Annotated in this window: 105 protein-coding genes and 6 tRNA genes (1 of these 111 only partly in view); 61 read left to right on the top strand and 50 right to left on the bottom strand. The window is 44.9% G+C overall.

What is annotated here, in order from left to right; all coding sequences use genetic code 11:
• A protein-coding gene (locus tag ACXAD8_RS06080) for an FG-GAP-like repeat-containing protein (protein WP_475226151.1) crosses the window boundary here: on the bottom strand, positions 1–2,498 show its 5' portion. 2,326 nt of this gene lie to the left of the window's left edge; 2,498 of the gene's 4,824 nt are visible here — the first part of the coding sequence; its start codon is at positions 2,496–2,498; its stop codon lies off the left edge, out of view.
• 493 nt (positions 2,499–2,991) lie between these two features.
• Between ACXAD8_RS06080 and ACXAD8_RS06075 the strand changes: the two genes are divergently transcribed.
• Positions 2,992–4,221: a PepSY-associated TM helix domain-containing protein gene (locus ACXAD8_RS06075; protein WP_475226149.1), complete on the top strand. Its 1,230-nt coding sequence runs from the start codon at positions 2,992–2,994 to the stop codon at positions 4,219–4,221.
• Positions 4,222–4,271: 50 nt separating this feature from the next.
• On the opposite strand, the gene ACXAD8_RS06070 is transcribed toward ACXAD8_RS06075, so the two are convergent.
• A complete protein-coding gene (locus ACXAD8_RS06070; protein WP_475226146.1) occupies positions 4,272–6,497 on the bottom strand; it encodes a TonB-dependent siderophore receptor in 2,226 nt (741 codons plus the stop codon).
• A 401-nt stretch (positions 6,498–6,898) separates the two neighbouring features.
• On the opposite strand from ACXAD8_RS06070, the gene ACXAD8_RS06065 reads away from it, so the two are divergent.
• Complete coding sequence (locus tag ACXAD8_RS06065; RefSeq protein WP_475226144.1) at positions 6,899–7,474, top strand: hypothetical protein; 576 nt, start codon at positions 6,899–6,901, stop codon at positions 7,472–7,474.
• A gap of 450 nt (positions 7,475–7,924) precedes the next feature.
• Here ACXAD8_RS06065 and ACXAD8_RS06060 read toward each other — a convergent pair.
• The 5 genes from ACXAD8_RS06060 to ACXAD8_RS06040 form a co-directional block, all read right to left on the bottom strand.
• Positions 7,925–8,000: transfer RNA gene (locus tag ACXAD8_RS06060), tRNA-Val, on the bottom strand.
• A gap of 53 nt (positions 8,001–8,053) precedes the next feature.
• A tRNA-Val gene (locus ACXAD8_RS06055) sits at positions 8,054–8,129 on the bottom strand.
• A 175-nt stretch (positions 8,130–8,304) separates the two neighbouring features.
• Positions 8,305–8,622, bottom strand: coding sequence for an AzlD domain-containing protein (locus ACXAD8_RS06050; protein ID WP_475226141.1), 318 nt, complete (start codon positions 8,620–8,622; stop codon positions 8,305–8,307).
• On the bottom strand, positions 8,619–9,380 hold the full coding sequence (locus tag ACXAD8_RS06045) for an AzlC family ABC transporter permease (RefSeq protein WP_475226138.1): 762 nt from the start codon (positions 9,378–9,380) through the stop codon (positions 8,619–8,621). The genes ACXAD8_RS06050 and ACXAD8_RS06045 overlap by 4 nt, the downstream gene beginning before the upstream one ends.
• Positions 9,381–9,478: 98 nt before the next feature.
• Positions 9,479–10,318 (bottom strand): AraC family ligand binding domain-containing protein, encoded by an 840-nt coding sequence (locus ACXAD8_RS06040; RefSeq protein WP_475226135.1) that lies wholly within the window; start codon positions 10,316–10,318, stop codon positions 9,479–9,481.
• A gap of 169 nt (positions 10,319–10,487) precedes the next feature.
• Here ACXAD8_RS06040 and gltX point away from each other — a divergent pair, with 169 nt between their 5' ends.
• The 11 genes from gltX (at position 10,488) to ACXAD8_RS05985 (ending at position 16,296) form a co-directional block, all read left to right on the top strand.
• The gene (gene gltX / locus ACXAD8_RS06035; RefSeq protein WP_475226133.1) at positions 10,488–11,897 is read left to right on the top strand and encodes a glutamate--tRNA ligase; all 1,410 of its coding nucleotides are present in this window, start codon (positions 10,488–10,490) and stop codon (positions 11,895–11,897) included.
• A gap of 124 nt (positions 11,898–12,021) precedes the next feature.
• Positions 12,022–12,097: transfer RNA gene (locus ACXAD8_RS06030), tRNA-Ala, on the top strand.
• 33 nt (positions 12,098–12,130) lie between these two features.
• Positions 12,131–12,206 (top strand) — tRNA-Glu (locus tag ACXAD8_RS06025).
• A 142-nt stretch (positions 12,207–12,348) separates the two neighbouring features.
• A tRNA-Glu gene (locus ACXAD8_RS06020) sits at positions 12,349–12,424 on the top strand.
• 127 nt (positions 12,425–12,551) lie between these two features.
• Positions 12,552–12,627: transfer RNA gene (locus ACXAD8_RS06015), tRNA-Glu, on the top strand.
• Between the two features lie 348 nt (positions 12,628–12,975).
• Positions 12,976–13,392, top strand: a complete 417-nt coding sequence (locus ACXAD8_RS06010) for a hypothetical protein (RefSeq protein WP_475226130.1) — start codon at positions 12,976–12,978, stop codon at positions 13,390–13,392.
• Positions 13,393–13,505: 113 nt separating this feature from the next.
• Positions 13,506–13,766, top strand: a complete 261-nt coding sequence (locus ACXAD8_RS06005; protein ID WP_475226128.1) for a DUF5062 family protein — start codon at positions 13,506–13,508, stop codon at positions 13,764–13,766.
• A gap of 4 nt (positions 13,767–13,770) precedes the next feature.
• Positions 13,771–14,262 carry a LabA-like NYN domain-containing protein gene (locus ACXAD8_RS06000; protein WP_475226126.1) on the top strand — a complete coding sequence of 164 codons (492 nt, stop codon included), beginning with the start codon at positions 13,771–13,773 and terminating at the stop codon, positions 14,260–14,262.
• 214 nt (positions 14,263–14,476) lie between these two features.
• Positions 14,477–15,238: a hypothetical protein gene (locus tag ACXAD8_RS05995; RefSeq protein WP_475226123.1), complete on the top strand. Its 762-nt coding sequence runs from the start codon at positions 14,477–14,479 to the stop codon at positions 15,236–15,238.
• 2 nt (positions 15,239–15,240) lie between these two features.
• Positions 15,241–15,678 (top strand): alternative ribosome rescue aminoacyl-tRNA hydrolase ArfB, encoded by a 438-nt coding sequence (gene arfB / locus ACXAD8_RS05990; protein ID WP_475226120.1) that lies wholly within the window; start codon positions 15,241–15,243, stop codon positions 15,676–15,678.
• Between the two features lie 3 nt (positions 15,679–15,681).
• The gene (locus tag ACXAD8_RS05985; protein ID WP_475226118.1) at positions 15,682–16,296 is read left to right on the top strand and encodes a hypothetical protein; all 615 of its coding nucleotides are present in this window, start codon (positions 15,682–15,684) and stop codon (positions 16,294–16,296) included.
• Between the two features lie 6 nt (positions 16,297–16,302).
• Here ACXAD8_RS05985 and ACXAD8_RS05980 read toward each other — a convergent pair whose 3' ends face one another.
• The gene (locus tag ACXAD8_RS05980; RefSeq protein ID WP_475226115.1) at positions 16,303–16,641 is read right to left on the bottom strand and encodes a hypothetical protein; all 339 of its coding nucleotides are present in this window, start codon (positions 16,639–16,641) and stop codon (positions 16,303–16,305) included.
• A 44-nt stretch (positions 16,642–16,685) separates the two neighbouring features.
• On the opposite strand from ACXAD8_RS05980, the gene ACXAD8_RS05975 reads away from it, so the two are divergent.
• From ACXAD8_RS05975 to ACXAD8_RS05960, 4 genes are all read left to right on the top strand, one after another.
• Positions 16,686–16,922 (top strand): DUF1289 domain-containing protein, encoded by a 237-nt coding sequence (locus ACXAD8_RS05975; protein ID WP_475226113.1) that lies wholly within the window; start codon positions 16,686–16,688, stop codon positions 16,920–16,922.
• Positions 16,923–17,018: 96 nt separating this feature from the next.
• Positions 17,019–17,984, top strand: coding sequence for a tRNA-dihydrouridine synthase (locus ACXAD8_RS05970; protein ID WP_475232891.1), 966 nt, complete (start codon positions 17,019–17,021; stop codon positions 17,982–17,984).
• 210 nt (positions 17,985–18,194) lie between these two features.
• A complete protein-coding gene (locus ACXAD8_RS05965; protein WP_475226111.1) occupies positions 18,195–19,634 on the top strand; it encodes an amidohydrolase in 1,440 nt (479 codons plus the stop codon).
• Positions 19,634–20,923, top strand: a complete 1,290-nt coding sequence (locus tag ACXAD8_RS05960; protein WP_475226108.1) for an amidohydrolase family protein — start codon at positions 19,634–19,636, stop codon at positions 20,921–20,923. Before ACXAD8_RS05965 ends, ACXAD8_RS05960 begins: the two co-directional genes overlap by 1 nt.
• 62 nt (positions 20,924–20,985) lie before the next feature.
• Here the strand turns inward: ACXAD8_RS05960 and ACXAD8_RS05955 are convergent, their stop codons facing one another.
• Both ACXAD8_RS05955 and ACXAD8_RS05950 read right to left on the bottom strand, forming a co-directional pair.
• A complete protein-coding gene (locus tag ACXAD8_RS05955; protein ID WP_475226105.1) occupies positions 20,986–21,237 on the bottom strand; it encodes a hypothetical protein in 252 nt (83 codons plus the stop codon).
• A gap of 108 nt (positions 21,238–21,345) precedes the next feature.
• Positions 21,346–21,963: an arylesterase gene (locus ACXAD8_RS05950; RefSeq protein ID WP_475226103.1), complete on the bottom strand. Its 618-nt coding sequence runs from the start codon at positions 21,961–21,963 to the stop codon at positions 21,346–21,348.
• Between the two features lie 22 nt (positions 21,964–21,985).
• On the opposite strand from ACXAD8_RS05950, the gene ACXAD8_RS05945 reads away from it, so the two are divergent.
• From ACXAD8_RS05945 to ACXAD8_RS05890, 12 genes are all read left to right on the top strand, one after another.
• Complete coding sequence (locus tag ACXAD8_RS05945) at positions 21,986–22,699, top strand: ABC transporter ATP-binding protein (protein ID WP_475232889.1); 714 nt, start codon at positions 21,986–21,988, stop codon at positions 22,697–22,699.
• Between the two features lie 13 nt (positions 22,700–22,712).
• Complete coding sequence (locus ACXAD8_RS05940; RefSeq protein WP_475226100.1) at positions 22,713–25,229, top strand: ABC transporter permease; 2,517 nt, start codon at positions 22,713–22,715, stop codon at positions 25,227–25,229.
• A gap of 787 nt (positions 25,230–26,016) precedes the next feature.
• Positions 26,017–27,300, top strand: coding sequence for a group II intron reverse transcriptase/maturase (ltrA, locus tag ACXAD8_RS05935; protein ID WP_475225500.1), 1,284 nt, complete (start codon positions 26,017–26,019; stop codon positions 27,298–27,300).
• A 214-nt stretch (positions 27,301–27,514) separates the two neighbouring features.
• On the top strand, positions 27,515–30,853 hold the full coding sequence (locus tag ACXAD8_RS05930) for a transglutaminase family protein (RefSeq protein ID WP_475226097.1): 3,339 nt from the start codon (positions 27,515–27,517) through the stop codon (positions 30,851–30,853).
• Between the two features lie 29 nt (positions 30,854–30,882).
• On the top strand, positions 30,883–33,438 hold the full coding sequence (locus ACXAD8_RS05925; RefSeq protein WP_475226095.1) for a circularly permuted type 2 ATP-grasp protein: 2,556 nt from the start codon (positions 30,883–30,885) through the stop codon (positions 33,436–33,438).
• Positions 33,435–34,310, top strand: coding sequence for a transglutaminase family protein (locus ACXAD8_RS05920; RefSeq protein ID WP_475226093.1), 876 nt, complete (start codon positions 33,435–33,437; stop codon positions 34,308–34,310). Before ACXAD8_RS05925 ends, ACXAD8_RS05920 begins: the two co-directional genes overlap by 4 nt.
• 92 nt (positions 34,311–34,402) lie before the next feature.
• Complete coding sequence (locus ACXAD8_RS05915) at positions 34,403–35,848, top strand: circularly permuted type 2 ATP-grasp protein (protein WP_475226090.1); 1,446 nt, start codon at positions 34,403–34,405, stop codon at positions 35,846–35,848.
• 3 nt (positions 35,849–35,851) lie between these two features.
• Positions 35,852–36,811, top strand: a complete 960-nt coding sequence (locus ACXAD8_RS05910; RefSeq protein WP_475226088.1) for an alpha-E domain-containing protein — start codon at positions 35,852–35,854, stop codon at positions 36,809–36,811.
• Between the two features lie 127 nt (positions 36,812–36,938).
• The gene (locus tag ACXAD8_RS05905; protein WP_475226085.1) at positions 36,939–37,277 is read left to right on the top strand and encodes a PDZ domain-containing protein; all 339 of its coding nucleotides are present in this window, start codon (positions 36,939–36,941) and stop codon (positions 37,275–37,277) included.
• Between the two features lie 26 nt (positions 37,278–37,303).
• Positions 37,304–37,810, top strand: coding sequence for a GrpB family protein (locus ACXAD8_RS05900; protein WP_475226082.1), 507 nt, complete (start codon positions 37,304–37,306; stop codon positions 37,808–37,810).
• Positions 37,811–38,004: 194 nt separating this feature from the next.
• On the top strand, positions 38,005–38,472 hold the full coding sequence (locus ACXAD8_RS05895; RefSeq protein WP_475226079.1) for a (2Fe-2S)-binding protein: 468 nt from the start codon (positions 38,005–38,007) through the stop codon (positions 38,470–38,472).
• Complete coding sequence (locus ACXAD8_RS05890) at positions 38,469–40,652, top strand: xanthine dehydrogenase family protein molybdopterin-binding subunit (RefSeq protein ID WP_475226077.1); 2,184 nt, start codon at positions 38,469–38,471, stop codon at positions 40,650–40,652. The genes ACXAD8_RS05895 and ACXAD8_RS05890 overlap by 4 nt, the downstream gene beginning before the upstream one ends.
• 53 nt (positions 40,653–40,705) lie before the next feature.
• On the opposite strand, the gene ACXAD8_RS05885 is transcribed toward ACXAD8_RS05890, so the two are convergent.
• The 3 genes from ACXAD8_RS05885 to ACXAD8_RS05875 form a co-directional block, all read right to left on the bottom strand.
• Positions 40,706–41,848, bottom strand: coding sequence for a diguanylate cyclase (locus ACXAD8_RS05885; RefSeq protein ID WP_475226074.1), 1,143 nt, complete (start codon positions 41,846–41,848; stop codon positions 40,706–40,708).
• 243 nt (positions 41,849–42,091) lie between these two features.
• Positions 42,092–42,388 carry an antibiotic biosynthesis monooxygenase family protein gene (locus ACXAD8_RS05880; protein ID WP_475226072.1) on the bottom strand — a complete coding sequence of 99 codons (297 nt, stop codon included), beginning with the start codon at positions 42,386–42,388 and terminating at the stop codon, positions 42,092–42,094.
• 93 nt (positions 42,389–42,481) lie between these two features.
• Entirely contained in the window at positions 42,482–42,745 is a 264-nt protein-coding gene (locus ACXAD8_RS05875) for a hypothetical protein (protein WP_475226069.1), read from the bottom strand.
• Positions 42,746–43,160: 415 nt separating this feature from the next.
• On the opposite strand from ACXAD8_RS05875, the gene ACXAD8_RS05870 reads away from it, so the two are divergent.
• Positions 43,161–44,021 (top strand): hypothetical protein, encoded by an 861-nt coding sequence (locus ACXAD8_RS05870; RefSeq protein WP_475226067.1) that lies wholly within the window; start codon positions 43,161–43,163, stop codon positions 44,019–44,021.
• Positions 44,022–44,038: 17 nt separating this feature from the next.
• On the opposite strand, the gene ACXAD8_RS05865 is transcribed toward ACXAD8_RS05870, so the two are convergent.
• Genes ACXAD8_RS05865 through ACXAD8_RS05845 form a run of 5 tightly spaced genes read right to left on the bottom strand, consistent with a single transcriptional unit; the run spans position 44,039 to position 48,188 of the window.
• Positions 44,039–44,929 (bottom strand): universal stress protein, encoded by an 891-nt coding sequence (locus tag ACXAD8_RS05865; RefSeq protein ID WP_475226064.1) that lies wholly within the window; start codon positions 44,927–44,929, stop codon positions 44,039–44,041.
• A 51-nt stretch (positions 44,930–44,980) separates the two neighbouring features.
• The gene (locus ACXAD8_RS05860) at positions 44,981–45,430 is read right to left on the bottom strand and encodes an ATP-dependent zinc protease family protein (protein WP_475226061.1); all 450 of its coding nucleotides are present in this window, start codon (positions 45,428–45,430) and stop codon (positions 44,981–44,983) included.
• The gene (locus ACXAD8_RS05855; protein WP_475226059.1) at positions 45,427–46,464 is read right to left on the bottom strand and encodes a succinylglutamate desuccinylase/aspartoacylase family protein; all 1,038 of its coding nucleotides are present in this window, start codon (positions 46,462–46,464) and stop codon (positions 45,427–45,429) included. The genes ACXAD8_RS05860 and ACXAD8_RS05855 overlap by 4 nt, the downstream gene beginning before the upstream one ends.
• A 1-nt stretch (position 46,465) precedes the next feature.
• Entirely contained in the window at positions 46,466–47,371 is a 906-nt protein-coding gene (rimK, locus tag ACXAD8_RS05850; RefSeq protein ID WP_475226056.1) for a 30S ribosomal protein S6--L-glutamate ligase, read from the bottom strand.
• Positions 47,372–47,405: 34 nt separating this feature from the next.
• Positions 47,406–48,188, bottom strand: coding sequence for an RMD1 family protein (locus ACXAD8_RS05845; RefSeq protein WP_475226053.1), 783 nt, complete (start codon positions 48,186–48,188; stop codon positions 47,406–47,408).
• Positions 48,189–48,528: 340 nt separating this feature from the next.
• On the opposite strand from ACXAD8_RS05845, the gene ACXAD8_RS05840 reads away from it, so the two are divergent.
• The 5 genes from ACXAD8_RS05840 (at position 48,529) to ACXAD8_RS05820 (ending at position 56,638) form a co-directional block, all read left to right on the top strand.
• Complete coding sequence (locus ACXAD8_RS05840; protein ID WP_475226051.1) at positions 48,529–49,866, top strand: magnesium transporter; 1,338 nt, start codon at positions 48,529–48,531, stop codon at positions 49,864–49,866.
• Between the two features lie 37 nt (positions 49,867–49,903).
• On the top strand, positions 49,904–51,646 hold the full coding sequence (locus ACXAD8_RS05835) for an autotransporter assembly complex protein TamA (protein ID WP_475226048.1): 1,743 nt from the start codon (positions 49,904–49,906) through the stop codon (positions 51,644–51,646).
• Positions 51,643–55,434, top strand: coding sequence for a translocation/assembly module TamB domain-containing protein (locus tag ACXAD8_RS05830; RefSeq protein WP_475226046.1), 3,792 nt, complete (start codon positions 51,643–51,645; stop codon positions 55,432–55,434). The genes ACXAD8_RS05835 and ACXAD8_RS05830 overlap by 4 nt, the downstream gene beginning before the upstream one ends.
• Positions 55,435–55,466: 32 nt before the next feature.
• Positions 55,467–55,952: a hypothetical protein gene (locus tag ACXAD8_RS05825; protein WP_475226043.1), complete on the top strand. Its 486-nt coding sequence runs from the start codon at positions 55,467–55,469 to the stop codon at positions 55,950–55,952.
• Between the two features lie 62 nt (positions 55,953–56,014).
• Positions 56,015–56,638: an MlaC/ttg2D family ABC transporter substrate-binding protein gene (locus ACXAD8_RS05820; RefSeq protein ID WP_475226040.1), complete on the top strand. Its 624-nt coding sequence runs from the start codon at positions 56,015–56,017 to the stop codon at positions 56,636–56,638.
• 285 nt (positions 56,639–56,923) lie between these two features.
• On the opposite strand, the gene ACXAD8_RS05815 is transcribed toward ACXAD8_RS05820, so the two are convergent.
• The gene (locus ACXAD8_RS05815; RefSeq protein WP_475226037.1) at positions 56,924–57,892 is read right to left on the bottom strand and encodes an integron integrase; all 969 of its coding nucleotides are present in this window, start codon (positions 57,890–57,892) and stop codon (positions 56,924–56,926) included.
• 617 nt (positions 57,893–58,509) lie between these two features.
• Here ACXAD8_RS05815 and ACXAD8_RS05810 point away from each other — a divergent pair.
• Positions 58,510–58,887 carry an HNH endonuclease gene (locus ACXAD8_RS05810; protein ID WP_475226035.1) on the top strand — a complete coding sequence of 126 codons (378 nt, stop codon included), beginning with the start codon at positions 58,510–58,512 and terminating at the stop codon, positions 58,885–58,887.
• Between the two features lie 119 nt (positions 58,888–59,006).
• Positions 59,007–59,357 carry a hypothetical protein gene (locus ACXAD8_RS05805; protein WP_475226033.1) on the top strand — a complete coding sequence of 117 codons (351 nt, stop codon included), beginning with the start codon at positions 59,007–59,009 and terminating at the stop codon, positions 59,355–59,357.
• A gap of 68 nt (positions 59,358–59,425) precedes the next feature.
• On the opposite strand, the gene ACXAD8_RS05800 is transcribed toward ACXAD8_RS05805, so the two are convergent.
• A complete protein-coding gene (locus ACXAD8_RS05800; protein WP_475232887.1) occupies positions 59,426–60,481 on the bottom strand; it encodes a group II intron reverse transcriptase/maturase in 1,056 nt (351 codons plus the stop codon).
• Between the two features lie 299 nt (positions 60,482–60,780).
• Positions 60,781–61,764, bottom strand: a complete 984-nt coding sequence (locus ACXAD8_RS05795; protein ID WP_475226031.1) for a transposase — start codon at positions 61,762–61,764, stop codon at positions 60,781–60,783.
• A gap of 239 nt (positions 61,765–62,003) precedes the next feature.
• On the opposite strand from ACXAD8_RS05795, the gene ACXAD8_RS05790 reads away from it, so the two are divergent.
• A complete protein-coding gene (locus ACXAD8_RS05790; RefSeq protein WP_475226028.1) occupies positions 62,004–62,228 on the top strand; it encodes an addiction module protein in 225 nt (74 codons plus the stop codon).
• Entirely contained in the window at positions 62,212–62,514 is a 303-nt protein-coding gene (locus tag ACXAD8_RS05785) for a type II toxin-antitoxin system RelE/ParE family toxin (protein WP_475226025.1), read from the top strand. Before ACXAD8_RS05790 ends, ACXAD8_RS05785 begins: the two co-directional genes overlap by 17 nt.
• A 247-nt stretch (positions 62,515–62,761) precedes the next feature.
• Here the strand turns inward: ACXAD8_RS05785 and ACXAD8_RS05780 are convergent, their stop codons facing one another.
• From ACXAD8_RS05780 to ACXAD8_RS05770, 3 genes are all read right to left on the bottom strand, one after another.
• A complete protein-coding gene (locus ACXAD8_RS05780; protein WP_475224840.1) occupies positions 62,762–63,709 on the bottom strand; it encodes an IS1595 family transposase in 948 nt (315 codons plus the stop codon).
• 116 nt (positions 63,710–63,825) lie between these two features.
• Positions 63,826–64,605, bottom strand: a complete 780-nt coding sequence (locus ACXAD8_RS05775; protein ID WP_475226023.1) for a glucosaminidase domain-containing protein — start codon at positions 64,603–64,605, stop codon at positions 63,826–63,828.
• 65 nt (positions 64,606–64,670) lie between these two features.
• Positions 64,671–65,582 (bottom strand): diguanylate cyclase domain-containing protein, encoded by a 912-nt coding sequence (locus ACXAD8_RS05770; protein ID WP_475226020.1) that lies wholly within the window; start codon positions 65,580–65,582, stop codon positions 64,671–64,673.
• A gap of 90 nt (positions 65,583–65,672) precedes the next feature.
• Here ACXAD8_RS05770 and ACXAD8_RS05765 point away from each other — a divergent pair, with 90 nt between their 5' ends.
• The 5 genes from ACXAD8_RS05765 (at position 65,673) to htpX (ending at position 71,770) form a co-directional block, all read left to right on the top strand.
• Positions 65,673–69,116, top strand: a complete 3,444-nt coding sequence (locus ACXAD8_RS05765) for a response regulator (RefSeq protein ID WP_475226018.1) — start codon at positions 65,673–65,675, stop codon at positions 69,114–69,116.
• Positions 69,117–69,236: 120 nt separating this feature from the next.
• Positions 69,237–70,157: a diguanylate cyclase domain-containing protein gene (locus ACXAD8_RS05760; protein WP_475226015.1), complete on the top strand. Its 921-nt coding sequence runs from the start codon at positions 69,237–69,239 to the stop codon at positions 70,155–70,157.
• A 5-nt stretch (positions 70,158–70,162) separates the two neighbouring features.
• The gene (locus tag ACXAD8_RS05755) at positions 70,163–70,555 is read left to right on the top strand and encodes a response regulator (protein WP_475226012.1); all 393 of its coding nucleotides are present in this window, start codon (positions 70,163–70,165) and stop codon (positions 70,553–70,555) included.
• Positions 70,556–70,694: 139 nt separating this feature from the next.
• Complete coding sequence (locus tag ACXAD8_RS05750) at positions 70,695–70,892, top strand: hypothetical protein (RefSeq protein WP_475226009.1); 198 nt, start codon at positions 70,695–70,697, stop codon at positions 70,890–70,892.
• 11 nt (positions 70,893–70,903) lie between these two features.
• On the top strand, positions 70,904–71,770 hold the full coding sequence (htpX, locus tag ACXAD8_RS05745) for a protease HtpX (RefSeq protein ID WP_475226005.1): 867 nt from the start codon (positions 70,904–70,906) through the stop codon (positions 71,768–71,770).
• Between the two features lie 3 nt (positions 71,771–71,773).
• Here htpX and ACXAD8_RS05740 read toward each other — a convergent pair whose 3' ends face one another.
• From ACXAD8_RS05740 to ACXAD8_RS05685, 12 genes are all read right to left on the bottom strand, one after another.
• Positions 71,774–72,400 (bottom strand): mechanosensitive ion channel family protein, encoded by a 627-nt coding sequence (locus ACXAD8_RS05740; protein WP_475226003.1) that lies wholly within the window; start codon positions 72,398–72,400, stop codon positions 71,774–71,776.
• 41 nt (positions 72,401–72,441) lie between these two features.
• Positions 72,442–72,891: a DUF1003 domain-containing protein gene (locus ACXAD8_RS05735; protein WP_475226001.1), complete on the bottom strand. Its 450-nt coding sequence runs from the start codon at positions 72,889–72,891 to the stop codon at positions 72,442–72,444.
• Positions 72,892–72,919: 28 nt separating this feature from the next.
• Entirely contained in the window at positions 72,920–73,471 is a 552-nt protein-coding gene (locus ACXAD8_RS05730; protein WP_475225998.1) for an RNA polymerase sigma factor, read from the bottom strand.
• 74 nt (positions 73,472–73,545) lie between these two features.
• On the bottom strand, positions 73,546–75,120 hold the full coding sequence (locus tag ACXAD8_RS05725) for a hybrid sensor histidine kinase/response regulator (protein ID WP_475225995.1): 1,575 nt from the start codon (positions 75,118–75,120) through the stop codon (positions 73,546–73,548).
• A 50-nt stretch (positions 75,121–75,170) separates the two neighbouring features.
• Entirely contained in the window at positions 75,171–76,184 is a 1,014-nt protein-coding gene (locus tag ACXAD8_RS05720; RefSeq protein WP_475225992.1) for a sensor histidine kinase, read from the bottom strand.
• The gene (locus ACXAD8_RS05715) at positions 76,181–76,834 is read right to left on the bottom strand and encodes a response regulator (RefSeq protein WP_475225990.1); all 654 of its coding nucleotides are present in this window, start codon (positions 76,832–76,834) and stop codon (positions 76,181–76,183) included. The genes ACXAD8_RS05720 and ACXAD8_RS05715 overlap by 4 nt, the downstream gene beginning before the upstream one ends.
• A 152-nt stretch (positions 76,835–76,986) precedes the next feature.
• The gene (gene rpoH / locus ACXAD8_RS05710; RefSeq protein WP_475225988.1) at positions 76,987–77,877 is read right to left on the bottom strand and encodes an RNA polymerase sigma factor RpoH; all 891 of its coding nucleotides are present in this window, start codon (positions 77,875–77,877) and stop codon (positions 76,987–76,989) included.
• Positions 77,878–78,259: 382 nt separating this feature from the next.
• Positions 78,260–79,150 carry a mechanosensitive ion channel family protein gene (locus ACXAD8_RS05705; protein WP_475225985.1) on the bottom strand — a complete coding sequence of 297 codons (891 nt, stop codon included), beginning with the start codon at positions 79,148–79,150 and terminating at the stop codon, positions 78,260–78,262.
• Positions 79,151–79,278: 128 nt separating this feature from the next.
• The gene (locus ACXAD8_RS05700) at positions 79,279–80,532 is read right to left on the bottom strand and encodes a glutamate-5-semialdehyde dehydrogenase (RefSeq protein WP_475225982.1); all 1,254 of its coding nucleotides are present in this window, start codon (positions 80,530–80,532) and stop codon (positions 79,279–79,281) included.
• A gap of 1 nt (position 80,533) precedes the next feature.
• Positions 80,534–81,646 (bottom strand): glutamate 5-kinase, encoded by a 1,113-nt coding sequence (gene proB / locus ACXAD8_RS05695; protein WP_475225979.1) that lies wholly within the window; start codon positions 81,644–81,646, stop codon positions 80,534–80,536.
• 9 nt (positions 81,647–81,655) lie between these two features.
• Positions 81,656–83,155 carry a sodium/proline symporter PutP gene (putP, locus tag ACXAD8_RS05690; protein ID WP_475225976.1) on the bottom strand — a complete coding sequence of 500 codons (1,500 nt, stop codon included), beginning with the start codon at positions 83,153–83,155 and terminating at the stop codon, positions 81,656–81,658.
• 247 nt (positions 83,156–83,402) lie between these two features.
• The gene (locus ACXAD8_RS05685; protein ID WP_475225973.1) at positions 83,403–83,879 is read right to left on the bottom strand and encodes a hypothetical protein; all 477 of its coding nucleotides are present in this window, start codon (positions 83,877–83,879) and stop codon (positions 83,403–83,405) included.
• Positions 83,880–84,225: 346 nt separating this feature from the next.
• On the opposite strand from ACXAD8_RS05685, the gene ACXAD8_RS05680 reads away from it, so the two are divergent.
• From ACXAD8_RS05680 to ACXAD8_RS05660, 5 genes are all read left to right on the top strand, one after another.
• The gene (locus tag ACXAD8_RS05680) at positions 84,226–85,590 is read left to right on the top strand and encodes a sigma-54 interaction domain-containing protein (RefSeq protein ID WP_475225971.1); all 1,365 of its coding nucleotides are present in this window, start codon (positions 84,226–84,228) and stop codon (positions 85,588–85,590) included.
• Positions 85,591–86,268: 678 nt separating this feature from the next.
• Positions 86,269–86,682, top strand: coding sequence for a VOC family protein (locus ACXAD8_RS05675; protein ID WP_475225969.1), 414 nt, complete (start codon positions 86,269–86,271; stop codon positions 86,680–86,682).
• Positions 86,639–87,283: a sigma-70 family RNA polymerase sigma factor gene (locus ACXAD8_RS05670; protein WP_475225965.1), complete on the top strand. Its 645-nt coding sequence runs from the start codon at positions 86,639–86,641 to the stop codon at positions 87,281–87,283. Before ACXAD8_RS05675 ends, ACXAD8_RS05670 begins: the two co-directional genes overlap by 44 nt.
• A 103-nt stretch (positions 87,284–87,386) precedes the next feature.
• Positions 87,387–88,586, top strand: a complete 1,200-nt coding sequence (locus tag ACXAD8_RS05665; RefSeq protein WP_475225962.1) for an alpha/beta hydrolase — start codon at positions 87,387–87,389, stop codon at positions 88,584–88,586.
• A gap of 37 nt (positions 88,587–88,623) precedes the next feature.
• The gene (locus ACXAD8_RS05660; RefSeq protein ID WP_475225959.1) at positions 88,624–89,025 is read left to right on the top strand and encodes a VOC family protein; all 402 of its coding nucleotides are present in this window, start codon (positions 88,624–88,626) and stop codon (positions 89,023–89,025) included.
• An 89-nt stretch (positions 89,026–89,114) separates the two neighbouring features.
• On the opposite strand, the gene gdhA is transcribed toward ACXAD8_RS05660, so the two are convergent.
• From gdhA to ACXAD8_RS05640, 4 genes are all read right to left on the bottom strand, one after another.
• A complete protein-coding gene (gene gdhA / locus ACXAD8_RS05655; RefSeq protein WP_475225956.1) occupies positions 89,115–90,449 on the bottom strand; it encodes an NADP-specific glutamate dehydrogenase in 1,335 nt (444 codons plus the stop codon).
• A 56-nt stretch (positions 90,450–90,505) separates the two neighbouring features.
• Positions 90,506–91,360, bottom strand: coding sequence for a hypothetical protein (locus ACXAD8_RS05650; RefSeq protein ID WP_475225954.1), 855 nt, complete (start codon positions 91,358–91,360; stop codon positions 90,506–90,508).
• Between the two features lie 246 nt (positions 91,361–91,606).
• Positions 91,607–93,244 carry a diacylglycerol kinase family protein gene (locus ACXAD8_RS05645; RefSeq protein ID WP_475225951.1) on the bottom strand — a complete coding sequence of 546 codons (1,638 nt, stop codon included), beginning with the start codon at positions 93,242–93,244 and terminating at the stop codon, positions 91,607–91,609.
• 439 nt (positions 93,245–93,683) lie between these two features.
• Positions 93,684–93,929 carry a hypothetical protein gene (locus ACXAD8_RS05640; protein WP_475225948.1) on the bottom strand — a complete coding sequence of 82 codons (246 nt, stop codon included), beginning with the start codon at positions 93,927–93,929 and terminating at the stop codon, positions 93,684–93,686.
• On the opposite strand from ACXAD8_RS05640, the gene ACXAD8_RS05635 reads away from it, so the two are divergent.
• The 5 genes from ACXAD8_RS05635 to ACXAD8_RS05615 all read left to right on the top strand — a co-directional run bounded on the left by ACXAD8_RS05635 (position 93,922) and on the right by ACXAD8_RS05615 (position 98,112).
• Positions 93,922–94,848, top strand: a complete 927-nt coding sequence (locus tag ACXAD8_RS05635; RefSeq protein WP_475225946.1) for a hypothetical protein — start codon at positions 93,922–93,924, stop codon at positions 94,846–94,848. The two genes, ACXAD8_RS05640 and ACXAD8_RS05635, sit on opposite strands and share 8 nt — an antisense overlap.
• Positions 94,849–94,990: 142 nt before the next feature.
• Positions 94,991–95,629, top strand: a complete 639-nt coding sequence (locus ACXAD8_RS05630) for a methylamine utilization protein (RefSeq protein ID WP_475225943.1) — start codon at positions 94,991–94,993, stop codon at positions 95,627–95,629.
• A gap of 117 nt (positions 95,630–95,746) precedes the next feature.
• Entirely contained in the window at positions 95,747–96,607 is an 861-nt protein-coding gene (locus ACXAD8_RS05625; protein WP_475225941.1) for a DUF3034 family protein, read from the top strand.
• Positions 96,608–96,611: 4 nt separating this feature from the next.
• Positions 96,612–97,028 (top strand): group I truncated hemoglobin, encoded by a 417-nt coding sequence (locus ACXAD8_RS05620; protein WP_475225938.1) that lies wholly within the window; start codon positions 96,612–96,614, stop codon positions 97,026–97,028.
• Positions 97,029–97,380: 352 nt separating this feature from the next.
• Positions 97,381–98,112, top strand: coding sequence for a substrate-binding periplasmic protein (locus ACXAD8_RS05615; RefSeq protein ID WP_475225935.1), 732 nt, complete (start codon positions 97,381–97,383; stop codon positions 98,110–98,112).
• A 78-nt stretch (positions 98,113–98,190) separates the two neighbouring features.
• Here the strand turns inward: ACXAD8_RS05615 and katG are convergent, their stop codons facing one another.
• Positions 98,191–100,449 carry a catalase/peroxidase HPI gene (gene katG / locus ACXAD8_RS05610; protein ID WP_475225933.1) on the bottom strand — a complete coding sequence of 753 codons (2,259 nt, stop codon included), beginning with the start codon at positions 100,447–100,449 and terminating at the stop codon, positions 98,191–98,193.
• Positions 100,450–100,679: 230 nt separating this feature from the next.
• Between katG and ACXAD8_RS05605 the strand changes: the two genes are divergently transcribed.
• The gene (locus ACXAD8_RS05605; protein WP_475225930.1) at positions 100,680–101,570 is read left to right on the top strand and encodes a LysR substrate-binding domain-containing protein; all 891 of its coding nucleotides are present in this window, start codon (positions 100,680–100,682) and stop codon (positions 101,568–101,570) included.
• Here ACXAD8_RS05605 and ACXAD8_RS05600 read toward each other — a convergent pair.
• Both ACXAD8_RS05600 and ACXAD8_RS05595 read right to left on the bottom strand, forming a co-directional pair.
• Positions 101,560–102,033: a nuclear transport factor 2 family protein gene (locus tag ACXAD8_RS05600; RefSeq protein WP_475225928.1), complete on the bottom strand. Its 474-nt coding sequence runs from the start codon at positions 102,031–102,033 to the stop codon at positions 101,560–101,562. The two genes, ACXAD8_RS05605 and ACXAD8_RS05600, sit on opposite strands and share 11 nt — an antisense overlap.
• 19 nt (positions 102,034–102,052) lie before the next feature.
• A complete protein-coding gene (locus tag ACXAD8_RS05595; protein WP_475225925.1) occupies positions 102,053–102,523 on the bottom strand; it encodes a DUF4442 domain-containing protein in 471 nt (156 codons plus the stop codon).
• Between the two features lie 66 nt (positions 102,524–102,589).
• Here ACXAD8_RS05595 and ACXAD8_RS05590 point away from each other — a divergent pair, with 66 nt between their 5' ends.
• On the top strand, positions 102,590–103,126 hold the full coding sequence (locus ACXAD8_RS05590) for a DUF6942 family protein (RefSeq protein WP_475225922.1): 537 nt from the start codon (positions 102,590–102,592) through the stop codon (positions 103,124–103,126).
• A 7-nt stretch (positions 103,127–103,133) separates the two neighbouring features.
• Here ACXAD8_RS05590 and ACXAD8_RS05585 read toward each other — a convergent pair whose 3' ends face one another.
• The 3 genes from ACXAD8_RS05585 to tcdA form a co-directional block, all read right to left on the bottom strand.
• A complete protein-coding gene (locus tag ACXAD8_RS05585; protein ID WP_475225920.1) occupies positions 103,134–103,904 on the bottom strand; it encodes a motility protein A in 771 nt (256 codons plus the stop codon).
• Between the two features lie 20 nt (positions 103,905–103,924).
• Entirely contained in the window at positions 103,925–104,752 is an 828-nt protein-coding gene (locus tag ACXAD8_RS05580) for an OmpA/MotB family protein (RefSeq protein WP_475225917.1), read from the bottom strand.
• 192 nt (positions 104,753–104,944) lie between these two features.
• A complete protein-coding gene (gene tcdA / locus ACXAD8_RS05575) occupies positions 104,945–105,733 on the bottom strand; it encodes a tRNA cyclic N6-threonylcarbamoyladenosine(37) synthase TcdA (protein ID WP_475225915.1) in 789 nt (262 codons plus the stop codon).
• A 128-nt stretch (positions 105,734–105,861) separates the two neighbouring features.
• Between tcdA and lhgO the strand changes: the two genes are divergently transcribed.
• A complete protein-coding gene (gene lhgO, locus ACXAD8_RS05570; RefSeq protein ID WP_475225914.1) occupies positions 105,862–107,058 on the top strand; it encodes an L-2-hydroxyglutarate oxidase in 1,197 nt (398 codons plus the stop codon).
• Positions 107,059–107,074: 16 nt separating this feature from the next.
• Here lhgO and ACXAD8_RS05565 read toward each other — a convergent pair whose 3' ends face one another.
• Positions 107,075–108,049, bottom strand: a complete 975-nt coding sequence (locus tag ACXAD8_RS05565; RefSeq protein ID WP_475225911.1) for an ion channel — start codon at positions 108,047–108,049, stop codon at positions 107,075–107,077.
• Positions 108,050–108,211: 162 nt separating this feature from the next.
• Here ACXAD8_RS05565 and ACXAD8_RS05560 point away from each other — a divergent pair, with 162 nt between their 5' ends.
• On the top strand, positions 108,212–109,168 hold the full coding sequence (locus tag ACXAD8_RS05560) for a glutathione S-transferase family protein (protein WP_475225909.1): 957 nt from the start codon (positions 108,212–108,214) through the stop codon (positions 109,166–109,168).
• A 259-nt stretch (positions 109,169–109,427) separates the two neighbouring features.
• Here the strand turns inward: ACXAD8_RS05560 and ACXAD8_RS05555 are convergent, their stop codons facing one another.
• Entirely contained in the window at positions 109,428–110,411 is a 984-nt protein-coding gene (locus tag ACXAD8_RS05555) for a transposase (protein WP_475225906.1), read from the bottom strand.
• Between the two features lie 125 nt (positions 110,412–110,536).
• Here ACXAD8_RS05555 and ACXAD8_RS05550 point away from each other — a divergent pair, with 125 nt between their 5' ends.
• The 3 genes from ACXAD8_RS05550 to ACXAD8_RS05540 all read left to right on the top strand — a co-directional run bounded on the left by ACXAD8_RS05550 (position 110,537) and on the right by ACXAD8_RS05540 (position 112,866).
• Entirely contained in the window at positions 110,537–110,899 is a 363-nt protein-coding gene (locus tag ACXAD8_RS05550; protein WP_475225904.1) for a nucleoside triphosphate pyrophosphohydrolase family protein, read from the top strand.
• 17 nt (positions 110,900–110,916) lie between these two features.
• Positions 110,917–111,375 carry a low molecular weight protein-tyrosine-phosphatase gene (locus ACXAD8_RS05545; protein ID WP_475225901.1) on the top strand — a complete coding sequence of 153 codons (459 nt, stop codon included), beginning with the start codon at positions 110,917–110,919 and terminating at the stop codon, positions 111,373–111,375.
• Positions 111,376–111,519: 144 nt separating this feature from the next.
• Positions 111,520–112,866, top strand: coding sequence for a class II 3-deoxy-7-phosphoheptulonate synthase (locus ACXAD8_RS05540; RefSeq protein ID WP_475225898.1), 1,347 nt, complete (start codon positions 111,520–111,522; stop codon positions 112,864–112,866).
• Between the two features lie 11 nt (positions 112,867–112,877).
• Here ACXAD8_RS05540 and ACXAD8_RS05535 read toward each other — a convergent pair whose 3' ends face one another.
• Together ACXAD8_RS05535 and ACXAD8_RS05530 are read right to left on the bottom strand one after the other, a co-directional pair.
• The gene (locus ACXAD8_RS05535) at positions 112,878–113,285 is read right to left on the bottom strand and encodes a DUF1801 domain-containing protein (protein WP_475225896.1); all 408 of its coding nucleotides are present in this window, start codon (positions 113,283–113,285) and stop codon (positions 112,878–112,880) included.
• Between the two features lie 156 nt (positions 113,286–113,441).
• A complete protein-coding gene (locus ACXAD8_RS05530) occupies positions 113,442–115,289 on the bottom strand; it encodes a thrombospondin type 3 repeat-containing protein (RefSeq protein ID WP_475225893.1) in 1,848 nt (615 codons plus the stop codon).
• Positions 115,290–115,343: the final 54 nt, after the last annotated feature.

The following is a 115,343-nucleotide window of genomic DNA, read 5'->3' as shown; positions in this document are numbered from 1 at the left end:
TCATTGTCGTTATCCGCGAGTACATTTACCAGTATGCTCCTCAGCGGTATAAATCGATTCACCTGTTCAATATAGGCCGATAGATTGTAGAGCACTTTACCTTCTCTTGTGGCAAGGCCGGTCTGGCGGAAGCTGATGCTACCATCGTCATTCTCAATCCAGACACTGTTAGGTGTGGTGGCCTGACCCGCGTATTCGAGGCTAATAGCCGGGAAGGAAATGAACAAATCCGAGACTTCATTCCAGACGTTTATTACGGTACCAGCCATATTGAAATATTCGTTATCAATCACGGATATTTCTGAGGCTGTATCCATTTCTACCCTTGGCATTGCCGTCCAGTAAACCGGAGCTAGTTGCACTAACCCTGTGTTTTTCACTGAAATTTCAATTGCGTGGTGAGCAAACAGCCAGCTTTCAGGGCGCGGGACTTCAACACTAAAACGGTAGCCGTTTATGGTAGTATCATAAGTCAGTTCACTGCTAAGCAATTGCCACTCTTCTTGTGACTGTCCACTTACTTTTATCTCGATATCGTCAGTATCAGCTACGTTGTGAATCTCTCCCGTTATCATCTGACTATCTGTGCTGCTGGCAAATAGTGTTGCCACCTCATCCAGGTGTATTTGTGGCATTGAAGCTAACAGTGATTCAATATTGACGGTGACATAGGTTTCTGCCAAAAAGCGTGAACTATCAAAACAGGCGTCGTCGCCTTCACATAAGCGCACTCTAAAGCGAATACCGCGGGCTCTGGAATCACGAATGCTCAAAGCTGAAAGCAAGCTAGCGAGTTTTACTGGATTGTCAGTAAATGCAATATTCAAGGTGGTTTCTGTTGTCTGGCTATTCAGAGATACTGTCACTGCATCACTGATGCCTGAGTTGGCAATATCACTAAACTGGCTAGAGCCGTTTTTCGTTTCTTCGATAGTGACTGATAAGTTACTGTCTGAAGGTAGTGATGAGTGGCTAAAAGCAATATTGACTGGCTCACTCTCAGAAGCGTAATAGATTTGTTGCCCACTGCTGATATCAATGCTGGTCACAAATTCGGGTGTCTGACGTAAAGCTATAATTTCAGGTAGCACTATTCCGTTGTGTTCATAATAGCCTATCAAAACCAGGCACTTTTGAATTGGATTATCAGACAACGTCAGGTTGTTTTGGTTTGTTGCAATATCGTGGGAGTTGCTTAAATTGCGGACAAAAAAGTCTGAACAGAACTCGCTGTTTAGCTCCAGCAACTGCGTTTGAGAGTAATCTCCGTTGCTTAACCAGCTTATTGTTAACCCATCTGTATTCTGACTGAAATTTAAATCAGTTAAAGGTGCTGAACGAGTAGACAGGGGCCAGGTTTTTCTTAAGAATTCACTGGCATCAGCAGCATCGAGCTCTGTTTCTGCAACACCAATGGCCTGGTCGTTTATTGATAAATCCGGGTTACTAAATTTGTCAAACGAAACGCCCCCCGATTGCATCACAGAGCCGACATTCTTGTTGTCGATAGTCGTACTAAACCCATATGGAATGGCATAGTCGTGACTGACCAGCAAATCTGTTCTTTCATGTTGCAGGCCCATAGAGTGGCCTAGCTCATGAGTTAATACCATGTCATCAATATCTACGTGGATGTCAGAAAGAAACACATGTCGACTGGATTCAGATGTTAACGCACCCTGATTATAATCATCATTTGTGAAGGGCCATAAACGTGCAAAACCGCCAATGCCCGGTTGCATGTCGGGGTGATACAAATAAACGATGCGTTCTGCTTTCCCTTCCAAAATGGCTTTGTTGATGGGGTAGGTTGGATTATCAGAAAGAGTTACCAAATCGGTGATATCACTTACATCAGAGATAGTAATAATGTCTCCAAGTGCAAATCGAAAGTCGTACACTTCAGAATTCACCAAGATTAGATTGCTGTAATCAATAAGCTGAGCGAATACCTCTTCGATACTAATCTCTTTAGATAGTGCGGTGATCAGTACCTGGCTTAACGACTGAGGAGTTACCACAAAACTGGTGTATACCACATTGTCTTCGATAACTTTCGACTGGGTTTGCTTTAAATTGGCAATATGCTTTTGCTCTAAAGGGAGTTTTAGCGTTTGCTTTGCACCCGGTACAACAACGTGGTCGTGAAAGTTAGCCTGTTCGTTGTGTAGGTATTTTTCTGCCACTGAACCATCCGAGCTTAATTTGAAAAACCGGTCCTGACCTTTGAAGTTAATCTGAAAGTTCAGCTCACCCTTGAGGTTGCGATGGACTTTAATCGTCTGGCCGGATTTTACTGAGCGATAAAACACCACTTCACCCAAACCATCGTTATAGCGTTGTACAGCAACATAACTATCCTGTGATGTCGCGACGATTTCAGGTTGCGCTGTAAAGGCGGTTAAGTCAGGGACTTCAGGGGCAGAGAGATGAGCATTAGTTTTGAATGCAAAGCAGAACCAAATTAGAAAAGCTAAGCGAAAGACTCCGGTTTTCATATAGATACTCCATGAAAAGTGCGAGCTCATCTTAGCAGTGGAATTTAACAGACTCAATTGTGAATTTTAAATATCCACCTTTAAATTAAGCTATTGTTTTTGATGGTAAAAAATTATGGCTGGCTTTGTTACTGATAGATATCATATAGCCTATTAAAGCTACCTTAGTCTTGTAACTTTCCTGCAAAACTAAGCCCTAACTCAAGTAATTGATATGTATTAGTTCAAATTAAGTAAGCCTGAATCACAATATTATTTATAGAGAGATATAGAATCTACAACCAGGTGATCCTCGAGAGATTTGCACTCACTCCTTGTAAATGATAACTGTAATTATTAATATTACGAATATTTGAGGTTGTTCCTGATAGTTTCTCAAGTCATTCAGAGTCGTTTACAGACTGACTTTATGGGACTGACCATTGCGGCAAGCTAATTTCCACCTGCCAACGATTAAGTAACTTTCACCGCTATTTTCGGAAATTCATATTTTATGGACAGAGCCTTTTGGTTTCGTATTCACAGTTTTGTTGGTTTTAAACTGGCGATCCTGATGTCATTTGTTTTGATCACCGGTACTTTCGCGGTGTTATCTAATGAGCTTGATTGGGCTACCAATAAAGCCATGCGTGTTGCGCCTGAATCAGTGAGTCAGGTGCGATTTGAAACGGTATACCGTGCCGCATACGAGCAATTTGAGCCAGCGAGACTAATGTATATTAATGCGCCTGTTGATCCCTGGTTTGCAATGGAAGCCATTTATCAATACCCGGATAAACTGCACCGGCACTATTTTCATCCTACCTATGGCGCTTACCAAGGGGACGGGCGTTGGTACAATTGGCAGCGGTTTTTCAGAATGTCCCACCGCCATCTGATGCTTCCCACTGTGGTCGGTATTACTGTTGTGGGCATTCTGGGTGTTTTTATGCTGTTGTCGCTGCTTACCAGTTTCGTTGTCTACAAAGGGTGGTGGAAAGGATTTACCCGATTGCCCCGAACTCGCAATAAACAGCTTTTTTGGGCTGATATGCACCGTCTCACCGGTGTGTGGAGCATGTGGTTTGTGCTGATTATTTCGCTGACCGGTGTATGGTACCTGGCAGAAAAGTGGGGAGCAAATGCGCAATATCCACACCGTGCACAAGCCATTTCAGAGCAGGCTGTCGATGAGGCGGTGTTACCGACACCTGAACGCTTCGAAGCAATGTTAAAGCAAGTCGCTTTGGAATATCCGGGCTTGCAAATAGAACGAATCGTTTTTCCACAAAAAGCCGGACAGACTGTGATCTTTCAGGGGCAAGCGGAAGCGGTTTTGGTACGACCTCGGGTTAACGCTATCAGTTTTGACCCGGTAAGCGGCGACGTGCTGCAAATTTTGCGCGGAGAAGAGATGAACCTGCACTTGCGTATTTCAGAGGCTGCTGACCCTCTACATTTTGGCACTTTTGCGGGGCTGTCTTCTAAGATAGTTTATTTCGTGTTTGGTATCATTCTGTCAGTACTGGCTATCAGTGGAACTTACATTTACGGAATACGGATTGCGAAAACGGATAGAAGTCTGCGTCAGACTCTGCAACGAGAAGAGCAGGGCAGCAATCTTATTATCTGGCAGTCGGCGCTTCGGCCCATGACATGGGGTAAATGGCTTTCCCTGATATTTATTGCTATTTGCTTAGGGCTGACCTTCTATATTTTTTCAGGCCTGTTTGATCTTAATTGAGACATAAAAAAACGCTCCCGAAACGGAGCGTTTTATCAAAAGCTTTTAGCTTAGAATTTATAGTTAACTTCCACAAAGGCACTGCGGGTTTCGCCAGGAAAGTGGCCGGTTCTTGCAAGGAATCCCGATTCTGCATATTCCTTATCAAACAAATTGTCGACCCTTAGCAATACACTATAGTCGTCAACTTCATAGATAATTGAAGCATCAGCGATAAAGTAAGATTTAACGGTTTGTCCAGACAAGCTGAGTCGATCATCTACGTAGTCACCGCCAAACGCCAGCGCCAGGTTGTATTGCGGGATTTGATAACGGGTCCAGAAACCGAAAGTATTGCGTGGTGCATTAGCGAACTGATCACCAACACTGTTACTAAAGCCACCATTGCCGTTGTCTTCACTGATAACCGCATCGTTGTATGCGTACGCAAGGCTCAACACCCAGTTTTCAGTTAAGTCAGACAAGACTTCAATTTCAAGTCCGTCACTGGTTACTTCACCTATGGCGGCAAAGTTATCTCGGCCATCACCCTCTGGATCTAACCCGGTGCTTTGCAATATGTTTTGGCGTTTGATTTGATACACAGCAGCACGGAACAGCGTTGATTCATCAAAGAGTTCGGCGTTTATCCCCAGTTCAATTATTTCGCCGGTAACGGGTTGGAAGGAACCGCCCACTTCCGGAGCCTGATTACCGATGCTTTGTGGTTGATAGGAATCTGCCCACTGAGTATAGATAGAAATATTCTCTGCGGGTTTATATATGGCGCCCAGTCGGAATGTTTGCTCCGTGTCGTCAAATTGGTTGCCGCCAGAACCATCTTCAAACTTATCCGTTCTGATACCAGCTACCAGAGTAAATTGCTGCCATGCCAATTCATTCAGAACATAAGCCCCCTGGCGTTTTTGTGTTGAAGAGGAATCTCTGTAGCTAGGCAGATAGCTATCTGAATCGGTAAGCCCATAATCTGGATCATTGAGCCTTAACGGTACGATATCAGTTGCCAGAGATTCGCCAGCCAGGTATCTGGCCACTATCGCAGCGATATCATCGTTATTGCTGTATGGGCGATAAGTACCGAAATAGCCATCAAAATCCCCATCGAAATGCTCAATACCAAATGCTGTGCGCTGCTGCGCGCCGAATACAGTAGATTGATATTCAAAATTGATACCGACGGATGTGGACTGCTCCTCGCGGATTTGATCCCGGAACTCACGTAACACTAAGTCAGGAATGTCGTCCATATTGGTGTCTAACAATACTCTTGGCTCATGATACTGTTGGACTTGCTCATTATCGATAAAGCGCACTTTTGCATCATAACTAAGATTACTGGTGATGGCGCCTTCCAGGCTAAGCTGAAACACATCAGAGCGCAGATCTAAAAAGTCACTAGCTTCGTTGTGATTCCAGCTTACATCGGTATAAAATTCGCCATTATCGTCGGTGGGAACACCGCGCAATCGGTTGCCATCCAGGTCTTGTGCATAGTGAGTGTATTGCGTGGTTAGCATGGCTTTTTCAAATTCAAAGCGATAACCTAAGTCAACGATCGTTACTTCACTGGCAGTATTATCGCGAAAACCGTCTTGCTCTTCATAAAATAGACCGACTCGACCACTTTGATTTTTAAAGGTCTCACCAGTGGCTTCCACCGAGCCGCCGAATCGATTATCTGTGCCCAGAATCAGTCGGGCATTGGCTTGAGTTTCGGTTTTGGGTTTTTTGGTGACATAGTTAAAAATTCCACCTGGCGCTCCTGCACCATAAAGCATACCCGCAGGACCTTTTAGAAAGTCCAGTTGTTCGACATTGAACAGTTGCGGCACGTTAAAGCCAACATAAGGGTCACCTCTTAATCCATCGAAGTAGATTTCTTCCTGGCGAAAGCCGCGGGCTGTGACTCCGGCGTAACTAAACAGACTCACACCCGCAATGTTGCGATACAAATCTTTTGCGTCACGAGCTCCCTGGTCTTTGATCAGATTCTCATTAATGGAACTGATCATTTGGGTGGAGTTAAGTGGGTCGACACTTAACTTTCCTGAGTCAGACTCGCCATTGCGGTACAGGTTCAGTGCCCGACTGGTGACCTGAATGCGCTCAACGGACTTTTGTGACTGTTGCTCAGAAGCTGCTGGAGATTCGTTAGTATCCGCGCTTTGTTGTGCCAAAGCTGGATGAGATATTTGTAATGCACTGAAAATACTTAAAGCGATAATTGAGTGTCGCTTTCCACTGGGAAAAGAAGAAATGGTGTTTTTATGAATCATTAATAATTACCAGAAGGTTGAGTGAGGTGTTAAAACAATAATGGGTGTGCAAATGATATGGATTATCATTTGCGTTTGCAAGGGGTTTGGTGCGATTCAATATTTGGCTCTGTGATAAAGATTAAGGTTGGTGCAAATAACCTGGCAAAGTAATGAAGGAAGTGATCTGGGGTTTTTTATCTGCTTAAAAATATTAAAACAAGGGCAAGTGATATTGTGATTAGGAATTAATTTGGTAGTTGAATTTGTGCGCTATAGAGCATTGGTATCACAGGGTTATTTTATATTAACCCTGCTCATTTGTTGCATATATGACTATGACGGTCTTTAATTTAATTAGTGCTGTCAAAGATTGGCTGCGATTTGGCTAATGCGAATGGATTCCTGGTATTGGCATAGTTATGAGAATCCGTTCAATCTCGCTAGGGTATATTCTGCTATCTCTGTTGCTTCTCGGGCAGGCTGTAGGTGCGGCGAATGACAAATCCTTAGTATTAGTTTACAGACAACACAAAGAAACCGAAAACTTCCACATCCCTGTACTCAAACAAATTTACAATGAATTGGGATATCAGGTTGAGTTTGTAAAAGCTGAAGGGGCTGGCTCACTTAAAGAGGTTGATACGGGGTTAGCAGACGGGGACGTAGCTCGCTATAAACGCTATCTACTGGATTTCCCAAATATAATGGTGCTTTCCCAGCCCTGGATAAGGGCTTGTACTTATCTTGTCTGCAATGGGCAAGCACAATGCAATGAATCGCTGTTTAATAACGATGAGGCGGTGCTGGCATCAACTATGCTGACGTCACCTTATTATGATTTCGAAAAGGCTGAGGCTGATATAATGCAGGTTAGTGAAAATGATCAGTTGCTCCGTTTATTAGATGAAAAGCTGGTGGATGCAATCGTATTTTCTGTCGCTGGGGATTATTTATACCAATCAGTAATAGTATGTGATCTACTCAGTGGGAATTGAAACGCATTTAGGCAAGGCAGATGTTTGCCGGTCTAGTGGGGCTAAATCAAAAACATCTAACGCAGCATAAATGCGTTTCAAACCCATCTTCGACGTTGCTCATAGCCATGATCTCTTTGTTGCCAACAAGGATGTTGGTAAGGGGCGAGAGCAGGATGCGATAAGCTTTGCGCGAGACTCGAAAGACCACCAGTATTCCTTCACTCGCGCGTCGCGACCTCATGGCTATGAGACTAACGCTGAGCGATCACATACTATTACTGATTGGTATTACAAGAGATTAAATCAGTTTATGCGCTTAAAGAGTTGTACTGCGACACCATTCATCACTCACTTAATATCAAACACAAAGCGATATTGCCGGAAGTAAATCGAAAACTAACAGAGTATTTAAAATCCAAAGGAAAGTCGATTAGATTGAATTAAAAGTAAGAACCAAATTAAGAAATTTGGTGGGCGCTACTGGACTTGAACCAGTGACCCTCGCCTTGTAAGGGCGATGCTCTCCCAACTGAGCTAAGCGCCCACATAAAATGTGGATTGTTGAAGCCTGAAATGAAAACACTTTAAAGGTTAAAGTGGTGGGCGCTACTGGACTTGAACCAGTGACCCTCGCCTTGTAAGGGCGATGCTCTCCCAACTGAGCTAAGCGCCCATTTCTTGCTTCGCTTACCGTCTCCGGTAAGTGGAGCGCCATTATAGGGATGCCCCGAAAACTGTCAACACCTAATCTAAAAAAAGTTAATCAATTGCCTATAAATTCTGCGTTGCTGTGTTTGGTTGTTTATTTAAAAAACACAATGACGGGAATTTGTGCAATTTGGGCTGATTTAAACCAGCCACCATTTCACTAATCCAAACGCAGCCATTCCCGACAAAATGGTGATCAACATATTTTTTTGTAACCGGGCCACGATAAAGGCGCTAAAAATTGCCCACAGGTAGGGGTTACTGCCCGATAAATGCAATTCTCTTTGCTGAAAGAAACTGGACTGCACAATAATGACGGTGAGTACTGCCACCGGCACATATTGCAGCGCGTCCTGAATCAGCTTTGGAAAGCGCAGTCGCTCTGACAAAGCAAAGGGCAGGTACCTGGGAATAAAGGTAACTATGGCCATGGCTGCAATCAATAGAATTTCATTCATATCTGTTCCTCCATTAACTGATCATCTGTTTTTTTACTGAGACGCTCCGAAATCACCCCAACGGCAATGGCAAAAAAGGCAGAGAATAATAATCCCAGCTGATAGGGCCAGTGAAAAGTCAATACAGCTGCAATAGCTGCCGCAATCATACAATGCCAGTGACTGGTGGTTTTTAGTGAGGCGACAACGATGCCGGTAAAGGCTACTACCATAGCGACATCCAGACCAAAGTGTTGCAATTGCGGAAATTGGGCGCCAACGGCAAATCCCATTGCGCTCCAGAATATCCAGTTAACATACATAACTAATGCGGAACCGGCATAGAACCAACCCAGATGTTGTTTATTTTGAGTTGCGCGATTTACCACTACAGCAAAGGTTTCGTCAGTCAGCGAGAAGGCCATTGCTATTTTTTGCCAGAATCCCTGCGTTTTAAAAAAAGGCGTCAGTGTCATGGAATACAAGGTATGTCTGAGATTGACTAAAAATACGGTAAACACAATGATGGGAAACTGTGCGCCGATGGCCATCAGATTAAGGGCGATAAATTGTGAGGCACCAGCAAAAACGAACATTGATATGGCGATAACCAGCCAAAAGCTCAACTGCAGTGCTTCGCCTAATGCGCCATAAACGATAGCGAACGGAATTGCCGCAACAATCAGCGGCAAACTAACTAATGCACCTTGTGCAAAAGTCTGACCGGGCGTGGGGGAGGGCAAAGGGCTATTGTCTGCATTTATTAATTGTTCGCTCATTGATTATAGACTCCTGCAATCAGCGATGAATTTCTGTTTCAGATAATAAATTGTTGCAGGGCGCTGCGCTTGTACATTATTGACCTGCAATAGAATATTTAGTTTTGCGCCAACCAGGCTTTCTGAAAACGGCCTGGTGTGGTGCCCCACATGCGAACAAAATGTCGATTAAAGTGACTTTGATCATTAAAGCCAACGGCAATGCCTGATTCGGTGGCGCTCAAGCCGGACTTTAACAATTCAGTAGCTTTTAACAGCCGCTTTTGGTTTTGCCAGGCATGGGGTGGTAACCCCATCGTTTTTTGAAAAGCGCGGATTAAATAATAGGGATTTAAACCGGTTAATTGCGATAACTCTTCGGTAGTGATGGACTTGTGCAAATTCGCCATGATGTAATCACAGATTTGCCGCGCTGCCTTTTTATCTTTGTGGGCTTTCAGTGGTGAAACAATGCCTGAAGCATGTCTCAACACCAATTGACTCATCACCTGATAATAAATGGACTGGATCTCAAGGCTGTTGGTTTCAGCATTGGCCAGATTAAAAAACTCTCTGAATTGCCGGGCTAAAATCCTGTCAGACACAACAGGGTCTTTAAACAGTGGTGAGCCTGATTGGTTGGCAAATTGCGATAAAACCTCCTGGAACATGGATTCCAGCGGATAAATTGCTCGATAGCGCCAACCTTGTTCTGTGGCGGTTTGACCATCGTGTATTTGATCGGCGTTTACCAGAATAATGCAGTTTTCGCTGGCGATATGATTGCCACCGCTGCGATAAAATCGCTGTGCACCTTGTTCGATAACACCGATGCAATAACCTTCATGAGCGTGTCTGGAAAAGCACTGTTTTTGGAATTGCGCGTTAAGCAGGGGCAGGTTGTCCAGTTCTGGAATAAATCGGTATTCAGCTTGCTCTTTGGATAGGGCGCGACTCACTTGTTAACGCTCATTGCTTTTACAGGTGTTCAGAGTGCATTAAAAATGCCGGGCTGAATAGTACAAAATTGACTATTTTTGATGGACAGGCACAACAGATACCATTCTTTTTGATCTTATTCGCTGTTAAAATGCGCGCACTTTTTTAAATCACTTCATTAGGATGAACATGACAGTAGCGACGCGCTTTGCGCCCAGTCCCACCGGTTATTTGCACGTAGGTGGTGCCAGAACCGCATTATACTCCTGGTTATACACCAAAAATAAAGGCGGCAAATTTGTATTAAGAATAGAAGATACCGATATTGAACGTTCCACTCAGGAAGCAATCGATGCCATCTTAGAAGGAATGCAGTGGCTTGGTTTAGATTGGGACGACGGTCCGTACTATCAAACTAAGCGTTTTGATCGCTACAAAGAGCTGATTCAACAGTTGTTGGATGAAGGTAAAGCCTACAAGTGTTTTATGCCAGCTGCGGAACTGGATAAGATTCGCGAAGAGCAAATGGCTAAAGGCGAAAAACCCCGTTATCCAGGCACCTGGCGCGAGCGTACAGATCACCCTGAAGGGCAGCCTTATGCTATTCGTTTCAAAAACCCGCTGGAAGGCAAGGTGGTTATCAATGATCACATTCGCGGTAAAATAGAAATTGCTAATAGTGAATTGGATGATTTGATTATTCAGCGCAGTGACGGTACGCCCACTTACAATTTCTGTGTGGTGGTGGATGACTGGGATATGGGCATTACTCACGTTGTGCGTGGTGAAGATCACATTAACAATACGCCTCGTCAAATTAATATCCTGCAAGCACTTGGCGCTCCTGTACCTGAATATGCACATGTCTCCATGATTTTGGGTGATGATGGCAAAAAGCTGTCCAAGCGTCACGGTGCAGTGAGTGTTATGCAATATCGCGATGATGGTTATTTGCCACAGGCATTATTGAATTATCTGGTGCGTTTGGGCTGGTCTCATGGCGATCAGGAAATTTTCAGTAAAGAAGAAATGATCGAATTGTTTAACCTTGATGCGATCTCATCTTCGGCTTCTGCTTTTAATACAGATAAGTTGATCTGGCTAAATCAGCACTACATGAAAACCTTACCAGCTTCAGAAGTGGCAGAACATTTAAAGTGGCACTTTGAGCAGCTGGGCGTCAATACCGACAATGGTCCGGCACTGGAAGAAGTTATCGCTATCCAGGCTGAGAGAGTGAAAACCCTCAAAGAGCTGGCGCAAATCAGCCAGTACTTTTACCAGGAGTATGATGAATTTGATGCAGGAGCTGCGAAAAAGCACTTACGCCCGGTGGCAAAAGATGCTCTGGAGTTGGTAGCGACTAAATTCGCAGCAGTTGAAGAGTGGCAACCAGAAAATATTCAGGCGGCAATTAACAGCACTGCTGAAGAATTAGGCGTTGGTATGGGCAAAGTGGGTATGCCTTTGCGAGTTGCGGTTACTGGTTCAGGTAATTCACCTTCTTTAGATGTGACCTTAAACCTGTTAAATAAACAGCAAATTGCGCAGCGAATCGACAAAGCGTTGAAATTTATAGCAGACAGACAAAATAACTAAAAAAACCTTAAAAAAAGGTTTGACATAAAAACGTCACGTCTCTATCATGCGCCCCGCTGTCACGGAATGACAGACCAGCACAAAGGAATGACCGTAATCATTACTGAATGTGAAGATTACAAATGGGGCCATAGCTCAGCTGGGAGAGCGCTTGCATGGCATGCAAGAGGTCGGCGGTTCGATCCCGCCTGGCTCCACCAAGTTCTATTTGAGAACTTAAAATTGTCCTAAGTGTCCCCTTCGTCTAGAGGCCTAGGACACCGCCCTTTCACGGCGGTAACAGGGGTTCGAATCCCCTAGGGGACGCCACTTACTTTTGTAAGTGCGGACATTGAAAGTGAAGAGCACTAGGCCGCTCATCATCCACTTTCAAAATGGCGCTATCCATTAAAACTGGCTTACCAGTATGTACCTAGGCAATTACTGGTAACATGATTTGTGGCAGTTTACTGTCCCCTTCGTCTAGAGGCCTAGGACACCGCCCTTTCACGGCGGTAACAGGGGTTCGAATCCCCTAGGGGACGCCAAATAAAAAAGCCTGACCATTTGTGGTCGGGCTTTTTTAATCCACTTTCAAAATGGCGCTATCCATTAAAACTGGCTGCCAGTATGTACCTGGGCAATTACTGGTAACATGATTTGTGGCAGTTTACTGTCCCCTTCGTCTAGAGGCCTAGGACACCGCCCTTTCACGGCGGTAACAGGGGTTCGAATCCCCTAGGGGACGCCAAACAATAAAGCCCGGCCATTTATGGTCGGGCTTTTTTGTTTTGGACTCTTTGGGGATTCCGAAGCCGCAGGGTTCGACCAGATTGCCGGGAGCAATCTGGAACGCGCTTCAGCGCGGCCGCGAAGCGGCGGAATACAGGACGTATTCCGTAATCCCATGCACCGATGCTTCAGTCTTTCTAAATTTAAATTAGTCTTTTATTTTTGCTTGCAACCGGGCTTTTTTTGCTTTGTGCAGGACGCACTCACGTCGTCGAACGTTTTACTTCCGAATGTTCACCTCAGGGTTTAGCCTGTCGCTGCTAATTGTTATAGTTCACGCATATTCAACAGCACAGAGCACAACATTTTGAATCACTATTCATTTATCGCCGCCAGCGACGCAGACCTGATGAGTTTAAATGACGTCAGAGCTCGTTCCGATATTCAGGTGACATTGGCCTTGCCCTCTTTAGCTGAGTTAAGCACCTTGATCAGCCTGTTGCAGTCAGGGCTGTCGCTAGCACTGAATATTAATATCGAAGGTGTTAAAGAAGTCTGGAGTGTCTCTGAACAGCTTAAGGAAGTTGAACAAGCCGATTTTGATGATTTCTACGCTGTGTGGCTGGCCAAAACAGGTCGAAACGATAGCGCAGCTGAGCGCCACATGCTGCAACATTTTTTGTCTTTCATTCCGGATTTTAACAATGCCCCAAACCGACTTATTTTGCTGGAGCCAAAGCTACAAGCCACCTTATTAGATCGCTCTGTAGCCAGTGTCCTGTAATCTATATTATTGTAATTCATATTAGCGGCTCATAAGGGGGAGTAGGGCGGATCATTTTACTGGCAATATCTGGTGGATTATTTTAGTGTGGACAAAAAAGCGCGCTGAGCATTATGAAAAAAGTAAAAAACGAAAAAGAGTTATTAAAAAAAGCCGTAGCCGTTGGCGAAACCTATGCCAAAAAAAGGGGCTATAACACCTTTACTAATACCACATCGGCAGATGCCAAGATTGAGTCCATTTATCGTCTGTTGGTTAACGACAAATTAATTATTCCTCTGGCCGAAGACAAAGAGAATGGCGTGAATATGAAGCATCGCTTAGTTATGTGGATTGCTAATCAATTACCCAAAGACCATCCTTTGTTAGGCTGATTAGATGGCGGAGAAAATAGGCATATTTGTAGATGTGCAAAACATCTATTACACCACCAGGCAAACCTTTCACCAGCATTTTGACTACAATGAATTATGGCGACTGATCACCACGGATAAACAAGTGGTTGTCGCCAATGCCTACGCTATAGCCAGCCACCAGGACAAACAAAAACAGTTTCACAATATCCTTCGTGGAATTGGCTTTAATGTCAAATTAAAGCCTTTTATTACCCGTGCTGATGGATCAGCGAAAGGGGATTGGGATGTGGGCATTACCATTGATGTCATGGAACATGCACGTTCCTGCGATAGAGTCTTTCTGTTAACTGGTGATGGGGATTTTGAGTTGTTGGTGCGCAAACTGCAGGATGATTATCAGGTACCAGTTACCATTATTTCTGTTGCTAAACTCACTGCCAATAACTTGATTCAGGCGGCTAATAGCCATATAGAAATTGATCAAACATTACTCATTCAGAAGAAGAAATATTAATAGCTGTGATTCAGTAGGAATTATGTCACTCCTGATAGATGTGTAGAGTTTATTCCCTTGCCATGAGTTAAATTAGGGCTTTTTTGCCCTGGTTTTTATTGCACCATTAACTGGCGTTTAGTGTCAGGCTTGCTATTATCTGAGCAAAAGAAAATCGCTGATTTTCAGGTGGCTAAGTTACTTACCGAATTCTGTAGGGAACCTAAACTCATTCATGCGCAAATGTCTTAAAACCTTAAGTAAGTTCTGTATTTTGATCTGTTTGATATCAGGCTCATTTCTGGTGTCTGCTGAACAGGTGTTGCGTCTTGCAGTAGCAGAATTACCTGACGTAGATAAGCATCCGAAAGAAGATTTACTGATCAATCTGGTACAAGCGATTGACGAGCAATTGCCGGAATACCAGATTGAGATCATTAAGATGCCATTCGCTCGGTCAATTGTTGAGCTGGCCAGAGACCATGTAGATGCACAATTGCCGATCCTCTATGATCCCAATGACGTGCTTGGTGCTACTGATTACATGATGCAGTTGGGCGTAAAACTCAGTGATCTCGCTTATACCGATGAGAACATTTACAGAGCCCGATTTGTGATTGTTTCTCGTGAGGAAATTGAAATAACCCCTACAAACTATGCGCAATACAACATAGAAACTGACATCTCGCACGTGGCTTTTTTCAGTAATCGGTTTGTGGGCAGCCACAGCATGAAAGAGAGTATTGCCAAAGTGCAAGCGGGGGACTTGTCAGGTTATTTGTTTGAAGAACACAAGGTTAAGCAAGTAATTCGGGAGCTTGATTTTGTGGATCATCGGCTAAATACCTGGGCCTATTATGACATCAGGTTTTTGGTGCGAAACAGTCAGCAGGGATTAAAAATTAAAAAGCTGCTTGATAACGGCATAGCGCAACTTAAGCAAAGCGGGCAATTTCAGGTTATTATGCAGGACTTGATAAGTGAGCACGGATACTGATTTTGACGACGGACCCAAATAACAGCATTAAGATATCCAATACGGTATTTTTGGCTTTAGATGAAATTGAGTTTAGCGCTATGCGCGCTCAGGGCAGTGGAGGGCAGAATGTCAATAAAGTGTCCAGTGCAATTCATCTGCGGTTCGATATTGCCGCTTCATCATTACCGCAACGAGTTAAAGACAATCTGCTGCAACGCAATGACAGTCGCGTCACTTCCGAAGGCGTGCTGGTGATCAAAGCGCAGCAATTCAGAACCCAGGAAAAAAACAAAGCCGATGCCATAGAGCGTCTGGTGGAGCTTGTCCAGAAAGCAAACCATATCCCCAAAACCAGAAAAGCCACTAAACCTACCAGGGCCTCACAAAAGCGGCGTGTTGACGCTAAAAAGCAAGTGGGGAAAAATAAAATCCTGCGGAAAAAGGTTACGGACTTTTAAATTATGAAACGACTTCACTTGAACTTTGAAACTGTGGCCTCGGTGTGTGCGATTATAACCTCCATCATTGCTTTGTTTGTGGCCTGGGATCAGTCAGTAGTGATGCGAGCACAGCAGCATGCCAGTGTTCTGCCGATAGTTAACTCAGATGTAACGATAAATCAGAATGAGACGCAGAATTACATTGAGTTTGTGGTTAAAAATGTAGGTGTTGGGCCGGCCATGATTAGGGATACAAAGTTATTTATTAATGATCAGCCCATCGAGCAGTTCGCCACTTTTCAGGATCTACTATTCGTGGGCAGTATGAACAAGGCGATTTCCATTAACTTTGCCAGTTTCAACGGTGTTTTGGGAGCGGGCGAAAGCCGAAATGCCTTAAAAATGTGGTGGCCCCGATCTCAAACCAGTGATGCCGATTTTGTTGCTATGGCAGAGCGGTTTGTGGCGACAGATATTCACATTGCCGTTGAGCAGTGCTATTGCTCTGTGTTTGAAAAGTGTTTTGTTTCCAAAAGTTCTGACATCTTAGGTCCTGTGGCTGCACAACAATGTGAGACGGATAATATGGACCCAGTACAGTTAATTAAGCTCAGTATGCAAGAGGATAACAAATAGGGATAGTTACTCTCGGTATTTGAGTCTTAGCCGTTCGATATCCTGTAAAATTAACCTGAATTCCTGCCCAACCGGTGTCAGAAACCAAGCCGTACCTTCGCTACCACTGGTGTTATTGAGGGGTTGTACAATGGCAAACTTAATCATCTTATCCAGGCAATCCTGTAATTCTGAAGCCGGTATCCGCAAAGACGAATTATGTAGTTTTTCCTGAGTGTTTTTACCTTCGTGTAACAGTGTCATAATAGGCAATATGGCCTCAGAACCAATACATTCCTTTACCAATTCTATAAAGGCTTGCTCATCCAGTTGATTGTTGGCTACTGTGTTGTTCAGGATATCCATTTGGGCATGGTGTCTATAATTAGTGTAATAAAAATATAGTTCAAATGATGAAAGAAACCAGTGACGGTAAAGATTTACAGTCGACCGAAGTGATTAAACCTACAGAGATTGAAAGCCCCTGTATCAGACAGTGTTGTCTGGATTTGCGGGATATTTGTGTTGGCTGCCAACGTTCGATGCAGGAAATACTGGAGTGGTCTGCAGCAACACCAAAGCGCAAGCTTGAAATACTGTCTAATTGTCGTCTGCGAAAAATGAAAAAGGCTAGCGACCCCGGTTGAAACTGGTATCATGCAGCGCCTTTAACATAGCTCCAGGTGTTCACTTCATTGTCTCTGAATTCTGATAATCACATCGCTAAAATTTATCTCGCTCCCATGGAGGGGGTTGTGGATCATTTAATGCGCGATATGTTGACCCGAATTGGCGGTTATGATTTTTGTGTCACCGAATTTATCAGAGTCGTAGACGCACTATTACCAGCTAAAGTGTTTACCCGACTTTGCCCTGAACTAGACAATGGTGGACTAACACCCGCGGGTACACCTGTGCGTGTGCAGTTGCTGGGGCAAAACCCCGAGGCTTTGGCAGCTAATGCCTGTCGCGCTGTTGAGCTGGGCTCGCACGGTGTGGATTTAAACTTTGGCTGCCCCGCAAAAACGGTAAATAAGCATCGCGGTGGCGCGGTATTACTCAAAGATACTGAGTCCCTGTATCAGATATTAAAGGCTGTGCGAAAGGCAGTACCAAAACACCAAATCGTCAGTGCTAAAATGCGCCTGGGCTTTGATGACAAGTCTTTAGCGATAGACAATGCCCAGGCGTTACAAGAAGGTGGGGCGGATATGCTTGTGATCCACGCCCGTACCAAACGAGAAGGCTACAATCCGCCTGCTTATTGGGATTGGATTGCCCGAATTAAAGAACAGATCAACATTCCTGTCGTAGCCAATGGTGAGATTTGGACTGTTTCTGACGCCCAGCGCTGTGCACAGCAATCACAGTGTCAGGATCTTATGTTAGGGCGTGGCGCGCTGGCCCATCCGGGTTTAGCTTTGAGCATTAAACAAGGCCAACCCGATATGCAGTGGCAGGCCATGTTGCAACTGTTGATCCAATATAGCGGTTATGAGCTGTATGGCGCCAAAGGCAAATATTATCCAAATCGCGTTAAACAATGGCTGCGCTATCTGCAAATACAGTTTCCGGAAGCCGGGGTGTTGTTTGCGTCGGTGCGCCGCCTGAAAACGGCCGATGAGATTGTGACGTTACTCAAAGCACAACCAGGTTTTGCCGCTAATCATTCCACCCCAGACAGATCCGATTTGCCCATTAATTTGTGATCTGATTTGTCAAAATTCGTTTATCCGTTATATCTTTAGGTTTTGCTAATGGTGTCAAATGCGCTCGTAAGAGAAAGCCATTAGTCGCAAAAAATTATAAATAGAGTATCTCAATAAACAGCTTTTGTGCGGCACAAGCCGTTTCTCGGTAGTGTTGCTGTAACCCTGTTTAAATTGAGACTTAATCTGAAAATAAACGTAGAGCAACCGATGAAAATACCCAACAACAATCGTCTCTTGAAGAGCGGATTGACTCGTCTGTCCGTCCTTGCACTCTCTGTTGGTTTGGCATGTAACGCTAATGCAGACGACCATGAAGAGAAAACTGAGCCACAAGATCCGTACGTAGAAGTTAACCCTAACCCGTTTCCAAGCACCTACAGTCCAGCTGATAGTGGCACAGTTCTGATCACCAATGTCACCTTGCTGGATGGTATTGGCGGGCAGATGGAAAATGCGTCTGTACTGATTGAAAACGGTGACATTAAACAAGTGGGCAGCAATATCAGCGCCGCTAACGCTACTGTTATTGATGGTACTGGAAAGTGGTTAACGCCCGGCATTATTGATAATCACAGTCACCTGGGGGTTTATCCTACGCCTGACGTAGATAGTCATGCCGATGGTAACGAAATGACCACACCGGTAACCGCTGAAGTCTGGTCAGAACATTCAGTTTGGCCACAAGACCCGGGCTTTTCTGCGGCGTTGGCCGGAGGTGTAACAACCCTGCAAATCTTGCCGGGTTCCGCTAACCTGGTGGGCGGTCGAGCAGTAACCCTTAAAAACGTGCCGGATAGAACGGTACAGGACATGAAATTCCCCGACGCCCCTTATGGTATGAAAATGGCGTGTGGTGAAAACCCAAAACGCGTTTATGGCGGCAAAGGTGGCCCCATGACTCGCATGGGTAATGTGGCGGGATATCGCAAAGAGTGGATAGCCGCCACTGAATACAAGCAAAAGTGGGATAAATACAAAAAAGAATATGCCGAAGGCAAGAACCCTAGCGCACCAACACGAGACTTAAAACTGGAAACCCTGATGGGAGTGCTGGAAGGTGAAATTCTGGTACACATGCATTGTTATCGCGCCGATGAGATGGCGGTAATGATGGATGTTATGAAAGAGTTTGATTACCAAATTACCAGCTTCCACCACGCAGTCGAAGGTTACAAAATTGCCGACAAACTGGCTGAGAACAATGTTTGTGCCTCCATGTGGGCCGATTGGTGGGGCTTTAAAATGGAAGCCTATGACGGCATTCTGGAGAATATTCCTCTGGTAGCTAACGCCGGTGGTTGCGCCATCGTGCATTCTGATTCTGATTTGGGCATTCAACGACTCAATCAGGAAGCCGCAAAAGCGCTGGCCAATGGTAAAAAAGCGGGTATCGAATTTACTAAGGCGCAGGCATGGGAATGGTTATCCGCCAATCCCGCTCGCTCGCTGGGGGTGTTTGAGCAAACTGGTTCTGTTGAACCCGGCAAAGATGCTGATTTAGTGCTGTGGAACGGCGATCCGTTTTCCACCTACACGCAAGCTGAGCAGGTATTTATTGACGGGGTTAAGGTTTATGAAAAGGGCAATGATGCTCTGTGGCCGGTAACAGACTTCGAGTTAGATCAACCAGGCGAGGGAGAACTATAATGAAACATTTTAATAAAACCGCCCTGGCTATTGCCGCCTCTGCAGTTGTGTTTGCTGGCCAATCAATGGCTGAAAATATTGCCATCGTAGGTGGCACAGCGTTCACGATGTCAGGGCAGGGCAAAGTGGAAAATGCCACGATTCTCATCGAAGATGACGTGATTAAGTCTGTAAAGTCAGGCGGCTCAGTGCCATCAGGTTATACAACTATAGATGCGACAGGCAAATGGGTAACACCAGGTATTGTTGGTGCTTATACCTCACTGGGATTGGTGGATGTGGAATATTCAGCGGGCATAGCTGATTATTCTGCAAAACTGGAAGATTCGGCTTATCTCGGCACTCAGATAGAGACCAAATACGCAGTTAATCCTGACTCTAGTCTGATGAATATTGCTCGTATTGAGGGTATCACCAGCGCCGCCAGTGTTATGGCCGATACCGATACCTTTTTTCAGGGGCAGGGGGCATTTATCAGCCTTGGCGATAAGGTTAACCCTATTGTGAAAGGCAATGCCGTTATGCTACTGGATATGACCGGTGGTAAAATCGATGGTAGTTCCGGTTCGCGCGCCGTCGCTTGGCCGAAACTTATGTCTGTGTTGCAGGAAGCTGCCAGCTTAAAAGGCAAAACGCTGCGCAAAAAAGACGACTGGGATGGTGAGCTGTCCAAAGCAGACGTGAATGCTCTGGTGCCGGTAATGAGAGGCGATATGCCGCTTCTGGTAACAGTTAATCGCACAATGGATATTCGTCACATCATCCATCTTAAGCAGAAGTTTGAGGATATTAAATTTGTGCTGGTGCACGCGACAGAAGCCTGGCGAGTGGCTGACGAGTTAGCAGCACACGATATCGCGGTAATTCTCAGACCTGAATCTAATTTGCCTTATGATTTTGATGAATTAGGTGCGACCCTGAGTAACGCCGCAAGGTTGGATGCAGCAGGAGTGAAAGTCGCTATTGGTATGGACACTCACAACGCGCGTCTGGTGATGCAGCATGCAGGTAATGCTGTATCCTATGGTTTACCCTGGGAAAAAGGTCTGGCTTCAATTACTTCAGTAGCTGCTGAAGTGTTAGGTGTTGCTGACAGCCACGGTAGCCTGGAAAAAGGCAAGAGTGCAGATGTAGTAGTGTGGTCTGGCGATCCTCTGGAAGTGATGAGCTATGCAGAAACTGTCGTGATTGATGGTGAGCAAATCCCCATGACCTCAAGACAGTCCAAACTGCGCGATCGCTATTTGCAAATGCAAAGCGATAAAGCGTATCGCTATATTAAACCTTAAGCTCAAAGCAAATAAAAAAGGCGCTTCAAATGAAGCGCCTTTCTTTCCTAATCTGACAAGTCTTAAACACTTACGTCCACATTACCACCAACCCGCTGATTGGGGTTTGCCTGTCGTGTTTCGTTTTGTGCTTGTTCGGCAGAACGAGAGCTGGCCTCTTGAGTCTCATTCGTCTCCTGGGTTTGCTCCTGACGCTCCGCTCGCAGAGTTTCCTGCGCTTCACGTCGCTGATCTACTTCCGCCTGATTTTGTAATTCAGTCTGCTGAATACTGGCCTGAAAGGTCGAAGGCGAGCCGCCTGAAATTGCACCCATAATAATACCTCATTTAGTTTTACCTACTTCTACGAGTTTAGCTTAAAAAAAGAACAATTTCCCGTAAAAAATCAAACTTTGCTGCCGATAGAGTAAGTTGGCTCCGATTTATTCGAACAGCAAAGGCTCCAGGCGTTCAGCCATCCAGTCTGCCAAAGGAGGTTGTCCGTCCTTGTTCGGATGCAGTCCATCGCGTTGCATTAACTCAGGCTTTAAGGCGATTTCTTCCAGAAAAAAGCTGATCAATGGCAGGTCAAACTCTTCAGCCAGTTCACTATAACTTTCGGTAAACATGCGGGTGTAACGTGGACCATAATTGGTGGGAATACGCATTTCTTGCAAAATGACTTTGACGTCTTGCGCCTGCGCAGCCGAAATTATTTGCGCTAAATTTTGTTTCATTTTGTTAACGGGGTAGCCACGCAGGCCGTCATTGGCACCTAATTCCAGATAAAGGTGACTGGGTTGATGTTGACCTAACAGTCGGTTAAAGCGTTGCAGACCACCGTCTGACGTCTCCCCACTGATGGCAGCGTTTACAATTTCAATGGGCTTGTCTGCCCACCTGGTTTGTAACAAAGCAACCCAACCTTCCTCTTGTTTTAAGTTGTACGCTGCGCTTAAGCTATCCCCTAACACCAGTAACTTTACCTCCCGGGCTTGCAAGTGATCTGAAAAGACCCATAACGGTATAAGCAAAAGAAGAATTTTGAGACGAAATAGCACGATGAATACAGCTCCTGAATATATGATTTCTACCCGCAGTATCACCAAAACGGTGACGACCTCTGAAGGACCTTTGCAGATACTTCAACCAATTAGCTTTCATGTCAAGGCGGGGGAAACGATCGCCATTGTCGGAGCGTCCGGTTCCGGTAAATCTACCTTGCTGGGATTATTAGCCGGTTTAGATGAAGTCAGTAGCGGTGAAATTCACCTGGATGGGGCAGCATTGCACACCATGGATGAAGAGCAGCGAGCGCGATTACGTGGTGAAAAAGTGGGTTTTATCTTTCAGTCTTTTATGTTGGTGCAAAGCCTTACGGCGTTGGAAAACGTGATGTTACCGGCTGAAATCGCCGGTCTGGATAATCCAGAAGCCTTAGCTAAAGAGCTTCTGGAAAAAGTCGGTCTCAGCCATCGCGGGAATCACTTTCCCAATCAATTGTCAGGTGGAGAACAACAACGGGTTGCTATTGCCCGCGCTTTCATTACTCAACCTAAAATTTTATTCGCTGATGAGCCCACCGGTAATCTGGATGCTGCAAATGGTGAAAAGGTTGAAAAGCTGCTCTTCGAACTGAATGAATCTGCCCATACGACTCTGGTACTGGTCACACACGACACTGAACTGGCCGATAAATGCGAGAAACAGCTGTTGATGCATGCTGGTGAGCTGACCGAAAAGCAATCGGATGCGCCTCAGGCAAAAGGTGATAAGCCGCAGTTAAAAGCCATCTGAGGGGAGCCGAATAATGTGGTTTAATTTAGCCTGGCGATTGTTTCGCCACGAAATGCGACGCGGTGAACTCACCATTATTTTGGCAGCGATTGTGCTGTCGGTGGCTGCGGTATTATCACTGTCGTTATTTAGTGAACGATTGCAAACTGCGCTTACAGAGCGCAGCGCACAATTTATCGCCGCTGACCGCGTTGTAGGTGGCCGTAATCCTTTGCCAGAAGAATGGCGTCAGCACGCAATTGATTCAGGACTAAAGACTGCTCAAACTACTTACCTGCGTTCCATGGTATTTGCCAACGACAACATGGCATTGGCGGATATTCGTGCGGTCAATGACAATTATCCATTAAAAGGTGACATTAAAGTAGCAGATATTCCTTTTGGTGTCGGCGAAGTCATCAAAGAGGTGCCCAAACCCGGCGAGGCATGGGTTGAGTCGCAGGTATTCCAGACGCTTGGTTTGGCGCTGGGAGATGTAATCGAAGTCGGTGACAAACCCTTTACAATTGCACGAGTGCTGTCAGAAGTGCCGGATTCAGGCTTTTCTATTTTTAATTCTAACCCCAAAGTCATGATACGGCAGGATGAGCTGTCCTCTACTGGTATCTTAGGCGAAGGTAGTCGCGCCTGGCATGACCTATATTTAACCGGTGATTCGGACACGCTTACCGAATACACGGAATGGTTGCTGCCTCAGATGGACAGTGATTTACACTATACGCAATCTGTAGAGGATGATGACTCCTGGGTTGGTAATTCTGTACGCAGAGCTGAGCAGTATTTCCTGCTGGCCAGTTTGCTGGCGATTGTGTTGGCATCTGTGGCTATTGCCGTAGCGGCGCAGCGCTATTCGCAACGTCATTATGATCCGGTTGCAATTATGAAAACCCTGGGAGCCAGTCGTAAGATGGTGCAGAGGGTGTTTTTGTTGCAGATTATCTTTATCACCCTATTGGGAATTCTGATTGGTGGCGCACTTGGTTATGGCATCCAGGCAGCCGTGGCATCCGCAATTCAGGAGCGGGTTGCCGTCTCATTGCAATCCTGGTACTGGGGGCCGGTGCTCATTGCTGTTTTTACCGGAGTAGTTTGTGCAATTCTGTTCTCCTTGTATCCATTGTTAAAACTGTTTTCGGTTCCTCCATTGCGGGTGCTGCGCAAAGATCTGGGGGCCAAGATGAGCTCGCGGATAATACAGTTTCTGGCTGCAGGTGGCGCTATCTTCCTGTTGATGTGGACCTACAGTAAAAATCTTAAAATCTCTGCGATCTTGTTTAGTTCAGGGATTGTCTTGGTGCTGGCCTTACTGGCAGTTACCTATGGTTTGATCTGGTTGGGCAGGCGTTTAGGTAAGGGCCGTATGGGTGCATGGCAACTCGCCTGGGCGAGAATTCAGCGCCGCTCTATGGATAACAGTGTGCAATTGATCAGCTTTGCCGTCACCATTATGTTGCTGTTGGTGGTATTGGTAATGCGCAACGACATGGTCCAGCAATGGCGTGACCAACTGCCAGAAGGCACACCCAATTATTTCATGGCTAATATTACCGAAGCCCAGAAACCGAGAATGGAACAGCATTTTGCTGAACGAGGTGTGGAGCTGGAAGAGTTTTATCCTGTGGTTCGCGCTCGCTTTGTGTCGGTAAATGGCGAACGAGTCAACACCGAAGTCACTAAAGAAGATGAGGAAACCGAGGTACAGTCCAATCGTCGCGAAGCCTTTGGCAGAGAGGCGAACTTAACCTGGAGCTATCGTCTGCAGCACGAAAACAAGATTGTGGCAGGTGAGTGGTTTAGCGATTATCAGGAAGGTGAACCCTATGGTATGTCAGTGGAATCCAAAGTCGCAGAGCGATTGGCACTGAAATTAGGCGATGTGGTGACTTTTAATGTTGGCAGTGAAGTCGTGGATGTCACCATAACCAGTCTCAGAGAAGTTAACTGGCAAACCATGCAGCCAAACTTCTTCTTTGTATTGCAACCGGAAGTTATGCAGGGCTTCTTACCCACTTACATTACTAGTTTTAACCTGGATACTGAGCGCAAAAATGAAATCGCGCAAATGATGGCACCGTTTTCAACAGTGACCCTGATTGATGTCGATGCCCGAATAAACCAACTGCGTGAAATTGTGGAGCAAGTATCCTTGGCAGTGGAGTTTATTCTGGTTCTGGTACTGATCGCAGGAGCGCTGGTATTGATAGCGCAAGTTCAGGCCAGTATGGATGAACGTCAGCAAGAACTGGCGATATTGAGGACCCTGGGAGCCAAAGGCTGGTTGATCCGCTCAAGTGTGGTATTTGAATTTATCATTATTGGTGTGGTTGCCGGAGTCATGGCGGCACTGGCCAATGAACTCACTTTGTATCTACTACAATCTCAGATATTCCAGATGGAAGGTCGCCTACACTTTGAATATTGGGTGATTGCGCCTGTGGTTGGCGCGGCAGTTGTCGGTATGTTGGGGGCTATAAGCTGCTGGCGCTTGTTGTCGCTAAATACCAGCCAACTGTTGCGGAATATGGTTTAGACTCAATAAACATTGTTTAATGATCAAGCGGGGCGTGCCCCGCTTTTTTGTTTGCCCAGCGAAGCTGGCAAACCCGTCAGGTTGAAAGAAACCTGAATCACCCCGACTGAGGGGAAGATAATCCAAATGGCAAGGGCGTTGCTGGCTAACGGCAAGGTCTGAAGGAAGCCATAGGAAGTCAGAGGTACACAACGAAAGTGAACCTGATTCGGCAAAGCAGGAGGGTAAGCGTGCAAAATAGCGTGAAGCCCGATACTCAGTCAGTTCTGTTTTGTGCTTGAGGGTGGGATCTCTGACAGGGAGCCAGTGCAGTAACTGGGGAAGCCTGACACCGTCTCTGGTGAAGAGCCAGAATCATCTGTACGAGGGGAGACTCAAGGCAGGTGTTGGTGCGAGGTGGCAGATGAATCCGTAGTAGTGAGTAAGGCCCGGCCTGTGAAACCCAGTAATGGTGTGGAGGATAAAACCGAGCTGACCATTAGCATAGTGTCTGATGGGACACTGACTGGCCAAAAGCTTATCAGTGTTGCGAAGGGAGGAAGCATACTTCAAGTCTGTGATGAACAGATGTTTTTTTTTAGTGGTACACGAGTCGGTTAGCTATCGAAGTCTTCCTGTCTGGTTTGTGGTGGAAACCGCAGACTGGAACATGAAACTGTACACGGGAGTAATGTTGTGCACGTTAAGTAGATTGCCATTGTGCCAGCACGCTTTACGACAACATGAAATATACCAACGCAAAGAAAGGATATCCGTCCCCACACAGCACACAACCTGAGGAGGCAAGGTGAGAGTTTATTACAGTTTGTATGGGCAACTGCTTAATAAAGAGCGCCTGTACAAAGGATTCAAAAAGGTAAAGAAAGCGAAAGGCGCGGCCGGAACAGATGGGCAGAGCCTGAGCGACTTCGCCTTAAATCTGAGTGATAATCTTGACCAACTTGTCTGTGAACTCAAAACCAGAAAGTACAGTCCACAACCTGTCAGGCGGAAAGAAATACCGAAAGACGATGGTGGTACACGATTACTGGGGATCCCAGCAGTACGGGACAGAGTAGTCCAGCAGGCCCTGTATGATCTGCTTATGCCGCTCTTTGATGCGCAATTCCATCCATCAAGCTTTGGATACAGACCGCATCGAAGTTGTCACGATGCCATTAATAAAGCCACGATGTTCATCCGTCGCTACGGACTGGAGCATGTTGTGGATATGGACCTGTCGAAGTGCTTTGATAAGCTCGATCATGAAATTATCCTTGAAAGTATCCGAAAGCGAGTCACAGATGGCAGCGTACTGTTACTGATAAATCAGTTCCTGAAAAGTGGTGTAATGGTAGATGGTTACTGGCAGCAGAGCGGCTCAGGAAGCCCGCAAGGTGGTGTGATAAGCCCACTGATAGCGAATATCTATCTGGATGCGTTTGATCAGGAGATGAGGAAGCGAGGGCACCGAATAGTGCGCTATGCCGATGATATTCTGATCTTCTGCCGAAGTCGTTCTGGAGCAGAAAATGCACAGAAACAGGCGACGAAGCTACTGGAGAAAGGGCTGAAACTGACAGTTAACCAGGCGAAATCTCACATTGCTCATAGCGATGAGGGAGTGAAATTTCTGGGTGTTGAAATTGGGCGTCAATACACCCGTATACAACCTCAGAAACTCGCAGCGTTTAAAAAGAAGTTGAAGCAGATGACGAAACGCAATGGTGGCAAACCGCTGTGTGCAGTTATCAAAGAGTTGAACCCTGTTTTAAGAGGGTTTAGCCAGTACTTCAGGATTGCCAATAGCAACAGGGAATTTTCTAAGATAGCGAGATGGTTGAGGCGCAGGCTTCGCAGTATCCAATTGAAATTATGGAAGAAACCAGCGAAGCTGCATCGAAGACTGAAGCAGCTTGGTTATAAACCGCCGTTCAGGTTTATCCAAATGAACAGTTGGAGAAATGCTCATAGCCCTCTGGCCAGTTATGCGATGCCAAATCAATGGTTCAACGACCTTGGTCTGGTCAATTTTGAGCTAATTAGGACGGGGTATGTGTTCAGCGCTTATGCTGAATGGAAGTATGCATGAGCCGTATACGAGGTCCGTACGTACGGTTCTGTGAGAGGGATGAGGCGGTGACGCCTCACCCTACTTGATGTGCGTATATGTCACATTTTTGTCATGCTTTTACTTGTATTTCAGTGATTTGCAAAAAAAATCAGACGCAATGTGTGACTTTACTGGTAGTTAATTTGTCAGGGTATACACTAGAACTATTGCAACCTATTTTACTCAGGCATCCATGACTATTACTGTAGCAATCAGGCATCACACCCGTTATAACTTTGACAGGTTAGTGAACATTGCCCCTCACACCTTCAGGTTAAAACCCGCACCGCATTGTCGTACGCCTATTCAGGCCTATTCCCTGAAGGTCCAACCCGAAGAACACTTTATCAATTGGCAACAGGATCCATTCGGTAATTATCAGGCCAGAGTGGTGTTTCCTGAGCGCAGCAAATATCTGGATGTGACGGTTGAAGTTATCGCTAAAATGACGGTGATCAACCCCTTTGATTTCTTTATCGAAGAGTACGCAGAAAAAGCCCCTTTTGATTACACATCTGAATTGCAGCAAGAATTATCTCCCTACCTCAAAGTGACTGAAAAAGGGCCTTTGTTTAAGGAGTGGATAGATACCCTGGATCTGAGTAAAAAAGCCACTGTGGATTTCCTGGTAGGCTTGAATCAGGAAGTGTATAAGCACCTGGATTATCTGGTGCGCATGGAGCCGGGGGTTCAGAGCTGTGAAGAAACCCTGGAAAATGGCTCTGGCTCTTGTCGTGATTTTGCCTGGTTATTGGTGCAGTTACTCAGACATCTGGGTTTGGCTGCGCGTTTTGTGTCGGGTTATCTGGTGCAACTGGCACCCGATCAAAAAAGTCTGGATGGGCCCAGCGGACCTGAGCAGGATTTTACCGATTTACATGCCTGGGCTGAGGTGTTTGTGCCTGGAGCTGGCTGGATTGGTCTGGACGCTACCTCAGGCTTATTTGCCGGAGAAGGCCACATTCCACTGTCGGCGAGTCCGGAGCCAGCCAGCGCTGCGCCTATAACCGGCGCGACTGATACCTGTGAGGTAGAGTTTGAGTTTAGTAACAGTGTAACTAGAATCCATGAAGCACCGCGAGTTACTAAGCCTTATTCTGAGTCTCAGTGGCAGGCGATACAGGCGTTGGGTGAGCAGGTGGATGACGAGCTGAAAACCCAGGATATTCGTTTGACCATGGGCGGTGAACCTACCTTTGTGTCCATTGATGATATGGAAGGACCGGAGTGGAATACCACAGCCGACAGCCCGGTGAAGCGCAAGCTTGCCTGCCAATTGTTTAAAAAGATGCAGCAAACCTTTTCCCCCGGGGCGTTGCGTCATTTTGGTCAGGGAAAATGGTATCCAGGCGAGCCGCTGCCTCGTTGGCAATACGCCAGTTATTGGCGCGAAGATGGCCACCCAGTCTGGAAAAATGATGCCTTGGCTGGCGATCCTATTAGTGATCCCAAACTGTCTGCGGATGCGGCAAAACAGTTTGCCGAAGCCCTGAGTAAGGAGTTGGGCATTACTGCTTCTAATTTGCTGCCCGCCTACGAAGATGCCCTTTACCTTATCTGGCAAGAAGGGCAATTACCCGACAATATTGACTTGAATAAGATCAAGCTAAAGGAATATTCCGAGCGCGCTAAATTGCGCGCGGTATTAAATGGCGATCCCGATTCTCCCAGTGGTTATGTGTTACCTATGGGCTGGGATTACGCCAATCATCGCTGGCATAGTTGCCAATGGACTTTCCGCACTCAGCGTCTCACACTGGTGCCCGGCGATTCTCCGCTTGGTTTGCGTCTGCCACTTAACTCCATTCCCTGGCAGCCGGTTAAACAGGGGGATGAATACCAACCCCATAGTTATTTTCAACCTTATGAGCACTTGCCCGCGGATTTGATTGAGCACTTTGAAATGCAGGGCAAGTCGGCATCGGAGCGCTTTGCTAAAACGGCTCTTTGTGTGGAAGTCAGAGACGGACGCTTGTATGTCTTTATGCCACCGATGGTGTATTTAGAGCACTATCTGCTGTTAGTGCAGCAGATAGAAGTTGTGGCATCGTCGTTAAAAATTCCAGTTATATTTGAGGGTTATTCGCCGCCAGCGGATTTGCGACTGAAAAAGTTTGCTGTCACGCCGGATCCGGGCGTTATTGAAGTCAATATTCATCCGGCAAATACCTGGGGTGAACTGGTTTCTAACACCGAGGTTTTATATCAGTTAGCGCGCGAAAGTCGTCTGGGTACTGAGAAGTTTATGCTGGATGGTCGACATACTGGTACCGGCGGTGGTAACCATGTCACCATGGGTGCCAGCTCGCCGCTGGAGAGTCCGTTTTTGCGCAAACCCGGTGTGCTGCGCAGTTTACTGACTTTCTGGCAACACCATCCCGGACTGTCCTATTTGTTTTCTGGCTTGTTTATTGGGCCTACCAGTCAGGCCCCTAGAGTCGATGAAGGGCGGGAAGAATATCTTTACGAATTGGAGATCGCATTTTCGCAGTTGCCCGATGGCGAAACGCAACAGCCATGGTTAGTGGACAGATTGCTCAGACATTTGTTGGTGGATATTTCTGGTAATACTCATCGCTCAGAGTTCTGTATTGATAAGATGTATTCCCCTGATTCGGCAACAGGACGCCTGGGAATATTGGAGTTTCGCGGTTTTGAAATGCCGCCTCATTATCAAATGAGTCTGGTTCAAAACCTGTTACTGCGAACCCTTTTGGTGAACTTCTGGCAAAACCCTTATCACCATAAACTGGTGCGCTGGGGCACCGAGTTGCACGATCGGTTCCTGTTACCTTATTTTGTCGCTCGCGATATGCAGGAAGTTTGTGCTACTTTGCAACAAAATGGTTATCAGTTTGAGACCGAATGGTTGAATGCATTCCACGAGTTCCGTTTCCCGGTTATTGGCAAGGTCAATATCAATGATATTTCGCTGGAATTACGTACGGCAATTGAGCCGTGGCATGTGTTGGGTGAGGAGATGGGCAGCGGTGGCACTTCCCGCTTTGTAGACTCTTCACTTGAGCGTTTGCAGGTGTACGTCAAGGGCTTAACCTCAGATCGATATATCATTTCCTGTAATGGCCGCCGGTTACCCTTACATCGCTGTCCTACCAACGGTGAGTATGTGGCTGGTGTGCGCTATCGTGCCTGGCAGCCGCCTTCCGCTTTGCATCCCACCATTGGCGTCCATTCGCCGTTGGTTTTTGATATTTACGATACCTGGAATAACTGTTCGGTAGGTGGCTGTACCTATCACGTAGTGCATCCTGGCGGTCGCAATTTTGAAGCCTTCCCGGTCAATAGTTTTGAAGCAGAAGGGCGACGAATAGCGCGCTTTGACGATGAAGGCCATACCCAAACACAAGCGCAGATTAGTCAAAACTGGCGTGGAACTATGCATTCCCAAGGACAATTTACCGCTAATCACAAAAACCGTCCGGCCCAGGCCCCGGTTGTTGAAAGCCCCAATGATGAATATCCATTTACTCTGGATTTACGTAGACCTATAGGGCAAAACTCTGGTAAATAGACGCGGGAATAGCATAAAGAGAAATAACTATGACGACTAAATCCCGTCCAGAAGAGTCTTTGTTATCCAGACACATGGAAGATTACCATGCCGATGCCATGGGCTATGATGAATTCTGGGATGCGCAAACGGGGCAGCCGAGACCACATTGGCAAAATCTGGTTCAGCAGTTAGAAAAATTACCTGAATCGGATTTCAGGGCGAGACAACAACTGATCCATCGACAACTGCAGGAAATCGGTGTTACCTACAGTTTTGGTAAGGAGGATAAGTCTCGTCGAGCCTGGGAACTGGATGCCATACCCTATGTTTTGGATCAGGATTCCTGGCAACAACTCAATGCCGGTATGCAGCAGCGGGCAAAAGTGCTCAACGCGGTGTTTAAAGATCTCTACGGTCGTCGCGAGTTGCTGACTTCGGGCATCATCCCGGCAGAAGTGGTGCTTAATTCTGATCAGTATATTCGTCCTGCTCATGGGCTTTACAATCATATCCAAACGCCCTTGATGTTCTATTCCGCGGATATCACCCGCAATCCAGACGGGCAATTGGTGGTCATCCGGGATAAAACTCAGATGCCTACCGGGGTCGGTTACTGCCTGGAAAATCGGGTGGCCATGTCACGGGTAATGAGTAGTGAATTCAGTAGTGCTGAGATCGCGCGTTTGTCCGGATTTTTTAAGGCCTGGCATGGCACTTTCACGGCTATGGTGCCGCACAATCGTACTCCCAACATTGTTATGTTGTCTGCTGGTGCTTCGGATGAAACCTACTTTGAACATGCCTATCTGGCAGCCTATTTGGGTTACAACCTTGTATTAGGAGCGGATTTAACGGTTCGTGAAGGCAAGGTCTGGTTAAAAACCCTGGATGGCTTAGAGCAGGTTGATGTGATTTTGCGCTGGGTAGACGACCAGGCATGTGATTCACTGGAGCTAAAAGAAGATGCCATCTATGGTGTACCGGGCTTGTTACACGCAGTGCGGCAAGGCAATGTGATTGTCATTAATCCCATCGGTGCCGGCATATTAGAAAGCCCTGGTCTCATGTCTTACTTGCCAGCGGTTTGTGAGCACCTGTTTGGTGAGCCCTTGTTGTTACCCCAGATTGATACTTTGTGGTGTGGAGATAAAAATCGCCGCCATTTTGTATTGGACAACTTGCAAAATATGGTAATTAAACGCGCGGATTACCATGCTAAAAATCAATATCCCGCCAGTATGGATGACGCCAAGCTGGAACAACTGCGTCAGGACATAGAGCGGCAGCCCGCTAAATATGTTGGTCAGCAGTTTCTGGAGTTTTCCAGAGCACCAGCCTGGAATAATGCTAAGTTTCAGGCCAAACCTATTAAAATTCGCAGTTTTGCGCTTACCGAACAAGGCAGTTATCGCGTGCTGCCTGGCGCTTTGACCCGACTGGTGTATTACCAGCAACAGGAAAACCCGTTTACTGGCTTACTGAAAGACACCTGGGTACTGGGAGAAAGCGAAGAAAATTACAGCAGCTTATGGCAGTTGGTGGGAGAGCAGGCCGCCTATCGGGGTCATGAACAGATCACCAGCAGAACAGCCGAAAGTTTGTTTTGGGTTGGGCGCAATATCGAACGCTCAGAAAGCCAGGTACGCCTTGTTAGAGCAATATTGTCGCGCTTAACCGAGTATTCCCCTGATCGTGAGGAAGATGCTCTGGCTCATATCGAAAAATTGATAACCGGATTGTTGCCTCATCACCCTCAAATTGCAGATGCCCTCGAAGATATGACTGAGAAAGGGCGCAGTTCCTATTGGTGGATGATGCGGCAATTTGTGTTTGGCACCGACCTCAACGGGGGATTAACGGCTACCTTTGGCTTCTTCCTTAACAGTGCCTTTAATGTCAGAGATTACTGGTCGGGAGATACCTGGCGCATCATTGATGAGATTAACCAGGCTGCACGGCGCATCAAATACAGTAAGCCAACCCGCAGTGTCAGTGACATGCAGGAATTACTGAACGAATTACTGGATTCAGTGAGCGCCTTTTTAGGGCATGCGGCTGAAAGCTTATCTCGGGATGGCGGTTGGCTGATGCTGGAGGCGGGGCGTCGCCTGGAGCGAGCCCATCAAATTATGAATTTATCGGAGATTCTGTTGAGCCAGGAGGTTGATAACGAAATGGAGTCGCTGGTGTTGGACAGTTTGCTGTATTCGCAGGAGAGTTTAGCTACCCACCGACGGCGTTACCGGGTTGAGCAAAGAATGGAAACCGTTGTCGAATTATTGCTGCTTAATGCCGATTACCCCAGGTCTCTGTGCTATCAATTGAAAAGGTTAAAGCAGTTGGTGGCAGAAATGCCTAATGAGCAGAACGACTCTCGCCTGGAAAGACATGAGAAGATGATCCTGTCAGCCCTGACCCGTATTCAACTCTGCGAACTAAATGAACTGGTGCTGGCAGACAAAGAAGGAGAGCGCACCAATCTTCAGCACTTGTTAGACGATGTGAGCACTGATCTCAGTGATTTGGCCGAAGCTATCAGTCAGATTTACTTCTCTCATACCGAGGGCGCAGCGCAGCTGTTGCAAGGACAGGTGCAATCGTGAAGTTTCGCATTAAACACATTACCCGCTACGAATACGCAGAACCGGTGAGCTTATGCCAGAATTTGGCAAGGCTGACACCATTAACCAATGAGCACCAGACCCGGCAATCTTGCAGCTTTACCATATCTCCAGCACCCAGCTATTTAGGTGAGCACAAAGACTACTTTGGCAATCTGGTAACCCGTTTTGATATTCCTGAACAGCACAAAATTTTAGAAGTCAGCGTAACCAGTGAAGTTCTGGTTTTGGAAAAGCCACAAAGCATGTTGTTTAGCTTTGATGCCGCATGGGAGCAGGTGCGCGATGAAATTGCCAGAGGTCTGTCACCGGAAATGCTGTTTGCTAAAGAGTTTACCTATGCATCCAAGTTTATTGATTTGCTGCCTTCGCTGAAAGAATACGCATTGCTGAGTTTTAAGCCCAACCGGCCATTGTTGGACGCTACTCGCCATCTGATGCACCGCATCTTTACCGAATTCAAGTACGACCCGGCATTCACAACCCTGAGCACACCTTTGCAAACCGTTATCGAGCACAAACGCGGGGTTTGCCAGGACTTTGCACATCTGGCCATTGGTTGTTTGCGCAGCATCGGGTTAGCAGCTCGTTATGTCAGCGGCTACATTGAAACATTACCCCCGGAAGGCCAGGAAAAACTAGAAGGGGCCGATGCGTCTCATGCCTGGTTTGCGGTTTATTTACCGGGAAGTGGCTGGATGGAGTTTGACCCTACCAATGACATAGTACCGGGCAATCAGCATATTCGATTAGCAATGGGCCGGGACTATTTCGACGTTACACCGCTCAAAGGTGTGCTATTTGGTGGTGGTAGTAATGTTCTGACGGTATCTGTAGATGTGGCAAGGATTTAGCTGGGATGATTATTTGGGCAAAGCGACAGATTGCTGCAATACTTAAAAATAAATTGTACCTGACAAAATAACATTATTTAAAAGGTGGTTTGATGGCGATTAATTGGGATAAATACGACACCCAGAACTTTTATGATGAACTCATGAAGTCTGCGGGTAAACCCCGAAAGTGTGCGAAACAGGTGACTAAGTATTTTGAGTCGCTGACGGACGAAGAGTTGGCGTTAGTGGTTAATTCCACAGATTTAGCCATCAAAGAAATGGGGATCACGTTCACCGTTTACCACGAGGGTGGCTCTATTGATCGCGCCTGGCCATTCGATGTTATTCCCAGAGTGATGCCGAAAAAAGAGTGGCAAAACATCGAATATGGTCTGAAACAGCGGGTAAAAGCGCTGAATATGTTCATTGATGATATTTATCACGAACAAAAGATTATCAAAGATAAGGTCTTTCCAGCGGAATTGCTGGCAAAATCGGTTAATTTCCGCAAGCAGTGTGTTGGGATCAGACCGCCGCTGAATATCTGGGCACACATTTGTGGTTCGGATATAGTACGGGACAGCGACGGTACAATGTACGTACTGGAAGATAACTTGCGAGTGCCTTCTGGCGTATCTTACTTGCTGGAAAATCGCGAAGTGATGAAGCGGGTATTTCCGGATATGTTTGAGCAAATGTCCATCATGCCGGTGGATGATTATCCCTCGCAGCTATTCGATATGCTGGCGGCAATCTCACCTCGTCCTTTGGATTATCCCGAAGTGGTGGTGCTCACACCGGGCATTTATAACTCAGCTTATTTTGAACACGCTTATCTGGCACAACAGATGGGCTGTGAGTTGGTGGAAGGCCGTGACTTAGTGGTCAACGATGATGATTGCGTTTATATGCGTACCGTTGAAGGCTTGCAAAGGGTGGATGTTATCTATCGTCGAATTGACGACTTGTTTTTAGATCCCGAAGCCTTTAATCCCGACTCTATGTTGGGTGTGCCCGGAATTATGCGGGCCTGGAAAAAGGGCAATGTCGCCTTAGCCAATGCGCCCGGTGCCGGTGTGGCGGATGATAAAGTGGTATACGCCTGGGTGCCGGAAATTATTAAATATTATCTGGGTGAAGAAGCCGCAATTCCTAACGTGCCTACCTATCGTTGCATGAATGAATCAGAACAAAAATATGTGCTGGAGAACTTGGATAAACTGGTGGTGAAACCAGCAAATGAATCCGGTGGTTACGGTATGCTGATTGGTCCTATGTCCACCAAAAAGGATCAGGAAAAGTTCGCCGCTTTGATAAAAGCCGATCCGCGTAATTATATCGCCCAGCCAACATTAAATTTATCAACAGTTCCTTCGTTAGTAGGTACCAATGCAGAACCTCGTCATGTGGATATGCGTCCCTTTATTCTGTCCAGTGATGATATCACTGTGACCATGGGAGGACTGACCCGGGTTGCTATGCGCAAAGGATCATTGATAGTGAATTCCTCGCAGGGCGGTGGAAGTAAAGATACCTGGATTGTGGAGGAGGACTAAGCCATGTTAGCAAGAGTTGTAGAAACTATTTATTGGATGGCGCGCTATGTTGAGCGAGCTGAGAATATGGCCCGTCTGATCAATGTGAATAACAATCTGTTATTAGATTTACCAAAAGGCGTTAGTTTAGGCTGGGAGCCACTGATCGACATTGTTGGTGAGCGCGATGCCTATTGTGAGGTCTACAGTAATTTTAACGAACGCACCGTGATGAAGTTTTTACTGGAGCGCAATGAAACCAGTCAGGTTAGCCTAAATTACTGTTTGTGGGCGGCTAGGGAAAATGCCCGCACTGTCCGAGATATATTGCCCCGTGAAGCCTGGGAACGACTCAACTCCCTGTATCATTTTGGTAAAGAAAATGTCATGGAAGGGGTTAATAAGAAGCGCCGTTTTGCTTATCTGGAGGAGGTTCTTTTTCGTATTCAGTCTTTTTACGGCTTGATAGAAGGGTCGCTGAATCACGATGAGAGCTATCTGTTTTTCAGAATGGGATGTGACCTGGAGCGGGCAGAAATGACCAGTCGTATTGTGGATGTGCGCTCCGCTAATCTGGTGAATGAAGAAGAAAGTGAACCCTTTCAGAATATTCAATGGATGAGTGTTTTAAAGTCGATGGATGCCTACCAGATGTACCGACAAAGTATGAACGTGAAAGTTAAAAGAGCACAGGTGTTGAGCTTTTTGATGCAGAGCGAGACTTTCCCTCGCTCGATTCTGTTCTGTATTAATGACATTGGTGAACGATTGGCTGATTTACCTCGCAATGACATGCCTCTAAGGCAGTTAATGAAAGTTAAGCGTCGTGTGGCTGAGCAGGAAGTTCAAAATTTGCGACAGCAAGCTTTACACGACGTTATCGATGATATTCAACTGGAATTAAGCAAAGTGCACAATGCCGTTAATGAGCACTACTTTTTATCTGGCATGATAGCTGCGCAACAATCTCAGTCTCAATCCTGAGGTTAGTGTATAACCGGGCAATAGTTTTAATCGCTTTTCGCCCGGTGAATTTCTCGCTGAACAGGGAACTGTTTTTGCCTTGTCAGGTCTATTAGTTTCGAAATAATGAAAACAACAAGGAAATAATATGCCTAAAATTTCTCTCATGGCTCTGCTGCTATTGTCTATCTCAGTGGTCGCCGAAGAAAAAGGCTCCATAGGTTTTAGTGCGGCAGTATCCGTTTCTGGATTTTTTAGCCCAGAACTGAAAGAAGTCACTGTTGACGAAGTATTTGTAGACTCACCAGCTGAGGCGGCCGGATTGAAAAGTGGGGACAAGATATTGTCGATAGAGGATTGTGCCATCCCCGGTTGTGATGCCAAAAAAGCTAAAAAGATGATGAAACGAGCGCCAGGCGAAACCCTTAATTTATTGATTGAAGATGAGCATGGAGAGCAGCGTAAAGTCGCTATTTTGGTAAAATAGTTTTTGAACTAACACGCCTGAATGAAATGTCTCGAATTATTGAAGTCGTCGACTATGACCCTGCCTGGCCTGAACAATTCCTTCAGGAAAAAGAAAAGTTATCTATCGTAATGGAATCGGTGGCGGTCAGCATAGCGCACATTGGCAGTACCTCAATCGAAGGAATGTGTGCCAAACCCATTATTGATATTTTGCTGGAGGTGCGCTGTCTGACTGGATTGGATAGTTTAAATGATGCGCTGGCGGATATGGGCTATAAGGCCAAAGGTGAAAATGGAATTGCCGGGCGACGTTACTTTCAAAAAGGCGGAAAACAGCGAAGTCACCATATGCATGCCTTTGTGTCAGGAGACGAACGTATTCGACAACACTTACTATTCAGAGATTTTCTGATTGCTCACCCCGAGCGTGCAACAGAATACGCAGCAATTAAAAGGGATGCGGCACTGCTTTGTCAAAACGACAGCGCAGTTTATCAGAAGCTAAAACATAACTTTATCACTGTGCAGTTAGAGCTGGCGCAAAGTTGCTGAGCCGCAAGCGATGTGTGCGAGTAGGCTGATAATATGCCTTTTTAAATTTGCCTGATGCACAATCCTACAAAATGCTGAAATTCTCGCCGTTTTGCTGGTTGTATGACTTGCCAAAAAACTCACCTTTGCAATACTTTTTAAAATTCCCTGCAACTTCATCGTTAAAACACTGAGCCTTGTGCTCTGGAGTAATCATGATTTCATTTGAGTTAAATGGTAACAAGGTCACCTATGACGGTGATCCCAATATGCCACTGCTGTGGTATGTGCGTGATGAGTTAAACCTGACTGGCAGCAAGTTTGGTTGCGGTGTGGGCATGTGTGGCGCTTGCACAATGCACTTAAACGGTCAGCCTGTACGCTCCTGTTCCACACCCGTTGCTGCGGCTAACGGGGCAAAGGTGACTACTATCGAAGGGCTTTCTTCAGACACTGCAATGGCGATTCAACAAGCATGGCAACAGTTGGATGTAGTGCAGTGCGGATACTGCCAGTCTGGCCAGGTGATGTCAGCGACGGCGCTGTTGGAAAGTAATAAAAAGCCTTCCGACAAAGATATTGATATGGCAATGCAGGGCAATATCTGTCGGTGCGCGACGTACCATCGAATTCGCGCTGCAATCCATCACGCCGCTGATACTCTGGCTAAGGAGGTTTCATGATGAAAATGGTACAAGCACAAAGTAGCATCGCCGGCATTAAAGCACCGGAGTTGTCCAGACGGCAGTTTTTGAAAGTGTCAGCGATTTCAGGTGTCGGATTTAGCATCGGATTATCGATAAACTCTGACGTTGAGGCCGGTGGGCAAGGTGCAACGGCTATGGGGCATTTTGTCAGGATTGCTAAAGACAACACCATTACGGTAGTGATCAAACATCTGGACAAGGGGCAGGGCGTAACAACTGGACTCACTGCGATTGTGGCTGAAGAATTGAACGCTGATTGGGCACAAATGCGCTGGGAATTTGCTCCTGCTGATGCAAAGCGCTACAACAATTTATTCTGGGGTCCCTATCAGGGAACGGGTGGTTCAACCTCTATTGCCAATTCCTGGATGCAGCTTCGCCAGGCTGGCGCAGCGGCAAAAGCGATGCTGATTGCTGCCGCGGCGAAACAGTGGGCTGTTGCAGAGTCTGAAGTTCGTGCCGAAAATGGTCAGTTAAAAGGGCCCGGAAAAGTGGCCTCATACGGAGAGATGGCCGAGGTCGCCGCACTTATTGCTCCTCCGGAAACGCCAAAATTAAAAACCCCTGATCAGTTTACTCTGATAGGCAAATCAGTGCCCAGAATTGACAGTAAAGACAAAAGCACAGGAAAGGCAAATTACACTATTGATGTGCGCCTGCCGGGTATGTTGGTGGCGGCGATTGCCCGGCCTGAAAAATTTGGTGCCACACTTAAAAGTGTCAATAGTGATAAGGCAAAGGCTGTCGCAGGTGTTGAATCTGTGATTAGTACCCCACGAGGTGTTGCGGTTTTGGCTAAAAATCACTGGGCCGCCAGACAGGGTAAGCAGGCGTTAGCTATTGAATGGGATGACAGCCAGGCTGAAACCCGTGGCTCCCAGCAATTGTGGTCGGATTTCAAAGCGTTAGCGGAAACTAACGGGGCGGTTGCCAAAAACGATGGTGACATTGACAAGGCGTTATCTGAGGCGGCAAAAACAGTAGAACTGGATTTTGAATTTCCTTATTTATCCCATGCCACCATGGAGCCCATGAATTGTGTTGTGGATTTGCAAAAAGACGCCTGCCATATCTACACAGGTTCACAAATCCCTGGTATCGATCAGTTTGTTGCATCTCAGGTGACTGGTTTACCTGTAGAAAAGGTGTTTGTGCACACCCAGTTTGCCGGGGGGAGTTTTGGTCGTCGTGCTGTCCCAGACTCTGACTTCGTTATGGATGCCGTAGTGATAGCTAAAGCCATTGAAGGGGCCGCACCGGTTTGTTTGCAGTGGTCCAGGGAAGACGACATTAAAGGTGGGCGATACCGTCCTATGGCTTATCACAAGTTTCGTGCTGCGATAGATGATAATGATGAACTAACAGGCTGGCATCAGCGCCTTGTTTCTCAATCTATTTTGAGAGGCACGCCGTTTGAAGGCCTAATTACAGGTCCTTTGGATTTCGCTCTGGTTGAAGGCGGTGCCAATCTGCCTTATCAGATCCCCAACTTTAAATTTGATGGACACGAAGCAAGAGCAGGCGTCCCGGTCTTATGGTGGCGTTCAGTAGGACATAGTCACAACGCCTATGCGACGGAAGTGTTTTTTGATGAAGTAGCACACGCTGCGGGTCAGGATCCAGCAACGCTGCGGCAAAAATTACTGAAGCAGCATCCCCGACATTTAGCGGTATTAAATAAGGTACTGGCTGAGTCCAACTGGGGCTGCGAACTACCATCCGGTACTGGTTTGGGCGTCGCTGTGCATGAGTCTTTCGCCAGCTTTGTGGCGCAGGTAGCACAAGTCAAAGTCAATGAAGACAAATCCTTTCAGGTAGAAAAGGTGTGGTGCGCGGTGGATTGTGGCGTTGCAGTCACGCCTGATGTCGTAGTTGCGCAAATGGAAGGGGGCATAGGATATGGGCTGAGTGCCATTTTAGGGGAGGCAATTACTCTGGATGGCGGTAAAGTAGTGCAAAATAACTTTTATGACTACACGCCACTGCGCATCAATCAAATGCCGGACATTAAAGTGTTTGTCATGCCATCAGATGCCGCTCCGACAGGCGTCGGTGAGCCGGGCACGCCGCCTATCGGACCCGCAGTAGCCAATGCGATTCGCAGTATTACCGGCAAGGCGATCACTAAATTGCCAATCGGTAACAGACTGGCCTGATACATCACATAGTATTCGGTGGCAGTGGAACTAATAGCTAATGCGTGCCACTGTCACCGACTATTTTTTACTTTGTACATGCGGGTGTCTGCCACCTTCAGCAGGGCTTCCTTGTCTAAGCCATCGTGAGGACAATTTGCCCAGCCAATACTGGCGTTGATTTCAAGGCGAACGGAATCAAACTGAAAAGGTTGAGTAATCTCGCTTTCGAGCTTATTCATCAGGTTGTCTATGTCTGTTTTATCCGCGATACCGGGAGCGATAATGGCAAACTCATCGCCACCGATACGGGTTACTGTATCGGTAATGCGCATAGAACTTTTTAATCGCTTTGCCATCTCGGCAAGTAATTGATCTCCAATATCATGGCCATATACGTCATTAACGGGTTTAAAGTTATCCAGATCTACATAAAAGATGCTGAAGCTGCGTTCATAGCGTTTAAATCTCTGCAATTCAGCTTGTAAGCTATTATCAAACTGTCGTCGATTTCCCAAGTGAGTCAGAGGATCCTGCATAGCGATAACCTCCAGCGACTTTTTGGTTTTTACGTGTTCTTCAATTTCGTGCTTTAGTTTTTCATTTAAAGAGATGGTTTCACGATTAGCCTGAGAAAGTACATTGCCCAGATGCACCACCAAAATGATTCCACTGGGAACCAAAACCAAAAAGGTGAGATGTAAATTGCTCGGAAAGCAGATAAAAAATATTAGTTGTGGCATCACCAGACTTATCAAAAAGACATTGGAAAACATGGGGAGCATGGCGTAACGAAATACCGTGATGATGGCTATCATCATCAGCATAAAGATAAAAATTGGTGAGCCCGTCGCCATATTGGGTTCAGGCAACAAAAACAATGAACTACCAAACATCGCAGCAATCAGCACACCAATAATAATCCTGGCGACGATAAAGCGCAGTAGCTGGCCGTTTTCGATTTTAGGCGAACGATATTGTTGAGTTAACAGATGTAAAAACAATCCAAACAGGAACTGCACTGCCAGCCATAAAAAAATCGCGGTTTCATTGGCCTGTTGAAAATAGGCGGCCACGGCAAAGAGAATAGCGCCAAGCATTAAAGGCCGGGTATTGGTACTGGCCTTGCGGAAAAAGTCTTGAGTAAGCTGCCACTCTATATCTTTTGGGAGATTGTGATGTTTACTACTTCTGAATAAAAAGTCAGTTCGCTTCAAAACAGCGGGCCAGATTTACATTGATGTAACAAAGTGTAATCAAAAGTAATTAAAAAGTGCAGTATATGTAATCAAAAAGCCCTAACTATGGCTTTGTTTGCTCAATATGTAGGCAAATTAAGTTGATGGGATAATCGATGGGTAGATTTGTTGTCCACTATAATCAAAGTTGTGTACAAACTGTTAATTCAAAATCAAACCTGGAAAGCATACCAGGTGTTTTAAAAAAATAGTCGATGTTTATCAGGCGTCGCCAAATTGATAGCGCCGTTTAATCTCTACCACTTCAACCGTATAGCCTTTGTACCATTTTTCTTTCCCCAGTTTTTGGGCTACGGCATGTTGGCTGTCTTTGTGCCAATTTTTGATATCCTGCTCTGATAGCCAATATGAAATAGCGATTTCTTGTTGCCCCTCAGTAACTGCCACAAAATCCTGGCAATTGTAACGATTGAAGGCAAGCTCTCTCATCAAAGCTACAGTATCTGAATACTGGGTGTCTTGTGTTCCGGTTTTGGCTTTAAAAATAACGGCATACATCAATTTGTCCCGGGATGGTGATAGCGGTGAGGAAAGAATTATGAAGTAAACAGGGGACTTTTTACAGGCAAAAGTCGAGACTTTTTAACTTTATTATAACGCGTTTAAAAGTTCGTCGTCGTCATTGTCGCCAAGTTGCTCTTCCTGATCACCTTTTAGGGTATAAGTGTACTGAGCGAGTAGCGCTTCAAACCAGTCATCATTGTCACTTTGGCGTTGGCATAGTTGCTCCAGCAACGGAGAGTCATTGCGGCCAATCACTTTTTTAAGCAGCGACTTTAGTAGTTCCATATCCATATTTTCGTCCGATATGTGGTATTCGGTACCTTCAATTTTAAAACTTGCTAGTGACGCCATCTCAGATACTCCAGTTCGTTAGGCCTGCATATAATGCTTTGGCAATGGTATTTATCGCATCAAAATGTGCAGAAAATGTGGAGTCTATTTTTTACCATTAAGCCTCATTTGTTATTCATATTTCTTCACAAAAGCAACGCTGTTGTTTAAGGTGGTACGTCTTGATGTTTGAATTTTCGTGGTAAGCTCTGAAGTTTGATTGATCCTTGGTCGGGGATTTGGGTTAAGTTAAATACAGAAAACCTGCCTACATTGCCCATTGTGTAAAGGTTTTTATTATTCTTATGTATGTTCTTGGCCTCAGGACAGAAAAACAGGACAGTCTAAACTTTTTATGATTACAAGATTAGCCAGAATATTGAAACCAGTGTTAATGGTTTGCTGCTTCTCATTTACTTTTACCTCAGGAGTGGGATTGGCACAGAGTCTGAGTGCTGATTTAGACTTTTCAACACGCACAGATTTTCGTACTGATAAGGAACCCAGATATCAATATCGGGTGCGCTTTTACCCGCAATTAAACTTCTCTGACAAACGTTGGTCCGTGAATGGCTTTGCTGTGACGGGAGATGAATTTTCTTCTAGCTATAATACCTTTGGCGCGGACGAAAATCATCGCTTCCATTTGCGCCGCCTGTTTGTGCGCCATCAATCTGAGTATGGTAAAACAGAGCTGGGGGCAATTCCTACGTATAAGGGCAGGGTGTCTTCTACCGGGTTGTCAAAAGACGGCTGGATAACGGGAATGCGTTATGTACGCAACATTTCGTCCAAAACACAACTGGAAGGTGTTATCGGTGAACTAGCGCACACCCAAAATCCAGATGTATTTCAATCATTTGATAAAATAGACTACTTTGAACTGGAACTGAGTACTCAGCTAAGTCCCACCCTGGGTTATGAGCTTGGACTTGAGCGCATGTTAGAGCAAAACTTTTTGCGAGGGGAGCTGAGGTATCAGTTATCGGGTAAACAAATTATAGCGTTAGAACTCATTAACAGAGTAGACAATAATCATTTTAAAACGGTTTTGAGTATGGAAGGGCAGTGGCAAGTTTACGACTACGAAACTGACTACTTTCTTTACTATAGTTATGTGGATGCTGAGTTTGGTGATCGCGCTGAATTGACCGAAGACTTTGTCGATTTCGGTCATGCGCTAACGTTTGAACTGGAAGGCGAATTACTGCCTAAATGGCACCTAGACTGGTTCAGCAAGGTGGAAGTTAACGAAGGACAAAAACGCTTACAACTCGGTATGAAATTTAAAATTTAAACGCGCTGCTCACATTATCAGTTAGATTCCTGACTATGACTCTTAATCAGTAACATGTCACAGGGGGGCTTATTCAGCAGGGCCATTGTTGTGCTACCTACCAGATGCGACAGAAACAGGTTTCGGGTGACATTACCTATCACCAGGATGTCAGTATCTTGTTTGCTAATCCAGTCTGCCAGTGCCTTTTCCGGTAAGCCGTTGAGCAGGACCGCGTGCTTGGGTGTTGCTCCTATGCGCTCCATAAAATCATCCAGTCCCTGACGATGTAGGGTGGAAATCTTGCTTTTATACTGAATAAAAGAAGCCGGGACGTGGCAGGCATGGGCGATGACCCATTCGGATTTCAATAATTTCGCAAGGTTTCGGGTTTTTTTAGAAATTATAAAGTCCAGATCATCTGGGCGTGAGTTCTCATGCAATGGGTCAACTGCGCCTATTAGTTTTACATTGCTGTTCCAGGCTCTGGGCTGCATGAGTAAAACGTGACATTGCAAGTTAGCCAGGTCCTGAAAGATGGGGTGACGATCAGTTAAAGGTTCGTCCTGAATCACCAACAGATTTTCTTTTTTACCTTGTGAGCAGGCCTCAATTGTCTCCATGTAATTTGGCTTATCCAGAACGGTGAAGGTAAAATTAAGGTTTGCCTGTTGTAAATGTTCCTGAATACTTTGTTGTTTTTCTTTTTGCTCACTAATCCAGGCTTGTTCAGCCTGCTCTGATTTATCAAACACAAACCAATAATGGCGCTCGCGTGCTCTTAGTCTGTTATCAAAAATTACCTGGACGTTGGCATGTTGCAGCTTCGCTAGCTTAATGACTTTTTCCACTACGGCAGCATGGATGGTGTGTTTACCATCGATAAGCCAAATGATGTTGGCGGTCAAAGAAGGGGATGTCTGTTCCATGGCCTTACTCACAAATAGGTTATTATTGTTATGTCGTCAGGTTTGCTGCGTCTATTTAGCCGCTAAATAATCATCGGAAGGATCGATGACAAAATGTTGCTCTAACGCCTCGCGCCCCAGTAGCATTAAATGTTTCATGATTGAGCGGTCAGTCAGGGTTAGCTCAATATCCCAGGTCAATTCGCCTAGCTGGGCTGGTGTTTTGATTACACAACGACGCTCTTTCTCACCATTTGACGATTTTATCCAACGCACGTCGTGCAGTTTTGCAGAGCATTTGATGGTTTTTTCTACATCATGGAAATCGGGGTGAAACCAAAATTTCACCTTTTTAGCGGCTTCATCAATTTCGATATGATCAACATGTAATGCCGAAGTTTTTGCTCCGGTGTCAATGCGGGTAGCAATTGCCGTCAAACCCAATTCGGGCAAGTCAATCTTTTCTGCTACACCAATCAATACTTTCTCGGCAAGAGGTTGAGGGAGTTCGCTATTGCTCATAGGTCCTGACTCACTGTGTTGTTGTCTGACTGCGGTAATAAATCATCTTGCAACTGCTCGATATGTTCAGCTACCTGACTCGGTGTCTCGAAGTCTGCTATATGATACATGGCATCCCCTTCCTGTACGAGAGGGATATTTTGCTTGCCAATGATCACGCCACTATTGGGGGCTTTCAGGTGATCAACAGCCGAACCAATAGGGCTGCAAATTTCAGCGAGAATATCGCCTTTTTTAACATGATCTCCTAAGCGCTTACGGTCAGTTACAGTACCACTACTGGTGGCCCTGACCCAAAAACTGTGATTCGACACAAAAGGCTCTACTGTTTTAGAGGGTTTGCGTTTGCGTATCATTCCCAGGTGGGACAATACATTAAGTACACCCTTTAATCCGGCTCGGATAGACAACTCGTCAAAGCGCAATGCCTGTCCTGCTTCGTAAAGCAGTACCTTACAACCTTTTGATGCTGCAGCTTCACGCAATGAACCTTCGCGAATGTCGGCATTCAAAACAACCGGTACGCCAAACGTTCGAGCTAACTGCATGGTTTCATCGTCATTCAGATTCGCTCTGACCTGCGGAAAGTTACTGCGGTGAATGGCACCGGTATGCAAATCAATGCCATATTGGCATTTGCTAACAATTTCTGACAGAAACAAATGCGCCAGGCGCCCGGTCAGAGAGCCTTTTGAAGAGCCGGGAAAGCTGCGATTTAGATCTCGTCTGTCCGGCATATAACGGCTTTGGTTGAGCATGCCATAAACATTCACAATCGGAACCGCGATAATAGTACCTTTAGACAAGCGGAAAGATTTCATGGTTAGCAATCGCCGGATGATTTCAATTCCGTTGAGTTCATCACCATGCACGGCTGCGCTGATAAAGACCACTGGACCCGGTTTGCGGGCATTAATAACTTCTACCGGAATAGAGATTTCCGTATCCGTGTACAGCCTTGCTGCCGGAAGCTCCAGTTTTACTCTGGAGCCCGGTTTTATCAGGGTTTTACCGATTTCTAAAGGTTCTGCCATGCTAGCCTTTACCTCTTGTTTTATTGTTGTGTGGTTTGGCGTTCTTTTCAATAAACTCAATAACCAGTCCCGCAACATCTTTACCGGTGGCGGTTTCGATACCTTCCAGACCTGGCGATGAGTTCACTTCCATTACAACAGGGCCGTGAGAGGAGCGCAATAAATCTACACCGCAGACATTCAGGCCCATGATTTTCGCAGCCTGAACAGCGGTGGCGCGTTCTTCTTTACTCAACCGGGTTAACTCAGCGGTACCACCACGGTGCAGATTGGAACGAAACTCACCTTCTTTGCCTTGTCGTTTCATGGCGGCAACCACTTTGCCTCCAACTACAAAACAGCGCACGTCAGCGCCACCGGCTTCCTTGATAAACTCCTGCACCAGAATGTCGACTTTGATGCCCATAAAGGCTTCAATAATACTCTCTGCTGCTTTTTCTGAATCCGCTAACACCACACCAATTCCCTGGGTTCCCTCAAGGATTTTAATTACGACTGGTGCCCCGCCAACATTCTTTATCAAATCTTTAATGTTATCCGGCGAGTGAGCAAATCCGGTGTGCGGCAAGCCCACACCTTTTCGGGACAATAGTTGCAATGAGCGCAGCTTGTCTCTGGAGCGACTGATGGCAATCGACTCATTGACACAAAAGCTGCCCATCATTTCAAACTGCCTGACCACTGAGGTGCCATAAAAAGTAATGGATGCCCCGATACGAGGAATAATTGCATCGTATTGGGGGAGATTTTTACCTTTGTAACGCACCTTGGGGCGACTGGAAGTGATATCCATATAACAGTGTAACGTGTCAATAATATCGACTTCATGACCGCGGATTAAGGCGGCCTCCTTTAATCGTTGTGTAGAGTACAGTCGCTCATTGCGCGATAAAATTGCTATTTTCAAGTGTTTGTCCTTGATACTTATTTAAGCGTAGGTCTTAATGACCAAAATATAAAATAATATCTACTGCAATCAGGTAGATAATGATCCATTCCAAAAATGCTGAATGCTTGTGATTTTGCTCTGATGCAAGCATTTCCAGTAGTTCATTGATGGTACTGAGTTTCAGGTTTAACAGCTCCACTCTGGGTTGCAGATCCAGGTAGCGGGAAATTTGCAGATAGTTGGCTTCCTGTTCCGGGTATTCCCAGAAAAATTCGGGGGTATCCAACAGGTTAAAGCGTAGAACAATATCATTTCTGGTTTGAAACAAGCTGCCTCTCGCTTTGGCCAAAGCTTTGCGGGATAGCGGTATTTTGCCGGTTTTTGCCAGGGTCTCGGATAAATGGGAGTGCTCCTGAATAGTTTTTTCCGCCAGCACTTCAAATTGTTCCAGCTTTTCGGATTGTGCAAGACCGTGACTCACTGCCAATAAGGTCAGTAAATCGTCGTCAGGCAGACGGATTTCATCGTCTCTCACCATTAAACCGGCATTTTGTTCTACTTTGAAATGGAAGTTTTCCCACGCGTGATCATCTGTGCCATTTTGGGTGCAACTTAGTACTTTGACTAATAACTGAGTTTTATCTTCCTCTTTCATTTTCCAGGTGCACAATACGCCGTAATCAAATACAAAGGCGCTGCTGCCGTGATAGGCAATATATAATGCATCTCGGTACTGGTGGATGACAAAACTCTTGTGCAATTTCGCCTTCAGAGCTTGTAAATCAATGTTGTGGCCAAGCAATTTGGTGCTGACCTGGTGTTGTTCTGTATTCATTGCAAACTCGCTATGCTCTCGCTAAATCATTGATTACTATCTTTATTATTTAATCGCGGGCAGAATCTTTGCAGTCCGGCGTAGGGAATAATTTCAGATAGCCTATAGTTTTACAGTGGAGGCCATAGGCGAACCACATTAAATCTACTGCTATAGACTTAAATGGTCTTTGAGAAGTCACAACAAGCCTGAATAAATGTGACTTTTATCGTAGTAAATGCGTCATTAGCAAAAAACACATTTGATGAGAGCACATTGAGCATAGTTGAGGTGCTGTAGTTGTAGTGTTTGCTACGATTGTTATCATATTGATTAATAATGACATTATAGGGGAATGAGCATGTCTGATCCGCTACCCAATTTAATCCAGGAAGTGGTGGCTGCACCATTGACTGGTGAAACAGACTCCGTAGCCCATATCATGCTCGAGGAAGATGCATCTGAAATTGCATTGTTGCTCGAATCTTTGCCAGTTGAACGGCGTCTCGCGGTCTGGAATGAAGTCCCAAGACATAAAAAGATAGATGTTTTGGTTGCCATGCGTGGTGACCCCAGGGAAGTGCTGATTGACGCGACTGAAAACGACGAGTGGCAGCAACTATTCACCGATATGGACGCGGAAATACTACTGGAGTTGGCCGACTCCTTACCAGACCGACTGGTGGAAAGCGCACTGTCGGTAATGAACAAGCAACAGCGCAAGTACTTTCAGGATGCCAGCTTATTCGCAGATAACCAAATTGGTCACTGGTTGAGTCATGAGGTCTTAGTTTTACCCATCAGTGCTAAGGTACGTGATGCCTTGCGTTTAATCAGGCGTAATGTTCCTGATTTAACTGACTGTATTTTCCTGGTTAATCGGGCCGGGCACTTTACTGAAGCCGTAAGACTTACCAGTGTCTTTGGGGCCCCTGAACACCTGCCATTAGTGGAAATATCGGAAGAATACATCGATGTGGTTAAGGTCGACGATGATTGTGTCAATGCCTCCAGGCTGGTGCAGCGCGCTGGATTTATGGCTTTACCTGCGGTTGATAGTAACAATGTTCTGCAGGGGCGAGTGGACATGATCACGGCCAGCGAATTAGTGAACGAAAATTACGAGCGCCAGGTGATGTCTTCTGCCGGTATGGACGAAGATGAAGATTTATTTGCGCCCGTGCGAAAAAGTGCTAAAAGTCGGGCCGTCTGGTTAGGAATAAACCTGATTACCGCATTTTTGGCCTCCTGGTTTATCGGCTTATTTGAGGCCACTTTGCAACAGGTGGTGGCTTTAGCGGTCTTGATGCCCGTTGTAGCGAGTATGGGCGGCATTGCTGGAAGTCAGACTTTAACTCTGATTGTGCGAGGTCTTGCATTGGGCCAGGTTACCAAAGGCAACAGAAATGCTTTGCTACAAAAAGAACTGCGTGTCGGTGGACTGAATGGCGTAATCTGGGCCATTGTTATCGGTATTGTCGCCTTTTTCTGGTTTTCAGATCCCTTGTTAGGGCTGGTTATAGCATTGGCAATACTGTTCAATATTATTGCGGCTGCTTTGGCTGGTGTGTCATTGCCTATCATTCTGGATAAACTTAAAATTGATCCGGCATTATCTGGCTCCGTAATATTGACCACTGTCACAGATATTGTCGGCTTTGTCGCGTTTTTGGGGCTAGGCACATTATTTTTATTGTAACGCGTAAAATCAGCGATATTAGGATATCTAAGGCTCTATGAGTTTTTATATTGCGGGCAAGCAAATATTGTTTGCCTCAGTGCTTTTTGTTTGCTTCCACATCTCCCCAGGCTTTGCCATTGAAGTGGTTACAGAGCAGAAACTTCCGGACGGTGTCATCAGCAATATTAATGCTCACCTCAGCGTGTTTCCGGCCCCTGAAAACTGTGTACCGAGCAACCGCTATAGAAATAGAGTGCTTGCTGCTGTTAAGACCGCATTACAAAGTAAAAGCTATTATCAGGCTGAGGTTCAGAGTTTCCAGCCTGTATCTGAGTCGGATTGTCAGCGTTGGCATTTAAGCCTTGAATTAGGTACTCCATTAAAGGTTCGGGAAATTGAGCTCAAAGCTGAGCAGGTGCCAGGCGAGGCGAACGGATTTGGGGATGTTTTGACCCGTTTTCCGTTTAAATCCGGCGAACGATTTGATCACAAAAAGTATGAACAATGGAAATCAGAAGTTACCAGTATAGCTCTTTTGAAAGGCTATTTTGACTTTCGGTTTGAGCAGCACAAAGTCACTATCGACGCCAATCAGGTGGACGCCGATATTCACTTACAATTGACCTCGGGAACGCACTATCGCTTTGGTGCGTTACAAGCTATTTCGGATCCCGACGACGCGGCTTTAATTGCAGAACTCAACCCTATTGTGGAAGGTGAGTTTTATGATGTAACTAAGCTAAATCAGTTCACTCAGCAGCTAAAACGTTCTGGTTATTTCGAAAGTGTTTTTGTTCGACCCTTAGTGCCTCAGGCTGAAGACTTTCATGTGCCATTAGAAGTGGTTTATCAGTTTAAACCATTGCATGAATTTAATGTGGGAGGGGGAATTTCCTCCGATACCGGTCCCCGGATGCGGTTTAGCTGGCAGCGTTCCCGGTTGAATTCCGCCGGACACAGTATTCAAGCCGAATTGTTTGCCTCGATGATAGAGCAATCTTTGGAAGCCAATTATCGCATCCCGTTGCGAGACCCCGCCAGGAATTTTGTCAGCCTGCAGTTGGGGTTAAAGCATACCGATGACAATGATACTGATAGTAATATCTTGTCTGTTGCGGCGAAGCGTCATTGGCTGGAGCCTGATTCTGGCTGGCAACGAGTGGCGCAGTTACGCTATGACCAGGAGACATTCCGTCAAGCTGAAGCCGATGAAGTTACTACAGCTTTGTTGTTGCCGGGTTATACATGGAGCCGTTTTCGTAGCAAAGGGGAATTAGATCCCTGGTGGGGAGATAAGCAAATTTTATCTGTTGAAGGGGCCAGCAAGGAGCTAGCCAGTGATTTGGATTTATTGCGGGTTGTAGCACAAACTCGCTGGTTAAGAACTTTTGAGCAGCATAGATTTTTTTGGAGACTAGAGTTAGGAGCCTTGTCCACCAATAACTTTGACGAAGTTCCTTCTTCGTTGCGTTTCTTTGCGGGTGGTGATCAAAGTGTTCGAGGCTTTGGCTATGAATCCTTATCTCCCGTTGATGACGAAGGTCAATTGTTAGGCGGCAAATACCTGTATACATCTACCCTGGAATACACCTATGACATCTTCCCGGAATGGCGACTGGCCTTATTTGCCGATGCGGGCAATGCTGGCATGTCCTGGTTTGATGATGTGGCCACCGGTTTTGGTGCAGGGGTGCATTGGGTAACGCCCGTTGGGCCATTAAGAGTCTATATTGCACGTGGTAACAACGAGCTGGAGTCCACCTGGCGAGTGCATTTTTCCCTGGGGCCTTCGCTATGACCATGATGCAAAAAGTACTTAAGCACAGTTATCTTGTTGTGCGTATTGCACTTGTTATCAGTGTTCTGCTCATTGCTGCCTTCGGTTTTTTGAGTTACACCACTGCTGGTGCCAATTTAGTTCTGCAGAATGTAATAAAACAGCTTCCTCAGCTCAAAATAGCGGAGATCCGCGGCAGCTTGCTGGGGACTCTGGAACTATCCGGTGTAGCATGGGATGCTCCAGGCAGCAGTGTCAGCATTGAACAATTAGCGTTGAGTTTGCAGCCAGGTTGTTGGTTTCGCATTGAAGTCTGTATCGATAGTTTGCAATTACAGCATGTCGAATTATCTATGGCTTCATCGGAGCCCAGTGCCAATGACTCAACGCCATCGGAGCTTCTGCAATTACCTGTGCCGGTGTCTGTTAAGCACATTAGCATAAAGCATTTTTCGTTATTTCAGGACGGTGTTAAAAGCCTGGCAATTAACCATGTCGATTCCAGGGGGCGTTTTTATGAGTCACTGCTTGTACGTCGATTAAACGTGGAGGGGGTTCAGCTCTATCTTCCTGAAGCCGAGCCACAGCCTACATTAAGTCTGCAACAACAATTGCAGCAAGTCTCTGGCATTCAGTATATGCCAATAGACTTGCCGGCTTTGTCTATCCCTCTGCAGGCCTCGCTGCCCAAGATATCCTTGCGAGATATGCAGGTTTACAGCGGCGAGCAGATCCAGTATCAACTGGCTTCGTTTGCTGCGCAGGTGGCAATCACTCCAGATAACCTGGCATTAAAGGACATCCATTTGCAAGCTGGTCAGTTAGCGTTATCGGGATGGTTGGAAACCGATAGCTATTGGCAGATACAAAGCAATCTTGTCTTGACGGATCCGGCAGGAAAACTGACGGTGTCAGCGAATGGTAAACCTGATCGCTTAACGTTGAAGCTGATTGGGCAGGGCAGTTTTTCAGGTATTGTACTGAATGGTGAGGCAGAACTTGTCGCGTCTGTGCTGAGCAAAGATTTACCTTTGCATCTACAGGCACATTTTTCCCAAATTAACTTACCGGAAAATATCCTCTTGCAAGATACCAGTCTGGTATTGAAGGGCGATTTACAACAATTTCAGCTGACTGCAAACAGTACACTGCAACATGATTTATTAGCTCAGACTGCTGTAGATTTAGACTTGTCTGGCAATCTGAAAGATATTTCTCTTAATCAGATTAGACTGCAATCCAGCCAGGGAGAAATTGAGGTCAAGGGAGGTTTGCATCTCGATAGCGTGCCACAGCTTGATATTTCACTGGCGGCAAAAAATATTGATACAAGTTCAATAGTTAGCGGCCTGGATACTGAGTTGGACCTCCAAAGTGAACTTTCACTAAGTGTTGTGGGCGAGCAGTTTAGGGTGCTGGGTAAGAAGCTGTTGGTGAGTGCACCCTGGCAGGGAAGTGTTGCCACTCTGACCGGAAAATATGGCTATTCTGTGGAGGGTTTGCTGGCGCTTAATGATTTGGTGTTTACCCTGGGGGACAACCGAATTGCCGGACATGTCGAAAAACACCCAGACGACCACCTGGCGCTGCTTAGTCAGGTGGAGTTAAATCAGCTTAATCAACTCCATCCTGAAATGGCAGGCAGTGTTAAGGCGGAAATTCAGGTTCAGGGTCCTATGTTAAGGCCACAAATATCGGTTTCCGGAAGTGGCCAGAAGCTGCGCTATCAGAGCTATACGCTTGAGAACTTCGCCTCTGAAATGAAGCTTGCGTGGTCGCCACAAAGCCCGTTTAAAATTGAGTTTCGCGGAGAACAGTTAAAAGTAGATGACAACTTAACCTTGGATCTACAGCTGAATTCCACCGGTATTGCTGCGGATCACATAATTGATTTTGGTTTGTATTCAGACTGGCTACAGGTGGAATCAAGAATGGCTGGGGCCTTGTCCGAAGAACGTTGGTCGGGTGAATTCAGAGCCAGTGAGGTCAGCAGAAACAACATCACTTTTGCACTTCAAAGTACGCCGAAATTGCTACTTGACTGGCAAAAGCAAATCTACACTCTTTCTCCTGCGTGCTGGCAACATCAACAGGCTGCTGCGGTTTGTTTTGAGCAGTTGCAGTGGTCAGATAATATTGCCAATGTGAGTATTGAAGGCAAAGCCTTACCACTCATTAAATGGCTGGAAGGCAATCATCGATTAGTACGTAAATTAAAAAGTGAAACCTTGCTTGATTTTAGTTTTACGACACAGTGGGCAGGTGGACAATTTAACGCGCTTAAATATCAGGCAAACTTTACCCCGGCTCAATGGCAACTGTTCGATGAAGAGCAGTTGTTCTTTATCAAGAGTTTGCAACTGAGCGCCCAGTTAAGAGGACAACAAATACTGGCAGAGTCTAGTTTGCTAAGCGATGAATTAGGCACTTTTGTATTTAAGGGGCAACTGCCTGTGGCTCCCGACTTTTCCAGTGTAGTAGTTGAGGAAGCCCGTCTCAGCACCAAAATTGAACAGCTAAAAATTGCGCCATTTGGCTATTTAGTTCCGCAAATAGAGCAATTGCAAGGCACAATTAATGCGGATATTGCCGCAAATATTAGCTCAAAGCCGAACAACGGGTTTGTCTCCTTCTCTGGTAACGCGGACTTAATTGACGGGCAGGTGACAAGCAGAGAGCTAGGGATTAACATCCATGATCTGTCGCAAACTTTGCTGTTTGATGGGCAAACCCTTTCTTCAACGGGACAGTTTAAAATGGGAAGCGGCGTGGGAACTCTGCAGGCCGATGTAGGTTGGCAGGAGGACTGGAGCGTTGACATGCAGCTCAAAGGTGAGGCTCTGGAGTACGATGATAATTTGATGGTTAATCTCAAGGTGTCGCCTGATATTGCACTTTCGCTGTCCGAGTCTCTTGTAAAACTCTCTGGTGTGGTTAATGTCCCAGAGGCCTCCGTTAAAATTAAGTCGCTGCCGGAGAGTGCTCAAAAGCCTTCCTCTGATATTGTTTTTGCTGATAACCCCAATGGTAACGGGAATACAGGGCCTAAATTGGAAATGGATTTGGCTTTGTACGTGGACCCAACAAAGCAAAAAACAGTCAATCTGGAAGCCTTTGGACTGACTACAGCGCTGACCGGAAATCTGCAGCTCAATGGCGGGACTACATTAACCGCGAACGGTGAAGTTTCTCTATTAGATGGTACTTATAAAGCTTACGGGCAAAATCTGGTGATACGTCAGGGAGACTTGCTATTCAACGGGCCTTTGGAGTATCCCAGTTTATCTTTAGAAGCCATACGTGATCCGCAACTGACCTCAGACAATGTAATAGCCGGTTTGAGAGTAGAAGGAGCGGTCAGGCAACCTTCGGTAACGGTATTTTCAACTCCCGCCATGTCGCAAGCCCAGGCGCTTTCTTATTTGCTGTCTGGTAAGGCTTTGGGCACCAAAAGCGACGCTTCCCAAGAGTCGGTTTTTGCTAATATATTGTTGAGTTATGGTCTTAATAAGTCTGAAGGGACAGTGTCCAAACTAGGGAAAAGCTTTGGCGTTGAAGACCTAAGCTTGGCGATGGAAGGTCAGGGCGATGCTTCTAAAGTTGCAGTCAGTGGAACCATCGCACCCAATGTGAAAATCGCCTATGGGGTTGGCGTGTTTGATGCTGTATCCGAAGTGTCCTTGCGTTATCAATTGTTACCGCAATTGTATCTGGAAGCGGTGAGTGGTTTATCCAATGCTTTCGATATCTTTTATGAATTTAATTATGATCCAAAACCCGAACCGGAATTAAAACAAGATGAAGAGTAACCTTTTTGGCAATGTCTTAGGATTTAAAGAGAGTGACTAAACCATTGTCTGAACTGAGTGGAAATACAACTTTAACCCGTATGAATGGGCAGATACGTGGCGCTGTCTATCAGGCAATTATGCTGATTATTGCTGTGGCTATTGGCCTTGTCGGCATTTGGTTGAGTGAGATTCAGTGGTTGGGTTACGAGTGGTTTTCACGCGCAGGTAGTTTGATCGTTGTATTAGGTGTGACCTCAGGTTTTGGTGGAATTTTTCAGGAACAGCTGTTGCGCAGCAGGCTGTTAGTTCAGGAGCGTATAGCTTTGGCTAAAGCCCGCAGAAAACTGAGACTGATGCAAGCTCCAGCAGAATTTGCAGAGGAAGAAATTAACCGGATAATAAAAGAGTACGATGATCTTGAAGTAAGCTTGCAAACCTCCATTAAGGTGCAGGCGGGTACATTGGAATTTTTTCTGTTGGTGGCAGGAACCCTGATTTGGGGATTTGGGGATATTGTCGTAGCTGTGGTGCTTTAACTGCCTTGCCATAGTTAAGAGTATTGGGCCTTATTAAAAGTTTTAGTTTTTTGGAGCATAAAATGAAGTTGAAATCTAAATGGACACTTTTGTTGGCCATTATTCTTAGCACAGTGTTGATAAGCACTAAGGTAGTTGCACAGCAAGAGCCACTTAACCCCACAGTATTCATTGAAAAGGTGGCCAACGATACCTTTCAGCAAATAACTCAATTGAGAAAGGCTGGCGAGATTGAACCTAAAGGGTTAGAGAAAATAATCGAGGGCCACTTGTTGCCTCATGTTGATCACGTTTACACAGGCTTGCTGGTATTGGGAAGCAGTGCTAACTCTGCCGAAAAAACCGATATTCAGGCTTATCTTGATATTTTTAAACTGTACCTTAGCAGCACTTATGCCGCTTCTTTGAATTACTACAATGAGCAGCAGGTTTTGTTTGAACCAATTCGTGATTATCAAAATAAAGACAAAGTAAGCATCAATGCCAGAGTTAAAGAAAACGGCAAGCCAGATGTTCAAATGCAGTTTAAATTGCGACTGAATAAAGAAGGACAGTGGAAAGCTTATGATCTAGTGGTGGAAGGTATTAGTCTGGTGCAAAGCAAGCGTTCAGAGTTTGCACCCATCATCAGGCAAAAGGGCTTACCCGGCTTGACTCAGCTATTAAAACAAAAAGTTGAAGGGTAAGGATAAGCTACATAATTCTTGGCCGTCGCTGGTTGTTTATTCCGGTCGACAGGTCCAGAGGTTACATTAAAAATCAGTCACCGATTATTATTGGATTCACCAAGAATCTTTATGACACTTTTTGTTATCGAGCTTAACCAAGCCTTACAGGCTGCTATTTTAAGGTAGCTGCCGGTGAGGTGGGTAGTGTTCAAAAAGAACTTTGAACGACATAGCACAAGTATGTAAGTATTAAATTGAATGTCTGTTTTCAATAACAGAGCAGACATTCAACATGAAAGCATCTTATAGCAACCGACTCAGGGGGCTAACTACACCATTTGCCCCTTGCTGCAACACATGTGTATAGATTTGAGTGGTTTTAACATCAGAATGACCTAATTGGGTCTGCACAGTTCTAATGTCAGCACCATTTTGCAATAGATGCGTAGCGAAAGAATGGCGTAGCGTATGAGGAGTTACGGGCTTTGCGATCTTAGCTTTATCAGCTGCTTGTTTTATTGCTTTTCTAATGCAGCTAACATCAAAATGGTGTCGTCGAATTTCACCGGTCTCAGGGTCGGCACTCAACTTATAAGACGGAAATAAAAACTGCCATGCCAAAGTTTTATTTGCGCCAGGGTATTTTCTGGCAAGCGCTGTCGGCATCCATACACCAGCAAATTGTTCATTTTTTAAATCAAGCTGTAAATATTCGTTTACTTGAATAATTTGATTGCGTAAAAAGGGAATGAGCTCCTTAGCTAAGGTTACAATACGATGTTTGTTACCTTTACCGTTCCAGATTCGGATGCATTTGAAATCAAAGTCTATATCTTGAACGCGAAGTTTAACAACTTCTCGCACTCTTAAGCCACTTCCATACATTATGCTTGCTACCAAATGGTTCCTTTTAGTTAGATTGCTCAACAAACATTTTATTTCATGTTCAGTTAAAACAATGGGAAGCTTTTGTTGCTTGCTACTTTTGGCGAAATTCAGGCTGGAAGATAAAGGTCTGGTTATAATATTCTTATACAAGAATGCGAGTGCATTGAGTGCCGTGGCTTGCGTTCTCATTGCAACCTTCTGGCTAATTGCTAAATGCTCTAAAAACTTTTCAACCTCACTATCTCCCATAGAGCTGGGATGCCTATTGCTATGGAAGTGAATAAATTTAACTATCCAGGTTATATAAGTTGAAATAGTACGTTTGGAATAGCCTCTGGAAAACATATAGTCAGAAATGCTATTGAGAAACGGTGATCTAGACATAGTTATAAATCCTTTTAAGGTTACTGTTTTTATATACAGTATTTGCGAGTTTCCTTTAAAGTCAAGAAAAGAGGCAAATTGCCTCTTTTTATTGCCAACGACATTCTTAATAGCTATTGAAAATTAGGGTAGAAAAGGGCAAGGAGGTTTGGTAAAAAGGACATAGAATAAAAAGAGGAAACTTGCTGGAAGAATAACAGGCAAGTTGCCTCACATTAAATTGTTATGTTCCAACTCAACTTAGATTTTACGATTAAAAATTTCAGGTTCAAAGCCACTAAACTTACCGCGCTAATTGCAGGAATGAGTCTTAGCATAGTTGGAGAACTAGTATCGTATTATGAGTTAACAAATTGGATTTCTTTTGTTTATTTTTTCGTGACGGGTTTGTTGTTTGTTAAAGGCTTCAATGAATCCAGTTTTTCATCTACTCTAACAAGAATGACAGCATGGTTCCTGGGTGCATCTTCAGTTTCGTTACTTATATACCACATATGAAACATAACAAATCGGTGCAAAACGGACACAAAAACGTTGGCTGTGTTCGTGCCTCACAAAGTTTAGCCAACGTTTTTGTGCTCGTTTAACCGGGCCGTTAGCTTACAAAAGGAACTTGCATGAACAAAATTATTGAAGCATTAGTTAATACTGGTCAGTGGGGTGAGAATGATGTAATCCTCGGAATTAGAGCCGGATTTAAATGTGAGTATTGCGATAAAGATTTATTAGCTTCTGTTGATAATTATAAAGAGTGGCAAAAAGATCATATTATTCCTTTATCTAAAGGTGGCGAGGATATTAATGATAATATCGCCATATCTTGTAAAACTTGTAATGTGAACATCAAAGGGCGTTGGAATCCTGCTGATGAATCAACTTCCGAGAACCCTTCAAGACAAGAGTTAATTAACGTAGTTCGAGAATACTGTATTAAACGAAGAACTCAAATGTTAAGTGATATATGTTTATTCAGACAAATTGTTTTCACAAAGTAAGCTAACAATCGGTTCAAATCGGACACAAAAACGTTGGCTGTGTTCGTGCCTCACAAAGTTTAGCCAACGTTTTTGCGCTCGTTTAACCGGGTCGTTAGTTGCCATGTGGAATTAGCACCATGAAATATTTCACCATCCAAGAGGATCCTAAACTTTCTTGGAGAGTTTTATTTCAGCCATCCACTCTGGACCTGATGGTATATGTTGAATCACTTGAAGGCATGGAGTATAGCTCCTTTCATTACGTTATGATAACCGACGAATTGGATGTTGATGGAAGTTATAAGGAGCACAACTTCAACATTTGGATGGAATGGGGAGGTGGTATTTCACTAATTTTTGAAAATGACATTTCAGAGCAGATTGCTACAGAGATAGAAGAACACCTTCGCTCTTACAAATACGTAGGCAGACAAAAAACAAAGTCTGCGTTAGAACGTTTTCGAAGGTTAGCAAAAAGTGGCAACTAATCGGGTAGCCGGAGGTCTCTAACCTCCAGCCCCCACAACACCCTGCATGCGGCTCCGCACAGGGCGTTTCATTCAGGATAGTGAAGCGCTATCCAACCATCTCGTAGCGAATAAAGCCCTTCGGATTTTAAGTATTCAAGTGATAAGGCTTGATTGATCCCCGGGGATTTGGCACTGCGCCATGGTCCTTTGCTGGTGATACCACACGCCACTGCGGCTCGAACATGCACACCTCGTCTCATCAGATTTCCAACCTTTGTTCGAGGCTTGCGCCACTGTCGCCAGTAAGCCATTCTAACTCTGCGCCTGATCCAGTGATCCAGTTCGACGCATTGTTGATAGCAGTTGGCGATGCCAAAGTAGTTGATCCAGCCACGTAAGTATTGGCTGAGCTTTGAGAGTTGGTAGCGCATCGACACGCCCCAGTTGCGGTTCGTTAGCCTTCTGACCTGCTGTTTAAAATTCAGCAAGGTTCTGGGGTGCCATTGAATGCGACCAGCCTTGAATGTGAACCCAAGGAATTTGCTTTCACTGGCTTTAACGGTGTTGCTTTTAGTCGTGTTTACGACCAATTTCAGGCGGTGACTGAGGTATCTGCTGATACTGTTCAGGACACGTTTACCCGCACGCGGACTTCTCACCAGAATTGTGAAGTCATCCGCATAACGGGCAAACTGGTGGCCTCGCTTCTCAAGCTCTTTGTCCAAAGGGTCGAGCATGATGTTAGCCAGTAAGGGGGACAATGGTCCTCCCTGTGGCACACCTTCCCGACTCTCACTGTAAAGCTGGTTATCGATAACCCCAGCTCGCAGGTAACGTTTTATCAGTTTAAGCAGACGCTTGTCCTTCACTTTGTAGCCAAGGTACGTCATGAGTAAATCATGATTAACGCGGTCAAAGAATTTTGACAGGTCGACATCCACAGCAAAACGGCATCCCGTTTTGATAATGTCTCGGACCTGTTTCACCGCCTGTTGCCCGTTTCGGTGTGGCCTGAACCCAAAGCTGTTGTCTGAGAAAGTGGGATCGAAAACAGGCGTTAACACCTGGGCAATGGCTTGCTGGATCATAAATAAAAAGACATCCACTTTTAATTTCATTGAGTTATCTTTTCTCAAATCCATAAATAAAAAGACATCCACTTTTAATTTCATTGAGTTATCTTTTCTCAAATCTAAGTGATCGCCATGGATCATAAATAAAAAGACATCCACTTTTAATTTCATTGAGTTATCTTTTCTCAAATCTAAGTGATCGCCATTGGATTTTATTTAAATCTTTAGGAAGAAAGCTTTAGAGAGCGAATTTAGCCGCTTTAATGGTGTTTTCCTGTTGGATAAATACTCTTTGAAAAAGATATGGGCGAAGCGCCTGCCTTACCTTGCGGCAATTATGGTTTTAGTTGGCGTTAAGATAGTGATTGTCAGCCAAATAATCGTATAGCCGTGTTTTTATCCCTGAGTCGTTTTAGTTTGTGTCGATGTCGATAGGCTTCAAGATAAGATTCACTGCCAGCGGCGTGATGGAAACAGTTTTCAAATTGAGTGGTGAGTTCCTGCCATTGTTCAGGTTTGAGGTTGAGGCGTTCCAATATTGCCGGTGTTGATTCTTCAATGGAGCCGCGTTTATTGGGTAAGATAGCTCTGCCCGTGATATCAACCAGCTCCAGGTAATCGGATAAGTGAAAGGGTAACCCATGAGGCATATCCTCTTTGATATTGCCGACAAAAGGTGTCAGGTATTTAGGTGTTTTTCCTGCTTTGGCGGCATTGATACGATACTGAATACTGGTGTGGTCGGATTGCTCTGGCGTTTCAGCCATTTTGGCTCGGATGGGGTTTAAGTCCACATAGGCCATACAGGCTGCAAGCGCGGCCTCATCTAGTAAGGCTTGCGATTTGAATCTGCCCTCCCAGAATCGACCTGTGCACTTATCTTCCTTATTGGCTTCTCTGGCTATGTACTCATTTAAATAGCGCATAAACCAGCTGATATCCGTCAGCCGCTTCCGCCATATATCCGCGGTTTCTTCAACGGTGAACAGCTGAGATTCATGCATTTGCATTCGTTGTTCGAGATTTAAATACTGGTGACTAAGCAATGTGCCGTTACTAAGCCTGTGCCAGCGGCAAATCACTTCTTCGGTATCCCAATCGTCAGATAAATCTTTGTGAATGTGCAACACCAGGTGAGTGTGGTTGCTCATTACCGCATAGGCACAGACATCAATGGCAAAAATCTGAGAAAGAAAGTGAATACGGTCTTCAACCCACTGGCGACGGTGTTCATAGCTAACACCGGTTTGTTTGTCTTCCCCGCATAAAAATGCTCGGCGTACACAGCGAGAAACACAGTGATAATAGGGCGTATCTTCAAGGCTGATTTGCGCCTTCCTGGCTTTTGGCATGGTCACTCTTCCTGAGTTTGATGAATGAAGCTTGTATTTTGCACAAATCATTGAGTTTGGAAACTGTACTGAAGTACAGTTATGATGGCTGTCTTGTTTAGTTCTGGTCCCCGCTCGTTCCTCGCGATTATAGGCCACCAAGTTTTGCCGTTTATTTAAACCGTTAGCCCCCACTCGAATTTTGTACTTTTTCTGAATAGTGGTATCTTCAGCTAATCAGTACAATTAGTGAGTATTCAATGAAAAATCAACAATCTGAGATTGCTAATGCAGCTTTGTCACTCCCCGCTGATGCTCGAATAGAACTTGTAGAAAGCCTCCTAAAAAGTTTGGATGCACCAACCACTGAGTTTGAGGATATTTGGGCCAAAGAAGTTGAATCCAGAGTAGATGCTCTAAATTCAGGGATTTTAGAAACAATTCCAGCCAAGGACGTGTTGGGAAAGTATGTCAAAAAAGGTTGAATTCACAAAACTTGCTCAACTGGAACTAGATGACGCATTCGAATACTACGAATCTCAGCTTTTAGGTTTGGGCACTCGATTCATTTCAGAGGTAAATTCTGGACTTCAGAGAGTTGTCTCGCATCCCACCTCTTGGCAGAAGATCACTAAAAGAACAAGAAGGTGTTTACTTCACATCTTTCCATTCGGTTTAATTTATACCGTTAATAAGAACTCAATAATTATCATAGCTGTTGCGAATCTGCATCGTAAACCTGAATACTGGATCGACAGGCTCGGGGGCTAACGAACAATTAAACGGACAGGAAATTTCAGCGCATCAGACCCTTTTGGTTGACGGTCTACGGGTTCTGCGATTGAAGCTTATGTTGTCTCGCGTCCGGGCCAAAAAGGAGGGAAGGGAATCTCCCCTTAAAGAAGCAACATCAACGAACCAAATTTGAAAATCAGCACCCATCTTCAAATTGGTAAATTCCAGCGATAGATATACTGTAATAGCAGACTGTGAGGCTGAGTCTTAATTTGCTACCTGATTACCCACTTAGCTCAGCCAGCTTTAATAGCTTATACGGCATGGGTGGTGTTTTAATAGCTGCCTTTGCTAACGTGGGCAACAGTCTTCGTAAATTAAACCGGTTGTTAAATCTGAAACAATACTCAGCCAGATGACGCGGAAGGTGCTTTGACGCTATCGCGTGGCAGCTCCCTCTCAGCGAGTTCTTAACATTCCCGATCATGGTGTTGACCCAATTAAAGGCTGGGTGTTCAAGCTTTTCCAGATCGCCGCCCGTTTTCGCATAAAAGTGATGTCTGTCTTCGCTTGCTACAGCGCGGAAGCAGGGTAATCCGTCAGAAATCACAATGGCTTCTGGCAGAACATGTTTATCCGCCCATTGCTGGATAGCATGACTCCTGAACCCTTCAACAACTGTCATTTTCATTCTGGTGGGGTGACCTTCTTCATTCAGTGCAACCGCAGCAACAAACGGGGTTTTACCCGATGCGCCGCGTCCGCGCTTTCCCCCACGACGCTCACCTCCCCAATAGACATCATCCAGTTGAATAATGCCGCCAATCTGGTGCTCGTCTTCACTTTCTTTCATGGCCTGCAACAGTTTATGTTTCATTTTCCAGGCAGTGTCATAATTTACTTTTAGCTGACGCATCAACTCCATAGCCGAAATGCCTGTTTTAGACTGCGTTAGCAGGTGCATCGCCATAAACCACTTCATCAATGGCAATCGGGTCTTATCGAATACCGTGCCGCTGGTCAGTGATTGTTGATGTTTGCAACGATTACACTGTAACGCATTACGGCACTTCAACTGACAATGCGACTTGTGACCGCATTCCCGACAAACAAACCCTGATGGGTAGCGCCACCGGAACAAGGCTTCTCTGCACTTTTCTTCGGTCCCGTAGTCTTCCATCACTTCAAAAACACTATATCCCTTTTGAAACTGCACTTTGTTCTTCGCCATTTTTGCACCATCAAACACTGTTATTATATACAGTGTAGCGCAGGATGCTCAAAATGGGTAATCAGGATTTGCTATAAAAAATTTTGTTCAGATAGCAGTCACACCATTTAAATCAATTACTCTATTTCAGGCTCGGTAAGCTGTGCTAAAAACTCAGTATCGAAACGATTGAGTTTGTTAAACTGAATCATGTCGTCCAGTTCTTCCATGTAATGGGTTCCGCGTTCAGAATAGCGCTCCAGTCCCGGTAATAATGCTCTTCCTCTTATTAACTCTTCGTTTTCCCTTATGCCTTCACGGATTTTTCTGAGTTTAAAGTAGGCGTCATGTCTGTTGAGGTTCAATAGGTAGCGACTAACAGATTCCCTGGCATCATCAAACGCTGCCACTTCGTGATTGCTGCCCGGTATCCTGTTTTTCGGCACTAACCCACAGCCTTCGGCAAAACACCACTGTCCAAAATAATTGTTGCCTTCTGTGGCGAATCGCGACGTGCCCCAGGCACTTTCATTTGCCGCCTGGGCCAGAGCCAATGACGGCGGAACATAGTCAACACGTCTGAGAAGTGTTTGCCAGTGTTCATCATTATCTATGTCAAAACCTTCGAGGTAATACTTTTCAGCCAGTTCCTGAATATCTTTCACATCACTGCTGGAATAGCTTTGTTCATCGCGGTAACTCAACAATTGCTCCCGGGTCTTAAGAATCTCTCGGTTTTCTTCATTGATGATAGGCAGAAAATAATCGAAAAAGGCTTTTTTACGTTCCGGGCCGGCTGCATATTCTTTAAATTGCGGAGCCGGTGGTGTTGCGGGTTGTTTCAGAGTTAACCAGGCAATCAGGAATACGATTGCTGCGAGTATAATTAGCGCAAGAGGCTTTATTGCTTTAATCATCACTGCTCCTTTTAGTACTTGCCATTACTGTATACTGGCAAAATAGCGGTCAGATCAATTCAATCTCATGAATCGTGAAATATTAGCTGATTTTTACCTGCTTTTTGTGCTTTTCTGAGTGCCTGATCTGCTTGTTCAAATAAGAGCTTTGGTGGCGTATCTTTTTCAGGGATCAGTGAGGAGGCTCCGATGGATACAGTCACGTAATCTGATACAGAAGAAGACGGATGAGCCAGTCTGGCTTGTTTCAGGTTGGGAGAAATTTTGCCAGATATTTCTTTCAACCTGTTTTCATCGGCATCTTTAATCAACATTGCGAACTCCTCACCACTCAGACGGGCTACCAGGTCACGGCTACTGCTTCTACAGTTTTGAAAAATCTGTCCCAGCATTACCAGACAGTTATCTCCCACACCATAGCCTTTAGTCTGGTTGTAATTGCTGAAATCATCAATATCAATTAACAGAAGGCCCAGACGATGCCTGAACTGCATGTACTTTTTCCATGTAGATTCCAGGTCATGATTGAACTGCCTTTGATTAGCAATATTGGTTAGCGGGTCGGTAATCGCTATTTGTTGCAAAGCCCGGGTTTTTTTAACCAAATCCAAATGGGTTTTTACCTTGGCTGCTAATACTTTACCTAGTATAGGTTTGCTGATGAAATCAACTGCCCCAGTTTCAAATGCTTTGATCTGTTCTTCGGCTGACTGACTACCTGATACAAACAGCACTGGAATATCTCTGGTACGGGGGTTATCTTTGAGTTGTTTACAGACGGCAAAGCCGTCCATCTCTGGCATGTTAATGTCCAGCAAAATTAAATCGGAAGGCGTGTCAGAAGCAGCAATCATTAGCCCTTCTCGGTGAGCCATAGCTACCTGCAGTTCATACCTGTCTTCTAACACTCTGGCAATGGCTGAAACCGTGGCTGGGTCATCATCAATTATCAGAACTCTGGCTTCAAGTAATCGCATCTGCTAAGTTTTTTATGCTTTAATCACTTAATTCTAGAAGAGTTAATCACAGCTTGCCAGAGGTAGCCACTTGATTTTAAAGGCATCAATATGAATAGTGCATTAGAAAATATTTTTCGTACCGACTTTATGCCCCATGGCCATTGTTATTTGTGGAAACCAGAAATACTGTGGCTGAATGTGGTCTCCGACATGTTAATTGCATTGGCTTATTTTTCTATTCCAGGTGCCTTGTATTACTTTGTACTAAAGCGCAATGACCTTGAATTTCGTGGTGTTTTTGTACTTTTCTCCCTGTTTATTGCCCTCTGTGGCGTAACTCACCTGATCAGTATTTTCGTCATTTGGAATGGCGCTTACGGAATTCACGGCTTGTCAAAGTTAGTTACCGCGATTGTATCCTGCCTGACAGCGGTCACTGTGTATAAAAGTTTGCCAGTGGCATTGCGTATCCCTACACAATCCCAGATGCATGAAGCTTATCAACAGGCCCATGAAGAAAAGTTAAAAAATGTGGAATTGCGCTTTCAGCAACAACAAGACGACATTTTAAAAGAGTCAGCCAATGCGGCCAATTTTGGTGTCATGGTGCTCACAGAGGATGGTGTGGTCTCACTGGCAAATGAATCGGTGTCGCGTATTTTAGGTGCCGATACTGCGCAGATTGAAGGCGGCCGTCTGGAACGATTCTTAGAATACAAAATGGATTTTAATGCCATTAAAAATCAATTGTTTGATGGTGAACAGCGGCGAGTGGTTATTGAAGCCAACACGAAACTCACTGACTCTACAAAACAACCCGTACCCGTTGAAGTGTCTTTTACCCTGAACAAAAACAGCGATGAAAAAGCGATTTATGTTTCTGTGCAAGATATCTCTTTGCGTAAAGAAGCGGAAAAAATTCTGCAAGAAAAACAGGAGTTTATGGCCAGAGTTATCGATGCTTCTTTGACCGGAAAATACATAATCAATGTCGCTGATTCATCTTTTGAATTTGTTAACGGCAGTTTTTGCAAGTTGACCGGGTATGAGTCTGAATCATTGAGTGGTAACAAAGAAAAACACCTGCTGGACTTGTGTTCCGCTGAGGACCGGGAGCGTATTGAGGTGCACTTAAATAAAATATGCGAGGCAGACAGAGACATCTCTGATGAGTTTGAATTTTGTCTGATCGATAAAGACGGCAAGCAAATCAATGTGTTGTCAAAGAATACCGTGTTTGAGCGCAATCAAGATGGTCGGGTAACCCAAATCATTGGCAGTGTGTTGGATATCAGTGAAATGAAGCGATATCAGGAGAGATTGTTAGCATTGAAAGAAGAAGCCGAAAGAGCAAACGATGCTAAAAGTGAATTCCTGGCAAATATGAGTCATGAAATCCGCACTCCCATGAACGCCATTATGGGGCTTTCACAACTGCTGGCGGAACGAGCGCTACCTGTCAAAGACCTGGAATATGTGAAAAAAATCAAAAGTTCCACCTATTCCTTGTTAAACATACTGAATGACATTTTAGATTATTCAAAAATGGAAGCTGGCAAATTGGAAGTGATCCATGAGCCATTCCACCTGACCCAAATCATCGAAGATGTCACGGGGTTGTTTTCGGTTACCGCAGAGCAAAAAGACGTCGAACTCATCGTTGATTTTCCTTACACCCATGATCCAGTGTTTATGGGAGATAGTATGCGGCTGTCGCAAATTTTGAGTAACCTGGTGGGCAATGCCGTTAAGTTTACAGAGCGGGGGCATGTCAAACTCAGTATTGATATTACTGAGCTTTCAGGGGCGCCAGAAAAGGCAAAGATCAAGTTTGAAGTGAAAGATACCGGTATAGGCATCGAAGAAAACGCGGTGCGGGAGTTATTTAAGTCTTTCACTCAAGCTGACAGCTCAATTAATCGAAAGTTTGGCGGCACAGGATTGGGACTATCTATCTGTAATGGAATACTGCAATTAATGGGCAGTTCCTTGTCAGTGCAAAGTGAGGCAGGGGTGGGCAGCAGCTTTAGTTTTGAGCTGACTCTTGAGGTAGTTAAAAAGGTGAATATGCCGGTATTTTCCGCACATTACAAAACCCTGATAGTGGACGATAACAGCGAAAATCGGTATGCACTATCCAGAGTTCTGGACAGCTGGCAATTCGAAAACGATGAAGCGGCCTCGGCCCAGGAGGCAATTGAACTTCTGAATCAGTCTGTCTCTGAAGGTAAGCCGTATAACTTGATATTGGTAGATTGGAAAATGCCGGGTATGGATGGCATTAGTTTTATTAAATCTATTCAGGCAGACCTGGATTACAGAGAGGCACTTAAAGGCGCTGTTATCTTGTTGATTACTGGGTTTGCAAGAGATATCAATGAAAGTACATTAGAAAGTGTTTCATTAGATGCAGTGGTTGAAAAACCCTTTATCGCTTCGCGTTTGTACAACACAATCGTTTCTTTGTCTGACTCCTCTACGTTAGCCCCTCCACGTGAATTTGATGCCGATTTGTCGGCGCAGAGGTTGCAATTTGCGGATGCCAGAGTGCTTTTAGTGGAAGATAATGAAACCAATCAATTAGTGGCGAAAGAGTTTTTAGAAAAATTTAATATTGTGCCCTTTATCGCCAATGATGGTCAGGAAGCGGTAGATATCTTCACACAAAATTCAACTTTTGATTTGATATTAATGGATTTGCAAATGCCCCGTTTAGATGGGTATTCCGCCACCCGAAAAATCAGAAAACTGCCCAATGGCGCTAAGGTTCCTGTTGTAGCCATGTCCGCAGCGGTAATGAAAGCCGATCTAAAAAAGGTCGAAAAGGCTGGGATAAATGCACATATTCCAAAACCAATAGAACTAAGCCGGTTAGAATTGGTTTTATCTCAGTTTTTAAAGCCCACAGGTCGTGTTGATCTGCAGAGCGAAAATACATCAGCCGAAAATAACCATGGGGATGTCCTTTTAAAGTCTCAGCGCTTATCTATGGATGAAGCATTGCAACGAGTCGGCGATGATCCCAAGTTGCTTGTAGATCTGATTCGCTCAACCTGCCGTATTCAAAGTGAAGCACCTGAAAAGCTTAAAACGTTTTATGAAAACGGGGAATTTGACGAATTAAAAAGGCTGGTACATACCCTGGCAAGCGGTATGAAAATGGTTGGGGCTGTCAGGTCTTCGGAACTGGCTTATCAGACAGAAGAACAAATGTTACAAGGCCAGCGAGAACTTGAGCTGGATGATTTAATCCATGAGGTGTCTGAAGACTTACAAGAACTCAAGCAAGTGTTGGCAAATACTGAAAAACTGCAATCTTCTGAACCAACTTCGAAGCAAGTAACATCCAGAACTGCAGCGGAAGTGTTGGATATCATGTTAGACAATTATGGTCGAAGTCAGCGCATTAAATCTGCTGAACTGGAAAGTTATTTGAACGTATTAGCAGCGCAGTTTTTAGCTGAAGATATCCAGGCACTGCGAGAAGATATTGAGCGCTACCAATTTGCAAAAGCGTGCACCAGGTTGGAAGAGCTTAAGCTGAAAATATAGGTCGCTTCTGGTAATTGAAAGGCAATTTATGGAGGCCTCTTAATACCATTGTCTTATAGACGCGCTGGTACATTGTGATAACTTTCGAACAGACTTTAGAGTTTCGGGTGATATCTGTATATGAGTCTAAAAGGCGCCAGGCTACTGTTGGTTGATGACGATCCCGCTGTATTGGATTACCTGGGGGATATACTTGAAGAGCAATATTTCGTAGTTTGCGCATCCAATGCTGCAGACGCTTTAGTAATTGCTTCTTCTGATGAACCACCTGACATGTTGTTATTGGATATCAATTTGCCGGATATGTCTGGTTATGACATGTGTAATGCACTCAGAAACATAGAGGCTACCAGTAGGATCCCAGTAATTTTTGTCACTGGCCGTGACGAAGACGTGGATTTTACGCGTGGCTTTGACATGGGGGCAGTTGATTACATCATTAAGCCCATTAATGCCATGGTATTAAAAGCCAGAGTGCGAAATCATATTAGTTTATTGCGCAAAACCCAGGCGCTGGAAACACTGGCATTAACTGATCCGCTGACCAAAATAGCTAATCGTCGCCACTACAATGATGCCTTTACTAAGGAATGGCAGCGTGCAATGCGCTCTCGGAAAGTGATGTCGTTAATCATTATAGATATCGATGAATTTAAACGTTACAACGATGGTCTCGGGCACGGCAAAGGTGATGATGTTCTGGTGCGCTTTGGTGAAGTATTGAGATGTTGCTGCAAACGTACCGCAGATTTACCGGCGAGGCTTGGCGGAGAAGAGTTTGTGGCATTGTTACCGGATACAGATGAGCAAGGGGCAATTAAAATTATTGAGAAAATAATGCAGGAGTTGCAGGAGCTTGCTATTCCTCACCCTTATTCCAGTGTATCGGACATAGTAACTGTTAGTTGCGGGATCATTACCGATTATCCGGTTAAAGGAGAAGTGCCTGAATCTATGTTTAAACGTGCCGACAGAGCACTTTATCGAGCCAAAAATACCGGTAAAAATCAGTATATGTTTTGTAATGAAAGGAAACAGTAAACTCCATGCTTAATGATGTAACGGCGCTTACCGCACATATTGTTGATGAGGGCGAGGCTATTAGCGAATTGCTGGCGCAAATGTTGAGAAAGCAGGGATTTGGGAGAATTGTCAAAAGTCACTCCATAAAACAAGCTTCTGAGCTGCATGGTGATAGTGTTTGCGATGTTTATTTTGTGGACATTGAATTAAGCGATGGCAATGGACTGGATTTTATATCCGAAATTAGAACTCAATATCCGTTGGCCAAGGTTATTGTGTTTTCCGGCAACACCACGGCTGAAAATGTTAAAGCGGCGTCCCGTCTTGGGATAAACGGCTTCCTGGTGAAACCTTTTAGTCTATGCAGTCTGGAGCGCGTCTTATTACAGAGCGAACTGATGGAGGCGGTTGCTTAAATCTGGCCTGATATTTAACCCTTGAACATTGTTTTTACAGCGAAAATGTAACCTGATTTTCGTGCTATTCCACAGAGCTATTGCTATCTTTTTAATGTACAAAGCAACAATAATCTGAATTTGTATTGAGGAATGACTCTTGGGTTTACTTACTGATCCCGATCACGATGGCAATATTGAAATCGATGTTGTGCTGGTTTGGACTGAAAAGCCAAGAATCATCACAGGTGCAGATATTTTGGGGAGATTATTAAAAGGTACCCATGCATCAGAACACGCACCTTCCAACTCTGATCCAGAAGGCGTAAAGGCGAATACCCAAGTAGATTATATGTAGAGGATACTAATATGCTGAGAATCATTTTGTTTTTGGCTGTGAACATGGCCGTTATAGCGGTGATCAGTGTCACTTTCCAATTATTGGGCTTTGAAGGACTGCTGGCTCAAAACGGTATTGATTTGAACCTTCAGGCATTGCTGGTTTATGCCGGAGTTATCGGCTTTGGCGGTGCAACCATATCCTTGTTGCTTTCCAAGTGGATGGCCATCAAAACTATGCGGGTAGATATCTTTTCTGAGCCTTCAAATCAAACCGAGCGTTGGTTATTGATGAGAGTAACCGAACATGCTGAGCAATGCGGTATAAAAACGCCGGATGTGGGCATTTTTGATAGTGCCTCACCTAATGCGTTTGCCACGGGCTGGAATCGCAATAATGCTTTGGTGGCAGTAAGCACAGGTTTGTTGCAGCATCTGGACAGTGATGAAGTGGATGCTGTGTTGGCTCATGAAGTGAGCCACATAGCAAATGGTGATATGGTAACCATGACGCTGTTACAAGGTGTGGTGAATACCTTTGTCATTTTTATCTCCAGAGTTATTGGCCACACGGTAGACAGATTAGTATTCAAGGTCGAGCGTGGTCACGGTCCGGCTTTCTGGATAGTGTCGATTATTGCGGAGCTGATCATTGGCTTTTTAGCCTCAATGCTGGTGATGTGGTTTTCTCGTTATCGTGAATATCGGGCAGACGCGGGAGCAGCGCAACTGGTAGGTAAGCGCAAGATGATTGCTGCGCTGCAAAGATTACGTCAATACCAACATCAAACCAGTATGCCGGACGAAATGGTAGCTTTTGCCATCAGTGCTGGAAAACTACACTCTTTGTTGGCCAGCCATCCACCACTGAAAAAACGTATTGAAGCCCTGCAATAGGGCTTAGGCTGTGCGCTCTTCTTTTTGAACCGGTTCTTCAGGGCAGGGTTCGGGGGTGGTTTTTTCATTCTTATCCGTTACCTTGCCTATTACTTTCCAGCGACTGCGGGGATTGATAATGCAAGGACGGGTCAAAATAAGGTTATTGGGATAGATAATGACCTCACGATCATCGGTGACGATTTTGGTATTGAACAGATTTACATCTGCAATGTAGCCCTCTATGTAATTGTCCGCATCCATAATCCTGACAAAGTTGCCGCGCCTGAAGGCATTGTGAAACAGCAAAACAAAGTAGGCTGTGATATTGCTGAGCAAAGACCAACTGGCGAACATAGCCACACCAGTTAAGGTTAAAATCGAGGTGGAGAGTATCAGCAAGCCACCGAAGTCAACGCCCCAAACCACTAATAGCGCCGCTACAGTAACTATACCCACTAACAATTTAACCGTATGGAAGGCTTTTTTGGTGGCCTCTGCTTTAAATTTACTTTTATCTACAAAAAATTTAATTCGTGGTAGCGCCAAACGAGTTACAACCAGATAGGTAACTAACACCACCAATGACCAAATTAAATTGGAAAAATAAAGGGTGCTCCAGTCTAAAAAGCGGTTTAATAAATTATCCATTTTTTGATGTGCTCTGCAGGTTGTCCAGTTTCACGGTTAGTTCATCTAGAAATCATAATTTCCAGATCTGTTTTCAGGCTTACCTGATAATTTAATGCGGCAGCCATTCGGTCTTTATCTGCCTGACGGTTTTGCGACATCATAATAATAGGTGCCTGCAATGCCGCCAGCGTTGACAGTACCAGATTGAGCAAAATAAATGGATAGGGATCAAAGATAATTTGCCCCGCTAATGCGAGAGAGTTATAGCCTATCCAGACAATCATTATAATCAAGAATATTATGATGAAAGGCCAAGAGCCACCAAACTCAGCGACTTTATCCGCGGTTCGTTGGCCAAAGGTCAGTTGATCATTAAAAGTCTGGTTTAAATTGGTAACTATGGGTTCGTTATTGGCAATACTTTTAATAACGTGCTGTTCTGATTCACTTAAATCGCCATAGGGCATACCCAAAAAAGCGCGTGCCAGATTTTCGAAATATTTCATCATAGTTTGTGATGTCCATAATGAAGCTGTTTTAGCTCGCCTGGGCCAGCTGGAACTTGTCCAAAGCTCTATAATAACACATCTTAACAGTACTAATATTCAGGTCCAGGCAGTTTGCGATTTCCGGCAACTGCAAATCTTCAATAAAGCGAAAGCTAAGCACGTTGCGCTCCTGCACGGAAAGCTTGTTAATCAACTGGTTGAATAAGCAGTCTTCGGATTCACTGAATAACGGCGTGACTTGCGCTTCTTCTTGTGACGCTTCTAAATCCTCCTGATAGTCCATGCGCCCACGTTGTTGATAGTGGGTAGCACAAACATTAGAGGCAATGCTATACAACCAGCTTTTTACACTGGCTCTGCCTTCGAATTTCGTGAATCCCTGAATCGCTTTTAACAGGGTTTCCTGACAGGCTTCTTCAGCATCATCGATATTGCGAAGGTAGCGGTGACAGTAACGTAAAATCGCGGGGCGAAGTTCCTGTAATAGTGAATAAAAGTCAGCTTTTGCCAACTTAATTGGCTGATTCGCAATGGCAGATTTTTCTGCCTGACTGTTTTCAATAACACTAAAGGTTTGCATGGTTAATATGTTGAGGTTTATTTGCTGCAAACCTTAAGGTGTCAATATTAAATGAAACTTAAGGAAGATTAAATTTACGAAAGCAATTGTTTAATTTCACAGGTCAGCAAATCGATATCGATGGGTTTAGTTAAGCCCCGTTGCACATCCTGCAGTGCCTCATTGGTTATGCGACTCTCTGTGTATCCGGTGAGCAGAATAGCCGGGATGTTTGCATCAAAGTGTCGACGGATTTGTTTTACTGCCTGAATGCCGTCCTGGTTTTGCGATAATTTTTTGTCGGTTAAAATGAGATCTGGCTGAAAATCCTGCGCTTTCATGCGCATTAAAGCCTGTTCTAAATTCGAGGCTGAAAGTGTATTAAAGTCGGCCATTTGCAACAGTAGCTCCATGCTTTCCAGTAAAACAGGATCATCTTCCAGGTAGAGAATCTTGTATGTTGCGGTTGGCTGAGTCTGAATGAGCCGTTCTGTGGTTTGACCGGTTGGCTCAAAATCGGATTGACTCCTTACTAAAGTCAATCTGAATTCGGTTCCCCGGCCTGGCTCTGAATGGATGCTCACTGGAATTCTCAGGGTTTCACATAACGCTTTTACAATGGAGAGACCCAATCCAAAGCCATTGGTGTCGCTGTCGGAATCCAGCTGATAAAAGGGATCGAATATCATTTTTTGCTGTTCGGCTAAAATCCCCGGACCGGTATCAAAAACACTTAACTGCAGGTGTTTATCCAGGCGCTGCAAACGAATACCTATGGTCCCTTGCTGGGTATACTTGATGGCATTGGACAGCAGGTTTCTTAATATTTGCAATAACAACTTTTTATCAGAATAAACCTGCGTTTTCTGCACATCAAATTCTAAGCTTAAGTGGTTATCACTGGCTATTTGTTGAAAGTCGCTTTTAAGGACGTCAAACAGGTCAGTAATCAAAAAGTTTGTCATCTCAGGTTGGATTATGCCTTGTGTTAACCGGTCCAGGTTTAACAAGGTTTTCATAACGTCATCCATATCCTCAATAACATGAGTCAAACGAGACAGTAGCTTCAGGCTTTCCGGTTGACTAATCTGCTTTTTAAGCATTGCTGTTAAATTGTGGATTTGCTGCAAAGGCTGTCTCAGGTCATGACTGGTGGCAGACAGAAAGCGATTTTTAATTCTTAGTGCCTGTTCGGATTGTTGTTGTATTTCCAGTAATTCCGCTGATTTTTCCGCCAGTTGCCGACTCAGCTGCTCCTGAATGGTAATGCTTTGCCAGGCCAATAAAAATGTCTCACTGATAATGGCAATGGCATCGCTTTGTTGTTGTGTCAGGCTGTTGCTGGATGACGGCGCCTTTTCATAAAACAGATAAAACATAGCTGTCAGAGAGTTTGAACATGAACTGCTGATCGCAACGTAGGGAAGGGAAGCTTGTTCTGCGTATCCGGGGAGCGGCAGCAGCTCATCCCTGTGCATAGCAACATCAATGAGCTTGTTGTTTTGCACCCGTGGCAGTTGCGATGTCGAATTCAACTCGGATCCACAAATATGAATGACCACATAAGTGGCATTGCTAAGTTCTGTTAATGCATTATTGCCCAGCTCCAACAGGGTTTTACTGTCTCGGGCAAAGGAAAAGTGCTGTATCCAGCGATTGACTTTTGTCATGACTAAGTTAAATCATAATGTTTGATGAACGTCGGGACATTACGCGAAATCTATTCATGTGTCAGTTGCAACTCAACAGTGACCTTGAGTCCCCCTAATGGCGAGTCACCTAGTGATAATTGCCCACCGTGTAGTGTTGCCACCCGATCAGCTATGGCCAATCCCAGCCCAGTACTTTTTTGTTTTCTTTCACTGGATTTCTGGAAGGGGATCAAGACTTTTGCTAGTTCTTTGCTATCAATGCCATTGCCGCTATCTTCAAATGTTAGCAGCAATTTTTGATTTTGAGTCTCAACCATAAAGCGCACCTGACCCGCTTCAGGGCAATGGCTTAGACTGTTGATAATGAGATTATCCAGCATCGCGGTAAATTGATCACGATGCATAGTGAGCTTGGGTAAATGCACTGATTCCAGATTGGTTACCACTGTCAGAGATTTACTTTTAACCCATTGCGCATGCTTAAGCAGTTGCTTGTGAAAAAGCGCCAGGAGATCTTCTGAGGAGTTTTCTGCGATATTGCGTCGCCTGGTTAAACGTGAAAACACTAAAAGCTGCTCTATAAGGCGGGTACTGCGATCAATTGCAAGCATAATATTATTGAGCGCCTTATCTCGTTGTTGAGCATCAGAAGTGCGTTGAGCCACCTGAGCTTGCAGGCGCATTCCCGCCAATGGGGTGCGCAATTCATGGGAAGCATCGGCACTAAAGTTTTGCTCCTGTACCAGACGTTCTGTTTCCAAAGCTAGGTGTGCCTGTAGCTGTGATACGAGTTCTGTTAGCGAGCTGTCACCGGATTTAATATTTAGGGTATTGTTGTGGCCTTGATTTATACCACTAAATTGGGTTGTTAGTGTGGCAATGTCCCGCAACAATCGCTGATATTGAACATACCGATTAATTAAGTGCAGCGAGACCAGCAAAATAAGCAGTGATGAGATGAGTACTACTGGCAAAGCGTTCTCGACCATGGATTCGACGAATATCAGGCTTATAAATAAGCTACTAACAATTATCAACCCACAAATCAGTGGCCAAAAGTAGGTGTGCTTGCTCAGTTTCATTCGATAACATAGCCTACATTGCGAATTGTAGTGATCAAGGATTTACCCAGCTTTTTTCGTAAACCATGCATGTGCACTTCTATGGTGTTGCTTTCAATTTCCATGTTCCAGCCATAGAGTTTATCTTCAATTTGAGATTTAGAGAGAATGCGTCCGTGATTTTCCATCAGCACCCGCAGAATAGCGAATTCCTTCGGGCCTAATTTGATATTCTCGCCGTCTTTGGTCACTTTTAAACGTGACGGGTCCATGGTGATATCCGCTACTTCAATAATCGGTGTGCTTCGTCCCATAGCGCGTCGTTGTAATGCCCGCACCCTGGCGCGCAATTCATCGAGGTCAAAGGGTTTCACCAGGTAGTCATCTGCGCCGGTATCTAAGCCTTTAATTTTATCGGAGAGTTCATCGTAAGCAGTCAGGATAAGCACGGGAATGGGGTTTTTCTTGGCTCTCAGGCCGCGCAATATGTCCAGGCCTGAGCCGTCGGGTAAACCCAGATCCAGAATGATTAAATCGTAGGAGGTGGTACTTAACGCGGATTCAGCGGCAGCTTTGGTTTCTGACCAGTCAACAGCATATTCATCCAGTTGCAGGCCTGCCACCAGTCCATCACCTATGATGCTGTCGTCTTCTACCACCAGAATTCTCATATATTTTTGTTCGCTCGCGCTTTTTGATATGCAATTGTGATTGGCTAATCTTAAATGAAAATTAAGGCGAAGAAATGATTAAATACCAGTTCGATTACATACAAAAAAGCCGCCGATGAAAAAGCGGCGGCTTTTGGGAAATCTGCCTGGGATTAGGCTGCGAGGCTGGCTGAGGCCATAAATCGCTTGATTTTGGCCATAGCGGTGGACTCAATCTGTCGAACCCGCTCAGCACTGATATTGTACCTTTGTGCCAAATCTTCCAGTTTTAACTGTGCATCTTCGTGATGTAACCAACGAGATTCAATGATATCCCGGCTGCGCTCATCCAGCTGTTTTAATGCCAGAGACAACTGGGTGGTTTGCTGTTTTTGTTGCAGATTATCAACGTGCACTTTTTCCGGTGCCTGACTGCTGTCAGCTAATAACGCACTGGTTACCGTGGACGGATCGTATTCCTCCTGGTTTTGTTCGCCAGTAGTATTTTCGAAATAAACATCGCTGAGTTGCAGGTTGGTCTCTACCATCCGCACCTCAGATTCGTTTACTCCCAATTCTTTAGCGACATTGCTCACTTCATCTTCAGTTAGCCAGGCTAATTTAGATTTGAATTTGCGCAAGCCAAAGAATAGTTTTTTGGTTGCCTTTGTTGTGGCAACTTTCACCATGCGCCAGTTTTTCAGTACATAGTCATGAATTTCAGATTTAATCCAGTACACGGCAAACGAAGCTAGACGCACGCCATAAGACATATCAAAGCGTTTAACCGATTTCATCAAGCCAACATTGCCTTCCTGGACAATATCTTCCATCGGCAAACCATAGCCACGGTAACTGTTAGCGATATGCACCACAAATCTCAGGTGGGATATAATCAGCTGTTTCGCGGCGTCTAAATCGTCTTCCAATTTAAAGCGCTTTAACAGCTCGGTTTCCTGCTCTTCGTTTAACATAGGAATAGAGCGAGCATAATTAACAAATGCCTGGTAACTACTAACCTGACTTAGTTGTTTGGAATCATTCGTTAATGCCATAATATCCATTGAATTTCCTCGTTAATTTAGAGCGTGTTGACCTTTGCGGTACAATTTTGCAGCAGTCTGTGTGCAATTTAGACAAGGCGAATACTCGAAGGTCTAGTGGTTCTAAATCAAAAGTATTCAACGCAGTATTAATTGCACACAGGCGCTGCCCGAAGGGTTCGTCATATAAGCGCTTTACTCTTTGTCACAGTCCTTTGACTTAGAACCACTAGGCCTGTAGGACTGTTCCGCGATTAAAACGCTTATATTTAGAACAAATTTCGTACAGCAAAGGTCAACACGCTCTTGCTTGTGACTTAAGCGCATGATTGCGCCAAAATGCCTGTCTCCATACTTAGATAGTGTTGCTCACAACTAATTCAATAGCTTTTTTTAAATTTTTTTAGCGCAGCATTTCCGGCCTGATATCTCGTCGGTTTGCATCCCACTGATGGGCCTCATTTTCCTGTGGCAGAGTATAGTAGAGCACGTGTTCGGTAATTTGCTGTTGCAAACCCGGCGCTCTGTCCGTGGGGCAAAACAGGGATATTGTCAGCTCTATGTAGCCAAATTCATTGGTTTCAATATTTACTGCAGGGTCTATCTCAATAAACTCATTTTCCAGATGCCGTTCGATCAGATCCTTGTAGCGCAAAGCAACATCTCTGAAGGGCAAACACAGTTCTCTGGCGAAGCGTTTTATTTCCGCCAACTGATTTAGCACATGCTGTCTTGGCTCAAAAGTGAGGGTGAAACTATGCATGTTATAGCGGCGCATAAAGTTTAAGTTGCGCAGTGTTCTGGATATCAGTTGATTGTTCGGTACATAAACCGTTTTACCTGTGTAAACCAGAGCGTCAGGGTCCACTTCCAGCAAGGTCACTTTAATCCAGTCAATGGAATAAACTTCACCGGTACTGGCGTCCTGGATTTGGATCCAGTCTCCAATGCGAAACGGGCGAGTAAATATGTAGTACAAAAAGCCCAGTAAACACTGCAGGAACTCTCTGATAGCCAGTACGATGGCCACCATAAAAGCCGCAACCGAAATCGCCAGGTTTTGCACCTCACTGGACCACACAAGAATCAGCGACGCGAACATGACGCCATGACTCAACTGTTTAACTATGTTAATTGAGTGCCGATAGTCTTTACCTTTTTTCTGGCCTTTTTTGTGAAGTTTATTCAGGGCTAGCTTTCTGACGATCACCATTGTGATGATCAGAATCAGAGAGGTAATGCTTTTAAAAAGGAAATCGGAACTTATAAGCTGCTGAAGTTCGTCAAGGGTCATATAGGTCCGTAGTCGATTAAGGGGCTATCATTTGCAGTAACGGCCCGCAGCGTTCAAGCTGCAGGTACTATTTTGAGAAGCGGAATGCATTAATGTAAATATGCATTCCGGAGCAGATTAAATTTGCTCTAGGCTCTGATTTGGCCGTTGCCGTTAACCAGGTATTTTTCGGTGGTCAGGGCCTCAAGTCCCATTGGACCGTAAGCATGTAGTTTAGTGGTGGCGATACCTATCTCTGCCCCCAGTCCTAATTGACCGCCGTCTGAGAAGCGCGAACTGGCATTAACCATTACCACAGATGCGTCCACAATTTTCTGGAACAGATCGGCGTTTTTCTGATTTTCAGTGCAGATCACCTCGGTATGCTTACTACCGAACTTATCAATATGGTCGATGGCATCATGGATGTCATCTACAATACGGATAGCGATTTCTTTTGCCAGATATTCCTCACCAAAGTCATCTGCAGCGATTTTTTCTACGCCATCAAGGTGTTCAAAGTAGGGGAAACTGCGCTCACAGGCATGCACTTTGATGTCATTGACTCCGCAGTGTAGCTGTATCTGCGGCAGAACTTCTTGCGCAATATCCTTGTGGATCAGCAAACCTTCTAGTGCGTTACACACACCAGGACGCTGGGTTTTACCGTTTAAAAACAGGGAAACTGCTTTTTCTATTTCCGCAGATTCATCTACAAACAGGTGACACACCCCTTTGTAATGCTGAATAACCGGAACACGGCTGTTTTCCGTGACAAAACGGATCAGACCTTCACCGCCACGTGGGATGATAACGTCTAACAAATCGTCTTGCTGGATCAGATCCAACATTAACTTGCGGTCGGGGTCGGTAATAAGCTTGATGGCATCTGCCGGTAAACCATTGGAAACCAGCATACTTTGCATCGCAGACACAATCGCAAAACTGGTTTTAATTGCCTCTTTACCACAGCGCAATACGATGGCATTACCTGACTTAAAACACAGTGCAGAGGCTTCTGCCGCTACGTTTGGGCGCGCTTCGTAAATCATACCGATAACACCCAGTGGAACCCGCACTTTGTTAATTTTTAGACCATTCTCATGATTGTTCATGGGTCTTAGCTGGCCCACCGGATCATCCAGTTTAGCCACATCTTCGATACTTTTTACAATGCCAGCCAGGCGTTCTTTGTCCAAAGCCAGGCGGTCCATCATGGCATCAGATAAGCCTTGCTCTTTCGCGGACGCCAGATCGCGCTTGTTTTCTTCCAGAATTTTTTCTTCGTTCTGCTCAATAGCAAACGCCATCATCAATAGAACTTTGTTTTTCTCTTCGGTGGTCAATGCCACTAAATGTCTCGCCGCTTTGGCGGTTTCTTGCAATTCTTTTCTGATATTCATATTACTCCTCCAGTAAAGTCATTTCCTTTTTGTTCAGAACCTGTCTGAACTCGTTATATTTAGCACCTTTCAATTCCTGGTTATTTTCGTTATTCACCAGAAACTGCAATAAGCAACTACCGCGTTCGGCTTTTGCTTTGGCGATATGTTCGCCTTGTTCATTTTTCACTATGATGGTGTCACCAGCGGTAAACTCACCGTTAACATCCACAATGTCTTTGTAATCCAGGTGGAACTTGCCACCATCGGCTTCCGCTGCCGCATTTTCGGATATCACCAGTTCTCCACGTGCTTTGGCGCCGTAGGTGAGCCAGTGCTGCTTCTTATCCAATGGCGATGTTGCTGGGTGGAACAGGGTGCCTGGGTTACTACCTTGCAATAATTCGTTAAAGCCATTCTCATCGTAACCATTCATGATTACTGTTGGGATACCGCGCTGTGTCGCTTTGCGCGCTGCTTCCAGTTTGGTGCGCATACCACCAGTACCCACGCCTGAACCTGCACCACCGGCCATTGCCATCAGCTCTGGACTGATGTTATTCACGTCTTTAATCAGCGTGGCTTCCGGATTATTACGCGGATCGGCATCGTACAAACCAGTTACATCAGAACAAATAATCAGGGCATCAGCTGCAACGGCTGAAGCCACCATGGCTGATAAGTTATCGTTGTCACCCACCTTAGAAACGTCAGTGGTTACCGCGTCATTTTCATTGACGATAGGTAATATGTCGTTGTTCAGCAGGTTTTCGATGGTTTCCCGGATACTCAGAAAACGTTCGTGTTGCTGAAAGTCATATTGGGTCAGCAACAACTGAGCCGTGGGGAAATCAAATAGCTTGTTCCAGGCGTCCATCATTTCAGTTTGCCCGGCAGCGGCCATGGCCTTTTTCAGGGTTACACTACCGCATTTGTCTGGCGTGTCGGAAAACAGGGAACGGCCTGCCGCAACAGAGCCTGAAGACACCAGTACAACTTTCGTATCCATTAGGTGACAGCGTACAATGAAGTTGGCTATAGATAACAAGTAACGCGAACTACAGCCATTGCCTTCAGGAGCAATGAGGGAGCTACCGACTTTAATTACAATTCTGTTTTTGTTGGAAATTCTCATTTTTACTCCTTAGTGATTTCGCGCTTCTAGCAGCGAAATCGTTGTGTGAAAATCATTAATTAGTTCTGTTTTGGGTGCCGTAGTCATCTTACTAACCGCAATAATGGCTATAGTAGATGCGATGAAACCCGGTACTATTTCGTATAACCAACCCGACAGGTTGATACCAATCCAGCTTTCTGGAATGGAAATCCACATTAGTACCGTTGTGGCACCGGTTATAATGCCGGCCAGAGCACCCGCTCGGGTCATTTTCGGCCAGTAAAGTGACAGTATTACCAGTGGGCCAAATGCTGCACCGAAACCAGCCCAGGCATTACCCACTAAGCCCAAGACACTGTTGTCAGGGTTAAGGGCCAGTAAAGTGGCTACTACTGCCACGGCAAATACCGCCATACGGCTGAATAAAACACCCTGCTTTTCATCAGGCGATTGATTCAAAAATATTTTGTAAACATCCTCAGTTACCGAGCTTGAAGACACCAGCAACTGCGATGAAATCGTACTCATAATGGCCGCCAATATAGCGGACAATAAAAAACCACTGATTAGCGGGTGAAACAGCACTTCAGAAAAGAGGATGAAGATAGTCTCGGGGTCCGCTAATTGCAGGCCAAATTTTTGGACGTAAGCAATACCCACAAAGCCGGTGGCGACTGCGCCCACTAAAGAAACAAACATCCAGGTGATACCGAATCTTGTTGCCTGGCCTAAATCCACAACATTGCGGATCGCCATAAAACGCACGAGAATATGAGGCTGACCAAAATAACCCAATCCCCAGGCGAGACTGGATAGCAATGCGAGTTTACCCACATCTTCAATTAAGCCATTTTCTGCCGCAATCCACTGCGTCGTGGTGTCAGCCATGGTGCCCCAATCGTTAAACTGCATGGCGGCGACTATAGGCACTGCTATCAGAGCTACAAACATAATGCTGCCCTGTACAAAGTCAGTCATGCTGACAGCGAGAAAACCACCCAGTAAGGTATAAAGCACCACAATGCTTATAGTGGTAATAACACCGGCATAATGAGGCAGACCGAATACGCTTTCGAATAACTTACCGCCCGCAACCAATCCTGCAGAGGTGTACAAGGTAAAGAAGATGATGGCTATCAGAGCTGTCGTTAGGCGCAGCGCGCCTTTTTTCTCACCAAAGCGTTTAGCGAAAAAGTCGGGTAGGGTAACCGCATCATCAGCGACTTCTGTATATACGCGCAGGCGAGGTGCCACCAACATGTAATTGAGTAGTGCACCAGATAATAAACCAATGGCTATCCAGATGGTTTCAAAGCCCAACAGGAACATCGCACCGGGCAGACCCATTAGCATCCAACCACTCATGTCTGACGCACCCGCAGACAGGGCTGTCACTTTGGGGCCAACATTTCGGCCACCCAAAATATAACCCTTGACGTCATCGGTTGAATTTTTAAAGCCATATATGCCGATGCCTAACATGACAGCGGCATAACAAGCCAGCGCGAATAAAAGATAGGGGTCCATGACCTTTCTCTCCGGTTGTCTGTAAATTTAAAAGATATAATTCTAATAGTTAGTATACAAAATATATGCCTGGAGTTCTATTGAGGGCTGTTTTTATGTTTTGTATAAGTTATTACTGATTTGTAGGGTGGTTTTCGCATTTGTATTGCTAATCAGACTAATGAATAAAAATGCTATAACACTATTTAATGTTTCAGTTTTGTTAAATATCAAAAGATTGGTGACAGAATCATTCGAATTGGAAGTATTAGCATTCATCCAGCATCAGGTGCTGCTGTCGATTGAGTTTTTCGATTAGCTGGTCATGTACCAGTTGCAACTGGGCTGTCATGTCAGATAAAACATAACGCAATAATTTGTCCTGTTGAGGTGCTATCAGCGCCCTGAGTAATGCGATGAATTGTCGATGGTACTTGTTGGACTCCATGACCCAGTGGGTCGTGGGCATGTTTTGTAAGCGTCTGGCACTCGTCTGGTACCAATGCTCTATGCTGTTTAACTGTTGAAATTGTTGACTATTTATTGCCAAACGGTTTTTCTCAAAAGGCGCAATGGAATCGCAAGCTCGCGATAGTACTTTGGCCAGAGATTGCATTTGCTGCTTTAGAGCATGAGCTGAAGCCCGGTTTGCCGCTTTCAAATAGAAGCTGCGGATGGGGACACAGGATTCTTGTAACCGCTTAACGAATATAAATTCGGTATTATTCTCTAAATTTTCAGTCATCGACTCTGTTCCTCTCGTTATTTCTCAATTTAGTCAGAGTGCTTGCAATAAGACTTTCAAAGTTCGCGCCAGTTTTGACGGGCTGATTTTCCCGAATTTTTACAAATTTTAAAAAATTTGAACTGGTTCACAGGAAAAATTTACGGGTAACTGTGTAAATTTTACAGAGTTGGCACTATTAATGAGTTTATGGTCAGCTTTTTTGCTGAAAACAGCGTATTATGCGACAAAGGGTGAAGAAATTAGCAATGTACCCGGCACTCCATAGGATTAGAAAGCAAAGGTTATGCCCAAAGTTGAAACGAGCTAGATTGGGCAGCTAACTTGGACAGGAATCGGTGAAAAGATGAAATCAGACGCGTTTGTAAGACCCAGATTGATGTATAACGTGGGCGATTCTGCGTTCGCTGAGCAATTAGTTCAGTCGCCAGAGTTTAAATCCTTCATTCAGGTGAAGGTAGAGTCTCACTCGGACTGGATTGAACAACTAAAACTGGACGAATATCAGCTAGTGATATTGGATATCGAATCACAGCATGTAAAGGACAGTGAATTAAAGATTTGTCTTAAAGAACGTTTATTTGAAAACACGGAGTTCATATTCCTAAGCCATGGCTTACCCAATCCTGTCATTGATGAGCTTATGGCATTGGGGGCAGGGTATCATTTTCGAGAGCCGATAGAGCTGGATGCCGTGACAGAATGTCTGGCGGATATTGCCGAGGACTTTGAAGAACAGGTCAGCAATATTTCTCAAACCCGCACCAGTGATATTGATCAGTTTGGCCTACTAGCAGGCTCTTCGAAAGTAATGCGCAAACTATATCGGACTTTACGCAAGGTGGCTAAAACCGATATTAATGTTTTCATTGTGGGAGAAAGCGGTTCAGGCAAGGAGCTGGTGGCAAACACCGTTCACTTGTTTAGTGATTGCAGTGACGGACCCTTTGTGGCGGTGAATTGCGGTGCTATTAGTCCCGAGCTCGTGGATAGCGAGTTGTTTGGTCATGTCAAAGGGGCTTTTACCGGTGCCGTTAAAGATCACAAAGGCGTTTTTGAGCAAGCCGAGAAGGGCACACTGTTTTTAGATGAAGTCACCGAAATGCCACTGGAGCACCAGGTAAAACTGCTAAGGGTGTTAGAATCTGGTGAATACCGCCCCGTAGGTTCCACTTCGCTAAAACATGCGGATGTGCGGGTGATTGCCGCTACGAATCGCGATCCCGTCAAAGCCATTGATGATGAAGTCTTTCGTGAAGATTTGTATTACCGGCTGGCGCAATTTCCGGTGCAGGTGCCGCCACTTAAAAATCGTGACTCTGATATTGTGGGCCTTGCCCGGCACTTTTTAGCTTATCGAAATAGCCACGAAAACACCGATAAGCAAATCTCAGTAGATGCTTTGGATAAAATTCAACGACATCAATGGCCTGGCAATGTCAGGGAGCTCAAGCACACGATTGAAAGGGCATTTATTTTGGCCAATGACATCATTGAACCTGAGCATATTGTACTGCAGCAAATGCAAACGACTGAGCCTGCTGAAACGGATTCTGTACCCACCGGTGTGCCGCTGGAAGAATTGGAAAAACAAGCGATCCTGAAAACACTGGAAGAAAATGATGGTAATAAGACCGAAACCGCAGATCAATTAGGCGTCAGTGTTAAAACTCTATACAACAAATTGGAAAAATATCAGGACGACAAATAGAGCTGGGCACCCCATTTTCAGTGATCTGTTACTTAAGAATAGAGTATGAATACTTGTTTATTGACCATAGCGCCCAGAAACTAAAATTTATCATTTAGAAATAAACCCAAACTGATACGTTGGTAGGTTCGATTGCACCAGTATTTATTCGGAGTACTAAACCTAATTCCCTTTACGCGCAATAAACTGCGGCATCAGTTAAAACAACAATGCTCAATGCCCAGCACAGGGATGTGCTGTCATTGATGGTCGTCGTTGTGCTGATGGCGAAGTTTATGCTTTTGCGCGTCAGGGGCTGCGGGGGATTCTTAAGGGGGGCGCAGCCCGGTCACCTTAAGGCGCAGTCGGCGCTCCGACAATAATTTCAATCAAAGGATAGTGGTTGCATTAGATTGCGGCTTCGAAAAAAAGTCTAGTTACCAGCAAACTCAAAATTAGAGCCTGAGGGCAGGTTGAGTGTCTTAATATCAATGATTTAAGCCAAAACCAAATTACTCGGGTTTTGGCTTCGATTATACTCTGTACAAACGCCGCTCAAAAAGCATTCGTGATCTTGTCTTAATTTGGTAGTGTACCTCTGGGGAAAAGTATTGATTTTTACCAATTGCTGTAAAAACTTTGCGACCATTTCTCGCATCTCCCGTCTTTATAAGTACTTATTGAATAGGAGTTATAAAGATGAAACGTTTTCATGTGCATGTTGCGGTGAATGAATTGACTGGTTCTGTTGAGTTTTACAATCGCTTGTTCGGGCAAGAGCCGGCCAAACAAACTGTGGATTACGCCAAGTGGATGCTGGACGATCCGGCAATTAATTTTGCAATTTCTGCAAGAGGCAATAAACCCGGCTTAGATCACTTTGGCATTCAGGCGAGTTCCGATGAAGAGTTAAAAGCATTAGGTGTATTAGCCAATTCTGCGTCTGGTGGACAGACCCTGGAACAAAAAGCGGCTGCCTGCTGTTACGCTAAAAGCGACAAGCACTGGACTATCGATCCACAAGGCATTGCCTGGGAGCACTTCCATACAATGTCTGATGCGCTATCTTATGGCACAGATACCTTTAAACAACCTGAACCCTGTTGTGGCTGAGGCGGCTGGTTTACAAATTATGACGTATAGCCTTAAACAAACTGAAATCAGAATTGATGATGAGAAGCCAGGCGATATCGCGCTGGCTTTCTCTGATTTACAGGAACGTCTTCGCGCTTTTATAAAGCGTCGCCTACCTGACGAATCACTAACGGATGATTTACTTCAAGATGTATTTGTTAAAGCGTTATCGGCTCAGCAGTCCGGGCGGGTAATTGATAATTTGACTGGCTGGTTGTTTACTTCTGCGCGTACAACGGTGATTGATTTCTATCGTTCCAATGGCATTGTTTACGAGGAGGTAAATGAAAACTTCTCTGAAATCGATGATTCTGAGCAGTTGTCCCTGCATAAAGAATTTGCTACCTGTATAGAAAGTTTTATCGATAACCTTCCAGAAATTTATCGCGAAACGCTGAGAGCAACTGAAATTGAACGCAGGAGTTTAGTGGATGTTGCAAAAACGCAACAGGTGTCACTATCCGCTATTAAAAGTCGAGCGGCACGAGGTAGAGCAATGCTAAAGAAGCAACTATTAGCCTGCTGCCATATTGAGGTTTCAGACGGTTATGTCAGTGACTACTATAAGAAGTCATCCTGAAATAGAACCAATTTTATGATGCAAACGAATTCATAAGATTAATTTTTCCCTCAAGGCTAGACTGCCAAGGTGTTGATTTAAAATAGCTTTGAGAGGAAATCTTGTGAAATCAAACTGGCGACGGATGTTAAAGGCGTTTCTTTTGTGTGCTTTACCGCTACAGTTGAGCAGCGAAGAGCAACGAGAAACTTTGAGTCTGATTTTCAAACCATCAGATCAAAAGTTACCAAACTACCAAATCAATGCGGCCGGGACGTTTAATGATTGGCAGTTGAACGAAGCGTCACAAATGCAATGGCAAGAAGCGGAAAAGCAGTTTCATTACTCAGTGCCTAAAAGTCAGGAAGCTATTTTTTTCAATTACTACAAAAACGGCGATTTTCAAAACCCATTGGCCACCGAATATGGAAAACCCAATACCTGTGGCTTTATCCTGGCACCCCATCAGGAAAGCACGTTCAAACCAAAGTTTTATGGTTGGGCAAAAAGCAACGCAATTTCGGCTCCGGACACTATTGTGGGGAACTTGATCACACTGTCCAATTTTCCGATGCCACAGCTAAACCGCAACGGTGATATATTCGTTTATTTACCGGAATCTTACCAAGACTCTCCCAACAAGCGCTATCCAGTGGTTTACATGCTGGATGGGCAGAATTTGTTCTCAGAAAGTTCTTCCTATAGCTATGAGTGGCAGGTGGATGAAACCGTTACTGCCGCCAAAATGGGCATCATTGTGGTGGGGATTGCAAATGGCCCTGAACGATGGAAGGAGTACAACCCTTGGGATGCGGTAAATTATATGGGGGAAAAGGTTGAAGGCGAAGGTGAATACACCTTTAGTTTTATTAAAAACTCCTTAAAGCCCTACATAGACAAAAACTACAGAACATTAACTGCCTCAGAGCACACCGCGCTGGTAGGGAGTTCACTAGGCGGATTAATGGCATTATATGGGGCCATAGAACACAGCCAGACCTTTGGCAAAGTTGCCGCATTTTCACCTTCCTTTTCCTTTGCCACCACTGATGGGCAAATGTTTTTGATGCCAGTACAAAGTAATTTAATTAAAGCCGCTAAAAAGGCTGTCGCAAAAGCTGATATGAAACTCTACTTCGATGTAGGTGAGGTGGAGTATGGCTCATTTATGTTACTGGAATCTTTACACGACGCATTTTTATCAGCGGGTTTTGAATCGTCCCAGTTGCAAATGGTGCAAGATAAGCTGGGCAGGCATTGTGAATTGGATTGGTCTAGACGCTTGCCCGGAGCTTTGGCATGGATGTTTGGTCAATCAGAATGATTGGAATAATGCTGTAAGTCATACAGGGAACCTAAAAATGAAAACACTGATTAGAACGATTGAAATCCCGGTTGAAGATATTCTCCGAGCGAAAGCATGGTATGAAAAAGCCTTTGAGTTTAAGGCTGCCTGGTCAGATGAACACCATGTATTGTTGCAATCTGGTAACAAGGAAGACCCGGTTAAATTACTACTGGTTAAAACGATGGCCCCTGTCAGATTGTCATTTAAATCAACTCATACCAACATTGAGCACAGCGTAGTTGATTTTGAAACGGATGAGCTGGACAGGTTTCATCAACATCTGACAACTATCATCCCTAATCTTCCGGCAATTCCTGAACCGGCCAATAAGTGGGCTCCAAGGGGCTTTAGTTTCTGTGATTCTGAAGGAAATCGACTGGCGGTATTTTGTTACAACCCAGCCAGTCAATCTTAACTAAATAGCCAGCTATACTGATTTGTGTAGTCGCAGTGAATGCTGGCATTGTAGCCGGGATGGGGTTGTTATTTTTTCACGAACCTGACTCAAACACCTTGCGCAATCATGGCTTCGCCTAAGGTTTTGAATGCGGCGATACTGGCTCCGCTGTGCAGATCTGGTTTTCCGGTTCTCTCAATAGCGTGGTCGGCACATTGCTGATAAATGTTTTGCATGATGTCTTGCAATTGTTCGTCTATTGCATCGTAATCCAGTGGTGAAAACGTGGCGTTTTGCGACATCTCAAGTGTGGATATGGCAACGCCGCCGGCGTTAGCCGCCTTGCCTGGAGCAAAATAGATGTCTTTGTTTTTAATCGCTTCCAGTGCTTCGTCAGTCAATGCCATGTTACTGCCCTCTACGATAACCTGACAGCCAGATTCAGCCAGTTTTTCCAAATGCTCGAGAGTTAATTCATTCTGTGTAGCACATGGTATTGCGATATCACAGGCCGTTTGCCAGGCAGGGGAGTCAGAGCGGTATTTTAGAGCAAACTCTTGCTCTGCACTTTCAAGCAGATTGTCGTGCTTGTGTTGATTATCCAGTAACCAGTTAATTTGCTCTTCCGTGAAGCCTGATTCATTGATGAGTAAGCCTCGGCTGTTAGACAGCGTGATGACTTTAGCTTGTTCTTGAATTGCTTTAAGTGCTGCGTGCAGCGCCACGTTGCCAGCACCCGAAATACAGACGGTTTTGCCCTCTAGCGTCTGCTCTTGATCTTTCAGTAAACTCTGTAAAAAGTAGATAACGCCAAACCCGGTAGCTTCTGTGCGGACATGGCTACCGCCAAAGTGACGGGATTTACCAGTAACCGCGCCTTCAAACTGGTTTACGATGCGTTTGTATTGCCCGAACAGATAGCCTATCTCTCTGAGGCCGACATTTATGTCGCCCGCCGGGATGTCCCGGGACGGGCCAATGTGTCGGAATAACTCAGTCATAAATGCCTGGCAGAAGCGCAGAATTTCGGCATCGCTTCTTCCTTTTGGGGAAAAGTCTGCACCGCCTTTAGCACCACCGATAGGTAAACCCGTTAGCGCATTTTTAAAGCTCTGCTCATAAGCGAGTGCTTTTAAAGTGTCCAGATTTACGTCAGCGTGAAAGCGCAACCCACCTTTATAGGGACCAATTAAACTGCTGTGTTGTACGCGCCAGCCTTTGTTTATCTGGAACTCTCCCTTGTCGTCTAACCAGGTTACTCTAAACTCGATAATTCTCTCGGGAATTGCCAGTCTCTCGAATACTTTGTGATGTACAAATTCCTTATTATCTTCCAAAAAATCAGACAAAGCAGACGCCTCCTGCTTTATTACCGACAAGTAGGCGTTTTGTTGATTGTCATTGTGCGAAATTTGTTGCATAAAGTTTTCAATACTTTTCACAGGAGCCTCTTAATAAGTTTCACTTACTTTTATGCGGGTGCACTGATTAAGATCACTTAGTTACCTGCAAAAAGGGGAACGGTGAGATTGTTTAGCAATTGTTCTAACTGCTTACCATAAACCATGTTATGCAACACTGAGCCTTGTTTGACCCCGGAAATTACCAGGTCGTAATTGTCCTCCTGAACCACATCTTCAATAGTGGCTGGTAACGATTTATCATCAGGGGCGCTGTGCACTGAGGTAATTCTTACGTCATGTGCTTCAAGGTAAGAAGCGACTTCTTCCAAAGCGACAATGTCATATTCTTCGCTACCCTGAAAATCACATAATATACCTGCTTGCCCGGAACGTTTTAGCAGTGGCAGGGCACTTTTCAGGGTTCTGGAGGCTTCGACACTGTTGTCCCAAACCAGAATTGGCGAATTAAAAAACGCGTTTTCTGGCACATGTTCCGGCAAAATGAGAACCGGGGCGCTCAGCGTTTGTTTAAAATCGGGTAACAGGCTTTTCAGTTTAATCTGGTCAAAGCCGTCGAACCAGCTTCGGCTTAAAATCACCAGATCGTGGGTAAGGGATACAACTGACAACTGCTCCGCCAGATTTCCCGGTACGGTAAACCAATGTAAATCTTCATCTTGTTCGAATTTCTCTTTAAGGAGCTTTCTGACGTTTTGCAGGTCTTCTTTAACCAGTGACTTGCTGTTTTTTGCTGCATCAGGAACATAGGCCACACCTTCAGGGGCAAGCACAAGGTCTGCAGTATTCTCAGGAATGGACGCCAGTTCAGACTGAAAATACACACCATGCATCCGGCTGTTGCTGTCGTGAGCCAGGCTTTCTGCCCAGGCGAGGCGTTGAAGACAACTATTGTCGCTGCTGAGTTGCACCAGAACACTTCTGAAACACATAATCATTTCTCCTTGCTGATGTTGGTACTGCAAATAATGGCTATTGCTGATAACAGCCGTTTTAGTAACTACAAACATGGGTTTGCAAAAAGGGTGCAAAAATTTAATAAACTTTATAAGTTGCTGATATTTATAGTTAAGTTTGTTCTGCGTAAAAGTTGAAAGCTACGTTTAATCCGGTGGAAGTGGGTAAATTACAGGTTGCTTTGAAAATTTTTCACAACCTGTAATTTCCGTTTCCCAGAGTTATCGAGATGTCGGTAGAGTCAGAATATTCAGTTGTTTTTCTTGAACAGAGATATCTAGCTCTGTCGCTTTTCTGATTTCCCCATCAAGGCTGTAAGTTATTGGACTTTCACTTCTGATTTTCACAGTTTTGGCGTGCTTATGCTGAAACCTTTTATTGTCTGGCTGATTAAATTCAGACAATAACAACTGCAACATGCCGGATACGATGTCATCTTTGTGTTCTTTGGCGAGCCAGGTGACATCTAACTTGCCATCCCGAGCGTCAGGCTCTCCTCCACCTTGTGCTAACAAAGTAAAAACAGGTGCGGAATTGGCAATGACTAAACTATTGGTTTCCATTTCCTGCCAACCCTGGTTATCAAAATTAACCTGGAAATTATGTAGTTTGTTTTCACTGACAGCCTGAAACAGGCCGTTGAGATAGGCAAGTTGACCAGACTGATTTTTGTTTTGTCTGCTGGCTAATTCAATCATTCGGGATTCAAAACCAATCCCCAATACCAATGTAAAGAGCTCATCATTGCAAAGTCCAATATCAAAGGTTTTAGTAGTTCCCTCTACAATGGCTTCACAGGCCGTGCTGATAGGGAGAGCTTTGGCTTTGATCCCCCATAAGGCGTGACTGAGCGCATTGGTAGTGCCCAATGGAATTATGCCCATTTTGATTTTTGTATGCCTGACAGCGGCGGCAACTTCGTTGACGGTGCCATCGCCACCTGCGGCGATAATGACATCTGCGCCTGATTCAATCGCGTGCTCGGCCAATCTTTGTCCGTTCAGGTTTTCACTGGTGGTCAGCACTGACAAAGCATAAAACTGTCCCAGGGTTTCGCATATTTCTTTGCGATGCTCCAGCCATTTACCACCTCCAGACACTGGGTTGGCGATGAGCCAGGCGTTCGGATAAAGCGCTATTTTTTTGTTGTTGTGAATTTTTTCCAGGGCACGTAATTGCGACATGTTGAGCCCTGCAGTACTGCGAATAATATTAATGTCCGTCAATACATCTCGGACACTTTTGTCTTTGTCCTGCATCAACAAATAAGCTGCCAGCAAGAATACCGAACGACCGCGACCCAGAGCACAATGGATAACGACATTTTTGTTGCTTGCTCTTTGCCCGTGGATCCAGTTGACTGCGTGTAGCACTTCTTTTTCGGTGGGCGATTGATGGTCTAAAATCGGTACGTTCAGATAGGCCATGTCAGATTGTTCTGCCGACCAATCAAGGGCATTAAACTCACTAGTGGCATCCAGAATTGCGGAAACCTTTAAAGACTTGAGGGTCTCCAGATCTGAGTGAGTTAGTCTTCCGGCTAAAAATAATCCGGGTTTGATTTCTTGAATTGCTGGAGTCTCATCTCTCAATCTGGAGATTCGATTGTAAATGTTAGCTGCCACCAAAAATGGCCAGAAAAGCCATGCTATGTATCCGGGAATACGTCCATCGTGATTCTTTCTGAATATTTGTGGCTTTTTAAACAGGTAAGCACTGGCTACCAGAGAAACAGATAGCGCTGACCAAATTAACAAAATCAGTATCAGCCAATGTTCTGCCAGTAAGGTCATGCTCCATAACAGCACTGACAGCAGGGAATAGTAAAGTGGGAAAGGTCTGCTTTTTGGTGTTTTCATGAATTTCTCCTATCTTCCTCTGAATTGGCGTCTGTTCACTAATGAAGACACAGCCTGAGCAAACATGCGTGAGGCCACGACAGTTAATAAAAAACAGCACACAAACTTTTTTACCATCTCAGAGGGACCCTGGAGCACAACGGACCACGTACAGATGATGGTGAAAAGCACAATAATCTCGATCAAGAAGCCTCCTTTTGCTATTACTACGAAATTTCTGGAAAAATAGTTGTATCGAAGCTGGTTAACAGTCTCAGAAATAAGGCAAATCTCAGACCATGTTTAAAAAAGTTATAATAATCATTAGGTTATATTTTTTACTAAACTAAAATAACCATAGTGCGTATGTAAGTTATTCACTAAACTGAAAATTTTTCACACAACATAAAAGTGGCTAAACGGGCGTGGCAGAAAAATCCAAATTCATTTTGTTTTGGGCTCAACTCAATAATAAGTTGATTGATTTGCTGATATCACCAAAAACAACTTTACCCTGGTTGATCAATGGAATACCCGGTGCGGGGTGGCTTCTACCGTTCTTGGCTCCGCTAAGAGAAGCAGGCTCGATGTTACCGCAATGGTGGATTAAGCGCTCCGCTCTGGGGCGAAACTCCCGGCGGGATTTCGGTTGGCGTGTTGGAATGGTAATCCAGCTCGTCGGTCTCTCCGGATTTTGTGTGACCATTTTCTTTATACCTGAAAGTGGCTTGGCACTTGGAATTTTGGTTTCACTGGCGGTGCTGAGTGGCGGCAGAGCCTTTACCTCGGTTTTTAGTAAAGATATTCAGGCGGAGATTGTGGCAAAACAGGTGCGCGGCCGTTTTACCGGCCTTGTGTCGTCAGTTTCCGGGATTTTAAGTATTGCATTCGCAGCTTTACTGATCAGCGGTCTGTTAATGGAAAGCAGAGCGATGCTGGCATGGAGCTTCGTTGTGCTGCTGGTCATTGTGGCTACTACCTTGTTGCTAAGCTCCGGTTTAGTTTGTCAAAGGGATACACCTGCACAACAGCAAATGTCTATAGTGGCTCAGTTTAAAGAAAATCCTTTGTTGTTCCATTTAGTATTAAGTCGCTGTTTACTGTTAAACGCCATGTTGGCTATTCCATTTATTGGCTCTGGTTTGTCTGGTGAGCAACAGATCCATATTGGTTGGTTAATCTTGATTTCGGGTGTGGCGTCATTGTCATCGTCTTATTTCTGGGGAATGCTGGCAGACGACAACAACGTTCGAACTTTAGCGTTTTCAGCCGGCATGTGTTTAGCGGTTTTGTTGGTATTTACCTTGTTTTTGGAATTACTGTCAGAGCCTGTTCAGCTATTGCTTTTTTATTTATTGCTGGTGGGTTATGACGGTGTTCGCATCGGGCGCAAAACCCTGTTGCTAAACGCCACTAATGATGACAATCGACTGGCATTTGTTGGGGCAGGTAATACCGTTGTCGGACTATTTTTATTGCTAATAGGTGGCGTTTTAAGTGCGCTATTTAGTCTGGCAGGGGATCTTGTGATGTGGTTATTATTGCTATCTTTGAGTGCAGGAATAATACATTTGCTAAGATTGAACAGGTTTTTAAAGTGTGCTGATGGCGTCGAAAGCAACTGACTATGTTGACAAATATTGGTAAGTTCCATGGCAATTTACTACCATTTATCAAACGTTAGTGGTGTTAGCGCAAATTTCATAGTTAACGAAGGCATACATTGAGCAAATGCGGATGTATCAAATAAACTAAAAACGAGGGGTTATGAAGTTTGTAAGTGATTTATTAAAAATAGCTTTGTTGTCAACAGGGCTTATTAGTGGGACAGCGTCTGCCGTCGAAATTAAATTCACCGACTCTGATGGTCAGCCTGTGGATTCCGTAGTGGTGAGCTGGTCGGCGCAAAACCCCGCAATTCCCAGTGCGGAGCCCGTGATCATTGACCAGGTTGATCGTGCATTTGTACCTCACATTAGTTTAATTAACGCTGGTCAGCGAGTGGACTTTCCTAACAGCGACAATATTAGACATCACGTATATAGCTTCTCTGAAAGTAACCCGTTTGAAATTAAACTGTACCGAAATCGGCCGGTTGAACCTATCTTGTTTGCCAATTCGGGTATTGTGGCTTTGGGCTGTAATATTCATGATCAAATGATTGGCTATATCTACGTAGCAGGAAAAGGTGAAACAGCACTGATGAGTAATGACAAGGGGATAGTAAATATTCCTAATGTAAAATCTTTTCAGTATTGGCACCCGCGCATGTCGCTAACCGGAACCCAGGTTAATAGCGCGCAAGTTTCAGATCCACAAACAATCTCTCTAACTCTGGACCTCTGGCCGTTACCGGAACAAAACAAATCAAGCACTTTTGGCTCTGGCAGCTTTGGTAATAATTAACTGAAAATTAAGGCAAAGGCGGCGGAAAGCACAAACTACTCCTGCTTCGGTATTGGTCAGGGAGATTCCATTAGTGAACCTTTGGACCTATTAACTGGTATAAAGAGCAACAACAAGATGACTAAATGCAATAAGCGAATTTTTTTGGGATCGGCAGTAGTTGCTACGACATTGCTACTAAGTCCAATCTCTGTGGCAGCATCGGGAAAACTCATCGGCACAGCTGGCTTAAACATGATAGAAGGTAGTGGTGGAGGTGGCATTGTTCCCTGGGCGACGCTTGCGGGTTACGATAGTCGGGACCAGACCTCTGCCAATGCTTTTTATACCCAGGTAAATGTTGATGATTTTCGGCTGGATGTGCTGGGGGCCAGTGTTTCTCTGTATGATCGCGTAGAGTTAAGCGTGGCTCAACATCGCTTTGATGTGGAGCCATTGTCAGCGGAAATAAAACAGCATATTTACGGTATCAAGTATCGGGTGTACGGCGATGTCGTTTACAGTGACTGGCCGCAAATTAGCGTCGGGTTACAATACAAAGAACTTGATGATGGTGCCATTGCTGCGGCGGTTGGTGCTGATGATGCTGATAGTGGCACTGATTTTTATATCGCGGCAACTAAAGTTCATCTGGGCGGCTTTTTTGGATATAACACCGTCTGGAATACCACTTTAAGAGCCACCAGGGCTAATCAGACCGGGCTACTGGGTTTTGGGCACGTAGACGATGACGATTACGACGTTATGTTTGAAGGCTCCTTTGGGATATTGTTTTCTCGACATTTAGCTGTGGGGGTAGAGTATCGACAAAAACCCGATAATTTAGGGCTGGGTGAAGATGACTGGAAAGATATCTTTATCGCTTGGATACCTTCAAAAGATGTCAGCGTAACGCTGGCCTATGCAAAACTTGGCAGTATTGCCGGAATTCCTGAGCAAAATGGTTTGTATCTTTCCATTAACGGACAAATATGGTGATCTCATGAAAAATTTAATGGCTGCTTTGCTGCTTCTCCTTATCACTGGTTGTGCCAGCACTAAGGCGAATCTGTATCAGGAATTGGGCGGGGCGCCTAAAGTAGCTGAAATCGTGGATAACTTTATCGCTGAGATAGAGGGTGATGACATCATGTTAAGTTATTTTAAAGGTTCCGACATCGCCAGGTTCAGAGAAAAAATGAATGAACATTTATGCTTTTTGTCTGGTGGAGGCTGTCAATACACCGGGGATTCAATGGAGGACGTGCACATGGGTATGAACATTAACGAAAGTGACTTTAATCACGGCGTTGATCTGTTTATTGCCGCTATGACCAAAGCTGAGGTGCCGCATCCGCTGCAAAATAAACTTCTGGCAGTAATGGCGCCCACCAGAGATGAAATGCTGTATCTGAAATAACCGCAACAGTGATCAAAAGCAATTTACATCACCAAACTGCCGTTTGTGTCAGGAATCAATCCATACATCACAAACCGGGTTTAGTGTTCTGACAAATATCGTATAGTGATTGTGCAGGCGTAGTGAACCTGCGTGCACAAAGTGCGTCTCCCTGGAAAGGTGGTTCTCCACCTTTCCACCTCCTTTCCCTTTGCCTTTATCAAGAATAAAAACGTTGTTTGTTACAATTTTGCTGGCAAGTTTCCCTGTCGGTATTATGATTGTATTTCGGGATGGTGTTTTATTTAACTAGTTTACAGGGTGGTTTGTGGGTATCAGGAAGGTAAAAATACGGCTACTGGTTTGTTTGACTTTGATTTTATTTCCTTTTCACAAAGGATACTGCGCAGAAATTAAAGTAGTTACGGAGTTGTTCTACCCTTATCAGCAGGTTGACGAAGAAAATAACCTCACCGGGTACAGTATTGAAGTGGTGGAGCGGTTAGCTTCTATAACTGGCGATACGCTAGATATCGCCTTGTTACCTTGGGCCGTTGCTTACCAGGTAGCACTCGATACCCCAAATACTATGATTTTTTCAATGGGCAGAACCCCGGAAAGAGAAGATTTGTTTAATTGGGTAGGGGAGCTGGCTACCGAAACCTTGTATTTTTGGGCGTTGTCGCAATCCGGAGTTGTTGAATCCGACTCGTTGAGTGATTTTCGCCAATATCGAATTGCCGTCGTTAAAGAAGCGACTACTCATCAATTGCTGCGTAGCAGTGGCTTCGAAAAGTTGTACATTATGGGAGGCAGTGACAGCAATGTCAGTGAAGCCAACCGGATAAATATGCTGATTAAAAATAGGGCCGATATCATCATTGCGGCAGAAACTGCAATGCTTCCGGCGCTAAAAAAGTTGGGACTGCCTTCAGACTACCTGGTTCGAGTGCATCGCGCTCGTAAGCTGGATAGCGAGCTATCACTAGCGTTCAATAAAGACAGTGAGGCAGATTTAGTTAAACGCTATCAAAAGGCGTTATTAAAGTTAAAGGAATCAGGTGAGATACAACGTATGAAATTGCGTTGGGGTTTGCAGCCTTGATTACAGCAGCTATCAGTTTTGAATAAAAAAGGGGCACTTCGTTGAAGTAGCCCCTTTTAGTATTAATTGAGTAGCTGATTACTTCAATTCGAAACGATCAGCCTGCATTACTTTTACCCAGGCCTCAACAAAGTCATTGACGAAACGCTCCTGACTGTTGTTAAAGGCATAGACTTCCGCTACAGCGCGTAATTCTGAGCTGGAACCAAAAATCAAATCCACCGGCGTAGCAGTGTATTTAACTTCGCCTGATTTACGATCCACACCTTCATACAAATAGCCTGTGTCCGTTTTACGCCACTGGGTAGACATGTCCAGCAGGTTGACAAAGAAGTCGTTGCTTAAAGTCCCTGGTTTATCGGTTAGTACTCCGTGTGATTCACCATTGGTATTGGCACCCAGGGCACGCAATCCACCTATCAGCACGGTCATTTCGGGTACAGTTAACGCCAGTTGGTCGGCTTTATCCACCAAAGCGTCTGTCGGAGACTTGTAATAACCCGCCTCATAATAATTTCGGAAACCATCAGCATGTGGCTCCAAGAACGAGAAGGAGTTGGTATCCGTTTGAGCCTGAGTGGCATCACCACGACCGGGTACGAAAGGCACCGTGACTGCTACCCCTGCATCACTGGCCGCTTTTTCAATAGCGGCTGCACCACCTAATACAATCAGGTCTGCCAGAGAAACTTTTTTGCGCTTGCCGTTAAATTCACTCTGAATCTCCTGCAGTTTAGCTAACACTTTTTGCACTTCTTCAGGGTTGTTAACGGGCCAGTCTTTTTGCGGTGCCAGAGCAATTCTCGCGCCATTAGCCCCACCGCGCATATCGGAATCTCGATAGGTTGAGGCAGACGCCCAGGCGACTCTGACCAGCTCAGATACCGACAAGCCCGAATTGAGAATGTCCTTTTTCAGTTTCTTAATATCGCGCTCTGATACCAATTTGTAATCCGGGGTTGGGATCGGATCCATCCAGAGGTGTTCACCTTCGGGAATGTCTGTGCCCAGGAAGTTGGCTTTAGGTCCCATATCACGATGAGTTAGTTTGTACCATGCCTTGGCGAAGGCAAGACGGTATTCTTCCGGGTTAGCTCGGAAACGCTCTGCAATTTTGCGATATTTCGGGTCAAACTTCAGTGCCAGATCTGCTGTAGTCATCACTGGTGGGTTAAATTTACCTTTGATATGAGCATCCGGAACTGATTGATGGATAGATTCGTCTGTCGGGATCCATTGAATTGCTCCCGCCGGGCTGCGGGTTTGCTTCCAGTCAAATTTCAACAGATTTTCTAAATACAATGATGTCCAACGGGTTGGGGCTTGTGTCCAGGCTCCCTCTAAACCACTGGTTACCGTGTCTTCCGAGTGACCTTTGCCACATTTGTTCTTCCAGCCAAATCCTTGCTCTTCGATAGGCGCTGCGCCGGGTTCTGCAGCAACACAATCTGAGGCTTTGTGAGCACCGTGCATTTTACCAAAGGTGTGTCCGCCTGCGATTAATGCCAGGGTTTCTTCGTCGTTCATGGCCATACGACCAAAAGACTCTCTGATATCTTGAGCTGAGCCCAGTGGATCGGGTTTACCGCCAGGGCCTTCTGGATTTACATAGATCAGTCCCATATGTACTGCGGCTAACGGCTTTTTAAGTTTGCCATCACTGCCGCGTCTGTCGCTGGCCAACATTTCAACTTCCGGACCCCAGTACACCATGTCTGGCTCCCAGTCATCGTCTCTGCCTGCGGCAAAACCGTAAGTTTTAAAACCCATGTTTTCCAGCGCAACATTACCCGCGAGAACAATCAGGTCTCCCCATGAAATGTGTTCACCGTATTTCTGTTTTACTGGCCACAATAATCTTCTGGCTTTGTCCAGGTTGCCGTTATCTGGCCAACTGTTAAGGGGATCAAAGCGCTGCTGACCGCCACCGGCACCACCTCGTCCGTCATGAGTTCGGTAGGTACCTGCAGCATGCCAGGTCATTCTGATAAAAAACGGACCATAGTTGCCCCAGTCTGCGGGCCACCAGTCCTGAGAATCAGTTAACACCGCGTCTATATCAGCTTTCAGCGCAGTCATATCTAACTTGCTGAATGCGGCTTTGTAATCAAAATTTTCTCCCAGAGGGTTAGAGCGAGCATCGTGATCCCGTAGTGCTGACAGATCAAGCTGATCTGGCCACCAGAATAGATTGGACTTGGCCTGATTAGGGGCCACTTTGCCCATGCCTACAGTACCACCTGGTTTACTGGATTCCGCACTCAGTGCTACCTGGGAAAATGAAAGTGCGATGACAGTGGCCAGCGCAGTATGTTTAAACAACCTGGACGTATTCATATACTGTTCCTCATGTGGGTTTAGCAACCAAGATTTAGTCGTGTTTTACAACTAACTTATAAGCCATGGTTTTGCTTACTTTTATTACCGATAACCATTGGATACGGATCTTAAAAATAGTTATACATAGGCATTTCCTATTGTTTTGAGACTATCAATTAATTATTCTTTCGTAGAATCGTTTGTTTCTATAGAAATGATAGGTAATACCTTTTAATAGCCGAGAGCTCATGAATATTAAGGATTTGCAGTATTTTTTAGCGGTCGCTGACTTAGAACATTTTGGTCAGGCTGCGGAGCAGTGTTTTGTCAGCCAACCCACCTTGAGCGGCCAGATTAAAAAACTGGAAGAGCAATTGGGGGTAGTTTTGTTTGAACGCACTAATCGCAGAGTCATGCTTACAGAGACGGGAGCCCAGATAGCAACCTATGCCAGGCGGGTTATGAGTGAGATTGAATCTATCCAGGAAATAGCCGAAAGCTCTCGAGATCCGCTGGCTGGTAAATTTCGACTCGGCGCTTTTCCCACTCTGGCTACTTATGTCTTTCCTGAAATCGTTACTAAAGTAAAGGCGGCAATGCCTAAACTTCGACTGATTTTGATTGAGGATAAAACCCTGTATTTAATGGAGAAGTTACGTCATGGAGAAATTGATGCCGCGTTACTGGCATTGCCGGTTCACGACGATTTTCTGACTTCTGAGTTGTTGTTTGAAGATGAGTTTTGTTTGGCTGTAGCGCCAGATCACAAGTTGGCGTCCAGAGAGACGGTGGATCAAAAGTGTTTAAAGAAGCACAAATTGTTGTTGCTAGAAGAAGGCCACTGCTTACGTGATCAATCGCTGGAGATATGTGAACGTCAGGGCATTGCAGAAGAGCAGGACTTTCGCGCAACCGGATTGGAAACCTTGCGACAAATGGTGAAAGCCGGCACTGGTATCACCTTCATGCCCAAGATTGCGGTACAACAAAATGAATCAGGTATTAAATATGTGCCTTTCTCACCGCCGGTTCCCAAAAGGGCCATTGGCCTGGTGTGGCGCAAAACGTCTGCCCGAAAAGATGTTATGGCAAAACTGGTGGAAACCTTAAAAAATCCGCTTCAGGAATTCAGGACCTGAGTTGTTCGCAGTATTTGTTCAGGCTACTGTTAGCCATGGCGGATACCTTTTGCCGCAACATGGGAGTCCAGCCTAACATTAGGCCCACCGGTCCCAGAGCCATCTTGCTCCAGCGCCAGAAATTAAAACTATCTACATGCTGAATTATCTTGCCTTCTTCAAACAAAAAGCTGGCCTGAATTTTATTGTGTACTCGTCTACCTGTTCGGGAAAAATCGTAACTGGCTTGCCAGTTAGCAGAGCCAGACATTCCGTCAGCACTGACATCAGAATAGCTGAGTTCAAAATTCTTAGCCTGTGAGCACAGCATACGCCACATATTGGAAACCATATCGCCTTTCAGGTCAGGAAATGCCGGGTCGCTAAACTCAACGTCGGGGTGATAACAGGCAGCCATGCCTTCTGCATCCAGTTTTTGGAAGGATTGATAGAAACTATGTATGAGTTGCTCGTTATTGTGCATCGAATGTTCCTCCCAAAAGTTAAAAACGGGCTCTGTCGTTAAGGCGTTTTTTGATGTAAAGCGTCTTTTTTAATTTGCAGATGATGTTTTGTTGTTCATCAACAACATTGACTTCATAACAGGGCAGATACTTTTCACCAGATTCTGTGTTTTGGTAAATGTCTTCCAACATCTTATCAGTAATGTGAAACTCGGCAATAACTTTACCTGTACCAGGTTTCACAAAGTCTATTTCGGTACTTTTGTCCCAGACAGTGTACTCTTTCCCCAATATATTCATTAGCATAAGCATGTAATGGGGATCTGTCATGGAAAATAAACTGCCACCAAAATGGGTGTTTACTGCATTGCGGTTGTACCAGCGTAAAGGCATGACCACCCGGCAGTAGCGCCAGTCTTTACTGTAGTCTTCTATTTTGACACCGGCGCCAATATAGGGACCAAAAAGATAGTTAAGCAGGAACTTGAGCTTACCCGGAGTGATTTTCATTTTCGCCATCTTAACATGTCAGACCAGTTGTCGATTATGCTAAATTTATGATTTTAAACAAGTACTATGAATAAAAATAATGTAAAAAAATATGGACTTGGCGATGAAGCCAGCCCCTTTAGAGTCTATATGGGAAATGTTCCAGACTATGCCGACTTCACTGAGTTAGACAGGGTTCGCCCTCTGAATCCGGGGGATGTAGCCGCAATTGGCAGTCATTGCGGCAACGGCTGGCGCAAGGTATTTAATGTTTATGCCAAACTCGTTTATGCCCTAAAGCACAGTTTACATTTTGCTCAAGGGGAATATGTTGACTGGCAACAGTGGCGCGACCGTCAATTGCTGCAAAAAGGCTCTAATAGTGCCTTGCTGTTTTCTCCACTTGAGCTGGCCCATCTCGATTCCAGCCACATACACATCGTTATGGGCAGAACCTGGGCAAAAGAATGTGGTTTAACTGAGGGCTTTAACTGGCTAAACCAAGAGTTTGCCGTTCACACTGAATTACCTGTGGTGATTTGTCCCTATTTTGACTACCGGCAGCTAAGTAATCAAAAGATTGTGTTTTTGACTGAAATTGTCAGTGGTTTTACCCTGCTGTAGAATGCGCTTAGAGCTTTAGTTGCTTAATCGATTTGCGTTTGTGTTTTTCAATATAGGTTTGCAAAAACTCAAAAATGGCTCGAGGAGGTTCTTTGTTTACTATTTTAACAATGGCATCTCGAACCAAAGAGTGGTGCAAAAATACCTCATTGCTATATTCATTCATCCTTTTTGCCATTGGGTTGAGCAAACAATTGGAAAGGATAGCGCCGTATAAGGTGGTTAATAAGGCGATTGCCATACCCTGACCAATGGTGTCTGGTGTGGTTAATCCGCTCAACATGGCCACTAGTCCAATCAACGTGCCGATCATGCCCAAAGCTGGGGTGGTTTCAGCCAGTGTTTCAAGTACCTCTATTGTTTTTTCATGCCGTTGTCGGGTGTAAAAGATCTCTTTATTCAGCATGTTTGCCAGTGTTTCATTGTCGTAACCATCCAATAAAAGCTCTAAACAATGCTGAATGTAAGGATCTGTTACCTTTTCTTCTTCGAGGGATAGAATTCCTTTTTTTCTGGAGAGGTTGGCAAGGTGAATACATGTTTCGATACAGTCTTCTAAATCAACGTTATTTTTAATAAAAGCGTGTTTACTATGTAGAAACGCTGATCTCAAGTTTTCCAGCTTGACACTCAAAGAAACAGCCCCTAGTGATCCGAACACTACAATTAAGAATGAGGCGGCACTAAAATAGATTTCCATTTCACCCTGACTCATTAGGAGTACACAGCAAAAACCCACAATTAGCAGAGCAAACCCTACTATTACGCCTTTTTCCAAAGAAACGGATGTAAATGGTGTCACTCTTTTTTAGCTCCCGGTGTTAGCTTTAAGTGTTTTTTGGTTGGTTTACCATGCGTTACTAAAATTTCAACGCGGCGGTTTTTAGCGCGCCCATCTTGTGTCTCATTACTCGCAATCGGCTCGGAATCCCCTTTGCCGCTAATAGAAACCGTACGCTCGCTGAGTTTTGAGCTCAAGACTTCAGCAACAGCTTGTGCTCTTGCCAATGATAAATCTACATTGTTTCTATATAGGTCATTAACTACTGGCAGGTTATCGGTATGCCCCACAACTGTGATATTTCCGGGAAATTCTACCAAGAAAGCGGCCATTTGCCTTATGTAATCTTCCGCTTTGGGTTGTAGATAGCCGCTTCCAGAAGCATATGCAATTGAGCTGTCTAGACGGATAATTAACGTGTTGTCACTTAATTTAAGTTCAATACCTGGTTTTAAGGCAGAATCAGAAAGGTGTTGTTGTAGAGCTTTAGACAATGTTGTAAGAACACTAGCTGAGCTATTTCCATCAGATGGATCAGGTTCAGAAGCATCTGTTTTGGTGTTGTATTGACGTGTACCAACCAAACTATTACCTGTTTCCATTTTTACAATACTGTCAGCGGATTCTATAGGAATAAAAGTTCTGGAGGGGTAATTGCCAAAAGCTTTTGTGAAGGATTCAGAGACCTTGTCGAATCTTTTCTGGTCAGTATTCGAAAATGAAAATAACAGTACAAAAAAGCAAAGTAGCAAAGTCATCATATCCGCGAAAGTCGTTGTCCAACTCTGTTTCTTAGCTTTTTTCTCAAGGATTTTGACAAGTTGAATATTGTTAGATTGATTCACTGTAGAATTTTTATGTGTCTATTAAAACACTAACGATAAATTCATTATTGCAAATGGTGAAGGGAATGCAACTTCGTTTATCCTTCCTGTTTGCCTTAAAGAAGCCATTGGGTCTGTCTCTTTTTGTGCAAAATTGTCGATTGACATTTAAACGGCCTTTAATGGTTTGTGTTTTTTCCAAGGGAGGAGCGATTACTTTACGCCTGGAAAGTGCTTTTCTATCAGTTTATTTAAAACGCGGGACGCGGTAACCAGGCCAAACGTGGCCGTAACGGTAACCGCCGCGCCAAATCCACCACTGCAATCCAGTTTTACACCCCCGGTCATTTGCTTGGCATAACTGACATTACCGTCGGCATCTGGATAGCGCAGTTGCTCAGTGGAATAGACGCACTCAACAGAAAAGCGGCGTTTTGGATTCTGACTAAAGCCATAATGGCGACGTAAGAATGAACGCAATTTCGCAGCCAGTGGATCCTGTTTAGTTTTTGCCAGATCAGCAACGGTAATTTGAGTGGGATCTACTTGTCCGCCAGCGCCACCGACCGTAATAACGGGCATCTTTTGGCGTTTACAGTGATTAATCATCGCTGCTTTGGCTTTGACACTGTCCGTGGCATCAACCACATAAGCAAAATCATTGAGGTGTTCATTGACATTTTTATCGGTCACAAAATCCATCACCGGGTTCACTTCGCAATCCGGGTTTATCAGCTTTATTCGTTGCGCCATGACATCGACTTTGTTTTGACCTACGGTATTGCTTAACGCGTGAATTTGGCGATTGGTATTGGTGACGCAAATATCGTCCAGGTCAATCAGAGTTAATTTACCAATACCACTTCTTGCCAACGCTTCAGCTGTCCAACTGCCGACACCACCAATGCCCACAACACAAACGTGAGACTGACGCAAAAACGCCAGTTGCTCTTTACCATAAAGACGTTCAATACCGCCGAATCGCTGACTATAAAGATCCATGAAAACTGCACCGGAAAACAAAGAGGCGGTATTCTAACCAGTTCTGCTATTTTTGCAAAAATCCAATGGGGTGATTAACATGAGCATGGTTTTAATATTGCCCGAAGGGGGCAGCAAAGGAAACGGAATTGAGCAGTTATGACGTTATTGTAATTGGCGGTGGTATTGTTGGTGCCGCTAGTGCTTTAAAAATAAAGCGAGAAAAGCCGAATTTATCGGTGCTCTTGTTGGAGAAAGAATCCGCAGCGGCGCAGCATCAAACAGGGAGAAATTCCGGGGTCATTCACGCCGGCGTGTATTATGCGCCGGGTAGTCTAAAAGCCCAATATTGCCGAGAAGGTTTGCAGCGTACGATTGCCTGGTGTCGACAAAATGATTTGCCATTTCGACAATGTGGCAAGTTGATTGTGGCCACTAATGAGCCGGAAGAAGCCAGGTTGCAGGCACTGTATCAGCGATGTCAGGACAATGATTTACAACCGACGTTTCTTAGTCCTTCAGGATTAAAAGAGAAAGCGCCTGCAATATCCGGAACCGCCGCCATGTATATTCGGCAAACCGGTATTACTGACTACAAAAAACTCACTGCGCACTTTTTGCATTCATTTGAAAAATTGGGTGGGCAAGTTAAATTTAATAGTCAGGTATACCAGCTTGAAGAACACTCCGCAAATGTAAGTGTTCAGACCAATAATGGACAGTTTACTGCTGCTCAGGTGCTAAATTGCGCTGGAGTTTATTCTGATGAGTTGATCAGGCAACTCATTCCCGATATCGATTGGCGCATCGTTCCATTTAAGGGGGAATATTTCCGCTTACCCGAAAAATATAATGAGATTGTTGATCACCTGATTTATCCGGTACCGGATCCGGATTTGCCATTTTTAGGTGTTCATCTCACATTGATGATTGGCGGCTATGTGACCGTTGGCCCCAATGCAGTTTTAGCGCTGGGCAAAGAAGCCTATGGGAAAACTGACCTTCAGTTTAATCAGTTGTTGGATATGGTGACTTATCCCGGGTTTCGAAAAGTGATTAAAAACAACTGGCGTTCCGGGCTCGAAGAGTTTCGCAATTCTATGAATAAACGAGGCTATCTGCGCCTGGTACAAAAATACTGTCCGCAAATTGAATTGCAGGATCTGTTGCCTTATCCATCCGGGATCCGCGCTCAGGCGGTGTCAGATAAAGGTGAGCTAATTCACGATTTTCGGTTTGCCCATACAGAACGCAGTCTGCATGTGGGCAATGCGCCTTCACCGGCAGCAACATCAGCGTTACCCATTGCTGATGCCATTTATGCTAAATTAGCCGATAAGTTGTAGTGGTATAGAATGACCCTTAGCGGGTCATGCGCTTTACAAATACCACCACGAATAGCGCAATAGTAAAACTGCCAATAAAGGCTTCTAATGCGGCAAAAAATCGGGTGATGCCAAAGGGAGTTATGTCGCCATATCCCAAAGTGGTAAAAGTCACCACACTGTAGTACAGGCTCATAAAAAAGGTGGTGATATTGGTGGAAAGTGAAGCTGAAAAATCCAGCTGTAAGAGTTCTTCACCGTGATTAACACCAAAAATAAAATACATGATGGCACTCATAAATATTAAGAACATGGAGAAAACCACGGTGTTTTCTGGTTTTTCCCCATAGCCGCAGAGTTTGTCTACCAGCATGGAAAAAATCCATTTAAAGGACCATGGCTGGAGTTGATAGCGGCGCATGATCAATTCTTTGTAGCCAAACTGACCCGCTAACTGAAACAATCCCTGATCTTCGGCTCGCTTGCGCAAATTGCGATAGATTTCTTCTGACTGTTCAAAGTTATCTTGAGCGGCTTCTTTATCCTGCTCTTTGCGTTTCTTTAAGGCAACGCGTTCCTGCAGCAACCTATCACCAACGTTGATGTTGTCGATACGGGCACCTTCCAGTTTAGTGCCTAGCAGATTACTGCCTTCTAAATCAGCGCAGTGCAGATTGGCTTCATTCAGATTCGCCTTCATCAGCGACCCATTGCGCAGATTCAGATTAAACAGGTGTGCACCTTTTAGGTTGGCGCGATACAGATCGCATTCAGACAAATCGAATCCGTTTTTTGAGCTGCGATTAACCAGGTTGATGCCTGCCAGGTTAACCCGTTTCAGTTTCAGACCTTTCGATGTACCGCCACGGCGAATGTGTGCTTCGAGGCGTTCAGCCAGATTCATACCGCTTTTATCAACGTGTGGATCATGCCAAAAGCAATAGCCCGAACCTAAATCGTTTTCGGTGCAGGGCTCGCCACTTTGAGATCGGTATTTACATTTGTCGCTCATGAATCAGCATAAGTATTTTTATTTTCCTTAAGTGTAGCAGCAATTCCGCTAAGCAAGCAGTACTAACTTTCTAAAAAATAGAATGAAAGAGAGAATATCTTGCACTTAATAAAACTTTTATGAAGTGTTTGAATGAAGGTGTTCAAAATTGGGAGTAAAGCAATGGGTTTATTAGTAGATGGCAAATGGCAAGAAAAATGGTACGACACTAAAAAAAGCGGCGGAAAATTCAAACGCCAGGATTCGATATTCACTAATACCATTGCGCCTGACGGACAATTTCAACCGGAAACTGGTCGCTATCACCTCTACGTGAGCCTCGCTTGTCCATGGGCTCATCGCACTTTAATTCTGCGTAAACTGAAGCAGTTGCAGGAGCATATTTCTGTTTCGGTAGTGCACCCGGATATGTTGGGGCAGGGCTGGCAATTTGCTGATACGGCAAATGCATTTGCAGCTGCTACTGAGGATCATTTATATGGCGCAAAATACATGCACCAGATATATACCCGAGCTGTGCCTGATGTGACTACCCGGGTTACTGTGCCTGTCTTATGGGATAAAAAGACACAGCAAATTGTTAACAATGAGTCGGCGCAAATTGTTCGCATTCTGAATTCTGCATTTAACACAATAACCGGCAATCAGGATGACTACTATCCGCAAGCGCTTCGGGCCGATATTGATGATATCAATGAGTTTGTTTATCACAACATCAATAATGGCGTTTACAAAGCCGGTTTTGCTACAACGCAGGAAGCTTACAGCGAGGCAGTAAAAGCGCTGTTTTCAGCACTAGATAAAGTGGAAGGGATACTGGCAGAACGCCGCTATCTGACCGGTGATACTATCACTGAAGCCGACTGGCGGTTATTTACTACCCTGGTGCGGTTCGACGCCGTTTACGTAGGACATTTTAAATGTAATTTGAGACGTATTGAAGATTACCCCAATATGTCCAATTACCTCAGAGAGTTGTACCAGTATCCGGGCATTAAAGACACAGTAAACATGGAGCATATCAAACGTCACTATTATTTCAGCCACACCATGATAAATCCCACTCAGGTAATCCCCGACGGCCCAGAGCTAAATCTGGATAGCGAATGGACAAGATGAGTTCCTCTTAAAATGACAGCTCTTAAAAAGACAGCCATGATAAGATTTCCATGGGACTTGGGAAAATCCACCTTGCAATGACTTCTTGATGAGCTGTCTAATATTCAATAAATCTGCATGAAAAGAAGTGATTGCTTATTGAATTAGAGGGTTTGAGTATGGTTTCCACTCATGAATGAACCTGAAAAGGTAATTCCGGGCACGAATCGGCTTTACCTTGGGGTAATTCTGCATTAAATCGAAGTTAAGTTTGGTATGGTCAGCCGAATAGTCGGATTGCGCTGCTTTTATCCCTCAGTCTTTTTAGTTTGTGTCGGTGTCGATAGGCTTCCAGATAGGACTCACTGCCAGCAGCATGATGAAAACACCCTTCAAATTGAGTGGTGAGTTCCTGCCATTGCTCGGGTTTGAGGTTGAGTCGTTCCAATATCGCCGGTGTTGATTCTTCAATGGAGCCGCGTTTATTGGGTAAGATAGCTCTGCCCGTGATATCAACCAACTCTATGTAATCGGATAAGTGAAAGGGCAAGCCATGGGGCATATCCTTTTTGATATTGTCGGTAAAAGGTGTCAGGAATTTAGGTGTTTTACCTGCTTTGGTTGCATTGATGCGGTACTGAATACTGGTATGGTCAGATTGCTCTGGTGTTTTAGCCATGCCAGCTCGGATGGGATTTAAATCCACGTAGGCCATGCAGGCTGCAAGCGCCGCTTCATCTAATAGTGCCTGGGACTTAAATCGACCTTCCCAGAATCTTCCTGTACATTTATCTTCCTTGTTGGCCTCTCTGGCTATGTATTCATTTAAATAGCGCATAAACCAGCTGATATCAGTCAGCCGCTGCCGCCATACATCGGCGGTTTCTTCAACGGTGAACAGCTGAGATTCAAGCATCTGCTGTCGTTGTTCTGGATTCAAATACTGTTGACTCAGTAAGGTGCCATTAGTGAGCCTGTGCCATCGGCGAACTACTTCTTCGGTATCCCAGCTGTCAGATAAATCTTTGTGAACATGTAGCACCAGGTGGGTGTGATTGCTCATCACTGCATAAGCACAGACATCAATGGCAAATATTTGAGATAAAAAATGAATGCGGTCTTCAACCCACTGACGACGATGTTCGTAACTGGTTCCGGTTAACTTGTCTTCGCCACACAAATAGGCTCTGCGCACACAACGGGAAACACAATGGTAATAGGGCGTATCTTCAAGGCAGATTTGCGCCTTCCTGGCTTTTGGCATGTTAACTCCTCCTGAGTTTGCTGATTGGGTTTCTTATTTTGCACAAACTATAGTGTTTGGAAACTGTACTGAAGTACAGTTATGATGGCTGTCCTGTTAAGAGAAGAATAAATAAGGGGAGTTAAATGGCGATTTCACATTCTGATATGGTTAAGGCGTTGGCGAAGCCGGGGGAGCAAATTGCATCTGAAATAAGTGGTGAAGATGCACATCTGATGCATATGGCAATTGGTATTAGTGGTGAAGCGGGTGAATTATTGGATGCCATCAAGAAACAGGTGATTTACCGGAAAGAATTGGATTTAGAAAATGTGATTGAGGAGCTGGGTGATCTGGAGTTTTATATGGAAGGTCTGCGCCAAGGCCTTGGTATAACCCGGGAACAGTGTCTTCAAGCCAACATTGATAAACTGGGTACCCGATATCAAAATTTCCAATACAGTAATGAAAAAGCTCAGGCCCGAGCAGATAAGCCTGAAGGGCAATAACAGAACCAGGAAAGATTATGAAAAAAGTACTTTTTGTTTGCCTGGGTAACATTTGTCGTTCACCCACTGCCGAGGCGGTGTTTAAGAAAATGGCAAAGGAAGCAGGCTTAAAAGTGGAAATTGATTCCGCCGGCACCATTGCTACTCATACCGGAGAGCAACCCGATAGCCGCAGTATGGAACATGGTAAAAAGAGGGGATATAGCTTTCATGGCCAGCATTCCAGAAAAGTAAAACAATCGGACTTTCAGTACTTTGACTACATTTTTGCTATGGATAAGAGTAATTTGAGTGATTTGCTGGCGCAGTGTCCCAAAGAACTACACCATAAAGTGCAGCTGTTTTTAAGCCTGAGTAATGATCCAGAGCAAGAAGTACCTGATCCATATTATGGAGGTGATGCTGGATTTGAGCGCGTTTTGGATCTGGTCGAGAATGCATCAACCGCCCTGATAACTCGATTAAAATCCGCCTGATTTGCTTTGTTAGATAGAGATTTTAATTCTTTAACTAAAATATTCTAATAAACTGCGAATTTTAGGAGGTTATCTCTTGAATCGGTCATTTATTCATGTTTAAGTTTGGGTCCTTTTCAATTATCACAACAGGTAGTATTTCCAGTGAAACAATGGCAGCCAGATACATGGCGTGAATTTCCGATTTTGCAACAACCCCATTATGAAGATGCAGCGAAGCTTGCTCAGGTTGAATCTGAGTTAAAACGATTTCCGCCGCTGGTGTTTGCAGAGGAAACTCGTCATTTGTTTAGTGAGCTGGCTAATATTTCCCAGGGCAACGGCTTTTTGTTACAAGGTGGTGATTGCGCTGAGTCTTTTGACGAGTTTAATGCTCCCAAGATCCGCGATACCTTCAAAGTTATCTTGCAGATGGCGATTGTGCTGACCTTTGCTGGTCGTTGTCACGTAACCAAAGTGGCCCGAATGGCTGGTCAATACGCCAAACCGCGCTCCGCAGACTTGGAAACCCGAGATGGCGTGTCGCTGCCCAGTTATCGTGGCGATATTATTAATAGTTTTCCTTTTACGCCTGAAGCGCGAATTCCTGATCCGCGACGCATGATAGATGCTTATCATCGTTCTGCTTCAACCCTTAACCTGCTGCGGGCTTTCGCTCAGGGGGGGTTGGCAGATCTGCACAAGGTCAACAAATGGAACATGGCGTTTGTTGAAAACAATCCGTTGAAAGAACGTTATCTGGATATGTCTCGTCGTATTCAAGATACTCTGTCTTTCATGGAAGTGATCGGCCTTAACTCGGACAACACCGCGTCACTGCGTGAAACTTCTTTGTATACCTCGCATGAAGCGCTGTTGTTGAACTACGAGCAGGCTCTGACTCGCGTCGATACGCTCACTGACAAATGGTATAACTGTTCTGCACACATGTTGTGGATTGGCGAGAGAACCAGACAGTTGGACCACGCCCACGTTGAGTTTTTCCGAGGCATACACAACCCCATCGGTGTGAAGGTGGGACCTGGGATGCAGGGCGACGAGCTGATTGAGCTAATTGATGCCTTGAACCCGGATAACACACCCGGGCGTTTGACTCTGATCACCCGTATGGGCGCAGACAATCTTGAACAGAAGTTACCGGCGTTGCTGCGTCGTGTTAAGCAGGAAGGTCGTCATGTGGTATGGAGTTCAGATCCTATGCATGGCAATACCAAAAACTCTTCCAGTGGCTTTAAGACTCGTAATTTCGATGACATCTTGCGGGAAATTCAGCAGTTCTTTGCTGCGCATGATGCCGAAGGTACACACGCAGGCGGCATCCATCTGGAAATGACCGGTCAGCATGTTACCGAATGTACAGGCGGCGCCTATCAGATCAGCGATGCGGACCTGGCTGAGTGTTATAAGACTCAGTGTGATCCTCGTTTGAATGCCGATCAGGTATTAGAACTGGCCTTCCTGGTATCCGATCACCTGCGCAAATCGGTATGATAATGAACTAATTAAGTCGGGGAGGGGATGCAGTCATATCTGGATTGCATTACCTCTACCGACTTTTTCACCATCGACGCTAACACCTCAAGATCAATATTCTTTAACGCTCCCAGATACAAACAAGACTTGCCAAGTTTGTGCTTGCCTAATTGCCCTAAGCTATCTTCAAAATCACTAAAACCCGGCATGATATAAACCACAGTATTCTGTGCTCTGGGAGCAAAGCCGGTAACAAACCAATCACCACTGTGTCCAGAGTCATATTCGTAATGATATTTGCCAAAGCCGATCATGGTTCCGGCCAACCAGGCAGTATAGCCAGAGGCCTGTTCCATTATGGGCAGTAACAGTCGGGCATCTTTTTCCCGGTTTTTATTTTTGAGGCTACTCAGGTAGTTATCTATATCGGTGTTCATGTTGCTGGCCTTTGGAAAGGGCTGTTTTACTTTTATTGTAGTAATCAGCTTGGTAGCGGACAAATTAAAATTACGATGCAGGTGTTAATTTTTGGATTGCTATTAAAAAACACCGCCAATTCCTGTGGCGGTGTTTGTTGAACTTGTTAGGCGAAGCTATTCAGGGAAACTGAATTTGTCCATAAAGATATCCCGTTGCTCATTCCAGTCTGCTTCATAAACGATGGCAACGTCATTATTGCCCAGAGCCAAAGCACTGAACCCCAATTGGATCCCCCCGTTGTACAATAAGGTTGAGCTTACCAAGTTGTTACCTTCAACCTGCATTTCATAAAGAGAGTCATTTAAGTTACCTATAATTCGGGTAGTGCCATTAACAGCGATTACATCCAGGTCCTGTATACGGCTGGGTGTGGTAGCCACTGTTTGCAAAGACATTAAATCTACACCTTGCTGAACAACCCAGGTTCTATGATAACTTTCATCTAATCTGGAATAGGAAACAGTGAGATTTTCCGCTGACTCTGCGATACTCAGATGTCCGTGACCGCCAGGCGTGCTATTGAGTTTGGTGACTGCGTCAGCTTCCACGAAATCGAAGGTTTTTATCAGATAAAGATCATCTGCTATGCCCGTTAAACTGCGTGTTACCGTGAATCCAATTATGTAACCAGTATCCGGTGTCTGAAATAGGGTAAAATGTGCAAACGGATAATGGCTTCCTTCGCTATCCGTTAACAGTGATATGTCTATGTCTGCATCTTCAATCAGAGTTTGCAACGACAAAATGTGCTCTTCACCATTAGGATGCTTTTGATAAATGCAAATTGTCATATCACAATATTGCAAGACGGCCAGTGTACCATCATTAAATGCCTGAAAAGTCTTATTATGAGAGCGCGGTAAACTCTGGCTAGCTTGCCAACTCGTTCCATCATCGCTTGAAGCCATGATGGGTGTCATTGATAGATCCGCAAAATCTCGATAAGTAACCAGTAATTCACCTTGTGGACTCTTCTGGATTACCGGTGAATCTTGTGAATCTAAACTATCGGTAACTTGTGTCGCTTTATGTGTTAGATTGGCTGTTAAGCATTTGTCTTCATCTTCGCAATACACACTAAAATTGAATTCATCTTCAATCTGATAAGAGTTGTTCTCAATCTCATCACAGTCATAACTGCTGAGTGAGCAATACACACTGATTGAGGTTTTGTACTCAATTTGCTCTACAGGGGCAGGAAAGTAAACTCGCCAGGATTGTTGTTGGTTATCCCACTGACCATTATAGTAACCTTCGCTGCTTAAGCTGGTTATCCTTTGATTGGTTTCTGCATTGTAAACGGTATATTGAAGATGCCAGCCATTTTCCGCGTTTAATATTTGCCTTCCCTCGGAATAGCCACGGACATTCAGACTGATGAATTCGTTTTGTTGATAGGTCGTTTGATTTCCTATCATATCAATGGTGTCGGTAATATCTTCCTGTCCGTCGTTATCATCATCAGTATCCGAGTTATCGCCAATACCATCACCGTCAAAGTCACTGTGCTCTTGGGCATTTAATGGAAACAGATCCAGTTGATCACTGACTCCGTCGTTATCATCATCATTGTCGGCATTATTGCCAATTTCATCTGAATCAAAGTCAGACCATTCTGCAGCATCAATGGGAAATGCATCGACAGTATCTTCATAACCATCGTTATCGTCGTCTAAGTCCGCATTGTTACCGATACCATCGGAATCAGTGTCTGACCACTCGTTGCGATTGTTGGGGAAAGCATCCGCTTCGTCAGGTGTACCGTCATTATCATCATCAGTATCGGTATTATCACCGATACCGTCGTGGTCGGTATCAATAGACTCGGTGGCGTCGTCAGGAAACGCATCGATTAGATCGGCAACGCCATCCTTGTCCCTATCATCAGTGACGCTGCTTTGATTACAGGCAGTTAAGCCAAGTAAGCTGGTTAAAACTAATGTAGCAAGTGTGTATTTCACGCATTCTTCTCCATATTTTCTTTCATGCGATATATAAAACTCGTTCTAAGTTGA

This window comes from Planctobacterium sp. AWH2_060 (assembly GCF_056158425.1).
Note: the sequence above shows the minus strand (reverse complement) of the source record. Positions and strands in the feature narration are given on the sequence as shown.

Coding starts and splice junctions, on each gene's coding strand:
- ACXAD8_RS06075 (WP_475226149.1), top strand. CDS start 2,992: ATGGACAGAGCCTTTTGGTTTCGTATTCACAGTTTTGTTGGTTTTAAA.
- ACXAD8_RS06070 (WP_475226146.1), bottom strand. CDS start 6,497: ATGATTCATAAAAACACCATTTCTTCTTTTCCCAGTGGAAAGCGACAC.
- ACXAD8_RS06065 (WP_475226144.1), top strand. CDS start 6,899: ATGAGAATCCGTTCAATCTCGCTAGGGTATATTCTGCTATCTCTGTTG.
- ACXAD8_RS06050 (WP_475226141.1), bottom strand. CDS start 8,622: ATGAATGAAATTCTATTGATTGCAGCCATGGCCATAGTTACCTTTATT.
- ACXAD8_RS06045 (WP_475226138.1), bottom strand. CDS start 9,380: ATGAGCGAACAATTAATAAATGCAGACAATAGCCCTTTGCCCTCCCCC.
- gltX (WP_475226133.1), top strand. CDS start 10,488: ATGACAGTAGCGACGCGCTTTGCGCCCAGTCCCACCGGTTATTTGCAC.
- ACXAD8_RS06005 (WP_475226128.1), top strand. CDS start 13,506: ATGAAAAAAGTAAAAAACGAAAAAGAGTTATTAAAAAAAGCCGTAGCC.
- ACXAD8_RS06000 (WP_475226126.1), top strand. CDS start 13,771: ATGGCGGAGAAAATAGGCATATTTGTAGATGTGCAAAACATCTATTAC.
- ACXAD8_RS05995 (WP_475226123.1), top strand. CDS start 14,477: ATGCGCAAATGTCTTAAAACCTTAAGTAAGTTCTGTATTTTGATCTGT.
- ACXAD8_RS05985 (WP_475226118.1), top strand. CDS start 15,682: ATGAAACGACTTCACTTGAACTTTGAAACTGTGGCCTCGGTGTGTGCG.
- ACXAD8_RS05980 (WP_475226115.1), bottom strand. CDS start 16,641: ATGGATATCCTGAACAACACAGTAGCCAACAATCAACTGGATGAGCAA.
- ACXAD8_RS05975 (WP_475226113.1), top strand. CDS start 16,686: ATGATGAAAGAAACCAGTGACGGTAAAGATTTACAGTCGACCGAAGTG.
- ACXAD8_RS05970 (WP_475232891.1), top strand. CDS start 17,019: ATGGAGGGGGTTGTGGATCATTTAATGCGCGATATGTTGACCCGAATT.
- ACXAD8_RS05965 (WP_475226111.1), top strand. CDS start 18,195: ATGAAAATACCCAACAACAATCGTCTCTTGAAGAGCGGATTGACTCGT.
- ACXAD8_RS05960 (WP_475226108.1), top strand. CDS start 19,634: ATGAAACATTTTAATAAAACCGCCCTGGCTATTGCCGCCTCTGCAGTT.
- ACXAD8_RS05955 (WP_475226105.1), bottom strand. CDS start 21,237: ATGGGTGCAATTTCAGGCGGCTCGCCTTCGACCTTTCAGGCCAGTATT.
- ACXAD8_RS05945 (WP_475232889.1), top strand. CDS start 21,986: ATGATTTCTACCCGCAGTATCACCAAAACGGTGACGACCTCTGAAGGA.
- ACXAD8_RS05940 (WP_475226100.1), top strand. CDS start 22,713: ATGTGGTTTAATTTAGCCTGGCGATTGTTTCGCCACGAAATGCGACGC.
- ACXAD8_RS05930 (WP_475226097.1), top strand. CDS start 27,515: ATGACTATTACTGTAGCAATCAGGCATCACACCCGTTATAACTTTGAC.
- ACXAD8_RS05925 (WP_475226095.1), top strand. CDS start 30,883: ATGACGACTAAATCCCGTCCAGAAGAGTCTTTGTTATCCAGACACATG.
- ACXAD8_RS05915 (WP_475226090.1), top strand. CDS start 34,403: ATGGCGATTAATTGGGATAAATACGACACCCAGAACTTTTATGATGAA.
- ACXAD8_RS05910 (WP_475226088.1), top strand. CDS start 35,852: ATGTTAGCAAGAGTTGTAGAAACTATTTATTGGATGGCGCGCTATGTT.
- ACXAD8_RS05905 (WP_475226085.1), top strand. CDS start 36,939: ATGCCTAAAATTTCTCTCATGGCTCTGCTGCTATTGTCTATCTCAGTG.
- ACXAD8_RS05900 (WP_475226082.1), top strand. CDS start 37,304: ATGTCTCGAATTATTGAAGTCGTCGACTATGACCCTGCCTGGCCTGAA.
- ACXAD8_RS05895 (WP_475226079.1), top strand. CDS start 38,005: ATGATTTCATTTGAGTTAAATGGTAACAAGGTCACCTATGACGGTGAT.
- ACXAD8_RS05890 (WP_475226077.1), top strand. CDS start 38,469: ATGATGAAAATGGTACAAGCACAAAGTAGCATCGCCGGCATTAAAGCA.
- ACXAD8_RS05880 (WP_475226072.1), bottom strand. CDS start 42,388: ATGTATGCCGTTATTTTTAAAGCCAAAACCGGAACACAAGACACCCAG.
- ACXAD8_RS05875 (WP_475226069.1), bottom strand. CDS start 42,745: ATGGCGTCACTAGCAAGTTTTAAAATTGAAGGTACCGAATACCACATA.
- ACXAD8_RS05865 (WP_475226064.1), bottom strand. CDS start 44,929: ATGGAACAGACATCCCCTTCTTTGACCGCCAACATCATTTGGCTTATC.
- ACXAD8_RS05860 (WP_475226061.1), bottom strand. CDS start 45,430: ATGAGCAATAGCGAACTCCCTCAACCTCTTGCCGAGAAAGTATTGATT.
- ACXAD8_RS05855 (WP_475226059.1), bottom strand. CDS start 46,464: ATGGCAGAACCTTTAGAAATCGGTAAAACCCTGATAAAACCGGGCTCC.
- ACXAD8_RS05845 (WP_475226053.1), bottom strand. CDS start 48,188: ATGAATACAGAACAACACCAGGTCAGCACCAAATTGCTTGGCCACAAC.
- ACXAD8_RS05840 (WP_475226051.1), top strand. CDS start 48,529: ATGTCTGATCCGCTACCCAATTTAATCCAGGAAGTGGTGGCTGCACCA.
- ACXAD8_RS05835 (WP_475226048.1), top strand. CDS start 49,904: ATGAGTTTTTATATTGCGGGCAAGCAAATATTGTTTGCCTCAGTGCTT.
- ACXAD8_RS05830 (WP_475226046.1), top strand. CDS start 51,643: ATGACCATGATGCAAAAAGTACTTAAGCACAGTTATCTTGTTGTGCGT.
- ACXAD8_RS05820 (WP_475226040.1), top strand. CDS start 56,015: ATGAAGTTGAAATCTAAATGGACACTTTTGTTGGCCATTATTCTTAGC.
- ACXAD8_RS05815 (WP_475226037.1), bottom strand. CDS start 57,892: ATGTCTAGATCACCGTTTCTCAATAGCATTTCTGACTATATGTTTTCC.
- ACXAD8_RS05810 (WP_475226035.1), top strand. CDS start 58,510: ATGAACAAAATTATTGAAGCATTAGTTAATACTGGTCAGTGGGGTGAG.
- ACXAD8_RS05805 (WP_475226033.1), top strand. CDS start 59,007: ATGAAATATTTCACCATCCAAGAGGATCCTAAACTTTCTTGGAGAGTT.
- ACXAD8_RS05800 (WP_475232887.1), bottom strand. CDS start 60,481: ATGGATTTGAGAAAAGATAACTCAATGAAATTAAAAGTGGATGTCTTT.
- ACXAD8_RS05795 (WP_475226031.1), bottom strand. CDS start 61,764: ATGCCAAAAGCCAGGAAGGCGCAAATCAGCCTTGAAGATACGCCCTAT.
- ACXAD8_RS05790 (WP_475226028.1), top strand. CDS start 62,004: ATGAAAAATCAACAATCTGAGATTGCTAATGCAGCTTTGTCACTCCCC.
- ACXAD8_RS05785 (WP_475226025.1), top strand. CDS start 62,212: ATGTCAAAAAAGGTTGAATTCACAAAACTTGCTCAACTGGAACTAGAT.
- ACXAD8_RS05780 (WP_475224840.1), bottom strand. CDS start 63,709: ATGGCGAAGAACAAAGTGCAGTTTCAAAAGGGATATAGTGTTTTTGAA.
- ACXAD8_RS05775 (WP_475226023.1), bottom strand. CDS start 64,605: ATGATTAAAGCAATAAAGCCTCTTGCGCTAATTATACTCGCAGCAATC.
- ACXAD8_RS05770 (WP_475226020.1), bottom strand. CDS start 65,582: ATGCGATTACTTGAAGCCAGAGTTCTGATAATTGATGATGACCCAGCC.
- ACXAD8_RS05765 (WP_475226018.1), top strand. CDS start 65,673: ATGAATAGTGCATTAGAAAATATTTTTCGTACCGACTTTATGCCCCAT.
- ACXAD8_RS05760 (WP_475226015.1), top strand. CDS start 69,237: ATGAGTCTAAAAGGCGCCAGGCTACTGTTGGTTGATGACGATCCCGCT.
- ACXAD8_RS05755 (WP_475226012.1), top strand. CDS start 70,163: ATGCTTAATGATGTAACGGCGCTTACCGCACATATTGTTGATGAGGGC.
- htpX (WP_475226005.1), top strand. CDS start 70,904: ATGCTGAGAATCATTTTGTTTTTGGCTGTGAACATGGCCGTTATAGCG.
- ACXAD8_RS05740 (WP_475226003.1), bottom strand. CDS start 72,400: ATGGATAATTTATTAAACCGCTTTTTAGACTGGAGCACCCTTTATTTT.
- ACXAD8_RS05735 (WP_475226001.1), bottom strand. CDS start 72,891: ATGATGAAATATTTCGAAAATCTGGCACGCGCTTTTTTGGGTATGCCC.
- ACXAD8_RS05730 (WP_475225998.1), bottom strand. CDS start 73,471: ATGCAAACCTTTAGTGTTATTGAAAACAGTCAGGCAGAAAAATCTGCC.
- ACXAD8_RS05725 (WP_475225995.1), bottom strand. CDS start 75,120: ATGACAAAAGTCAATCGCTGGATACAGCACTTTTCCTTTGCCCGAGAC.
- ACXAD8_RS05720 (WP_475225992.1), bottom strand. CDS start 76,184: ATGAAACTGAGCAAGCACACCTACTTTTGGCCACTGATTTGTGGGTTG.
- ACXAD8_RS05715 (WP_475225990.1), bottom strand. CDS start 76,834: ATGAGAATTCTGGTGGTAGAAGACGACAGCATCATAGGTGATGGACTG.
- rpoH (WP_475225988.1), bottom strand. CDS start 77,877: ATGGATATTATGGCATTAACGAATGATTCCAAACAACTAAGTCAGGTT.
- ACXAD8_RS05705 (WP_475225985.1), bottom strand. CDS start 79,150: ATGACCCTTGACGAACTTCAGCAGCTTATAAGTTCCGATTTCCTTTTT.
- ACXAD8_RS05700 (WP_475225982.1), bottom strand. CDS start 80,532: ATGAATATCAGAAAAGAATTGCAAGAAACCGCCAAAGCGGCGAGACAT.
- proB (WP_475225979.1), bottom strand. CDS start 81,646: ATGAGAATTTCCAACAAAAACAGAATTGTAATTAAAGTCGGTAGCTCC.
- putP (WP_475225976.1), bottom strand. CDS start 83,155: ATGGACCCCTATCTTTTATTCGCGCTGGCTTGTTATGCCGCTGTCATG.
- ACXAD8_RS05685 (WP_475225973.1), bottom strand. CDS start 83,879: ATGACTGAAAATTTAGAGAATAATACCGAATTTATATTCGTTAAGCGG.
- ACXAD8_RS05680 (WP_475225971.1), top strand. CDS start 84,226: ATGAAATCAGACGCGTTTGTAAGACCCAGATTGATGTATAACGTGGGC.
- ACXAD8_RS05675 (WP_475225969.1), top strand. CDS start 86,269: ATGAAACGTTTTCATGTGCATGTTGCGGTGAATGAATTGACTGGTTCT.
- ACXAD8_RS05670 (WP_475225965.1), top strand. CDS start 86,639: ATGGCACAGATACCTTTAAACAACCTGAACCCTGTTGTGGCTGAGGCG.
- ACXAD8_RS05660 (WP_475225959.1), top strand. CDS start 88,624: ATGAAAACACTGATTAGAACGATTGAAATCCCGGTTGAAGATATTCTC.
- ACXAD8_RS05650 (WP_475225954.1), bottom strand. CDS start 91,360: ATGTGTTTCAGAAGTGTTCTGGTGCAACTCAGCAGCGACAATAGTTGT.
- ACXAD8_RS05645 (WP_475225951.1), bottom strand. CDS start 93,244: ATGAAAACACCAAAAAGCAGACCTTTCCCACTTTACTATTCCCTGCTG.
- ACXAD8_RS05640 (WP_475225948.1), bottom strand. CDS start 93,929: ATGGTCACACAAAATCCGGAGAGACCGACGAGCTGGATTACCATTCCA.
- ACXAD8_RS05630 (WP_475225943.1), top strand. CDS start 94,991: ATGAAGTTTGTAAGTGATTTATTAAAAATAGCTTTGTTGTCAACAGGG.
- ACXAD8_RS05625 (WP_475225941.1), top strand. CDS start 95,747: ATGACTAAATGCAATAAGCGAATTTTTTTGGGATCGGCAGTAGTTGCT.
- ACXAD8_RS05620 (WP_475225938.1), top strand. CDS start 96,612: ATGAAAAATTTAATGGCTGCTTTGCTGCTTCTCCTTATCACTGGTTGT.
- katG (WP_475225933.1), bottom strand. CDS start 100,449: ATGAATACGTCCAGGTTGTTTAAACATACTGCGCTGGCCACTGTCATC.
- ACXAD8_RS05605 (WP_475225930.1), top strand. CDS start 100,680: ATGAATATTAAGGATTTGCAGTATTTTTTAGCGGTCGCTGACTTAGAA.
- ACXAD8_RS05600 (WP_475225928.1), bottom strand. CDS start 102,033: ATGCACAATAACGAGCAACTCATACATAGTTTCTATCAATCCTTCCAA.
- ACXAD8_RS05595 (WP_475225925.1), bottom strand. CDS start 102,523: ATGAAAATCACTCCGGGTAAGCTCAAGTTCCTGCTTAACTATCTTTTT.
- ACXAD8_RS05590 (WP_475225922.1), top strand. CDS start 102,590: ATGAATAAAAATAATGTAAAAAAATATGGACTTGGCGATGAAGCCAGC.
- tcdA (WP_475225915.1), bottom strand. CDS start 105,733: ATGGATCTTTATAGTCAGCGATTCGGCGGTATTGAACGTCTTTATGGT.
- ACXAD8_RS05565 (WP_475225911.1), bottom strand. CDS start 108,049: ATGAGCGACAAATGTAAATACCGATCTCAAAGTGGCGAGCCCTGCACC.
- ACXAD8_RS05560 (WP_475225909.1), top strand. CDS start 108,212: ATGGGTTTATTAGTAGATGGCAAATGGCAAGAAAAATGGTACGACACT.
- ACXAD8_RS05555 (WP_475225906.1), bottom strand. CDS start 110,411: ATGCCAAAAGCCAGGAAGGCGCAAATCTGCCTTGAAGATACGCCCTAT.
- ACXAD8_RS05550 (WP_475225904.1), top strand. CDS start 110,537: ATGGCGATTTCACATTCTGATATGGTTAAGGCGTTGGCGAAGCCGGGG.
- ACXAD8_RS05545 (WP_475225901.1), top strand. CDS start 110,917: ATGAAAAAAGTACTTTTTGTTTGCCTGGGTAACATTTGTCGTTCACCC.
- ACXAD8_RS05535 (WP_475225896.1), bottom strand. CDS start 113,285: ATGAACACCGATATAGATAACTACCTGAGTAGCCTCAAAAATAAAAAC.